The organism is Kiloniella sp., from assembly GCF_048259265.1.
In the GTDB taxonomy this organism is placed as follows: Bacteria; Pseudomonadota; Alphaproteobacteria; order Kiloniellales; family Kiloniellaceae; genus Kiloniella.
On the sequence record NZ_JBLXHT010000008.1, the window covers coordinates 57,672 to 173,014 of the forward strand.

Sequence of the window (115,343 nt, forward strand, 5' to 3'; positions counted from 1 at the left end):
TATTCGCCGGATCTGTAATCAGCAAACATTCCAACTCAGCGGCTTGCATCGCTATACGCGTTTTTAATAGACGATCTGCATATTCTGCTCGGGAAAAATTCAGCTCGACTGCATCAGGAGACATCACCATCTCAACACCTGTCATAAAAGGGGAAACTACAGAAAAGAGTGCTGTAAATTTTTCAGTAAATCACAAAAAAAATTACGGACCATATTTACACAAAACCCCAAGATATTTCATCTAAAGAGAAGTGCAAAAAGAGAAAAGTCTTCGCTAAAAAAGCTAAAATTAGCTCAATTTCGACGACATCCACCTAAATGGTTAAAACAACCTTGCCTGTTGTGTCTCTATTCTGCAAAGCCCGCATAGAATCCGGCAGTTGTGCAAGATTAAAGCGCCTATCAACCAAGGGCTTCAGAAGATCATTCTCTAACATAACAAACATCTTGTTCATCATTTCTTTGATTAAGTCTGCATCATGATCATGATGCCAATAGACACCTTTTGCAGATGCTCTTTTCAGCATCAATCTGTTGGCTGGAATTTCGGTAATGGTTCCCGAAGCAAAGCCAACAACAAGAATAACGCCATTACGAGCAAGGCACCGTAAGCTCTGAAGCCCGATTTCACCCCCGACAGGGTCATAGATCACATCAGCACCCAACCCGTCCGTTGCACCCTTTACCGCCTGAACCCAATTCTCATCAGTATAGTTGATGCAGATATCTGCCCCGTGATCCCGGGCGATATCCAGCTTGTGCGAGCTACTGGCCGTTGCGATAACCCGCGCCCCAATGGCCTTGGCAATTTCCACAGCAGCAAGACCGACCCCGCCAGCCGCAGCATGAATCAGCACGGTTTTGTCCGCTTGTAATTTTGTACTGTCAAAAAAGGCAACCATAGACGTGGTGTATGTAACAGGTAAGGCCGCAGCTAGTTCAAATGAGATATTTTCCGGTATCAGAAACGCTGAATCGCAAGGGACCAAAGCCTGTTCGGCGAATCCACCCCATGGAATTTTACTCGCAACTCGATCACCAACTTTCCAGCAACTTCCTTGGGGTACAGAAAGAACCGTCCCCGCAATCTCCTGCCCCGGCGTAAAGGGACGCGGAGGCCGCACCTGATAGCGATCTTCTGACATAAGCAGATCGGAAAAATTAAGGGCAGCTGCCTTAACATCAACAACAAGATGTTGGTCGCCTGCAGATCCTAAATCAAGATCAACAAATTCGAGACCATCCACACCAAGAATTTTTGATGAACGCCACCCTTGCATATTACTCACCTGTCGCCGTTGGTATCAGTCCCTTCGTGCCTTTAGTTTTTTTGACAAACCATCAGCAATTTTGGCGATCTCGAGACCAATATTGTTCTTTTTGACATCATCCATATTATGAAGAGGAAAAGCAATCGCGATTGATCCCACCGGATAATTATCTGGGCCAGTAAAACAAGCGGCCATTCCCGCCGCCCCCAGATAAGTCTCTTCTACCGATGAGCAATAGCCGTCACGCTCTATTCGGGCAAAATCTTCGCGAATTTTTTCGGGACAAATAAATGTGTGGGGTGTAAAGGCAGTCAATTTATCCGCAAGATAGATATCCTGTTCGTGTGCGGGCAGAGCAGCTAAAAGAACCCGTGGTGCAGCCCCGGCATGAAGAGGAAAAGATGCTCCCACTTTTTCAAACACCCTCAACCCGCCGCGCGTACCCTCAACCTGATCAATACATACGGCTGACTGGGCGAAGCGATCAAAAGCCGTTAAGATGATGGTCTCATCTGTTAATTTTGCCAATTCTTCCAAGGCGGGCTGGCAAAAACTTTTAAGATCGAATGCAGCCTCAGCTCTTTGCCCCAAATTAATCGCAGCCATGCCCAAGCTGTAGCGTCCCGTTTTTGGAACCTCGGCCAGGTAACCTGTTTCCACCAGATAGCGGACAAGCCTGCTCACAGTAGAACGGCTCACCCCTGTTTTCTCAATTATTTCGCTCTGGGACCAATCAGTGTGATCTACTTGAAAGAGATCCAGAATCTCAAAGGCTTTATGTAACAACCCCACCCCGGCCTGCGCCGGGATTTGTGCAGATTTAGATTGTTGCTTGACATCCACAGATAACAAATCCCACTATATGATATATGATCCCATTATTTAGGATAATAGCATTAATTTTGCACTTACTACAAAATTTAAATATTAGAAGGACACATAAAAATGCCTTGGATTGAAACTGTTCCTTATGAAGAATCAGAAGGAAAACTTCGCCGTCTCTATGATCGGGTAAAAGGTCCGGGTAATAATGTCGATAATATCATGATGATGCATTCACTGCGCCCTCACAGTATGGAAGGGCACATGGCGATTTATAAATACGTCCTGCATCATACGGGTAACACCATTCCGAAGTGGTTTTTGGAGACATTGGGTGTATGGGTTAGTTCACTCAATGACTGTGGGTATTGCGTAGACCATCATTTTGGCGGTCTTTGTCGCCTTCTTCAGGACGATGAAAAAGCCGCAGGAATCAGGAAAGCGATTGATAGCCGCAACATCAACATTGCCCCGCTGGATGAGAAACAAAAACAGGCGATGATCTATGCAGAAGCACTGACCAAATCCCCGGCAAGCACAACTGAGGACATGGTGAACGCAATGCGAAATGCGGGCTATAGCGACGGGGAAATCCTGGAGGTCAATCAGGTCTCAGCTTATTTCAACTATGCTAATCGTACCGTTTTAGGTCTTGGATGCTCAACCAAAGGCGACATTATAGGCTTATCACCCAATAACTCTGACGACCCCAATGACTGGGCACATACATAACAATCAAGACCAAGGCCCCTTCTGTGTCTCGATGTTACGAACACAAAGAAGGGGCCCTTGAACCGATCAACAAGAATAGATCGATAAGATCCAGCGATTATTAAAATTGGCTTCCTTAATCCGTCCATTATATAACACCAGTTCACAACACGCAATTTAGCCAACGGGAAGTCCAATGGAAACTGTGGGAAAGACATCAAGTCAACGTGCACGGGGGCTGGAACGTGCTTTTGATATCCTTGATTTAATCCGTCGGGAAAACCGTGCGATGCGACCCAACGAAATCGCAAAACTCATGGGCGCCCCACGATCATCTGTCTATGAGCTTGTCCATCTGTTGCTGGACATGGAAGTTTTGGAAAATAGCGGGGGCGGTGGTCAGGTATTTCTTGGAAGTCGCCTATACTTCCTAGGTCGCGCCTACAATGACAAAATAGATCTATATAGACGCATTGAAAACATTCTGGATTCCATCGTAGAAGAAACCTGTGAAACCGCGCAGTTCTGCAAACTGGAAAACAACAAATATACCGTCGCCCTGATGAAAGAAGGCAGCCGTCCCTTTCGAATTTCAGCCAACTTGGGGGAACTTGTTCCTGTTCCCAGCACAGCATCTGGCCGTCTGCTCGTTGGACATCTCTCCGATCAGGAGATTATCAATTTTCTCGACAAGGACGACTTTCTTCTACCCAACGGCGAGACAATATCACCAGATACTTTTATAGCAGAAGTTCGTAAGGCAACTTTGGATGGGCACTATACTTTTGATAGCATTGTCGACACCTTTACCCATTGCTTTGCCGTGCCTGTAAAAGACATAAAATCAGTTTGCATCGCCACGCTTTGTCTTGTCACCCCCAGAGACGATGGCCATCGCAACAAAGAGGCTTACCTGACAAGCCTCAAAACAGCTGCGACTCAATTGGAAGCGCACTTGAACACAAGCTTCTAATCCACAGCCTAGTCGCCACTCCAGAAAGTTCTCAAGAAGACAAAACCATTATTCTCAGTCCATTTTGCGGCGTACTTGCGTCTACAAAATAATACAGTATCATCTGAATTCCAAAAAAACATATCAATGTCCGTTATTTTGGACACAACTTTTTAAATGAGAGAAATAATGATTAAACGCTTTCAAGTTGGCAGTCGCATGAGCCAAGCCGTTTCCTACAATGGATTTGTTTATATTGCTGGTCAGGTTGGCGAAGACAGATCAGCTGACCTTGAGACACAAACACGTTCTGTATTACAAAAAATCGAAGATCTCTTGGCTGAAGCAGGAACAGACAAATCCAAAATATTGGCAATTGATGTCTTTTTGCCAGCGATTGTAGATTTCGATAAAATGAACTCTGTCTATGACGCTTGGATCGACCCTAAAAACCCGCCTGCGCGTGCCTGTGTCGAAGCGCGTCTGGCCGACCCGATGATCCTTGTTGAAATGACCGCTGTCGCCGCCGTATAAGCTGTAACGATAGAGTTTTGACAAAGAGGGGGAGACAGAGATATGCGTCATTCGATGTGGGCCTATCCATGGGACCTACAGGATCTTGGGCTGGATACGGTCTATCATGACCTCCAAAAATTGGCTGGGGTTAATGGCATCAGTCTCGCTGTCTCCTACCACGCCGGGCGCTTTCTTCAGCCCCGTAGTCCCAAGAGAAAAAGCTACTACCCAGAAGACGGGACGATTTATTTTGTCCCGGATGATAATCTATGGGCAGGCAAAGAAATCCAGCCGCTTGTTGCGCAAAATCTGCACGAATCAGGCGATATGCTAGCCCCTCTTATAAGGGACAAAAAACAACACGGGCTTAGCGTTTCCTGCTGGACAGTCTGTCTGCACAACAGTCGTTTAGGGTTCAAACATCCTGAACATGTCGCACGGAACGCATTTGGTGATCCCAATTATTATAGTCTCTGTCCAAATAGCAATGCGGTGCGAGATTATGCGACAACCCTTGTTGAGAACCTAACCCACAGTTACAAACCAGATATGGTCGAGCTGGAAACCATCGGCTTTATGGGCTTTGATCACGGCTATCACCACGAGAAAGATGGCCTTGGCCTGACCGCCGAAGATGATTTCCTGCTTTCAATCTGTTTTTGCGATCACTGTATCAAAACAGCGCAAGGCGTTGGCGTTGATGCCCTCTCAGCGAAAGAAGATGTCCAAAACCTGATCACACAAGCCAGTAACAGAGAAACACCCGAAGCACAGTTTCCGGAATTTCCCGGACAAAGGCTTGAGTGCTTCAAAGATCACACGGCGCTCTACGCATTTCTCCAGTGGCGCACCCAAGCACCGACAAAAATTGTCCAAAGCATCAAAGAAGCCGCCCATCCCGATAGCAAGATTGTCGTTATAGAAGGCGAAAACTCTTGGCGTGATGGCGTTGATATTAAAGCCATTGGTCAAGCCTGTGATGGCGTTATCATCTGTGCTTATACGGCGACTGAAACAGAAATTTCCAACATTATCAGCGAAACGCGTAATCATTTAGGATCAACCAAATATCTTGGTCTAGGCGCCAGTCTATTTTACGAGCATACACCAACGCAAAAACAACTGGCCGAAAGAATAGACACCGCCATCGAGACTGGTACCAATGGAATAAACTATTACAACTATGGCCTTGTGCCGGAAGCACGCCTTAGCTGGGTAAAATCAAGTAACGGTATTTGAGGGAAATCATTTATGATGAGAATCTATTCAATATTTCGTATCAAAGTTGAATAAATTCAAACACTCCTTAATTACTGAGTTATTTAGCTCAAGATCCCCATAAAAGGACATTTATTCCAATGGCAGCCTATCTCGTCGTCGATACCAAAATCAGTAACCCAGAAGAATATGAAGCCTATAAGCTTCAAGCAAAACCGATCGTCGAAAAGTTTGGCGGTATTTACCGTGCCAGAGGCGGCGACATGGATACTATGGAATCAGATCTCTGGGCGCCGACACGCATTGTTATCGTCGAATTCCCTGACATGCAGACGGCTCGAAACTTCGTCAACAGCGAAGAATACGCCCCCGTTAAGAAGATCCGTCGAGCTAATGCCGAGTGCACTTTCTTACTCGTGGATGGCGTATAACAAAGCCTTAGGTCATGTTTCAGAATAGACCGAGCAAGACATCCGACTAAATTAAGGGCAACACAAATTAAGGGCCGCTGAAAATCTCATTCAGCGGCCCTTACGCATCAAATATCAAACTCTAAAGTCTATTAGGCAAGGTGATCAACAATCGCCATTTTTTCGCCCGCGGCCTGAAGATCATCAAGCCATTGTTTGGCAACTTTTACATTACTCGGGGCCGCAGAAACACCGGGGGCAATTTCGCCCTTCAGTACAGCTTCGACAGCATAGCTAACAGGTGTTGAAACCAAACGAGCCATGGCAGTGTGCGTATCATCCCCATAGGCATCCATGACATATGACTTGTTATAGACCTGTTCGCCATTGCGCTCAGCCCACAAATCGACAGAAAGAACAACACGATCGTGCTCGCCTTCAACTAAAGCATATTTATCCCAAAGATCAGCAGAGATTTCAGCGAGACGCTTGTCTCCCGCCTCACCTTTTAGGGTTTCGATTTCTTTGAAGAGATCTGACCATGCAGTGGACCAGCCACCATAACGTAGTGTACCACGCACAAACTGTTGCACATTCCAATCTTTACCGAAGCCGTATTCATCCATAAAGGGATAGGAATCACGGTTAGGATAAACTTCAAAAGTCTCAGAACCCTTTTCCAAATCAATATCGTAAGCTTCAACGGCATCCCAAGGCCGGCTCACATCATAGACTTTTCCATCGCGCAAGCTTTTCGACGGCGACCGCAAAGCTTTAAGAACGCCCAAAGGTGCCCAACTGAATTTATAACAAAAATCATTTGGCTCTTCGGACAGACCGCCGCAATAAGATCTAAAATAATGCGCATTGTCTTTGGCAAAGGCTGGTGAGTTCTTATAGTCATCCATCAGCACATGCGCCATCAGGTGATCAATCCCCGGATCAAGGCCGACTTCATTAACCAGCGTCAAGCCTTTTTCTTTCGCGACAGCATCCAAGGCACGCATTTCAGGCGCGATATATGAACTGGATACAAAGCTTGCCCCGGCATTCAAGCACATCTGCGCAACAGCAACGTGGAAATCCCCCGGCAACATAGAAACCGCCAAATCACCTGTCTTCAAATCGCTTTTCAGTGCCTCGCGACTGAAAGCCTTGATATCAAAATCGTCGCTCAGACCCTTTGTTGCTTCTTGTGCCTTTTCGACAGTACGATTCCATACCGTTACGCTGTGGCCTCGTTCAATCAAACGTCGAATACCCGGTACCGTTGAAAGGCCAGCCCCCAGCCAATGAATACGCGCCATTGTTTATTCCTTATATATCCAGCGGTGTTTTATTTGTTGAAACCTCTCTACACCAAGAAGACAATCTTTTGAAGATATAAGGCCCCAGTCTTTTAAATTAATCCGGTTCATCGTAAATGAGCGACGTCAGCGAATAAAGATTTGACCGGAATCACACAATATTCACAAAGCGTTTGACTCTCGCGCAAGCACGGCTATATTCCAGCATCACTGGCTGCTCGGATTCCGTGCGGCCATGTATGCATGAATAGAATGCCTAATTTAACAGCTAAGTGACCGATAAACATGTTCGCAGTAATCAAAACCGGCGGTAAACAGTACAAAGTCCGTAAGGACGACGTTCTTGTCGTCGAAAAAATCAACCTGGAAGCTGGTGCTTCTGTTGATTTCGATTCAGTTCTAATGATCGGTGACGATGAGAAGGCAACCATTGGCGCGCCCGTAGTGGACGGTGCCATGGTCAAGGCTGATGTGGTTGAACAGACACGTGGCGACAAAGTCGTCATCTTCAAAAAGAAGCGTCGTAAGAACCATCGCCGTAAAAACGGCCATCGCCAGGATCTCACTGTCATCAAGATCACTGACATTCTCGCCGATGGCGCTAAGAAGCCTGCTAAAAAAGCAGCAGCTCCTAAAGCCAAAGCAGCAGACGCAGACACTGCGGAGAAAAAAGAAGCTCCAAAGAAGAAAGCGGCTCCTAAAGCTAAGGCTGAACCAAAGGCTAAAGCGGCTCCTAAAAAAGCGGCTCCTAAGAAAAAAGCAGCAGAGGAATAAGACCTCATGGCACATAAGAAAGCAGGCGGCTCGTCCCGCAACGGTCGCGACTCAGCTGGTCGCCGCCTAGGTGTTAAAAAATTTGGTGGTGAGCATGTCGTATCAGGTAACATCCTGGTTCGTCAGCGCGGAACCAAGTTCCACCCCGGCACTAACGTCGGCATGGGTAAAGATCACACGATCTTTGCTACAGTTGAAGGCGAAGTTGTTTTTCGCCAAAGAGCTGGTGGACGCACATACATTTCTGTACAGCCGGCGGCCTAACGGCCCCGCCAACCAGTCCTTGTGTCTGGGTTGAAATGGTTTAGGGGGGAATGGCAATCCATTCCCCCCTTTTCGTATTTAAATTTTCCACTTATATTCCGGCTATATCGCAGTTTCATTTGCGGCCATAGCTAACTCTGAATACCTATAGCGTTGTAACCTCCGCCTCCAATAGGATCGGTAATCTTACGACGATAGAGAACAGGCACCACGATGAAGTTCCTTGATGAAGCCAAAGTTTTTGTAAAAAGCGGCGATGGCGGCGGCGGCTGTACCAGCTTCCGACGCGAGAAATACATCGAGTTCGGCGGCCCCAATGGCGGGGACGGTGGTCGTGGTGGTGATGTTATCATTCAGGGCGCCCACGGCCTGAATACACTAATCGATTTCCGCTATGCTCAGCACTTCAAAGCAAAGCGCGGCGAACATGGTCGCGGTAGCGATATGTTTGGTGCCGCCGCAAAACCTTTAATCATCAAAGTGCCCGTTGGCACCGTTGTTCTTGGCGAAGATAAAGAACAGGTCATCTGTGATATCACCGAAGAAGGTCAGGAATTTGTGATCTGCAAAGGTGGTGATGGTGGTTTTGGGAATGCCCGTTTCAAAACATCAACAAACCGTGCACCACGTCGATCTGACCCCGGTTGGCCCGGAGAAGAGATGTGGATCTGGCTCCGCCTGAAACTGATTGCGGATGTTGGCCTTGCTGGTTTGCCAAATGCAGGTAAATCAACATTCTTGTCAGTTGTATCCCGTGCCAAGCCGAAAATCGCAGACTACCCCTTTACCACACTGCACCCCAACCTTGGTGTCGTCTATAGCCGCGGGGAAGAGTTTGTTATTGCAGATATTCCCGGCTTGATCGAAGGTGCGAGCGAAGGTCACGGCCTTGGCACACGCTTTCTTGGTCACGTTGAACGCTGTGGCGCGCTATTACACCTAGTGGACGGAACCTCTGACAGCTATCTCGAAGATTACAAAATCATTCGTGCCGAGCTTGAAGCCTATGGCGAGGGTCTGGACACAAAACCTTCCATTCTGGCACTGAACAAAATCGATGCCTTGGTCGAAGAAGAAGCCGCTGAAAGACAAGCTGAATTAGAAGTTCTTTCCGGCCAGAAAGTTTATCTTATTTCCGGAATTAGTCAGAACGGCGTAAAAGAAGTTCTTGCAGGCCTGCTCGATCATGTTGTTGATGGTCGCGAAGAGGAACAGGAAGAACTGGAAGCTGAACAAGGTCCTCAGGGCTACTCCCCTATCTAGTTATGGTACAGGTCTATGAGCAACATATCATCCGGGACAGGTTTGTCTGCCGCTGAACACCTCAGATCCGCAAAACGTATTGTCATCAAGATCGGTTCCGCACTGCTGGTTGATGACAAGACTGGCAAGCCACGTCTGAATTGGCTCAATGCCCTGACAGACGATGTCGCAAACCTTCGCGCACGAGGAGCAGAGGTCATGCTGGTCTCGTCTGGCGCGATTGCCGTTGGCAGAAATCATCTGGGCCTGACCAAACAGAACCTGCGCCTTGAAGAAAAACAGGCCTCTGCTGCAACAGGGCAAATTCTCCTGGCACATGCCTATCAAGAAGCATTGGCAAGACACGATGTTACTGTTTCGCAAGTTCTCCTGACCCTTGGGGACACCGAAGAACGTCGCCGTCATCTCAACGCCAGAAACACACTGACAACCTTGTTGCGATTGGGCACTGTCCCCATCATTAACGAGAATGATACCGTGGCAACTAGTGAAATTCGCTTTGGTGACAATGACCGCTTGGCCGCACGGGTTGGGGCCATGGTCAATGCTGATCTACTGATACTTCTATCCGATATTGACGGCCTGTATACAGCAGACCCCAAACGTGATGAACATGCCGAGTTCCTGCCTGTCGTCAGAGAGATTACCCCTGAAATTGACGCCATGGCAGGCGAAGCGCTTCCCGGCTATAGTTCAGGCGGCATGATCACCAAGATATCTGCAGCCAAAATCTCTGTCGGCGCTGGCTGTAACATGATCATTGCCAACGGTCATAAACTTAATCCGCTGCAAAATATTATAGAGGGCAATAGAGCCACCGTGTTTGAGGCTTCTGTTGAGCCGAAAACAGCCCGCAAACGCTATATCGCAGGCAGCCTGAAACCTTTGGGTACTGTGACACTGGATGCCGGCGCTCTCAAAGCTTTGCAAAACGGGAAATCTCTTCTACCGGCCGGGGTTACGGCTGTTGACGGAAAGTTCCAGCGCGGCGATGCCGTTCTGGTAAAATCACCCGATGGACGGGAAATTGCCCGTGGCCTCGCAGCCTACTCCAACGGTGATGCCAGAAAAATTATCGGCCTGAAGTCATCAGAAATTGAAGCACGATTAGGGTATCTGGGACGGGAAGAACTGATTCACAGGGATGATCTTGTCCTCAATTAAAAAAACACAATATAATCAAATCTCTATTGAGACATAACCAAAGTAGCAAAGAAAGCTGCACCAAAACAGGAATGTAAGGATATGAGCGAACTGAAAGCGCAAATGGATCAGCTGGGACAAGCTGCAAAAGCTGCTGCACAGGATCTGGCTCTGGCCCCGGCAGATGTAAAAAACAATGCCTTGATTGCCGCCGCCAAAGCCATTCGCGCTCAACTCCCGACAATCCTTGAAGCCAATAAAAAGGACATGGTTGCTGCCGAAGACAAAGGCATCAGCAGCGCAATGCTTGATCGCCTTGCTTTGGACGATGACCGTGTCGAAGCCATGGCCGCTGGGCTTGAAGCAATCGCTGCGTTTCCTGACCCAATCGGGAAGTCACTTAAAAGCTGGGATCAGCCCAATGGCCTTAAGTTTGAGCAAGTTTCTGTGCCTTTGGGCGTGATCGGTATCATCTATGAAAGTCGCCCTAATGTAACCGCAGATGCTGGCGCTCTTTGCCTGAAAGCCGGAAATGCCTCAATACTGCGTGGCGGTTCGGAAAGCTTTCATTCTTCCGGTGCTATTTTAGACTGCCTGCAAACAGGTTTGGAAGAATCTGGGCTACCCGTTGCCGCAATCCAACGTGTGCCGACAACAGACCGCGCCGCAGTTGGTCACCTACTGACCATGAACGACTATGTTGATCTGATCATTCCACGTGGCGGGCGTGGCCTTATTGAACGCATTCAAACAGAGAGCCGCGTGCCTGTTCTCGCGCACCTAGACGGTCTTTGTCATACATATCTGCACGATGCAGCCGATCCCAAAATGGCTTTTGAAGTTGTCTTGAATGCAAAGATGCGACGCACGGGTATTTGCGGAGCAACAGAGACTCTTTTGGTTGATGCGAACTATTCAGACGAAAACCTGACGCCAATTCTGAACACCCTAATAGACAAAGGCTGCGAAATCAGGGGTGATGCCGAAATCCAGAAGATGGACAGCCGGGTTAAAAAAGCCTCTGCTGCTGATTGGGATACTGAATATCTAGATGCCATTCTTTCTGTCAAAAGAGTCGCTGGTCTGAAAGACGCCATTGCCCATATCAACCGCCATGGCTCTCACCATACCGAAGCTATTATCACAGCAAGTGATCATGCCGCAGCCACCTTTCAACAGGAAGTTGATGCGGGCATCGTTATCCATAATGCCTCGACACAGTTTGCTGATGGCGGACAGTTCGGTATGGGGGCCGAAATTGGTATTTCCACCGGGAAGCTGCATGCTCGGGGGCCTGTCGGGGCCGATCAGCTGACAAGTTATAAGTATCTTGTCCGCGGCACAGGTCATGCCCGACCTTAACCGCGACACACCTTATCAAACGAAATGCTGACCCAGAACCCACCCAGCCTGACCTTTTCCAAAATACTTTGCCCGCAAAGTATCGCAAGAAGTCTGGGTGGTCGCCTTCCCCCCAAGGGAAGTAAAATCGGCTTACTCGGGGGGTCCTTTAACCCTGCACACAAAGCGCATTGCCAGATATCTAAAGAAGCTCTTGTCCATCTGGGCTTGAATGAAGTCTGGTGGCTCGTGTCGCCGCAAAACCCCTTAAAAGACACCAAAGGTATGGCCCCGCTCCCGGACAGGGTTGAAAGTGCCTTGTCGATCCCTAAACATCCCAAGATACGGGTTACGACTATTGAAAGCCAGATAGGGTCAGTCTTCACAGCAGTTACCTTATCGCGTTTGAAGCAAATCTTTCCTTTGGTTAATTTTACGTGGCTTATGGGCGCTGATAATTTGAGCCAAATTTCCCGCTGGCGCGATTGGCAGGATATCTTTAGCACCGTGAAGGTCGCTGTATTTGCCCGCCCGGGTTATTCACTACCATCAACAAATTCAGAAGCAGCACAGCGATTTAAGAACGCAAGAGTTCCAGAGAACAAGGCCAGAAGCCTGCAAAAATGCTCCGCCCCTGCTTGGACAATAATTCACGGACAACAACTGGATATATCATCCACTGCCATCAGGAATGGGAAGCACAAGAAATAAAACTCATCTGAATGAAGCAGGCTGGAGATAAATCATAAAGAAACAACGATTTTATCCCATTAATGTAACGATGTTCATTAACATATAGAGTCGCGCACCTTTACTGTGCTAAGCTGACACTGTAAGACCCTTGTTCTGTATAGCGATAAGTACGGAACGTGTTAGTAACTATCTGTAGTGGGAAGTCGTGACCTCACGAGCAGATTATTTTTACGGAGACCGATCATACCACGAGAATCTACGGCCCCCGAGGCCAATACACAGGATACCACGGGAAATAACCGTGACCTGCTTGAACTAGTTCGTAACTCTCTTGAGGATGACAAAGCAGAAGACATTGTCGTCATCGAACTTGCCGGAAAATCTAGCATTGCTGACTACATGGTCATTGCCAGCGGTAATTCAAACCGTATGGTTTCTGCTATGTCCGATCATCTTCTTCGCGGCCTTAAAGCTGCCGGCATGAAAAGTATCATTGCCGAAGGGAAAGATCGTGGTGATTGGGTGTTGGTGGATGCCGGGGATGTTGTTGTTCATCTTTTCAGACCTGAAGTCCGAGCTTTTTATAACTTGGAAAAAATGTGGGGTTTGGAATTACCTGAATCAGCACAGCCTTTTGCATCGCAAGAAGCCTAGTATAGGCCTAAAGCCATAAACTAGAAGTATGTAATGCGGATAACACTAATTGCTGTCGGAAAGGCCAAGGCCAGTCCGGCAAGGGATCTTTTTGAACTCTACTGTAATCGCCTCCGAGGCAACAGGCTCAACTGGAGCCTTGACCTCAAGGAAGTAGAAGAAAAGAAAAACCTGCCTGCTTCTCAGTTGAAAGAACGTGAAGGCGAACTGCTCCTCGCCGCCGCGCCCAAGGGTGCCAAAATTGTGATCTTGGACGAAAAAGGAAAAGACCTTTCCAGCCCACAATTCTCAAAGCTTTTAGAGAAATGGCAAGATGGCGGCGACCAGGATATAGCCTTCCTCATCGGAGGAGCCGATGGTCTTTCCGATACCGTAAAAGCAAAATCACAGCAAAGCCTCTGTTTTGGACGGTTAACTTGGCCACACATGCTAGTGCGGGGCCTTTTTGCCGAACAGGTATACCGGGCTTCCTGTATTCTAAGCGGACACCCCTACCACAGGGACTAGCCATTTCAGCCCTTTAGCTCTCCCCTATTCGTTTATCTGAAGAACCAATTCTATCTGACCCGACAAGTGTAACATCAGACCTAATACTTTATTTACTCTGTTAGGCTAGTCTTGTGCTGTACCAGTCCTGAAGAAAGGAACCTGCAGTGCGTTTAAAAGCATCCCCCGGCTCATTCTTTCAGATTTGCGCAACGATATTTGCCCTTGTTTTCAATACTATTTTCCTTTCTTTACCGTCCGTTCCGAGACAACTATTAACATTCGTCCCGCACAAGGGGCTGGTGATGCTGCCCACAGCTATTTCTCAGAACTGATCACTACAATTTTAAACAGGACATCCTCAACATATGGCTTGGCAAAAGTAAATGTACCCGTAGAAAATCTCACCCAAAACAGATCACTTCGACTACTAAAAGAAGGCCGAAGGGTTGATTTGAATTGGGCGGGAATAAATCTGAAAAGAGAACAAGATCTTCGCCCCATACGCATTCCTTTAAACATGGGGCTTCTTGGCTATCGACTACTTGTCATACGGCAAGATCGCCTATCTGAATTTGATCAAATCCGTACCCCAGACCAACTAAATAAGCTTATTGCCTGCCAAGGACAATATTGGCCCGATAGCGACATTATTGAAGATAACGGGTACATTGTTAATTGAACCATCCGATTTGAATTAATGTGGAAAATGGTCGAAACTGGGCGCTGCGATTATTTTCTCCGCGCGATTAGCGAAGGATATGGAGAAGTAAAATTTTATGGAACAGATACCTACGCAGCTTACGACAAAATCCTGATTGGTTATCGTTTTCCGATGTATTTCTTTGTAAATAAGGATAACGAAACGCTCGCAGCACGCCTGGAAGAGGGGTTAGAATCAATGTTAGAAGACAATAGCTTATTAGAGTTTATGAGCAGGCACCCCGCAACTAAATCAGCATTTCCTCTCAGTCAGTATGAAAACAGTCGAATTTTTGAAGCTGAAAATAAATATATCAGCCAAGAGACACGGAATCTCCCTGAAAAATATTGGTTAAAAGTAACTCCCTAACACTTAAAACTCAGTCTATCCTCCTGATATTATTGCCTGCTTGGAAAGGTTTTTTCTTATCCGCTTAAACAAGGTCGTGAAATTGTCTTAAAAGACGGTTACATTACCTAAAAATACAATACCTAGCTAAGAATTATGACGCGACAGACATTACATTATTAAATATCGTTCTGCCTATTAGAAAGAGTTACCAAACCATGTCGCCTGCACAACACAAACCAAAACCCGTCGTTCTTTGCATTCTTGATGGTTGGGGCTTTCGCAAAGAAGACGACAACAACGCCATTAACCTGGCCAAAACACCTTTAATAGACAAGCTAAGCAAAGAAGTGCCTTTGGGGTATCTCGCAACCTGTGGATTGGATGTTGGCCTTCCCACAGGACAAATGGGGAATTCAGAGGTCGGACACATGAATATTGGTGCCGGACGTGTCGTTATGCAGTCACTCCCCCGCATTGACACTGCTATTCAAGACGGAAGTTTTGTACAAAACCCTGCTTTGCTTGAGACAATTTCAAGCTTGAAAGCAAGTGGTGGAACCGCCCACGTTTTGGGCATGATTTCCAATGGTGGTGTACACGGGCATCAGGACCAAACTTCCTATCTGATTAACACGCTCAAAACAGCGGGTATCCCTGTTGTCGTTCACGCGATCTTGGACGGTCGAGATACCGCCCCACAATCTGCCGCAGCATTCCTTACGGCTTTCAGGGCAACAACACCTGGCGTTCAGATTGGAACTGTGTTGGGACGTTATTACGCAATGGATCGTGATAATAGATGGGAGCGCGTGCAAAAGGCCTATGATGCCATCACTGTGTGTCAGGGCGAGACAGCATCTTCACCAGACGAAGCAGTTGCCAACAGTTATGCAAGCAAGGTGTGGGACGAATTTGTATTGCCCTGTGTGATTGATGGCTACAAAGGCATGCAAGACGGTGATGCGCTATTAATGACCAATTTCAGGGCTGACCGCGCACGCCAGATACTCCACGCTTTTATTGATGATGACTTTTCAGGGTTCGAGCGTCAAAACCGCCCCGAATGCTGCTCATACCTCGGCATGGTGGCCTATTCTAATGAATTGGCGAAAAAGATGGGCGTTATGTTTGCCCCAAGAGATCTGACAAAAACGTTAGGCGAAATCGTATCCAACGCCGGATTACGCCAACTTCGCATTGCGGAAACGGAAAAATACCCCCACGTGACCTATTTCTTTAACGGGGGTGTTGAGGAACCTTTGCGAGGTGAAGATCGTATTCTTGTGCCTTCACCCAAAGTCGCAACCTACGACCTTCAACCATCCATGTCGGCACCAGAAGTAAATGAAAAGCTCTGTACTGCCATAAAAAGCGGCAAATACGAACTACTGATCTGTAACTTCGCCAACTGTGATATGGTTGGCCACACAGGTGACTTACAAGCAGCGATAGAAGCCGCCGAAACTGTTGATAGCTGTTTACAGGATATCTATCAGGCTACGCTGTCAATGAGGGGGCGCCTACTGATCACAGCTGACCATGGCAATGCCGAAGAAATGCTGGATCCAATCACAGGCTTGCCACACACAGCACATACTTTGAATCCTGTTCCTATTTTATTAGTAAATGGACCCGATAATGTTACCAAGATTGCAAATGGTCGCCTTGCGGACATTGCGCCAACGATTCTAGACTTGTTAAATCTGGATCAACCGATTGATATGGATGGACAGTCGCTTATCAGACGTGATGACGATTAAACATCTAGGATAAATCTTTTTGAGGTTACAGTTGCCAAACGCTTTGCGCCCGCACCAATTATCTACACGCAGCAGCTTTTTCCAAAGCTGGCGAGCGGTGATAGCTGTTGCGGGCTTAAGCTTGTGTATGCCGATTATTGATATCGCTTCAGCTCAAGATGCAACGCAGCAGCTTCTGACAATCGAAGAGAAAACTGCGCAAAGTAAAAAAGAAGCACAGAAACTTTCTCAAGAGGCAAAGAAACTCAACGCCGAGGTAAATAATCTACGACAACAGCTGATCGCGTCCGCCAAAAAAATACAGAACTACGAAAGCAACCTGACAAACATTGAAGAAACTTTGATCTCGCTAAAAGAAGATGCTGAACATAAAACAATCCGCCTAACTGAAAATCGTCAAAAATTGGGACACACATTATCTGCACTACAGCGGATTGCATTGCTACCGCCCGAAGCCTTGGTCGCAGCCCCCGGTTCCCCTATAGATACAGTTCGCAGTGCCATGCTTTTAAAAGTCGCGGTTCCTGAAATAGAAACCCGTGTGGAAGATCTGCGTAGCGATTTGGACGAACTCGCTGAATTGAAAAGCCGAATCGAAGATGAACGCGCCGCTTTAATAACGTCTCAAAAATATATAAAACGCGAACGCAACGATTTGAATGCCCTTCTCGATAAAAAACAAGCTTTGCAATCAAAGGCCCAAGCATCACAAAAATCGGTTAGCGCCAAGGTAAAAAAACTCGCGCAGCAAGCACGCAGCATGAAAGATTTAGTGAAAAAGCTGGAAGCCGAACGTAAACGTCTAACTTTGGTAGCACAGAAACCCAAACCTAAACCGAAAAAAACACCCAATCAGGTGCCCAAAGATACCGTAGCTGAAAGCCCGCCTGCCCCCGTCCAACAGACCGCAAAATTAACGGTCGTGCCTGACCCATCGCAGATCCGAGAGTTTCCTTCACGCCAAAAACGTGTACTTTTGTATCCAGCTCGCGGAAGAGTGATTAGTAAATACGGCCAAAAAAGAGGCACAAATGAATCATATGATAAAGGTTTGGTTATAGCCACGCGTCCTTCAGCACAGGTTATTGCCCCATTTGACGGGCGAATTGCCTATGCTGGCGAGTTCCGTGGCTATGGACGCATCTTAATCATTGAACATTCTGGGCGATATCATACACTACTGGCTGGTGTTGAAAGAATTGATGTAACTGAAGGACAATGGGTTTTGGCTGGTGAACCTGTCGCGAGGATGAGCGATAAGAAGCTTGAATATGCTGAAATCTACTTTGAATTACGTCAAGGTGGACAGCCCATCAATCCATCTCCGTGGATATTAACAAACAATACGAATTCAAATCTCGATAAGGTGAACGGTTAATGCTCAGTTTCAAAAAAGTGCTCTTAACAACAGCTTTTGCTATTGCACTACCATCCAACTTGGTGGCGGACACGACTGCAGATACCCGGCTCGATACCTATCGACAACTTGAACTGTTTGCAGATGTTTTCGAACGGATAAAAGCAAACTATGTCGAAGAAGCTTCTGATAAAGAGCTTATTGAATCAGCAATTCACGGCATGTTGTCCCGTCTGGATCCTCATTCCAGTTACCTGACACCGGAATCTTTCAAGGATATGCGGGTGCAAACCCGTGGCGAATTCGGTGGGCTTGGTATTGAAGTTACAATGGAAAATGGCTTTGTGAAGGTTGTCTCCCCCATTGACGACACGCCAGCAGCGCGCGCAGGTATTGAAGCAGGTGATTACATCACCCACCTCGATGGCGAAGCTGTTCTGGGTCTAACGTTGCAAGAAGCCGTCGAGAGAATGCGCGGTAAAGTCGGCAGCGAGCTAAAAATCACCATCAGCCGCGAAGGCGTTGATTCCTTTGATGTCACTCTGGAACGCGATGTCATCAAGGTCCGCTCAGTCCGTCACCGCGTAGAAGACAACATCGGCTATGTCCGAGTTTCTTCCTTTAACGAACAAACCACACCAGGACTGGAAAAATCCGTCAAGGCGATTCAGGAAGAACTGGGCGACAAGATGGTCGGCTTGGTTCTAGATTTAAGATTGAACCCAGGCGGGTTGTTGACGGAAGCAATTTCCGTTTCTGATGCCTTCCTCGAACAAGGTGAAATTGTTTCAACGCGTGGACGCGATAACAGCAACGCGCAACGATTTAATGCTAAATCCGGCGATCTGATCGATGGAAAGCCGTTGGTTGTTCTTATTAACGGCGGTTCCGCTTCTGCGTCAGAAATTGTTGCTGGTGCCCTTCAAGACCATCGTCGTGCAATCATTATGGGAACACAGTCCTTTGGTAAAGGATCGGTGCAGACGATTATGCCACTGCCTGGAAATGGGGCCATGCGCTTAACGACCAGCCGTTACTACACACCATCTGGCCGTTCAATTCAGGCCGAAGGGATTGCACCGGATATTGTTGTTGAACAGGCCAAGGTTGAAACCCTTGATATCAAGGGACAACGACGCGAAGCTGATCTCAGAGGTGCTTTGGAAAACAAAGGCGGGACAAACGGTGATGGCGAGGAAGGTGCTGACGGCGCAACAGATGAAGCTGCAAAGCCACAAGATTACCAGCTTGATCGCGCTCTGGATCTCATTCAGGGAATTGCTCTCTACAGCGCAAGCAGCGGAGCAAGCAACTAATCCCCCACTAGGCTGATAACTTCAGTTGGACCAACCGTGAACTGGAAAAAAATCTTACTTATAACCTGCTGGGCTGCACTGGTTTCTCTAATCGGTGCAGCCGTTGGCTATACAATTTTAGGGCCCAACGTACCTTTGCCCTACCAATATGTGAAAGAGACAGCCCCCCAAGACGGGGATAAAAATCATTCAGACGCAAAGAACCATTCTGTAGATGAATCTTCATTAATAGGTGAGGACACAGCTACGGAAGCTAACTCAGACCAAGGTACCTCTCTTTCAGAGGAAACTACACAACCCGAACTTTCCTCAGAAGAAAGCGAAACGTCGGATAAACCGAATAAGTCACCATCGGCACAGGATAAAACCACGACTTCTTTGCCTGAAGATGATACTGATGCTGAACAAGTGAATAGTGAAGCTGTAGATAATCAAGAAACAACAGAAATAACGGTACCAGAGGCACCACAGTCTGAAGACACTGCCACAGAAGAAACCAAGACAGACGATCATGCTTCTGATACGACCACGGCTCAAAAAGACGAAGCCTTAGGCGAACAGCCTATAGCAGAAAACTCCGAACAAGACGCGCAAAGTCATACAAAGAAAACTGATCCCGTATCAGAAAAAAACGTCGAGACAACATCAGCAACTGAAGGCACATCAACAACATCCCCAGAAGTCGCCGCGATTGATCCATCACCCTATCCGCCGAACCCACCAGTATTCAGCAACGAACCGAGCTGGAAACTCTATGGTCAAAAGGTACCTAATGCCAATGGACGCCCAAGGATCGCAATTGTTTTAACTGGACTAGGCCTATCAAAGGCGGCTACCGATGCCGCGATCCGTCAACTTCCCAGCGAAATTACACTTTCCTTTACGCCCTATGCCAAAAATTTGGAAAGCTGGATTGCCCTTGCGCGCTCTCAAAACCATGAAGTGATGCTTGACTTGCCGATGGAGCCCCTGACCTATCCATCGGATGATCCTGGACCACAGGCACTTCTGACCGGGCGCCAACCCGAAGGCAACCTCAACAATCTGGCCTGGATTGCAACCAGAGGATCTGGCTATGTGGGTATGACGGCATATATGGGCAGCCGCTTTGTTACATCAGAACGTCAAATGCGCCCTGTTATGGAATACTTCAAAGATCACGGCCTTCTATTCTTGGATAGTGGTGATAATGACGCCAGTCTTGTGCCTTCACTTGGCAAAAGCCTTGGTACACCTGTTGTCGTGAACCAACGCGCTATTGATGAAGCACAATTGAGCAGACAAGCAATTGATGCCCGTTTGGCACAAATTGAACGCATAGCAACAAAAAATAACTTTGCGATTGCAACCGGGCGCCCATTTCCTGTGACATTGGAACGAATCGCCAAATGGGTGAATGATATCGAGCAACGTGGTTTTCAATTGGTCCCTATTACTGCTGTAATTGATGAAAGCTCACTGACGACACCAACACAAGAACCATCGAGCCCAACGACAATCAATAGCACTGCTGCTGAATCCAATTAAAAAAAGCATAACAGAATCATGTCTAACGCCCCCTTAACAGTTCACCAGATCGACGCCCTTCCCTATCGACCATGCGTTGGTATCATGCTTCTTAACCAGGACAACCATGTCTTTGTAGCTCAGCGTATAGATAATCCCGGTGAAGCTTGGCAAATGCCACAAGGTGGTATTGACGAAGGCGAAGACCCGATAACCGCAGCATTGAGAGAACTAGAAGAAGAAACCGGAACTGCCAAAGCCCGTTTAATAGCAGAAAGCAGGGACTGGTATACCTATGACCTACCCAGAGATCTTGTCCCCAAGATATGGAAGGGCCGTTACAGAGGCCAAAAGCAAAAATGGTTTGTTTTCAAATTTGAAGGCCAAGAAGCCGATATCAATATAGACACTGAGATACCAGAATTTTCCGATTGGAAGTGGGTAGAAATGAAATCTCTGCCAGATCTCATTGTTCCCTTTAAGCAAAAACTATATCAGCGCCTCGTTGATGAATTTATCCAATATAGCTGATCACTTAAAATAGGATTCTTTCAGATCCACCACTTCAACAGATAGCATGGTAATATCGCCAAAGGCTTGCGTCTTTATATCAAGAAGCGCCTTACCTAGCTTTTCTTTTTGTTCTGTGCTGCGTCCCGGTAACAGTTTAATGGTCGTATGGATATAAAGCTGTTTGTCAGATCCAGTCATAAAATAATCAGAAGGTAACGCTCTTACCTTGATTGATGAACGGTTAAATAAACCACTATTCACCATTCCATCGAATAGCTCTTTGACCAACTCAGCAACGGCAATTTGATTTTCCAAGGGTTTTGCGTACTCAATAATACAGTGCGGCATTATTTTTTCCGATTAGTGAAAATTAGTCCTTAAGGATAGCAAGGCGGGGACAATAGAACCATTATTTTGTGGCCTCATTTTTATAAGTGGGTTCGCTATTTTCCCACTTCATCGGACGATATTTTACGCCTTCTTTCTCACTCCACTCATCAAGAGGAATAAAGCCATGAGAACAATAGAAATCATATCCTTGAGAAGACGCATTTACGTACAACTCATTCGGTGACAAGGCCATAATGACACGCCTGAAAAGCTGTGTCGCCAAATGACCTTTCTGTGCATAGCTCGTAATAAAAAGAAGCAGAATTTGATTATTATTAATCTCAAGATAACCTGATATACGATCATCCTCTTCCTGCACCAAAAGTGCTTTAGATCCAGTCACCAGCCTTTTCAGGATTTGGTCAAACGATACATACTCCTGAAAATCTTCCCACCCCTTTTCATCAAAATCCGAAGCAATACTTTTTTTAGCTTCTGCGATCACCATTTCGGATACATCTTCGATATCATCAATACCGCAGGGTCTCATTATTCTGCCGTCATCAAGAAAAACGATTTCCATAAAAGACATAAAGGCTCCCTTGTTGATCAACTATGTCTTGTTCCGGCCCTAAGCTTATAGGCCAAAATCCTTCAATATTTTCTCTACTCTATAAAATCAGTGTACTGTAAAAGAATGAAAAAAAGGTGTCATCCTTACCCACAATATAAATACGAATGAACCTGCGGATACTATTGTTGTGCCATTAAAGCGCTGCTATTGTCCAAAAAAAACCTGAAACAAAACCTGATCCCCCAACCCAAGGCAAGGGGACGGCATTAATCCTCAGGGATAATTATAATCTAGCGAAAGACACCATAATGGCCGTAGACAAAGATCTTCTCAATCGAGCTGAAGCCAAATGTGAATTATGTAGCACGCCAACTGGCTTAGTTAGCTACGTTGTTCCACCTTCAACAGATGCAACATTGGACCAAAGTATCCTGATCTGTGGGAAATGCCACGAACAGGTTGAACAAAAGGCAGATCTCGATATCAATCACTGGCGTTGTCTTAATGAAAGTATGTGGAACCAGACACCCGCCGTTCAGGTTATGGCATGGCGGATGTTAAAGCGCCTTAGTGGCGAAGGCTGGGCACAAGATCTATTCGATATGCTTTATCTTGAGGAAGAGACATTATCATGGGCCCAATCCGCCGAGGCTGCTTCTTCAGATGACAACACAGTAAAGCACCTTGATTCAAATGGGGCGATTCTTGAAGCTGGTGATACTGTTATCCTAATAAAAGACCTAAACGTAAAAGGCGGGGGATTTACCGCTAAAAGAGGAACAGCTGTACGGGGCATATCTTTGGTTCCCGACACCCCCGAACACATAGAAGGCCGAGTGAACGGACAGCAGATCGTTATTTTGACAAAGTATGTAAAGAAATCCTAAAACTCTCTCTCTATAGAGACATAAAAAGAGCTGCAAAATTGAAGTTTGCAGCTCTCTTCTTTTAATGTACCCGTTCTTTGCTCTAACTGACCTTCTTCTTGCGGCGTTTACGAGACAACATATTAAGTAGTTCAACGAAGGCAGAAAAAGCCATGGCGGCATAGATGTATCCCTTTGGCACATGAACACCAAAGCCATCCGCAATCAAAGTCATACCTATCATCAAAAGGAAACCTAGCGCCAGCATTACAATTGTAGGGTTCGCTTCAATAAAACGGGATAGAGGCCCCGCAGCCAACAACATCGCGATGACTGCAATAACTACAGCAATCACCATAATAGGTACATGATCGGTCATACCGACCGCTGTGATAATACTGTCGATGGAAAAGACAAGATCAAGTACCAGAATTTGGCCAATGACGGTTGCAAAACTGTTCACCACAACACCTTGAGCATCAGCCTCACCATCCTCGGGGTCAACACTATGATGAATCTCTTTAGTTGCTTTCCAGACAAGGAATAGTCCACCCGAGATCAGGATGATATCCCGCCATGAAAAGCTGTGATCGAACAAAGTAATAACTGGTTCAACAAGCTGGACAATAATTGCAACTGTCCCAAGCAAAGCAAGTCGAAAAATAAGAGCAAGGCTCAGTCCGATAAGACGTGCTTTAGGCCTTTGAACTTCTGGAAGTTTATTTGTCAAAATTGATACAAAAATCAGGTTATCAATTCCAAGAACAACTTCCATGACAATCAAAGTAAAAAGAGCCAACCAGGTAGATGGTTCACTTAACAGGGATACAAAATTTTCCATAAGTTCACTTTTAGAAGTTGAGGGCTAAATAATTAAGAACAATCATTAGCGATATAGTCTTGAGGATCAATGATAAGATTCAAAGCAATTTAGACATAAAAAAAGCCCGGGCTCGAAAGCGCCGGGCTTTTTAATTCATAAACTGTCTAATCAGCCAATAGCTGTAAGCATGGCCTCAGACAATCCGATCTGTTTTCTTGCGGCGTCACGAGCGGCGTCATCTTTTGCATCGGAAAGATCTTCTTTTGCATCTTGAAGCTGCTGCTGGACTGCTGCTTTGTCAATCTCACCTACAGGCTGAGCCACTTCAGCGAGAACGGTACAGCGTTCCGTGGTTACCTCGGCAAAGCCACCGGCGACAAAAATTCGCTCACTAATCTCTTTACCAGAATAGATTGCGATTACGCCGGGACGAACCGTGGAAATCATCGGTGCGTGACGCGGCAGCACACCAAAGTCACCATCTTCACCTGGGACGACAACCATGTCGACACTTTGGGAAAGAAGTAGTTTCTCTGGAGAAACGAGTTCGAATTCGACCTGTTCTTTGGCCATTATTCTCTTCCTGCTACCTGTCTTAACGACAATTAAAGATCAGAAACCTTAAGCGGCTTCAGCGGCCATTTTCTCAGCTTTGGCAACAACTTCGCTAATGGTACCAACCATATAGAAAGCTGCTTCTGGAAGGTGATCGTATTCACCAGCAAGAATGCCTTTAAAACCGTTAATGGTGTCTTCCAAAGCAACCTGAACACCAGGAGATCCTGTGAAGACCTCAGCCACATCAAACGGCTGTGACAAGAAACGCTGGATCTTACGAGCACGCGCAACAGTCATTTTATCTTCTTCGGATAGCTCATCCATACCCAAAATCGCAATGATGTCCTGCAAGTCTTTGTAAGACTGAAGTACACGTTGAATTTCACGGGCAATTGTATAGTGCTCTTCACCAATAACTGATGGCTCAAGAATACGGCTTGTTGAATCCAATGGATCCACAGCCGGGTAAATTCCAAGCTCAGCAATCTGACGAGACAAAACAGTTGTCGCATCCAAGTGAGAGAAGGTTGTTGCAGGCGCAGGGTCAGTCAAGTCATCAGCAGGAACGTAAACGGCCTGAACAGATGTGATTGAACCTTTCTTCGTAGACGTAATACGCTCCTGCATGGCACCCATATCAGTACCAAGAGTTGGCTGATAACCAACCGCAGAAGGAATACGACCTAGAAGCGCTGAAATTTCAGAACCAGCCTGTGTGAAACGGAAAATGTTATCCACAAAGAACAGAACGTCCTGACCTTCTTCATCACGGAAATATTCCGCCTGAGTAAGACCAGTCAAAGCAACACGAGCACGCGCCCCTGGAGGTTCGTTCATCTGACCATAAACAAGCGCACATTTACTGTCGCCATCTAGGTTGATAACACCACCTTCAATCATTTCGTGATAAAGATCGTTACCCTCACGAGTACGCTCACCAACACCGGCAAACACAGAGTAACCACCGTGTGTTTTTGCAATGTTGTTGATCAATTCCATGATTGTCACGGTTTTACCAACACCGGCACCACCGAAGAGACCAATTTTACCACCCTTTGAGTATGGGCAAAGCAAATCGATAACTTTAATACCAGTTACCAAGATCTCAGCATCAGTAGCCTGTTCATCGAAGTTAGGTGCAGCACGGTGGATTGGGAAAGAAGCTTTGTTCCCAATATCGCCACGTTCATCAATCGGCTCACCAACAACGTTCATGATACGACCCAAAGTCTCAGGTCCGACAGGAACTTTAATAGCATCGCCAGTGTCAGAAACTTCCTGACCGCGCATAAGGCCATCAGTTGCATCCATAGCAATGGTACGAACTGTGTTTTCACCCAGATGCTGGGCAACCTCAAGAACAAGGCGTTTGCCATCGTTCTGCAATTCTAGTGCGCCCAAAATTTCAGGAAGATTTCCACCTGAAAATTGAACGTCAACCACCGGTCCTAGGACCTGTGTGATCTTACCGATATTCTTATCAGCCATTTAGTGTCACTCCTTAGCCAGTGCGCTTGCCAGGGCTCTCTAAGATTAGAGAGCCTCTTTGGCGGAGATAATTTCAATCAACTCGTTTGTGATGTTTGCTTGACGCGTTCTGTTATACTGAATCGACAGTCGATCAATCATCTCGCCAGCGTTACGTGTCGCACTGTCCATAGCAGACATACGAGCACCGTGCTCACTAGCGGCATTTTCAAGCATCGCTTTAAAAATCTGAATTGAAATATTGCGAGGCAACAAATCACTCAGGATTTTCTCATCAGATGGCTCATAATCATAGATACCACCATCAGCAAGGCCAGATGCATCCGCATCGCCCTCAGCTTCAAATGGGATCAACTGTTGAGCAGTAGGAATTTGAACGATTACAGATTTGAACTTCGCGTAGAAGATCGTGCAAACATCAAATTCGCCAGCATCAAACATTCTCAGTACGGTATCAGATACTGTCGTAGCTTTATCAAAACTCAAGCTAGGTTTTGCAACATCTTCAATCGTATCAACGATATTAGGTCCAAATTCACGTCGTAGCTGATCACGAGATTTACGACCAATACAGTAGAACTTTACAGTTTTACCAGCTTTGATCAGCTCATGAGCTTTCTTGCGAGCTTCTTTTACAATATTGGAATTGAAGCCACCACAAAGACCGCGATCCGCCGCGGCTACGATGAGTAAGTGAACGTCATCTTTACCTGTTCCAGCAAGAAGAGGAGATGCCCCAGGCTGTTTGCCTGCAGATGCAGCAAGAGAACCTAACATCCTTTCCATACGCTCTGCGTATGGTCGGGATGCTTCAGCTTGTTCTTGTGCACGGCGCAGTTTAGCCGCAGCAACCATCTTCATGGCCGAAGTGATCTTTTGCGTTGATTTAACGCTAGAGATCCTAAGTTTCAGATCGTTTAAGTTTGCCATGTCGTTATTCGTTTCCCACAGCCATTAAACTCTGGATTGCCAATCCGTTAAACAAAAGTCTTGGCAAAATTATCCATAAAGGACTTCAGCTTGCTTTCTGTATCGGCAGAAAGAGCTTTCTCTGTACGGATAGTTTCCAGAATGTCCTGGCCATTGCCACGAATTTCAGAAAGGAGTTTCTCTTCGAAGTGACTGATCATTTTCACGTCAATCGCATCAAGGTAACCCTTCACGCCTGAATAGATAACAACAACCTGCTCTTCAACAGTCAGCGGCTTGTACTGAGGCTGCTTGAGAAGCTCGACTAAACGAGATCCACGAGCCAACAGACGCTGAGTAGCGGCATCGAGATCAGAAGCGAACTGAGAGAAAGCTTCCATTTCACGATATTGAGCGAGCTCAAGTTTAATACTACCCGCAACTTGTTTCATAGCCTTGATCTGCGCTGAAGAACCAACACGGGAAACCGACAGACCAACGTTAACAGCTGGACGGATACCTTTGTTGAAAAGGTTCGTTTCAAGGAAGATCTGACCATCAGTAATCGAAATCACGTTGGTAGGAATAAAGGCAGACACGTCACCACCTTGAGTTTCGATCACAGGCAGAGCAGTCAAAGAGCCTGCACCGTGTTCATCGTTCAATTTACATGAACGCTCAAGTAGACGGGAGTGAAGATAGAAAACGTCACCAGGATAAGCTTCACGCCCAGGAGGACGACGAAGGAGAAGAGACATCTGACGATAAGCAACAGCCTGCTTGGAAAGATCATCATAAACGATCACAGCATGCATCGCGTTGTCACGGAAGTACTCGCCCATTGCTGCGCCAGTATATGGAGCAAGGAACTGAAGCGGTGCAGGATCAGACGCTGTCGCAGCAATAACGATGGAATATTCCATAGCGCCATTATCTTCGAGAGTCTTAACCAAACGAGCAACAGTGGAACGCTTCTGACCAACAGCTACATAGATGCAGAATAGCTTTTCGCTTTCGCTAGAAGCAGCATCATTCGTTACTTTTTGGTTCAGGATCGTATCCAGAGCAATCGCTGTCTTACCAGTCTGACGGTCGCCAATGACAAGCTCACGCTGGCCACGACCAATTGGAATAAGACTATCAATAGACTTAATACCAGTCTGCATTGGCTCGTGAACAGACTTACGCGGAATAATGCCAGGGGCCTTTACTTCCACACGCGTACGCTCAACATCCTTAAGAGGACCTTTACCGTCAATCGGATTACCGAGACCATCAACAACGCGACCGAGCAGGCCTTTACCTGCAGGAACGTCAACAATAGAACCGGTACGTTTGACCGTATCGCCTTCTTTAACACCACGGTCATCACCGAAAAGCACGACACCAACGTTGTCGACTTCAAGGTTAAGGGCCATGCCCCGAATACCGTTAGCAAATTCCACCATCTCGCCAGCCTGAACATTGTCCAGACCATAAATACGAGCCACACCATCACCCACAGAAAGAACTTGGCCTACTTCAGCCACATCAGCGTCAGCGCCGAAGTTTTCAATCTGGTTTTTGAGAATGGTAGAGATTTCAGCGGCGCGGATATCCATTACCCAACCCCTTTCATCATCAATTCAAGTCTCTGAAGTTTTGTACGCAAGGAGCTATCAACCATGCGGCTACCAACCTGCACAATCATGCCCCCGATTAGGGATTCATCGACAGTTACGTCAACTTCGACAGATCCACCAGCGGAAGCTTTTAACGCATCTGCGATTGCTTTTTGCTGAGTCTTTGTCAATTCGTGTGCTGCTGTTACTTTTGCTCGGACCTCACCGCGGCGACGCGCCAATTCTGCCAAGTAGGCATCAGCCATGTCAGCCAGAACAGCAAGACGACGATTTTCAGCAACAACCAATACAAAGTTAAGCGTTACGTCATTAACGCCTGCTTTGTCCAGAACTGCTGAAATCGCTTTAACCTGCTGATCGCGAGTGTAAAGCGGAGAGCTGAGCAAATCCTGAAGCTCAGAGCTGTCTGAAACGAGTTGTTTCAGGCCCTGTAAGTCTTCAGCCACTGCATCCAATGCAGATTTTTCCTCGGCAATTTCCAGTAGCGCTAATGCATAGCGCCCTGCCAAGCCATTCAAGCTAGTGTTTTCGCCTGCCAAGCTGGTTGCCCCCAAGATAAGCCAGAAATTGACCCTGCCTGTACAGGTCACATTTCAGTGAAGCCGAAACTAAATTCTTACGAAAAGTACGAGCTGTACTAATCATCAGGCGCGGGTTAGGTATCACAGTCATAACAGGGTTTCAAGCGAGTCAGACGAAAGATTCGACCTTTTATGACACTCTTTTCGCCGCAGTTCCGAAAAAGAGTCCTCTGGAACCCCTGAGAAGTCTCTGTTTATTCTCAAAAATACGCCAATTTTGCCATTATTTTTTTTACTGCGTTTTCAGAAAAAAATTTTACTCCCAAATTCCCGCCCCTTTAAGAGACAAATTACGACATCCCCAACGGGCCATAAAAACACGTCATAAAATTGTCCTATGCCAATAGACGAGACTGCCTTGCATATCGCTTCTAAAGAAAGGAATAAGGATCAACATCAACGACAATCTTGATTCGCGAAGGCGCCTTGTGGTTGCCAAGCCAGTTCCGTGCTATTCCTTGAGGTGAAATTGACTTTTTACTCATGATCAGAAAACGCCGACGAAACTTTCCACGCAACAACGCAAGCGGCGCCGGAGCAGGCCCTAGAATTTGCGCATCACTAAGCTGGGGAATCGACCTCGCCAGACTTGCACAAAAATTATCCAGTTCACTTTCATCCGGACCAGAAACAATGACCGCAGCCAAACGACCAAAGGGCGGGAGATTCCCCCGCGCTCTCGTTTCAGCTTCAATTTCCAGAAACTTGTCTCGATCCCCAGCTTTAAGTGTCTGCATCACAGGATGTTTAGGATCAGATGTTTGCAACAGCACTCGCCCTTTGTGCTCGGCACGCCCGGCACGCCCAGCCACCTGATGTAATAACTGGAAGGTCCGTTCCGCAGCTCTTAAATCGCCGCCAAACAATCCCAGATCAGCATCAACCACCCCAACCAGTGTCAAATAAGGGAAGTGATACCCCTTTGCCACGACCTGTGTTCCCACCAGAAGGTTAACTTCTCGATTCTGGATGCGGTCGACCATCTCTTTGGTTGCAGCAGGCGACGTCATCGTATCACTCGCCATCAAGGCCACATTGGCTTCGGGGAAAAGCAACTTGGCCTCTTCCACGATCCTCTCGACACCTGGACCACAGGGAACGAGAGAATCCTCAGCATTACATGAAGGGCACGTTTCGGGTAGAGCGGCCGAAAAGCCACAATGGTGACATTGCAATCGACGAAACCGTCGATGCTCAACCAACCACGCAGTACAATGCGGGCACTGCAGTCGATGACCACACGTTCGACAGAGTGTGAGCGGCGCATACCCTCGACGGTTCAGGAACAGCATTGCCTGCTCGCCAGCCTCAAGGGTTTGGCGAATGGCCCCTCGAAGCGCCTGAGACAACCATCCAGGACCAGATTGCAATCTCTCTGGCTTATCAAAACGCAGATCGATCAACTCAACATCAGGCATCCCGGCACCTCCGTGACGCCCAGGAAGAATCAATCGGTCGTATCGTCCGCTCTGCACATTGACCATTGTCTCTAACGCCGGGGTCGCGGATGCCAAAACAATCGGACAGTTACACCCCTTTGCACGGACAACAGCCATATCTCTTGCGTGATAATAAACGCCGTCTTCCTGCTTAAAGGAGCCTTCGTGCTCTTCATCGACAATAATAAGGCCAAGGTCACTATACGGCAGCATCAAGGCCGAACGCGCGCCGACAACAACTGGCGCCTTACCTGCAGCCACAGCACGCCAAGTCTTCCGACGCAACGCAGGCGTCAAATCTGAATGCCATTCCGCAGGCGCAACCCCGAATCGTTTTTGAAATCTATCCAGCCACTGGCTTGAAAGCGCAATTTCTGGCAACAACACCAATGCCTGTCGCCCTTCTTTTATGGCAGCTTCCACAGCTTCAAAATAAACTTCGGTTTTGCCAGATCCGGTAACACCATCCAGAACAACTGTTGAGAAAGCCTGATCTTTAACCCTACTGGTCAGATCGTCAGCAGCCACTTTTTGATCAGATGACAGGGTAGGTCCCATAGTATCAAACGCTGGACGAGGAAAGAAAAAGTCGGGGGCCTCAAAGTAACTCTCTATCCATCCAAGCTTCTCCAGCCCCTTAACGACAGAACTGGAAACGCCTGCTTCTCTCGCCAGATCAGCCAGCGTCCAGCCTCCACTATCAGCGACAACATCAATCACCTTTCGCCGCGCATTTGTCAGGCGAAGTTTGTCCGCGTCAGCGTCACCATTTTGATTATCAACAACCAGTCGGTATAGCTTTTGCCCCACCAGATTTTCAAGTGCCTGAGGAACGGACAAAGCCATTTTGAGAACCGAGCCTTGCGGAGAGAGCGTATAATTGGCAACCCATTCGACAAATTTACGTAGTTCTTCTCGCAGTGGAGAAACCTCAGAGATACCGGCAATCTCTTTTAATTTTTTAAGAGGAACATCCTCGTCCGCGATCCCGTCCCAGACGACACCTGGCAAGATACGCCGCCCGACAGGCACCATTACTATCTGCCCGGGTTCCAGCTCTAGCTGCACTCCATCAGGGCCATAGGGCAAAAGATAATCATAAGGCTTTTCAATCGGAAGGATGACCTGTACCCGGCAACGGAGAGGTTGTTTATTCATCTCTTCAAACAGAGCCTGTCCTTCACCACCATTCTGCACGAATCGTCTTTCCCTGTTCGTTATAACTACGCCCTAGCCTTTGCCTATAGAAGCTTCAATGACAAGGAAGAAAAAACAGAAAACCAACCACAAAGATATAAACGATACATCTAAAAACTCTATCGTTCACTTTCCCTTCGTACATTCATGATTTATATATACTGAAACTCTGAACCTTGGGCAGTCACTCTCTACCTATGGGATGGACATCATGTTCTCTTACCTGCGAAAGCATCTTTAGGTAAGAACCAGAACGCAGCATATTAATACAGGATTGATTAATGGAATTCTTTATCGATACAGCGGATATTGACGAAATTCGCGAACTAGCGGCAACCGGCCTTGTAGACGGCGTAACGACAAACCCGTCCCTGATTGCCAAAAGTGGTCGTCAGTTTATTGAGGTCATCAAAGAAATTGCCGACGTCGTACCTGGTCCCGTTAGCGCCGAAGTTACATCCCTTGAATATGACGGCATGATATCTGAAGGTCGCAAACTTGCCGCCATTGCAGACAACATTGTTATCAAACTCCCTCTTACGCCTGATGGGTTGAAAGCTTGTAAAACATTTTCAGACGAAGGCATCGATACTAATGTAACGCTTTGCTTCTCTTCCGCCCAAGCTCTGTTGGCGGCAAAAGCTGGTGCAACATACATCTCACCTTTTATCGGGCGCCTTGATGATCTGGCACAAGACGGCTTGATACTAATTTCGGACATTGTTGAAATCTACAGCGCCTATCCGGACATCAGCACAAAGGTTCTGGTTGCTTCTACACGTAGCCCGCTACATGTGGTTGAAGCCGCAAAAATGGGCGCGGATACAGCAACAATCCCCCCAGCTGTCCTTCGCGCAATGTTCAAACACCCCTTAACAGACAAAGGCCTCGAAGCCTTTATGGCTGACTGGAAAAAAACCGGTCAATCGATCCTTTAAAAAGCGGTGTAGGACAAGATTATGAGCAGCCCTTCTCAGGATGTAGAGACAGATCAAATCAAAGAACCTCTCATCACTGCGCGTCATGTCGAAAAATACCTTCGTCAGCACGCGGATTTTCTGGTGCAACATCCTCAGGTGATTGACAGCCTTGAGATTCCCGGAAAAACAGAAGGGCGCGGTCTTGCCGATCTTCAACAGCATATGATCGAAAAGTTGCGGCATCAACTTGCTCAGGTAACAAGAGAACGCGACGTTGTCATATCAAGAAGCCATCACAACAAGTTAACTCAAGACCGAACCCACAGGGCTGTCACAGCCCTGATTTCAGCACAGAACTTCGAACATCTGATTGATATTATCAGCACCGAGCTTCCCATCATCATGGGCATGGATGCAATCGCCATTGGTGTAGAGCAACCCGGTGAGGCAGATGTTGCAGCCCCTGTAGAGGGCATTTCCTGTCTTCTCCCCGGTATGGTGGATGGATTGATAGGTAACGGCCAACCCACAGTGCTCCGCAGCCACATACAGGGCGATGTTTGCCTTTACGGTACCATGGCCCCCCTCATTCAATCCGACGCTTTGATCAGACTCCACATTTCGTCCACAACTCCGCCTGCCATGCTGGCATTCGGCTCACAAAGAGATGATCAATTTGAACCTGGCCAGGGTACTGAACTGATTCGTTTTATTGGCTCAGTAGTTGAGAACACGATCAGAACTTGGCTTAAATTACCTGAATAATAAGCTCACAAGGGGAAGAACAATAAAAAAGCCCCCCCAAACAACACAAAAAATCGATCTTACAGTTCTTCCTTGGAACGATGACGTGCAAGACGCTTTCGAAGATTGGTTAAGCTGGCACCGCAACGAAAAAAGATCCTCTGACAAAACGATTGAAGCCTACGCACACGACATTCGATCATTTTTAAGATTCCATGCTGAACACAGCGGTTATAACGTAACCTTGAAATCAATAGACCAGCTTCAAATCCGCGATTTCAGATCATGGCTTGCCGCTCGTACCGGACAAAATTTAAGTAAGACCTCAACTGCCCGGGCCCTGTCCGCTGTCCGCGGCTTGTTCAAATGGATGAACAAGCAGCAGCTGGTCAATAACCATGCCCTTGATATTCTTCGTACGCCGAAGAAGACACATGCCGTTCCCAAAGCGCTCACCAAAGAAGAAGCGCAACAAGTGATGGATCAAAGCTCTAAACTTCAAGACGACACTTGGGTTGGCCTCAGAGATCAAGCTGTGCTTCTTCTTCTCTACGGCTGCGGTTTACGTATTTCAGAAGCACTGGAATTAAACCAGGAAGATACTCCGCAAAAAGGACAAGATTTCCTTCGCGTTTTGGGCAAAAGAAATAAAGAACGTCTGGTACCGATTTTACCTGTTGTTACCGATGCTATAGCAGAATACCAAGCAAGTTGTCCTTTTCCACAAAGCCCGAATTCGCCCCTTTTCTTTGGCGTTAAAGGAAAACGGCTTTCACCAAGAATTATACAACTCCAAACACAAAAGCTTCGTGGCCTGCTTGGCTTACCAGAGACCGCAACGCCGCACGCTCTTCGACATAGCTTTGCCACCCACCTACTTTCCAATGGCGGCGACCTCAGAGCGATACAAGAGCTCTTGGGCCACAACTCACTCTCCACAACACAGCGTTATACTGATGTAGATGCAGACGAGTTGCTAAAGGTATACGACAAAGCCCATCCAACGACTAAGAATTAACCCCATAGACTTTAATCATCCTCGACCTGCATTGCTGCAGTCTCCGGTGTTGAGGTTCGCGCGGGTGGTGTTGCCACATAGGCCACCTTTTCATCCGCGGAAACAGGTGCACGGCGTGTGATACGCCAAATCGTATAAAGCACAATAAGCACATGCGCGCCTAGGGATGTCATGAACAAACCCGATGTTCCAATGTGCGCCATTCCAAAACCTGATACCAAGGGACCAATAATAGAGCCCAAACCAAAAACAAGAAGCAATCCACCACTCACCTGGATAAAACTGCCTTCCGAAGCATGATCATTCGCATGGGCGACAATTACCGGATACATGCTGAAAATCGATGCTCCGAAAAAGCCAATGAGGATCATATTGAAAAGCTGTGTTTCTGGCGCAATCAGAATAAAGGACAAATCTACAGTTATGGCTGTGAGTGCAATCACCAACAGAACTTTTCGTCGATCCATTTTATCAGAAAAATGGCCAACAGGTACCTGCACCAAAGCCCCTGTCAGAATTGGAATACTGGTAAAAAGCGCAACACTCGTCAGGACGAGGCCAATACGATCAGCATAAACAGCCGCTAATGTTCCAAAAGAAGCATTGGAAATGCCCACCATGAAAACGGCAAAAACAGCAACAGGAGAATTTCTCCATAACCCTTTTATATCCAGACTAACTTTAGCCAAAGGGTTGGGCGATGCACTGGATGAAACCGCCGTAGGGACCAAGGCCAGACAATAGAACATCGCCCCCAAAACAAAGAACAAAAATCCTGCACTATCCCCAAGGGGCAAGACCATCTGACCTGTTGTTGTCGCCGCAAGCGTTACCATCGTATAGATCCCGAAAATCCGCCCTCGCGAACTGGCATCGGCTCGTTCACCGAGCCAGCTTTCGACAATCATCGCAGCCCCGGCAAAACAAAATCCTGAAACAGCGCGCATTGGTATCCAGGCAAAAGGAGAGACAACCAACAGGGAGCTTAGAATAGCAAATGCAGCAAAGGCAGCCATAACGCTAAACGCACGAATATGGCCGACCTTGGAAACAAACCTTGGCACGACAAGACAAGCACTCACGTACCCAACGGCCCATCCCGTTCCAAGCAAACCCAAAGAGAATGCTGAAAAGCCTTCCATATTGCCGCGCACAGGCAAGATCAACGCATTGATGCCACCAGCAAAGAAGAGAAAGGCAGCCCCTAATAAAAGCGCACTAATTGGTAAAAGTTGGCGAATCATAAATCGAAATTTTCATGTTACGTTGCTAAATCAACGATATGATTAGGCACTAACTCTATACAGCAAAAATCATCACATCGGCCTCTGACCTATGATCTCTGGCCTGTGCGAACGGCACCAGCACAGCGCAGCCTATGCAACATTTCCCGGCGACAAAGGCTTATCACGACCAAATTTGTGAATGATCAAAGGTCCCATAAGAACCCCTACACCCATTGTCGAAAAAGCCGCTGCCCATGCCAAGGTATTTCCACTTCCCCCAAACAGATCCAAAACTGCCCCAAAAACTATTGGAGACAAAGATCCTGCCGCGAAGCCCGCAAGTGACTGCAAAGCCATTGTCGCACCTTTTCTTTTGGGGTCAGAGTTAGCAACCACACCAGATGTCAGAGACGACGAATCTGCCGTTGTAGATATGCCATAAATAGTAAAGACAATAATAACAATAACAAAAGGTAAGCTGGCGGAAAATCCGATACCAAAGCCGATGAAAGCTGACGCCCCCATAACAATGGTCAACAACTTACGGCGGCCATAACGGACCGAGAACTCATTCCCAATGACACTCGCAGGAAGCCCAAGAAGAAAGACCCACGACGCAATTTGTGTGGGACTCCAGTCAAAACTTTCCATAGGCTGTAATGAAAGCGAAAAGACCAGAAAAGCCACCAACCAAGCCCGAAGAGCAAACAGCTCCCATAAATGGGCCGCATAGGCCAGGATATACCCAAGTGCAGGTCGGTTAGCTATAACAGGCCTGAAGTTAACCACATCACGTAAGGGAATATGTTGTTCAGGTTTTAACCCTTTCGAGACAACGGATAGAACCACCAACCAAGCAAAAAAACTACCTATACCCGCCACAATAAACGACCACTGCCACCCCAACAGCTGCCAAACCTCCCCCGCGACAAAGACAGAAACGCCAGTTCCAATCGCAAAGTGGGCGGTATAATAAGCCACTGCCCTGCTCTGTTCTTTTTTCCCATGAATAAGGTCTGTCAGCAGTTTAAGACCGACCATATAGGTCCCCGCAAGGCTGATCCCAGCGAAAAGCCGGAAAAACATCGCAGTCCAAAAACCTTCCGCAAAAAACGCAAAGCCCAGTGCAGCCAAGCCGCCTAAAGCCATAGAATACAAATATATTCTGCGGGCATCCTCACGATCAGTAAAAGCAACAAGCAGCGGCACTGCCGCCGCATAACCGCCATAGTAAATACCGCTGATCCAGCCGATTTCAGTATTATTGAGATACCATTTCTTTTGGAAAAGCGTGATCAGGGCAGAAAACGTTGCATTATCCAGCATCCCCAACACTTGAGAAAGGCACATTACCGCAATCAAAATTGTCGCTTTTTTAGCTGTGCTTCCATCAAGCATCTATTCCGCCCCTCTCTATTTCGTCCGATGATAAGCCGCGAAGCCCCTGCATTGTCCAGACTTAATTCCTCTTGCAGAAAATGAAATACAAAAAAACGCTCCGGAATCAAAAAGGGCAGCTCAAAGCTGCCCTCTATCATAAAAACGAATAGGTCTATCAACTTACATATGGATGGCACGCTTATCGACAGCCATTGCAGCTTCTTTAACCGCTTCACTCAAACCCGGATGAGAATGACAGGTTCTGGCGATATCTTCTGCTGAACCACCAAATTCCATGACAGCAACTGCTTCGGACAACAATTCACCCGCTGCTGGGCCAATAATATGCACACCAAGAACCTTATCGCTTGTTGCATCAGACAAAATTTTGACCTGACCGTCTGATTCACCCATGGCACGTGCGCGGCTGTTGGCACTGAAAGGAAACTTACCAACATTGTAAGCAATGCCAGCTTCTTTCAGAGCTTCTTCGCTTTTTCCAACTGTTGCAATTTCAGGATGGGTATAAACAACACCAGGCACCAGATCGTAATCCACGTGGCCTTTTTGACCCGCAAGGTTTTCCGCACAGGCAACCCCGTCTTCTTCGGCTTTGTGCGCCAACATTGGTCCTGGGACACAATCACCAATCGCGTAGATACCGTCTACAGATGTTTTAAAATTGCCATCAACCTGAATCACACCGCGCTCCATGACAACACCCAACTCTTCAAGACCAAGGCCAGAGGTGTAGGCACGACGCCCGATAGAAACCAGAACCGTATCAACTTCCAGCTCTTCAACTTTCCCTTTTTTGACAGATTCCATCGTCAGCTTAACTTTGCCACCCGCTTTTTCTGCAGCAGTAACCTTCATACCCAATTTGAATTTTAGGCCCTGTTTGCCCAAAACACGTTTGGCAAGTTTACCGGTTTCTTCATCAATACCCGGAAGGATCTTATCAAGGAACTCAACAACAGTGACCTGCGCGCCAAGGCGTGACCAAACAGACCCAAGTTCCAGACCAATAACACCTGCACCAATGACAACCATGTGTTCCGGTACTTTTTTCAGCGAAAGAGCACCTGTAGAAGTTACGATCTGCTCTTCATCCGTCTCAATACCCGGCAACGGTGTTGATTCAGAGCCTGTCGCAATCAAAATATCTTTGGTTTTTAGGGTCTGTTCGCCGTCATCACCTTTGACAAGAACCTCGCCAACCTTTGGAATAGATCCCCAGCCCTTGATGTAATCAACCTTGTTTTTCTTGAGTAGAAATTCAACGCCTTTGGTCAGATCCTCAACGACCTTGTCTTTACGACCCAACATGGTTTCCAGATCAAGTTCGAAAGACCCTTTAATGCCATGCTCGGCAAAGTGTTTTTGCGCATCCACAAACTTCTCAGAAGAATTCAAAAGCGCCTTTGATGGCATACACCCGACATTCAAGCAGGTTCCGCCCAATGCGCCCCGCCCTTCAACACAGGCCGTTTTCAGGCCGAGTTGAGCAGCACGAATTGCGGCGACATACCCACCTGGGCCACCGCCAATAATGACCAGGTCGTAAAGAGCTTCACTCATTTTTCTAAGGATCCTTTCCGTATTCAGGGTCTTACCCATACCGCCAAAAAAGATGTAGTCCTGTAAGATGACAGCAAGACTATCGCATCAAGTCGGCTATAAGCTATTTGATTTCGTCTATCTGGATAGCATAGGAAGCCCGAACGATATAGCCTAGATGCAATAATTTCTCAGAAAACAGAATTCAGAAGAGTCCCCCTTAAGCAAGGGACACAATTCAGGCCGTTTTCAAGTTTCCTGAGCGAAATAAAACAATAAGCAGGACTCCGCACTAAACAGCGTTTTATCACGAATGAGGATAGCAACATTCCAATATAGATCAAATATTTCCTATCGGAAACTTAAAAAAAATTCTCCACTAAAAGATAAAATAGCGATATAATAGTGAGAACTCAATAAGTTGGGACAGCTATGCAGAGTAAAGAGACACCAAGAATCGTCGAACCGAAAGCAACTATTTCAGGCGCAGAACGCACTTTGGAACCCCTAAAACTTGGCACGCGTCTTCGGGATGTTCGCAAGAACAAGAACTGGACGTTAGAAGAAGCCTCCAAGCGGACCGGCTTGGCGCGCTCGACCCTGTCAAAAATTGAAAACGACCAAATGTCACCCACCTTCGAAGTCGTACAAAAACTGGTAACCGGCCTAGAGATTGATATCCCTCAACTCTTTACCAAGGGTGACCTTCAGGCAAATGTCGGACGTAGAACGGTCACGAGAAAAGGGGAAGGCAAAGAGCATCCCACTGCAACTTACCAGCACGAACTCCTTTGCACCGAAATTATCAACAAACGCATGATTCCCTTCAAAAGTACTATTCGCGCCCGATCCATGGATGATTTTGGCGAACTTGTCCGCCACAATGGTGAAGAATTTCTCTATGTTCTCGAAGGCGAACTAACTTTCTATTCAGAATTCTACGAACCAGTTTCACTTAAAGAAGGCGATAGCCTGTATTATGACAGTGGTATGGGACATTCCTGCGTATCTACCAGCCCACAAGACGCTGTCATCATTTGGGTATCCACCCCACATATCTAATAAAAAAAATGATACTTACTAACTCTTCACCACTAACTCTCAATAGATCACGTTTTTTTTATTTAAGTTAAGAATTCCTATATTGCGAAAATATTTCCGATAGGATAATACTTTCGCAATTAAAAATCGACAATACGATTTATTGAACAGCTCCCAGCAGAGTAACTCTTATCAACGAATTGAGTGCGCGATCGTCCAGCAAACACAGCGCGCCAAACAACTTCGCTTACCTTAAGAATAGGCGAAACAGGGGATAATTATGGAAGCTTTAGAAGCCCTTACAAATATACTAAAATACATCAATGGCATTGTATGGGGCGCCCCCATGCTTGCCCTCATTCTCTTAACAGGTCTCTTTCTTCAGGTCGGGTTGACCTTCTTACCCCTTCGCAAGATTAGCTATGGGTTTTCTCTACTTTGGAAGGGCAGAGAAAAAACCGAAGGCAGTGGCGAAATCAGCCCCTTTAACGCACTGATGACATCACTATCAGCCACGATCGGAACCGGAAACATTGTCGGCGTTGCCACCGCGATTTTTTTCGGCGGCCCTGGCGCGCTTTTCTGGATGTGGTGTACTGCACTGGTCGGCATGGCGACAAAATATGCCGAGGCTGTTCTCGCCGTCAAATATCGTGAAAAAGATGACAATGGCGACCACGTTGGCGGCCCGATGTACTACATCAAAAACGGCCTTGGCAAAGGCTGGTACTGGCTGGCACCAACTTTTGCTATCTTCGGGTCTATTGCTGGTTTTGGTATTGGTAACATGGTTCAGTCTAACTCCATTGCCGCAGCAATCAACACATCCTTTGGCCTTCCTTCCGACGTAACAGGCGGAATTCTATTTGTTCTCACCGCCGCTGTTATCCTCGGCGGCATCAAACGTATTGGTTCTGTTGCCGGGAAACTGGTTCCAGCCATGGCGATCATCTACATTGCCTGTGGTCTGATTGTACTCGTGATCAATGCAGCTGAAATTCCGGCAGCCTTCGGCCTTATCTTCCAACACGCCTTCACTCCAGTTGCTGGTGCAGGTGGCTTTGCAGGCGCAACCATCTGGATGGCAATTCGTTTTGGTGTAGCACGTGGCGTCTTTTCAAACGAAGCTGGTTTGGGAAGTGCACCAATTGCACACGCCGCCGCAACAACGAACGACCCTGTCAGACAGGGTAGCATTGCGATGCTGGGCACCTTTATTGATACCATTATCGTCTGTTCCATTACCGGCCTTGCCATTATCACAAGTGGTACATGGACCAGTGGTGAAAACGGTGCAAGCTTGACATCCCTAGCTTTTGAAACAGCCTTACCCGGTGTCGGCAACTACATGATTGCGATCGCTCTTTCCATCTTTGCTTTCACCACCATTTTGGGTTGGAGCTTCTATGGTGAGAAATGTATTGGGTTCCTTTTTGGAACAAAAGCAATCTGGCCTTTCAGAATTGTCTGGTGTGTAGCTGTTTTTGTTGGTGCTTCCCTGAAGATTGACTTTGTATGGCTGCTATCTGATACGCTTAATGCAATGATGGCGCTACCAAACTTAGTTGCGCTTCTTCTTCTAAGCCCTGTGGTCTTCAAACTAACTAAAGAATACTTCCAGGACAAAGAAGCAGAGAAGAAAGAAGGATAGTTTCTATCCATATCTGGTTGGTTAACCTTAACTTTTCAGCTAAGAGTTAACCAACCAGATAAAACGACAGTAGCTCATGGGTGAGTTTATAGCGAAGCCTCTGGTACGAAAGTATCAGAGGCTTTTTAATGCGGTTACTTAAGGAATATTTGAAACTTTAATGGCTTAGCTTTCAGCTTCGTCTTCACTGATATCGTCTTCTTTACCCGCAGGTATATGAATGACAAAGCCAGAACACTCCTTGTCAGCGTAAGGCTTCACACGGGAAATCATTTCTTTTTTGAGAAGCTCGACCAGATGTTTTCCGACGGGACGAAAAAGTGTTTCACCTTGCCCCGGCACTGGCGGATCAAGGCGGATCAAAACAGACCTAACATCACGGCGACGACGCTGACGCTCAATCATCTGACGTATGGATTCCAGCGCATGCCTCAGATCCAAACCAGTAAGATCCAGCTCAAAATCTGCATACCCGCTACCATCAATAAGATTGTTCAGGTTTAGTGTATCGTCTTCCATACCGCACCCTCTTTATTATGCATCTCAAAAGAGACACCACATGCACCCATCATCATATCGACAAAACATGACAGTACCAAGTAACCATTATTAACGAGCCTTCCAAACAAAAAAGGGAAGCCGAAGCCTCCCTTTTTCTAGTCTCATGAAAAAACTACATACTTAAAAGAAGGCGCTGAGGATCTTCCATGCATTCCTTGATGCGGACAAGGAATGTCACGGCTTCACGTCCATCAATCAGGCGATGATCATAACTTAAAGCGGTGTACATCATCGGACGCACAACGACCTGACCGTTTATAGCAATCGGGCGCTCTTCAATTTTGTGTAGGCCAAGGATTGCAGCTTGCGGCATATTCAAGATTGGTGTTGAAAGCAACGATCCAAAAACACCACCATTTGTAATGGTGAAGCTTCCGCCCGTCATATCATCCATACCAAGCTTGCCATCACGTCCCTTCTTCGCAAGATCGCCGAGGCTACCCTCTATTTCAGAAAAGCTCTTCTTATCGCAATCCCGAATAACCGGCACCATCAACCCGGATGGGGTTGAAACAGCCATACCGATATCAAAGAAGCTGTTATAAACAATATCATCGCCATCAATACGTGCATTCACAGATGGAACATCCTGTAATGCCTGAACGACCGCTTTGGCAAAGAAGCTATTAAAGCCGAGGCGAACACCATGCTTTTTCTCGAAAGCTTCTTTATATTGTTTACGCGTATCCATCACCGCTGACATATCAATTTCATTGAATGTTGTCAGCATCGCTGCGGTATTCTGCGCTTCTTTCAAACGACGAGAAATAGTCTTTCTCATCTTTGACATTTTTTCACGTGTTTCACGTGTTTCTACCGGTGCGGTAGACGTGCTTGTGGCCCCAGAAGCAAGAGAAGCAGAAACAGTTGGCGCAGGTGCAGGAGCAGCCGGAGGATTTTTCAGATGCTCAAGAACATCACCTTTTGTTAAAGCGCCGTCTTTGCCGCTCCCCTTAACCTGATGTGGATTAAGGTTATTTTCTGCAATCAGCTTAGCCACAGCAGGAGGCAAAGTCATCGCAGCTGGAGATGTATTACCCTCGAGGAAAGTAACCAAGTCAGCTGTCGTCACTTTGCCGCCGGCACCCGAACCGTTAATTTGAGAAGGATCCAAATCATTCCCCGTTGCTGGCGTTGCAGCCTTTGGCGCTTCTTGTGACGAAGCTGGTGCACTAGATGCGGTAGCAGGTTTGGAAGCAGCTTTTGAACCGCCAGATCCAGGTGTAATAACGCCTAGAATTGCGCCGACGCCAACATCAGAATCAGCCTCTGCAGCAATTGACGTCAACACACCCGCAACCGGGGCATTAACTTCCAAGGTGACTTTGTCCGTCTCGAGTTCGCAGATAGCTTCGTCCTGAGCAACGCTATCCCCAACAGACTTCATCCATTGCGCAACTGTGGCCTCTGTCACGGATTCACCTAGAACAGGAACGGGAATTTCAACAGGCTCACCTGTTGCTTCAACCGCCTCGGGCTCTGCCGCTTCTGAAGCTTCTGCAGGCGCCTGCTCTTTGGACTCAGTTGGTTTTGATGCAACAGGCGCCGAAGATGCTGCACCTTCGGCAATTGATCCAAGTACGGCACCCACTTCAACATCGTCGCCTTCATTGGCAACAATACCTTCGAGAACACCAGCAACTGACGCATTTACTTCTAACGTGACCTTGTCTGTCTCAAGCTCGACAATAGCTTCATCCATCGCAACTGCTTCACCTGGCTGTTTCAACCATTTCGCAACTGTTGCTTCTGTTACAGATTCCCCTAGTGCCGGAACGACTATTTCGGTGGCCATTTTTTGTCTCTATTATGTTTATTATGCTATGTGTAATTTGAACTCGCTCACATTTCTATCAGCTCATCCGTTAAGAAAAAGGGTGACCCGGGACAGGCCACCCTTCTTATTTATTCACCGGCTTTCGCAACCGGGCGTAATTTTTCAACTTTTGTCGCCGCCGCATCTCTCGCTTCAAGCTCTTCAGCTTTGCGTGTTTGAATACGACTCATCGCTTTTTTGCCAAGTGTAAAAGCATCATCCAACAGAGCTTCTAACTGAAGCGCATGTTTTTTGGCTGATCCAGTCGCAGGTGATGCCGCAGTCTTACGACCAGCATAACGAGGACGATAACTTTCAAAGCCCATTTCTTCTGCAACTTCCTCGATGAAAGTTGACACAAAAGTCCAGGCCCCCATATTACGATGCTCTTCCTGACACCAAACCAGATCACAATGCTCGTAGCCTTTAAGAGCCTGTGATAGTGCTTCGGCCGGGAATGGATAAAGCTGCTCAAGCCGGATAAGGTGAACATTGTTAATCCCACGCTTTTCACGTTCGTCAAGAAGGTCATAATAAACCTTACCCGTACAAAGAATAACCTGCTTGATCTTACTCGGCGGGTTCACTTTTACGCTACACGGCAAAACACGGTGGAACGACGTATCCGGCAACATATCTTCCAAATTGGAAACACATTGTTTGTGCCGCAGAAGAGATTTTGGCGTCATAATAATCAACGGCTTACGGAAACCACGATGCATTTGACGTCTCAGAACATGGAAATAATTCGCAGGTGTCGTACAGTTAACAACCTGAATGTTGTCTTCCGCACAAGACTGAAGGAAGCGTTCAACACGACCCGATGAATGCTCAGGACCCTGACCTTCATAACCATGAGGCAAGAGCATAACTAAACCAGACATTCTCAGCCACTTGGATTCACCAGAAACGATGAACTGATCAATAATAATCTGCGCCCCGTTCACAAAGTCGCCAAACTGTGCTTCCCACAGAACCAGCGCATCTGGTTCGGCCAATGAATAACCGTATTCAAAACCAAGAACAGCCAACTCACTAAGCGGACTATTAATGATTTCAGCCTTTGCCTGGCTGGATCGAATGCCATTCAAGGGCTTGTATTCTGTTTCATCTTTTTGGTCGATCCACGCTGCGTGACGCTGCGAGAATGTTCCGCGGTTACAATCCTGTCCTGAAAGGCGAACCGGGTGACCTTCAACAAGCAAAGTTCCATAGGCAAGGGCTTCGGCAGTCGCCCAGTCAATGCCTTCGCCATTATCAATCATAGCCTGTTTGGCTTTGAGTTGGCGGGTTAACTTGCGATGAATGTTAAACCCATCGGGAACTGTACAAAGGGTATTTCCAACTTCTTTAAGAAGATCCAGCTCTACACCTGTATCCCCACGACGGGCATCATATCCCCGAACAGCGCCGATATGTGACCACTTACCTTCCAGCCAATCAGCTTTGTTTGGCTTATACCCTTCGGCAATCTGGAATTCTTCTTCCAGTTTGTCCCACCAGGTTTTGTTGATCGCGTCAATTTCACTTTGGGTAACAGTACCTTCAGAAGATAGTTGCTCGGCATAGAGTTCACGTACAGAACGCTGTTGCGCGATCTTTTTGTACATCTGTGGTTGGGTAAACGTCGGTTCATCACCTTCGTTATGACCAAAGCGACGATAACAGAACATGTCGATCACAACATCAGATTTAAAGGTCTGACGGTATTCAATGGCAATACGTGCAACGTGCACAACAGCTTCCGGATCATCACCGTTTACGTGAATAATTGGCGCCTGAATAATCTTGGCAACATCCGTACAGTAAGGTCCAGAACGAGAATGAACAGGATCAGTGGTAAAACCGATCTGGTTATTCACAATAAAGTGGATCGTTCCACCCGTAGTGTACCCATCAAGCTCGGATAGATCCAACGTTTCGGGAACAAGTCCCTGTCCAGCGAATGCCGCATCACCATGGAGTAAAATACCCATGATCTTGCTACGATCGTTATCGTTTTTCTGATCCTGTTTCGCACGGACCTTACCCACAACAACAGGGTCAACTGCCTCTAGATGGGACGGATTAGCTGTTAGAGAAAGGTGAACAGAATTGCCATCAAACTCGCGGTCCGAAGAAGTACCAAGGTGGTATTTCACATCTCCGGAACCGCCAACATCTTCAGGATTGGCTGCGCCACCTTTAAATTCGCTGAAAATTGCCCGGAAAGGTTTCCCCATCAGGTTAGCAAGAATGTTGAGGCGGCCGCGATGGGCAACCCCGAGAACAACCTCTTCCAAACCTAGCGCGGACCCTCTTTTGAGAATTTGTTCAAGTGCAGGTACCATTGTTTCGGCGCCATCAAGACCAAAACGCTTCGTACCTGTGTATTTTTTACCAAGGAATTGTTCAAAAATCTCGGCCGCAGACAGGCGTTCCAATATTGCCTGTTTACCTTTAGCCGTGAAATCTGTTCGGTTATTGATGCCCTCGATGCGCTCTTGGATCCAGGCTTTTTGCTCTGGTTCCTGAATATGCATAAACTCGACACCAATTTTGCCGCAATAGGTCTTGCGAACCCGCTCTACAATTTGACGTAATGTCGCCGTTTCCAACCCCAGAACACCATTGATAAAGATCGGATGATCCATATCTTCATCACCAAAACCGTAAGCTTTTGGGTCCAATTCAGGGTGAGGATTAACAGGTTTCAAACCGAGAGGATCTAGATTCGCTTCGAGATGACCACGAACACGGTAGGCCCGAATCAACATCAAGGCACGAATTGAATCAAGGATTGCACGACGGTTTTCTTCATCGCTCAACGGCACGCGACTCGCTTGCGCCGGAGCCGCAGGGACAGTGCTAACACCATGAATCCCTGCGAGTAAATCTTTGGCATCTTCTTCCAGATTAGAGAAGAAAGATTGCCACCCTGCATCTACAGAATCAGGGTGGCTTATGAACTGAGCGTAGAGATCAGCCAGTTCGCCAGCTTTTGGGCCAAAATAGCGGGCTTCATGCCCAACAGTAGTGTTCGCCATCTATAACCTGTAGCCGAACTGGAGGGTACCAGTCCGGCTCCCTCCAAATTAGGTTGTTATCCTTGCATAGCTTTCAGCATTGTGCTGCCAAGACTAGCAGGAGAATCTGCAACAAGGAAACCAGCTGACTTCATGGCTTCAATCTTGTCATCCGCACCACCTTTACCACCAGCAATAATCGCACCGGCATGGCCCATACGACGTCCTGGAGGCGCTGTAACACCCGCGATAAAACCTGCAATTGGTTTTTTCACTTTGGACGCAGCAAAAAACTCTGCTGCTTCTTCTTCGGCGCTACCACCGATTTCACCGATCATGATAATGCCCTGGGTTTCATCATCTTCCAGGAAGAGTTCCAAGCAATCGATAAAGTTCGTACCGTTCACCGGATCACCACCGATACCGATACATGTAGATTGACCAAGGTTCGCAGCCGTTGTTTGTGCAACAGCTTCATAGGTCAATGTACCCGAACGCGAAACAATCCCGATTTTACCACGCTGGTGAATATGCCCTGGCATGATACCAATTTTACATTCATCCGGCGTAATAATCCCTGGGCAGTTAGGTCCGATCAAGCGAGATCCAGATCCTTCCAAAGCACGCTTTACACGTACCATATCGAGAACAGGAATGCCTTCGGTAATACAAACGATCAATTCAACGCCCGCATCAACGGCTTCGAGAATAGCATCACCAGCAAAGGGCGGCGGCACATAGATAACAGATGCATTTGCTTCTGTTTTATGAACTGCTTCTGCCACTGTGTTGAAAACAGGTAGATCAAGGTGGCTTGTACCACCTTTACCCGGCGTCACACCACCAACCATCTTTGTGCCATAAGCAACTGCTTGCTCAGAGTGGAAGGTTCCCTGTGCACCTGTGAAGCCCTGACAGATAACACGAGTATTTTTATTAACAAGTACCGACATTTTACGCGGCCTCCTTCACGGCTTTGACCACTTTTTCAGCAGCATCAGCTAGGTCATCACCAGAAATAATAGGGAGACCGGATTCCGCCATAATTTTCTTACCAAGATCGACGTTTGTACCTTCTAGGCGAACAACCAATGGAACGCTGAGCGATACTTCACGAGCAGCAGCAACAACACCCTCGGCAATCACATCACAACGCATGATGCCACCAAAGATATTAACCAGAATACCCTTAACATTTGGATCAGAAAGAATGATCTTGAAAGCAACGGTCACACGCTCTTTCGTCGCACCACCACCAACGTCTAGGAAGTTAGCAGGCTCACTGCCGTATAGCTTGATGATATCCATCGTTGCCATCGCAAGACCAGCACCGTTCACCATGCACCCAATTTCACCATCCAGCGAAATGTAGTTTAATTCATGGCGAGCCGCTTCAAGTTCTTTTGCATCTTCTTCGTCTTCATCGCGCATACCTGCAACGTCTTTGTGACGGAAAAGCGCGTTATCGTCGAAGTTCATTTTAGCGTCGAGTGCAATAATGTCGCCTGCACCAGTCACAACCAATGGGTTGATCTCAACGATACTGGCGTCAAGATCCATAAAGGCTTTGTACATCGTCGCCATGAATTTCACAGCTGCACCGACCTGCTTGCCCTCAAGCCCCAAGCCGAAAGCTAGGTTACGACCGTGATAAGGCATAAAACCTTCGACAGGATCGATAGCAACTTTCAAGATTTTTTCAGGCGTGGCTTCGGCCACTTCCTCAATTTCCATTCCACCTTCGGTAGATGCCATGATGGTCACGCGGCTGGTCGCGCGATCAATTAGCATTCCAAGATAGAGTTCACGTTTAATGTCACAGCCTTCTTCGATGTAAAGGCGTTTCACCTCTTTACCGACAGCGCCAGTCTGCTTTGTCACGAGGGTATGACCTAGCATCTTGCGCGCGTTTTCTTTCACATCATCAAGCGTCTTGCAGAGACGAACTCCACCGTCGCCATCAGGGTCGTCGGTGAAACGGCCTGCTCCACGTCCACCTGCGTGGATTTGGGATTTTACAACCCAGATTGGGCCGCCCAGTTCACGGGCTGCATTTTCTGCCTCTTCCGGTGTAAAAGCAACTGATCCACGGGGAACAGCTACACCGTATTTTCTCAGCAGCTCTTTAGCTTGATATTCATGAATGTTCATGGGACGCCACAAAGCCTCAATTGGTTTTATTTTTTAAATATGGTTAACGAGTCCGAAAACCCTCATACCAGCAATATACACTTAATTTGTTAAGAGCATACCGATAGATACTTAGCGATAGATTAACACCCCGGACCCAGAGCGCAACCGCACCGCAACAATTTTTGTCGGAAAATTGGCATAAAATGCCGCGGATAGTCGGAAAAATAAAAGGCGTTGCGACTTATCGTCAACAACGCCTTTCACTATTCTCAATCACAAGAAGATTTAATTGTGCAATGCACAGTACCTTCTTAGCCTTTAGCCTGGATATCCTTACAAGCTTCGACGAGCCCCTTAACAGCCTCTACAGAGCTGGCAAGAAGCGCAGATTCCGTAGCATCCAGGTCGATTTCAACAACTTTTTCGACACCGTTTGCTCCCAAAATTGCGGGGACACCAACGTACATACCGTCAACGCCATACTGACCTTCAAGATATGCAGCGCATGGCAGAACGCGACGCTTGTCTTTCAGATAGCTTTCCGCCATCAAAATTGCAGAAGCAGCCGGTGCATAAAAAGCAGAACCGGTTTTCAACAACCCAACGATCTCAGCACCACCATTTTTTGTGCGCTCAACAATAGAATCCAGTTTCTCTTGGCTCATCCAACCCATTTTAATGAGTTCTGGCAAAGAAATACCGGCAACAGTTGAATGACGAACCATCGGCACCATCGTGTCACCGTGACCACCGAGAACAAATGCTGTTACGTCTTCGACAGATACATTCATCTCATCAGCAAGGAAGTGACGGAAACGGGCAGAGTCCAAAACCCCGGCCATACCAACAACTTTATTAGCCGGAAGGCCTGAAGCCTGCTGAAGAACCCAGACCATTGCATCCAGAGGATTGGTAATGCAGATAACAAAAGCATTTGGGCAATTCTGTTTAATACCTTCACCAACAGACTGCATAACCTTGATGTTAATGCCCAGCAGGTCATCACGGCTCATGCCTGGCTTGCGGGCGACGCCTGCAGTTACAATCACAACATCGGAATCAGCGATGTCTGCGTAGTCGTTTGCCCCTTTAAGATCAGCATCAAAACCTTCTACAGGAGAAAGTTGAGCAAGATCCAGCGCCTTACCCTGAGGAATACCTTCGGCAATGTCGAAAAGAACGACATCGCCCAAATCTTTCATTCCAGCCAACAAAGCAAGTGTGCCGCCAATATTACCAGCACCAACAAGCGCGATCTTTTTACGTGCCATGATTTCTGTCCTTATCAGGATTTCTTCGGCCCGATCGGGCCCTCGATCAAATGCGTCGCAGATAAAAGTACCTGCAAAATACACAGGGAGTCCTAGCGCGTATCCCCATTTTGAGCAAGGAACTTTGTTGCATTGCACACAGACTCCTCTTGTTCAAACTTTAGTGATCTCAGCTCAACAGGCAAAAGTACTTACCCTTATCTGTCCGTAACTATTTTGCGCATTTCACACAAGATGTTGCATAGGGAAGGGCAATCAGCCGGGCTTCCGGGATGGTTTCCCCACAACCAGAGCAAACACCATAGGTATCATTCTTTATGCGCGTCAGCGCAGCTCGAATCTGATTTATTTCCACCAACCCGGCCTCTTCAAGCCCTTCAAGCACTTGGTCCCCTTCACTTTCTGTTGCGTTTTCTCCCCAGTCCTGACTATGAGGTTCCCGAAGGTCATGTTCGATTTGATCAACCCGAACGCCAAGTTCTTCCATTCGGGCTTTCAAGCTGGCTTTAATTTTATTCAGATCAGGCATTTGCACAGGTTCCCTTCTGATAGCTCTATTGATTTGGATAGTACTATTGGGATTATGGCACTTGCTTTAAACGAGTCATTGACTCAGGTCAGCATTGTTTAAGAGATAGCAAGCACACCGCTCATGAGAGATTACTCTCATAAGGCATCATTTTACGGCTTTTTTTGTTTCAAGGGAAGCCTGACCTAGAATTAAAAGAGTCATACCTATTGCATGCCTGCATTACGTATCAATATGCGGCTGGATAATATATTCCTGAGATCTCATTTCCTGAAGCCGACTGACTGTGCGCTCAAATTCAAAAGCGCCATCGCCGCTGGGATATAGTTCTTCCGGTTCAGCCGCAGCAGCAGCAACCAAATTACACCGATGTTCATATAGGGCATCAATTAGAGACATGAACCGACGCGCCTTATCTCTATTCTCTGAGACCATTATAGGAATATCCGATAAAATCAACGTATGATATTTCTTGGCAATCGTTAAATAATCTCCAGGCCCAAGAGCCGTCGCGCAAAGCTCATCAAAGGTAGCAAAAGCAACTTTTCTTGCTGTCTTTGCCATTCTCACTTCCCGCCCTTTGATATGAAGGATCTCTTCTTCAGCCTGCGCCCCCTCAGTCAGCTGGAAAAAAGCCTCTTCCAATGCGTGGCTGGCTTCATTGCCAAGTGGGGTGTAATAGACAGAAAGGTTTTTCATCCGCTCCAGGCGATAATCAATTCCAGAATCAAGCTGCAGCACATCCAATCGTGCCTTTAAAAGATCGATAAAAGGCAAAAAGCTCTCGCGTTGCAGCCCATTCTCATACAGCCGATCCGGTGGCCAGTTCGAAGTCGCAACGACAACAACACCCTTTTCAAACAAAGCTTCAAACAAACGAGCCAAAATCATCGCATCAGCGATATTCACCACATGGAATTCATCAAAGCAAAGGAGTAAAGCCTCTTCGGCCAACTCTGCAGCAACATCCGGCAAGGGATCAGCCCGGGTTCCCCTATGTTTTTCTCGCCATTTGTGCAGACGTTCCTGTACTTCCAACATAAAGGCATGAAAATGAACACGCCGCTTTGGCTCCGTCGGGGCAACAGAAAAGAACATATCCATAATTGTGGATTTCCCTGTACCAACCCCCCCAAACAGATATAGCCCTTGCGGTGGGGTTATTTTTCGACGCCCCAAACCAAGGCGTTCTTTCCACCCGCCCATTCCCGTCGAAGGTTGGTAATTTTTCAAAGCATGATACAAGCTTTGTAATTTTTCAGCCGCAAGTTCCTGCGTTTGATCAGGACGAAGCTCACCAGCGTTTCGCATATCACGATAGAGAAAAAGCGGTCCTTCACTCATAGAAAAGAAATTCCCAAACCTGTATATAAATTAACTAAATTGAATACTTAACGTCCACCAGTAACGATCATTACTCTGTTCATAAAACCTCCTGTCTTGCGCTTGATATCGCAATGCGAGATCATAAAACCCTGAAATGATTATTATTACAACTCCATGAATTGCCAATAGGCATAACAAAAAGAACAAGAAATAAAGAACTTAAAAGACATAACGACCAATTCGCCCCGTAACATCAACTCGGCAAAATTACAGGAGAAAACGATGAACGAAGATGTCCTGAATATGAGTATCCGCAAATTTCTCAAAAAAGTTGGCATAACATCACAACGTGAAATCGAAGCTGCAATTCGGCAGAATATTAAAAACATGCAATTAAGCGAAAAACCTTCATTCGCAATATCAGTTCAATTACACGCTCCTGAACTCGGACTCGATCATAAAATTGACGGAAAAATAGAACTGGAATAATTTTTTTAAAAAAAAGCGACGGTTTTTATTTTCTTCCTGCGTTGAAAGAACACGAAACGATCATCACAGGAGAAAAACCATGATCAGTAAAAAGACTTTTATTGTTGCAAGTTCAATTGCATTTCTAACCGCAAGTGCCGCCTTTGCTGCCGGCGGTGGAAAGTGGAAAAACCACTTCGAAAAAGCTGACACAAACGGTGATGGACAAATCACACAGCAAGAAATTGCGAATGTACAGGCGACAAAATTCAGTCAAACCGACCTAAATAATGACGGTTCTATCAGCTTGCCAGAAATGCAAGAAGCTGTTGCTAGGCGCATCGCCGAAAGAACAAAAAACAAATTTAGCAAAATGGATGCTGATAATTCTGGCGGGATCTCTACCGAAGAATTTAATGCTAGAATAGACAAAATGATCAAACGCCTTGATCACAATAACGACGGGGTCATTGATAAAAAAGAAATACGACACAAAAAGCGCCACAAAGGATAATATTATAACTGATCAACCAAAGCATAATTGAATGGTAGGGAAAACGGGTCATCAATGACAATGCCTCAAACCCCAATAGAGGATGCGAATTTAATGGCCCGAGTTGCACAGGGGGACGCAAATGCATGCCGTCTTCTTGTGCAACGACACCTCAATCTACTTGTGGGATTAGCCATGCGGATGACTGAAAGTAAATCTGAAGCAGAAGACATCGCCCAAGAAGCTTTTGTCAGACTGTGGAAACAAAGCCATGACTGGCAAGCCAAAGCCAAGGTATCAACATGGCTTTACAGAGTGGTCCATAATCTTTCTATTGATGCTATCCGTCGAAAAAATCGGCAGACATTATCCGAAAATGATCGGGTACAAATAAGCGAAAACACAACAAGCACCCAAAAAACTCAGGATCAGATGCTTCATCAACAAGACATAACACGGCAGGTCGAAACAGCTATATCTCACTTACCCGAGCGGCAAAGAACGGCGATCACCCTTGTTCATCATAGGGACATGTCGAATAAAGATGCCGCTCACGTTATGGATATCTCTGTTGACGCACTTGAATCTCTCTTGGCAAGAGCACGGCGGAGTCTCAAAGAGATCCTTTCAGAAAGCCGTAAAGACTTACTGGGAGCAGCATCATGATGCCTAACTCACCTCTCTCAAGCAAAGACAGAACGGAGCTCACTTATCTTTTTGATTGCTATGGTGCTTACTCTCACCACTGGCCTGAAGAAAAACGCGACTGGGCCTCAAACCTTATCGACCATCACCCTGAAGCCAAGGTGTTGAGGGATCAGGCTCTTGAGTTCGATCGGTTACTTGACCAAAGTCCAGCAGAGCCAGATTCAGTGCACCTCATCAACTCCATTTTGGCTCAAGCGCCGCAAAAAAAACAACCGCCCAACCAAGAACAAAGCATACTTCATAAACTCTGGCCCTTTGAAAGTATATGGCGACCTATTTCAGCCCTGACGACAGCTGGCATATTCGGCATTCTGCTTGGAACAACGTCTCCGGCCTTCCTCTATCAACAAGAGGCAATAGAAATGGAAATCGCTTATCTAGAATTCTCTCTGGGTGATAACTTCACAAATAATTTTCCAGAAGGAGAAATTGACTAATGCCCGTTCCTTCAAAAAAGGTTCTTACTATAATTTTCTCTATTTCCTTGGCCTTCAATATTTTCATGGGTGGCCTTATCGGATCGCATATGTGGCACGCACGCACTTATGGCCCCGTCGGCATGCATGGTAAATCACAAGAACAAAAGAAACAGTGGCGCAACCTCTCGTCAGAACAACGTGATATTTTCAAAGAAGTATGGCGGGAACACAAATCAGATATTAAATCCTCTTTTAAGGATCTGCGCGCATCGCATAAAAAATTAAAAGGTAATTTAAAAGGAAAGACCGAACGTCCGGAATTTGAAGCTGCCTTTGAAATCTTTATGGCCGAACAATCCGACATTCACAGTCAAACGCTGGAAAAGCTACTCGACATCGCAATGACCCTGCCACCAGAAGACCGTAGCACCTTTCTCTCCTTATGGGGAACAGGCCCTAGCAGAGGCAAGCACCAACAACGATAAGATAAAACCTCATTGAAAGAACTACTGAACAATCCGATTTGCGGGCAAGATAATGGATGCCGTGGTCCCCTTACCTTCTTCACTTGAAAGACGAAGGCTACCGTTGTGAAGCAAACAAAGCTTCTGAGAAATTGAAAGCCCTAAGCCAGTTCCCTGAACTTGCCTTGTCATCGCCCCATCAACTTGAATAAAGGGGCTCATGACATCCTGCAATAATTCTTGTGGAATACCTATCCCAGTATCTGTGACCTGAATAAATATAGTATCCTCATCACGACCTGCGTTGATTGTAATCTTGCCGCCTGCTGGCGTAAACTTCACAGAATTGGACAACAAATTAATCAAAATCTGTTTTATTCCCCGCTCATCAGCATAAACGTTTGGAAGAGATGCTGTTGATCCAATTTCAAGGTCCAGTTCACCGCTATCCAACCTAGGCCGAATGATCGTTATAGATGAGTTGATCAAGTTTTGAAGGTCAATTTCCTCCTCATTGAGAGAGAACTCTCCAGCTTCAATTTTAGACAGATCAAGTATGTCATTAATCAGATTCAACAGGTGATCACCACTATTTCTAATGTCAGATAAATAGTCGTGATATCTCTCTGATCCCAGAGGCCCAAAAACTTCACGCTCCATTAGCTCTGAAAAACCGATAATGGCATTCAACGGCGTGCGTAATTCATGGCTCATATTAGCCAAAAATTCGGACTTCGCACGGTTCGCGACCTCGGCGCTTTCCTTAGCCTGCCTTAATTGGGCTTCAGCCTCGCGCTGTTTGGTAATATCTTCCTTCGTCGCGACATAGTTTGTGATTTCACCCTGATCGTTTACAACACTTGATATAGAAGCTCGTTCCCAAAAATAATCACCATTTTTGTGTTTATTTTTAAATACGCCTGTCCAGACGTGGCCGTTTGAAATGGTCTCCCAGAGTTCTTTATATTGAACTTCGGTAGTATGGCCCGACTTCAATACACTAGGCGTTTTCCCGATAACTTCATCCGGGCTATAGCCTGTAACATCCGTGAACTTGGGATTTACATACTCAACGACGCCATTTGGATCGGTGATTTGAATAACGGCAGGATTTTGCTCGATAGCTTTTGAGAGTTTTCGTAGTCGCCCCTCGACCTCTTTTTGCGCAGAGATATCCCGGATAAAAGTAATCCTGTTATTCTCTCCATCAAGGACGCTGTTTTTTGCGGTGATACTTACCTCAAAACGCGATTGATCTTTTCGAATACAAATAGCTTCATATGCACCCGTCTTTTTTGTGTTGATTGCATTACGAACCTCACCAAGGGATTCTGGCGCAATCAGATCCTCCACCTGCAAAAGAATCATTTCTTCGTATTCATAACCAAACATACGCATAGCTGCATCATTGCAGTCTGACATTACATCATCAGCATGAATAATAATTCCCTCATTTGAAAGTTCAGATAATCTACGGAGACGTTCTTCACTCACCCTCAGATTTTCTTCCGCCCTTATACGCTCAGAAATATCAACGCTGACACCAATTAACCCCGCAAATGTTCCATCAGTATTATTATATCGCGCTTTATGCATCAAAATATGCATATCTGAACCATCTGGACGTGTAAAAACGGCGGTCCCTTCATCAGTCATCCCTGCATAAATCGCCTGCTGGTCCGCCGCGATAAAAGTATCGGCCAATTCCTTTGGGAACAATTCATGGGATGTTTTACCAATAATCTGATCCAGCTCTAACCCAATATTTTTGAGGAACAGCTTATTGCATCCCAGATATTTTCCGTCTTGATCTTTGAAGTAAATCTGAGCAGGAACAGCATCCAATAATGTTTGCAAAAAGTGATTATGCTGCTCTACCGCACTTTCAGCTTCTTCGAGACGTTTAATCTGTTGATTGAGTTTTTGAAAGCTAGGGACTGCTCTGATAATGCCAATAAAAAGAAAGATTGCGCCCCCAAGATAGCCAACCATCTTTTCCAATATTGCCTGATACGCTGTATCGCCGACAATCAGGAATTTATTAAGCTGAGGGAAGTTATCAGACACATCCAACAGACTTGCAACTGCCAAAAGAACAAAGCCCGCCGTGATAAAGTTCCAACCACGAAAAGCAAGATCCTGAGCCGGGCGACGCCAAATAACAACACCAACAAGAGTGATCAGAACGGCTGTACGAAATATTTCCGCCGTCAAATCCAGCATTTAAGAACAGGCTCCCCACCCCACACTACAAAATCCTTACTTCTCAATCACCCAAAAGTTGTGGGGACGATTCCAGAACTTAAACATTTATTTTCATAATTAAGCTAGTATCAATAATGAAAACTAACAGGAAGTAAATGCAACAAGTTTTATCACAAAAAAAGGCTGGCAAAACGCCAGCCTTTCCCAATTCATCAAAATTACTATGGATAATTAAACTTTTCGTTCAACCATCAACTTCTTAATCTCTGCAATTGCCTTCGCCGGGTTCAGCCCCTTTGGACAAGTTTTAGTGCAGTTCATAATTGTATGGCACCGGAAAAGCCTGAACGGATCTTCCAGATTATCCAAGCGTGATCCGGTTTCTTCATCACGGGAATCCGCAATAAAGCGATAAGCCTGAAGCAGAACAGCCGGTCCAAGATAACGATCGCCATTCCACCAATAACTCGGGCAGGATGTTGAACAGCTAAAACAAAGGATACATTCCCACAGACCATCAAGTTTCTTACGATCTTCAGGAGTCTGAAGGCGCTCTCTCTCAGGTGCCGCAGTCGTGGTTTTCAACCACGGCTCGATAGATGCATACTGCGCATAGACCTGATTGAGATCAGGCACCAGATCCTTGACAACAGGCATGTGTGGCAAGGGATAAATTTTGACCTCATCATCCTCGTCCACATCGCTGCAGAACTTGGTACAAGCCAGTGTGTTTGACCCATCAATGTTCATGGCACAGGACCCACAAACACCTTCACGACAGGAACGACGGAATGTCAGACTCGGATCGATCTCGTTTTTAATCTTGATCAAAGCATCCAAGACCATTGGACCACAATTATCCATGTCCACTTCGTAAACATCTTCCCGTGGTGTTTCCCCGCTATCAGGGTCCCAGCGATAAACGCGGAATGTCTTGGTTTTTGTTGCTCCAGCCGGAGCAGGATGCTTTTTCCCGCTCTTGTTTATTTTTGAATTAGCTGGAAGTGCAAATTCTACCATTGTTATTTTCTCCTAGACGCTTTCCCTTTAGCCACTTAATAAACGCGGGCTTTTGGTGGGAAGGATTGCACTTCATCAGTTAACGGCTCCAGATTAACCGGGCGATAATCAAAAGTAACATTCCCGTCTTCATCACACTTGGCCAGTGTGTGTTTCATCCATTTTTCATCATCACGGTCAGGGAAATCCTCACGGGCTTGCGCACCGCGGCTTTCCTCACGATTTGCGGCACCAGCCATGGTAACACGTGACTGATACATCAGATTGTCAAGTTCCAAAGTCTCAACCAGATCAGAGTTCCAGATCAGCGACCGATCGGTAACATTGATATCGTCGCGCTTGCTCCAGATTGATCCCAGAAGATCGATACCTTGCTTCAGGCTCTCACCTGTTCTGAACACGGCCGCATGGTTCTGCATAGCTTTTTGCATTTCCAAACGAACTTCAGATGTCTTCATTGACCCCTTCGCGTAACGTGCCTTGTCCAAACGTGCGAGAGAGTTATCCCCAGCATCTGCAGGAAGCGGCGCCTGTGACGCACCAGCCTTCAGCGTTTCAATACAATGAAGCGCTGCACCGCGACCAAAGACAACCAGATCAAGTAAAGAGTTCGATCCCAGACGGTTCGCCCCGTGTACAGAAACACAAGCGGCTTCACCAATGGCCATCAAACCGGGAACTTCTGTATTCGGATCCCCGTTCTTACTGGTCACAACATCACCTGTGTACTTACAAGGGACACCGCCCATGTTGTAGTGACAGGTAGGAATCACGGGAATAGGTTCTTTTGAAACATCAACACCCGCAAAGATACTTGCAGATTCAGCGATCCCTGGAAGTCGTTCAGCAATAAGATTCGGATCCAGATGCTCGATGTGCAGATGAATATGGTCATTGCCAGTGCCGACACCGCGGCCATCACGAATTTCCATTGTCATGGCACGACTAACTACATCACGAGACGCAAGATCTTTAGCACTCGGTGCATAGCGTTCCATGAAACGTTCACCTTCAGAGTTGGTCAGATAACCACCTTCACCGCGAACGCCCTCAGTAATCAGACAACCAGCACCATAGATTCCAGTTGGATGGAATTGAACAAATTCCATATCCTGACAATCAAGGCCGGCACGTAATGCCATACCGTTACCATCACCTGTACAGGTATGCGCACCCGTGCAAGAGAAGTACGCACGACCGTACCCACCAGTCGCCAAGATAACTTTCTGTGCACGGAAGCGATGGATTGTACCATCATCTAGGTTCCATGCCACGACACCGCGGCATTCACCATTTTCCATGATCAGGTCAATGGCAAAGTACTCAATAAAGAACTCAGCGTGACGTCTTAGACTCTGCTGATAAAGCGTATGCAACATAGCATGGCCAGTTCGATCAGCCGCGGCACAAGTACGTTGCGCAATCCCCTCGCCAAAGCGGGTTGTCATACCACCGAAAGGACGCTGGTAAATCTTACCTTCTTCGGTACGACTAAACGGCATCCCATAGTGTTCCAGCTCAACAATTGCCGGAACAGCTTCACGTACCATATATTCAATTGAGTCCTGATCACCAAGCCAGTCGGATCCCTTTACGGTATCATACATGTGCCAGCGCCAGTCATCTTCACCCATGTTCCCCAGAGAAGCAGAAATCCCCCCTTGAGCAGCAACCGTATGACTACGCGTTGGAAAAACCTTGGTAATACAAGCCGTTTTCAGGCCTGCTTCTGCCAAACCCAGCGTCGCACGCAAACCTGCGCCACCGGCCCCGACAACAACCACATCATACGTGTGATCGATAAACTCATATGCTTTGTTTGATGGAGCAGTGTTCATCGTTTATTTCCTAGCCCCTGAAGAGAATCATCAAAATTGAAAGAATACCTGTCAAACCCAAGACAACATGGATCGACAGACTCAGGAACAGGGAAAGAACTTTACTCGCCTCTCCATGTACATAGTCTTCTATCACCACTTGCATTCCCTGTTGGGAATGAAGAAGGCCGACAGAGATCAAAAGAATTAACAATCCTGCAACAACAGGCGATTGAACCCATTCCAGAAACTGCACATGATCAGCCCCGGTCATCAACGCAACCGAAAACACAAACCACAAAACAAGCGGAACAAGAGCCAAACTGGTCAGGCGTTGAGCCCACCAATGCGAAGAGCCATCTTTTGCTGAGCCCAATCCACGAGCACGTCCCAAAGGCGTACGAAGCGACATATCAAGCTCCTCCCATTACATAGGCGAGGGCCCAAAGCCCCAACGTGATAATGACTGAGAATACAATCACAGCCTTACCGGATGCATACGCGGTTTCAAGCTCTAGACCTTTACCTGCATCCCAGTAGAGATGCCGAATGCCGTTACAAAGGTGGAAAACGAGAGCAAACGTCCAACCGAAAAGAAGTAATCGGCCGAACCAAGATCCCAAGAAGGATTGTACCAGTTCAAAATATTCCACGCCGCTTGCTGCTGCAGCAAGCCACCAGATCAGAACGATGGAACCCACGGATGTGGCAACGCCCATGATGCGGAATAGAATAGAAAGTACGGAAGTTAATTGAGGACGATACACCTGCAAATGAGGTGAAAGAGGTCTGTTACCCCTGGACATGTTTTCTTTCCCGATATTGCGCACTGGTTCCGCTTTTCAACTTCGCGCGCCTTATATTTAGCAGAACCCAAAGATTTGATGACGTTAAACCGCAATGCAGCATTAGTCAATGCAAGGCGACTAAAACTCGTTAAAGAACGACCCGACGACAAACAAGTATTTTACGAACATAAGAATTGTGACTTTTACTTATTAACATCACCTTAAAACTTCCAAACATCTCCATGTTGCGCTGCACAGCCACATTTACAAAAAGAAGTATTAAAATAAAAAATAATTTTAACTTTGCAACAACTGATAATACTCATGAAAAACAAACTATATTACTCTTAAAAAGGAACACTCTAAGAAAAGAGCATTGGACACACAGAATATTTATTGTTTCGATACAATATTATTAATCACCTCAAACGCTGTAAATCATCCAACATCAGAGAGATTTTTATTTTGGCATCAACACTGTGTAATCAAAATCCAAAACGACATTTTCCCGATACTGCTCTTCGCTATTCTTCAGGGGGAAATTCTCACCATTGCTATTCTTGGTAGCTACCAAGCGAATTCTCAAAGCCCCGATATCACCACATTCCGAAAGCTCAATTTTATCCAGCACTTCACTCCAGGCATAGATCGTATCCCCTGCAAACGTCGGTGCTACGTGGGCGCCTCCATTAATTGCAACAACTTTGAACGCATTTTCCATACCATTGAAAGACAAAGCACGAGCGATAGAGATGATGTGCCCCCCATAAATCAAACGTCGCCCAAAACGACCTTGGGATTCTGTATGTTGGTTAAAGTGAACCTTTGCTGTGTTCTGATAGAGTCGGGTCGCCATTTGATGCTCAGCCTCTTCGATGGTCATGCCGTCGACGTGGGCTATACGTTCGCCAACACTATAATCTCCCCACCTATAGGTCGACCCAGATAAAGTAAAATCATACCCTGTTAAATTTACTTCCTTGGGAATTGATAAGGATCCTGCGGCAACACTTTCGCTCAACTCAGGCACAACAACTACCGGAGCGGCAGCATCAACATCACGCTTTCGCACCATAACCCAGCGCACATACTGTAGCACCATTTCGCCGTGTTGATTTCGCCCGGTGGACCGAACGTAAACAACCCCGGTTTTGCCGTTGGAATTCTCCTTTACACCGATCACATCACTCACAGTAGAAACGGTATCGCCCGGATAAAGGGGCACCCCAAAAACACCTTCGGCATAACCAAGGTTTGCCACGGCATTCAAGGAAATATCAGAAACGGTCTTCCCAAAGACAATGTGAAATGCAAAGAAATCATCTACCGGCGCGCGATCAAAGCCAAGGGATCTCGCAAACTCATCTGAAGAGGAAAAAGCAAACCTGGATCCATAAAGAGCAGTGTAAAGGGCCTGATCACCAGAGGTTATCGTTCTCGGGGTCGCATGCCTAAGCACCATACCGGGATAAAAATCTTCAAAAAAATTCCCTTGCTGGGTTTTGTGCTGGGTTTTACTTTTAGTATGATTTTTCACACCCATGATCTATCCCCTTAAGACACACTCTGTTCCAAAACCATGATCGCATCTGAATACTCGATCAATCTTCGCGCTTCATCGGCATGAAGGTTTTCAATCAGATGCCCATCAAGCACGACAACCCCTTGCCCCAGTTTTTTTCCCTCTTCAAAAGCTGACACGATAGCCCGCGCCTTTTCTACCGCTTCTTTCGAAGGACCAAAGGTATTGTTTGCAACAGAGATCGTTTTGGGATGGATCAGTGTTTTACCATCGAAACCCAGGGCTAACCCCTGCACACAGACTTCCGCAAAAGCATCGTCATCATTAAGATCAAGACAAACCCCATCGACAATACCAATGCCATAAGCTCTGGCAGCTAACAAGCATAGCCCCAGCGACGTAATCACCGGCAAGCGCTCTCGTGTATGTCGGGCCTGTAAATCCTTAACCAGATCAGAAGTCCCCATGACAAAACAGGAAATCCGCTCGGATGAAGCCGCTATTTCTTTGGCATTGAGCATCCCCAAAGGCGTTTCCATCATACACATCACTGACATGGTTTCAGGGGCACCAGACTTGTTCATCAGATCGACAAGATTAAGCACTTGTCTTTCATTTTCGACCTTGGGCAGTAAAATCGCATCGGCTTCTGTACCCGAGATCGCCTTGATATCCTCGAGGCCCCATTCTGTGTCCAGTCCATTCACACGAACAATGATTTCGCGCTTGCCATATCCACCTTGACGTAAAGCCTCAACAACCATTTCTCGTGCTTCGTTTTTTTTGTCGTCAGTAACAGCATCTTCCAAGTCAAAAATAAGCGCATCCGCCGAAAGGCTTCGCCCCTTTTCCAAGGCTCTGGCTTTTGAACCGGGCATATAAAGAACAGATCTTCTCGGTTTTGGGGCCGCTACCATCTTCAACTCCTCTGTCTTGTTCTGCAGTCATTTTAATACGCAACACCTAATTGTGCACTGCAGCATTTACTGCATAATTCCATCAAACGAAACGACAAACAAGACTTTTTATTTCCTTTTTCCCTTTCACATCCATCTATAATTACCCAAATTCGGGAAAGGCTTCACCCCTACCCTTTAACCTATCCCTCTTTTACGCAACAGACCGAACACGCTGACGTAAAGAGAAAAGACCACCAAAAGCAATCAAAACAAGTGGCAGAACAGTCACCGCAACCGCTGTCCAACTGAAACTGGAAATCAGAACTCCTGACCCAAAAGACGCCAAGGTCGATACAAGTGCGATGAGCGTATCATTAACCCCTTGAAGAGCGGATCTCTCACCTGCACTCAAATTCTCATTCAACATATTTGTTGCCCCAATAAACCCAAAATTCCATCCAAGCCCCAGCAAGATTAGCGCAAGGTAAAAGTTCTCTAGCTCAATACCTGCCATGGCCATGCCTGCCGACAGACAAAGCAGTACCAAGCCACAAGAAATAATTTTCCCAGACCCAAACCGAGAAATCAGGCTTCCGGTAAAGAAACTCGGCGCAAACATAGCAATGACATGCCATCGAATTACGTCACCAGCCTGCACATCAGTAAAACCGCACCCCACCATGGCAAGAGGTGTCGGCGCCATCAACAAAACCATGACACCAAACGAAACTGCAGCACAAAGTATGGCCGTAAAAACGGCTGGGCGACGTATAATCTCTCCAACCGTTGCGACTTTCTTGTTTTCATTCAATTGGTCCGCATTACCTGTTTCTGGCAAGCGCAATGCAAGAATAGGAAGGCTCCCGATAATGGACAATACCGTGATCGCCCCATAGGCACCCGCAAAGGGAATAGGAGAGAAGAGATCTTTACTGTAGATAAAGACTTCTGGCCCCACCAGCGCCGCAACTAATCCGGAGCCAAGAGTAAAGGAAATCGCTTTCGGTCGCCAAGATTCAGAAACAACTTCGGCTGCGGCAAATCTAAAAAAACCAAAACAAATCAGCGCACTTCCCATCGCAGCATGGGCGAAGCACAAGGTATAAAAATTTTCATAGAACAGGCTATAAACGCCTAAGGCCCCGCCAGATGCCGCAATTGTCGCCCCAAGAAGAAACCCAAGCTTTCTGCCATACTTTCCCATAAAAACGGACATAGGCGCTGCTGTTAACATCCCCGCCAGCATCTGTACTGAAACAGGCAGGATTGCGAGTTCATTTGCAGGCGCAAGCATAGCCCCAGCCAATCCACCTAAGATAATAAGCATAGGCATCGGCGTTCCAAGAACGGCATTGCCCAGTAAAATTAGCGAAAAGTTAAGTCGCTGTGTTTGGTCTGGCATCGTCACATTATCGCTCATACTGTTACAGGCATCCTTAGCCCAGATTAATTTTAAAGGTTTCGACTATAATTTCGACTGTACCTCAAACAATCACTGTCAAAAATGTAATTCAAACATCAAATATTGCCAAATATCGTATTATAGGCAATATTGGCGGAGGATTAAGGAGCAAAACTTTGAGACCAAGGAAAACACTGGGAACAGAGAAAAGGAGCCGAGAAATCGGCGTTCTGATTTTTGATAACGTAAATCTTTTAGATATAAGCGGCCCCGTGCAAGCTTTTCATAGCGCCTCTTCTCCAGAGACCACAGCCTCAAAGACGCCAACAAAAACGGACCCAACGGCAAATAAAAAGCCTGTAAGCAGGGCAAATGACATACCGCTTTACAAGCATCGCTTTCTCTCGCTTGATGGCAATTCCATTCACACATCCTGTGGGATGGAAATAATGCCCCACGGAAAAATCACCGACCTTCATCCTTGTTTGGACTTGTTAATACCGGGCGGCAACGGCGTTGATGGACTTCTTGAAAACGGGACCTTACTGCAAACGCTAAAAGCGTTTCACACCACGAACAAAGATCGCCGACTGATTTCAATTTGTTCAGGCGCTCTTATTCTTGCGGCAGCAGGTGTTCTTGACGGACGCGAAGCCACAACCCATTGGTCACGAGAACAAATGGCAAAAGAACGCTTCCCCAATGTGAACTGGAAGCTCAACACCATCTACACAAAGTCAGATCAGATCTACACTTCGGCGGGCGTCTCAACAGGTATTGACCTGGCAATGGCAATTATCGAGGAAGACCACGGCACATCAAACTCACTTGATGTCGCCCAGGAACTCGTCGTCTACCTCCGTCGAAATGGTGGGCAAAAACAGTTCTCGGATCTTCTTGAAGCTCAGAAACGCTTAGAACCAAAACTACTACAACTTGTCGACAAGATAAGCGCCGACCTCTGCCGGAGTTGGACATTATCAGAACTGTCAAAAGAGGCGAACATGACACCGCGCACACTTGATCGCCGCTTCAATCAAGCTCTAGGCTCTTCCCCTGTCCAGTTTGTAGAACTCACCCGCCTTAACCAGGCGAGAATCCTTCTCACCAAAGGCGTTTTAATGAAGCAGGTCGCGAATTTATGTGGCTTTGGTGATCTCCAAAAAATGCGCAGAAGCTTTCAGCGCAATCTCGGTATCACAACAACAGAGTACCTTCAGCACTTTGGCCCGGTGAATTAGTTTACGATTATTACGCCTCACAAACCCTAGTATGAATTTTAAGACACAAGGAATCAAAAAGGGGCTCACTAATAAATTTCCTAGCACCCGCGACCATAAAAAAAGGGCTCGGAAATAAATTTCCGAGCCCGGCAAGTACGACAGAGGAGGTATTAAGGAATAACCTCAGCTTAGCTGAGATGATCCTTAATAAGCAGTTCAGCAATTTGAACTGCGTTAAGGGCTGCGCCCTTACGTAGGTTGTCAGCAACAACCCACAAACTTAAGCCATGTTCTACAGTTGGATCCGTCCGGATACGGCTAACGAATGTTGCATCTTCGCCCTGTGCTTCATGCGGTGTTACGTAACCTTCATCCTGACGATAGTCGATAACGGTGATACCTGGTGTATCTTTCAGTGCCTCACGAGCTTGTTCGACAGTCACATCTTTTTCGAATTCAACGGAAACAGCTTCAGCGTGACCGATGAAAACAGGAACACGAACACAAGTTGCAGTAACCTTGATCTTTGGATCGAGAATCTTCTTGGTCTCGACCATCATCTTCCACTCTTCTTTGGTGTAGCCATCTTCCATAAAGACATCGATGTGTGGAATTACGTTAAAGGCAATCTGCTTGGTAAAACATTCTTTTTTCACCGGATCATTCACAAAAATCCCACGTGTTTGATTAAACAACTCATCCATAGCATCCTTACCAGAACCAGAAACAGCCTGATAGGTAGAGACAACCACACGTTTGATCAAACCAAGTTCATGCAATGGCTTCAGGACGTGAACCATCTGAATGGTAGAGCAGTTCGGGTTGGCAATGATATTACGCTTTTTGTAGCCAGCCAAAGCTTCCGGATTAACTTCCGGTACGATCAAAGGAACATCCGGATCCATACGGAAGTGGGATGTGTTATCGATCACAACAGCACCCGCCGCAGCAGCTTTTGGAGAGTATTCCGCAGACACCGCGCCACCAGGTGATGACAGGACAATGTCGATCCCCTTGAAGTCAAAATTAGCAAGGTTTTGAACAGTCAGTTCACCTTCTTCGCCATAAGAAACCTGGGTACCTGCTGAACGGCTGGATGCAAGAACGGTGATATCATTGATATCGAACCCGCGCTCAGACAGAGTTGTTAGAACTTCACGACCTACGGCGCCAGTAGCGCCCATTACTGCAATCTTATGACCCATGGCTTTAGCCTATGCTCTTTCATTTACTGGCCCAAAGGACCGGTTTAAAAAATCTTCACATCCTCACCACCTCAAAAGTGGCAACAGAAGCCCTAAAGAAAAAGGGCCGCCCCTCAATGGGACGGCCCTTGTATCAGCCTTTATTCCCGAGAGGGTTTACCTACTGCCGCCCATCTTAACCTTCATGGTTTTGACAGGCGTGGTGGTAATCGTGGTCCATGTAGTTGTTGCAACTGGACGCGCAGCAGCGAACGCACGACGAAGAGACTTCGCAGTGTGTGCAGCGCGCGTGGCCATATGTGCAACGTTATTAAACATAAACTCTATTCCACTTGGGATTTAACTCGGGCGTAAACCTAGTCAGCTTTACCAGCTTGGTCAACATTGAAATTTTGGATTCTTCTTTTAAGCTGCCAGACAGGTGGGCTATACGCTCATATAGCCACCCATCTTTCACTTAAATGCTAAAAGTTAGATGCATTGGCACACTTTGTCCCAATATTCATCGGTGCAAACACCTCTCCATTAATGGTCAGCTCCTGCCCACCACTTTGTGTCAGGTTTGTCGGCATGAATTGTGATTTCCCACAAGCAACCGACGTATTTGTTGTCGTGATATTAGCATCAATATCTTTAAAATCACCCATCATCCAGAACCCTGCATTTGCTGCATTATCAATTGTAACTTGATCAAAAGTTAAATTTTCAACATCCCGCATCATTCTCATTAATTGCACCCCTATAATATCAACATTCACAATATCGATATTCGTAAAAGCTGAATCTTTGATTTCCTGAATCATCATCCCGCTATTCGATGCATTCGTGATGGTGATATTATCAAAGTTATAGTTTTTATTTTCAGTTGCACCGACGATAATTGATCCGTCACTCGAAAAACCACTAATATTAATTCCACTATAATTTCCAAGTGAGTTCATCGCGCCCAAATTGCTTAAGTTGGAATTTTTAAAGTTCACATCTGCCGAAACAATAAACGCCACGCCATCAGCACCCGTTTTATCGATGTTCAAATTATCAAAAGTCGCATCGTGAAGATAATGATGGACCATCCCCTCTTTACGCGATCGCGAGATGGATGAATTTGTCACATTTAAATCCGTAACAGCATTCGAGAAAAGCCCCGTGCCTAGGTAATCAGCTCTATATCCATCAATATTGATATTATCGGAACTAACCAGTCGCAGACCAACCCCTGTTACCGTACTATTAGGGTTCGCATTAGAAAAGCCGTCTGCATTTTCAAAATCCAGATTAGTAACTTCCAAATCCGAGACGGTAAGGCCGGATCCGTTCTCAAAATTCAACCCTACTTGCGCTGTGTTGCTAATTCGGACCCGATCTATACGGACATTACTTTTCCCGTCAGCATGAATACCGTGTGATCCACCAGAAATCGTCATACCTGAAAGTGTCGAATTATTATTCATTTCAAAGACGTGTTTATTTTCATCCGTGCCATGGATATGGGTTTGGCCAAAGCTCATTTCCCGTCCTGTAGTTGGATGCTTAACGTTGAACTGTCCGCGAACCCGCTGTCCCGATTGTAGAGTTATCGTATCCTCAACGTTTAATACCTGACCTTTCCCATTAACAAAGCTAACCTGATCTACCGACGCGGTTTCAATCGCGGTTTTTAAATCAGCGCCTGACTTGCCATCAATCACATTCAAATTCGTAAGCTGCTGCCCCGTTTCCATATCAATCGCAGGCACCTCAGCACCAAAACTTCCCGCTTGAGCAACCACATCAACATCACGGACAATAGTTTCCGTCATTCTTTTTTCAATTTTTGAAAGACGTTTCCGTTTTTTTGCGATATCAGGCTGCAAAGGAATACGGAATTTAACACCGACAAATCCTTGATTTCCCCGCGGGTTATCACGTTGCACTTCACCGCTAAAACTAATCCGTGTACCAGCCATAAGAACATCATTAAGGCGATACTCTGCTCTTAATCTTGGCCCCGTTACACTGTCCAAATCATCTTCCCAGAAATGATATCCACCTAACGATAACTTAAACTCATCAGAACCATCCTCGGTTACAGATAACCATGGAAGAGTATGGCCAATTTCAAAATCCATCCCCTTCATAGCCCGCTCTTCACCTTCTTTCATCGTAATCGAACTACCATTAAGCTGGACGCTATCATGCCGAGCGGAGGTTTTGACTGTATCGCCAAAAGGCACATAACCGTTCATTCTAAGATCAAAATCACCCGACATAACTTCCGCACCAAATGTCATTTGATTAAAACTATTACCTTCGGGCGAACGTCTACGGTCGTAGAAGCCATATCCACCAATCAGCCAGTCCTCATCAATAATATGACGATACCCCAATCCAATATTAACTTCTCTTGATTTGTTGTTATCCATTTTCCCCCGTACATCGAGGAAGAGCATACTGTCGTCATTTTGGTGCAATGGGACAAAAACAGTACTCTCACCAAGATGTCTATCTGTACCGTACTTTCCTTCAAGTTCTATATGTGCACCCCATTTTTTTGACGGGTCTTTGTTTGCTTCAATTTTTTCTTCGGCAACAACCCAAGTACTACAAAGCATCGTTGAGGACATAAACATTAGTGCGAGAGCTGCTCGGCGATAGCCAGCAGCTTGAGATGTGTTTTTAGGCATTTTAGGAAACTCTTATTATTTGATGATAATGCGACTCATTATCATCAAATAAACGTTTTGTTAACAAAAATTTAGCCTTTTATTTTCTTGCTCAATTAAGGGTAGAAAGGATGCTACAAGTAATATTCTTTATTGGCTATTATCGAAAATCGACACAAAAAAAGAGCTGTGAGAAACGTCTCACAGCTCTTTAAAAGACTTAGCTTAAATCTAAGGAACTAAGCAGCCTGTTCGTCTAAAGCACGAAGAAGAGCATCGCCCATACCTTCAGTAGAAACGATTTCACAACCAGAAGCCATGATGTCGCCAGTGCGCTTGCCGGATGCCAGAACTCTATTCACACCGTTTTCAATCAAATCAGCTTCATCGCCCATATCGAAGGAATAGCGCAGGTTCATGGCAAAGGAGAGAATGGTCGCCAGTGGGTTAGCTTTGTTTTCACCAGCGATATCCGGTGCAGAGCCGTGTACAGGCTCGTACATTGCTTTGCGACGCCCCGTTTCATCCGTCGCGCCTAAAGAGGCTGAAGGCAGCATCCCCAGAGACCCAGTCAGCATTGCCGCCGTATCGGACAACATGTCTCCAAACAAGTTATCAGTCAGAATAACATCAAACTGTTTCGGCGTACGTACCAACTGCATGGAGCAGTTATCAGCATACATATGAGACAGCTCAACATCGTCAAAACCTTCACCATGCAGCTTGGTTACTTCTTCACGCCATAACAGGCCTGATTCCATAACATTGGCTTTTTCAACAGAACAAACCCGGCTATCGCGTTTGCGTGCGAGATCAAAAGCAACCTCGGCAACACGGCGAATTTCAGATGTTGTGTAAACTTGCGTGTTGATACCGCGACGCTCACCATTGCCGAGATCTTCGATACCACGCGGTTCACCAAAGTAAACGCCGCCAGTCAGTTCGCGTACGATCATGATATCCAGACCAGAAACCAGTTCTGGCTTTAGGGATGAAGAATCAACCAGCGCATCAAAACAAAGCGCCGGACGCAAGTTGGCAAAAAGTTCCATTTCCTTACGTAAACGCAAAAGGCCGCGTTCAGGCTTGATAGAAAAATCAAGATTATCCCACTGCGGCCCACCTACAGCACCCAATAACACGGCATCGGCTTCCATTGCCTTATCCATTGTTTCATCAGCCAGGGGAACACCGTGCTTATCAATCGCAGAACCACCGACCAAATCTTCGTCGATATCAAAGGTCACTGCACGACGCTTGTCCATCCAATCCACAACGCGACGGACTTCACGCATAACTTCAGGACCGATTCCATCCCCGGGGAGAATCAATAGATTTTTATTAGATGCCATGTTTCTTCTTCCGAATTTTTTACAAAGAGAAGACTGGCGATTGCCAGCCTTTCTATAAACACAGACTCACGAGGTAATCTCAACAACACCTCAGGGCCTTTTCACAACAAAATGAGGGCCATAAACGGCCCCCATCAAATTCTTACAGCCAAGGCTGTGTCGCTTTACGCTTATTCTCAAACGTATCAATATGTGCCGACTTTTCAAAAGTCAGACCAATATCGTCCAGACCATTCAGCAAACAATGTTTACGGTGGGCATCAACTTCAAAAGTAAGTGTGCCGCCATCCGGACCTTTGATTTCCTGTGTCTCTAAATCAACGGAAACAACAGCATTTGCCCCACGCTTCGCATCATCCATCAACTTGTCCACATCTTCCTGTGGCAAAGCGATCGGCAAGATACCGTTCTTAAAGCAATTGTTATAAAAGATATCTGCAAAGCTTGGCGCAATAACACAGCGAATGCCCTGATCCAACAGTGCCCACGGCGCATGTTCACGGGAAGAACCACAGCCGAAGTTATCACCGGTAACCAGAATCTGTGCTTCTTTATAGGCAGGTTCATCCAGAACGAAATCAACAGGATTACCGTCTTCATCCGTACGTAGTTCGTAGAACAAACCAGCTTTCAAACCTGTCCGTTTAACAGTTTTCAAAAACTGTTTTGGGATAATCATATCCGTATCGATGTTCACCAATGGCAAGGGAGCCGCCACAGAGGTGAGTGATGTAAACTTATCCATACTCTGTAATCCTTTGCTTAGTCGTATTTGCGAACATCATCGAAATGACCTGCGATCGCAGCAACAGCTGCCATTGCCGGACTCACCAGATGTGTACGACCGCCGCGGCCCTGACGACCTTCGAAGTTACGGTTTGATGTAGATGCACAACGCTCACCCGGTGACAGACGGTCAGCATTCATCGCAAGGCACATGGAACACCCCGGCTCACGCCAGTCAAAACCAGCTTCGGTAAAGATCTCATCAAGACCTTCTTCTTCTGCCTGAATTTTAACCAGGCCAGATCCGGGGACAATCATCGCATAAACGCTATCGGCAACCTTGCGACCTTTTGCGATACGCGCTACTTCGCGCAAATCTTCAATACGTCCATTTGTGCAGGACCCGATAAAGACTTTATCAATCGCAATTTCTTTAATCGCCTGACCAGCTTTGAGATCCATGTATTCAAGAGAGCGCTCAATCGCTGATTTTTTGTTGTCGTCCCGACCATCAGACGGTGCAGGCACAACGGCAGAAATACCAACCACGTCTTCCGGCGAAGTACCCCAGGTAACCTGTGGTTCGATATCTGCGGCCTTAATGATAACTTCCTTATCATAAGTCGCACCGTCATCAGAAGGCAGGGTCTTCCAATACTCAACAGCCTGTTCCCAGTTACCCGCTTTCGGCGCCATTGGGCGGCCTTTGATATATTCAAATGTTGTCTCATCAGGGGCAATCAGACCCGCGCGAGCACCAGCCTCAATCGACATGTTACAGATCGTCATGCGGCCTTCCATAGAAAGCTTACGCATAGCTTCACCTGCATATTCGATCACATAGCCCGTACCACCCGCAGTACCGATGACACCAATAATGTGTAGCACCATGTCTTTCGCGGTAACACCCGGCAGCAAATCACCTTCGACAGTGATACGCATTGTTTTAGCAGGTTTTTGGATTAGCGTTTGCGTCGCCAGAACATGTTCAACTTCGGATGTGCCAATACCAAAGGCAAGTGACCCAAATGCACCGTGCGTCGCCGTGTGGCTATCACCACAAACAATTGTCATTCCCGGCAGAGTAAAGCCCTGCTCTGGGCCGATAATATGCACGACGCCCTGACGGACATCATCCATACCAAAAAGCTGCACGCCAAACTCTTCACAGTTACTGGAAAGCGTTTCAACCTGAATGCGGCTTTCCTCATCGGCAATTCCCTGTGCACGACCAGATGTCGGTACGTTGTGATCGGGAACAGCAAGCGTGTTTTCCGGGCGGCGAACCTTACGGCCAGCCATACGAAGTCCTTCAAACGCCTGTGGGCTTGTTACTTCGTGCACCAGATGGCGATCAATATAAAGCAAACAGGTGCCGTCTTCTTGACGGTCAACCAGATGGCTATCCCAAATCTTTTCGAAAAGGGTACGCGGGTTACTCATCCTAACATCGTCCTCGTATATTTTACTGCGTAATTTTTTGGTGGCTATTTCCACCTAAACAGGCCCTGTCAACGAGGCTAAACCTCTAACAGCGGCCAAGCAGTTTTCTTACTAGTTTCGGGCGGAGCATAGCGCTTCCGCAGTGCGGCGAAAAGTCCTTTAGAACGATTGAATCTGTTTTTATGACAATTCTATAAGAAAATTTCACGTTTGGCCTGCGAATCACATACTTTATATAGAAAGAAATTGCTCAACTTTCTAAATATCGCCATTTTTGCACGCAGCTCACCTCACAGATAAAGTGAAGACATTGTGAGGGAAAATAGCTTTAATAACAGATAATTATTAATCATCTTCACAGCCATTGACCATTTATGCCACAGGATTGTTACTGGACGAACACTCACCAAATGGCCTCAGTCTGCCCATAATAAGTACATATGTTCATGACAATATACTTTTAGATTAAGTTTTCGGCAGAAGTGGGATTTATTAATATGGCCAGTTTTACACAGAGATTCTCCAGACAACTGGCTGTGCTCTTGGCTATGACAATACTGGTCTTCACCAGTGGCTTCAGCCCCTTCGAGTCGCTTTTTGCCCCCAGCTCAAATCTTATCCCCCGATGGGCAGACTTTAGTGCGGAAAGCACACAGGCCGTTAATCAGGATGAATGGAACGGCTTTATTCGAAAGTATCGTGAAGAGAGCTTTGACGGTATCGCACGGATTGCTTACCACCGCGTCAATCTTGATGACCATCTGGCGCTCAAAGAACATCTGGAATACCTGCAAAGTATCAAGGTCAGTAACCTTAACAGGGACCAACAACTGGCCTATTGGATTAACCTATACAATGCAGCAACCGTAAATTTGATTTTGGAACACATGCCCCTTGAAAGTATCCGGGACATCAATATTTCACCGGGACTATTTGCATCTGGTCCATGGGGGAAAAAGCTACTTCGTATAGAAGGAGAGAAAGTTTCCCTGAATGATATCGAACACGGTATTCTACGTCCGGGCTGGAAAGACCCGCGTATCCACTATGTGCTCAACTGTGCATCCCTCGGCTGCCCCGACCTTCCTAATGAAGCCATCACAGCCACTGAGTTCGATACCCAGTTAACTGTTGCTGCTCAACGTTTTATTGACCATCCACGCGCGGTGAATATCGGCGAAAATAACGAAGCTGTTGTTTCCAGCATTTATGTTTGGTTCAAAGATGACTTTGGCGGCAGCGATGCATCCGTGCTGGATCATCTGCGCACCTACGCCTCGAAAGAACGCCAAAAAGATCTGATGAAAATCCGCTCTATCGAAAACCATACCTATAACTGGAACTTGAACTCTGTTCCCATCGTCGCCACGGCTTCAACAGGATCATGAAAAGCCTCTGATTTCTTTACAAAACCAAAATCGACTATGAAATAAAATCAATAAAAAAGGGTGCCCTGCGGCACCCTTTTTTATAATTTCTGATCGACGAGAAATCTCTTCGTCGACAGTCCGTAGTAGTACGGCTTACTTTTTAGCTGCAGCTTTAGCAGCGGCTTTATCAGCGCGATCTGCAGCAGCAGCTTTACCAGCAGCACCGGTTGTTTTTTCTGCGATACGTGCAGATTTACCACGACGGCCACGTAGGTAGTAAAGTTTCGCACGACGCACATCACCGCGACGGATCAACTCAACTGAATCAACACGTGGGCTGTAAAGTGGGAATACACGCTCAACGCCTTCACCGTAAGAAATCTTACGAACAGTGAAAGAAGAGTTCAGGCCAGCATTTTTACGTGCAATACATACGCCTTCAAATGCCTGGATACGCTCACGTGTACCCTCAACAACTTTAACGTTTACGCGGACGGTATCACCAGCAGCAAACTCGGTAACTTTTTTGCCATCTGTAAGTTTGGCAACCTGATCAGCTTCCAGCTTCTCGATTACATTCATGTTTCTATCCTCTACCATTCTATTGGGGCCAATGACCCGTTTAACTTTTCAACGGACCTAACGGCCCAGCTTGGTATCGTTACGTTTATCCAGGTACTTTTCCCACAAATCCGGGCGTCGTTCCCTGGTAATTTTTTCCGCCTGTTCCTGACGCCACTGCTTTATCTTTCCATGGTGGCCAGAGGAAAGGACCTCGGGCACCTTGCGATCTTGCCATTCGGCAGGCCGCGTATAGAGCGGATATTCCAGTAACCCAGTCTCAAACGATTCTTCGTCTGCGGATTCCTTGTTTCCCATAACCCCCGGCAATAACCTGATGACAGCATCCATAAGGATTAATGCCGCCTGTTCACCACCGGACAGGATGTAATCACCAACCGAAACCTCTACCACTTCACGCGCGTCCAAAACCCGCTGATCGATCCCTTCGTAACGCCCACACAAGAGAGTTACCCCGGGTCCTGCCGCTAACTCTTTGACCAAACTTTGGTCCAAAAGCCGTCCGCGCGGCGAGAGATAGATAACCGGACCAGCATTGCCAGCCACAGAGTCCAAAGCCGCATCAACAATATCTGGACGCATTACCAAACCAGCACCTCCCCCAAAGGGGATAGCATCAACAGTACGGTGTTTATCATACGCAAAATTGCGGATGTCCACCTTTTCCAACTCCCAAACCCCTTTTTCAAGGGCTTTACCCGCCAGGGATAATCCCAGAGAGCCCGGAAACATTTCCGGATGGAGCGAAAGCACTGTTGCTTTCCAGTTTGCTGTCACGCTATCCAACATCTTGTTGAACAACCCGGTTTGAAAGACATGACAAAAAGACCACCGATCTTTTCCTTAGTCTTCCCGACCCAGAACAACATCGGGCATATCAACAACGATACGCTGCCCTTCGATGTCCACAACCGGAACAGAGCTTTCGGTAAAGCTGACCATTTCCGATTGTCCACTGTCACTGACAAATTCAAGAATATCCCCAGCGCCAAAATCGAAAACACCTTTTACGGTACCAAGAGCCACTCCTTGAGCGTTCTCGACCTTAAGGCCCACGAGATCAGAATAGTAATATTCGTCGTCTTCTGTCAGTTTCGGTAGAAGATCTCGGTTAACATATAGTTTTGTTCCTCGCATTTCCTGGGCGCGATCACGATCTTTCACCCCCTCAATCCGCGTAAGAACAGTACCCTTGGCCTGGCCTGTTACGGTAATTTTGAGGCGGTTGCCCGCATCATCCGTCACCGGTCCAAATGCCGCCACGTCTTCAGGAATTTCGGTGTAGCTTTTGACCTTCACCCCGCCACGCACACCGTGCGCACCAGCGATCACACCTACACAAATTCTATCTTCGTGGTTTGAAGCCATGAGCTAAGAAATCCTAAGTTCGCCGAATTACTCAGCTGCGCTTTCTTCAGAAGCTGAAGCAGCTTCCTCAGCAGCTGCTTCAGCAGCCATACGCTTTTCTTCCAGACGCTCTTTTGCTTTGGCTTTCATTTGGTTTTTCTTAGTCTGCTCTGGAACAGCACGCTTTTCAGCAAGACCAAGGTTACCTAGGAAACGCGCAACGCGATCTGTAGGTTGAGCACCAGTAGACAACCAGTACTTAACGCGATCTTCGTCCAAGATCAGACGCTCTGGGTGATCTTTTGGTACCATTGGATTATAGGCGCCAATCTTTTCGATGAAGCGACCATCACGTGGAGCACGAACGTCGGCAACTACGATACGGTAGTATGGACGCTTTTTGGCGCCGCCACGGGCTAGGCGAATTTTTACAGCCATTTCAGTTCCTCTTGTTAAACACTAAACTTAATAATACTCAATTTACTCAGAAGCACTCTTTCGTGGTCATCCCTTATTTAGGGAAGCCCATCCCAGGAGGCATCAGGTTTTGCAACCCACCCCGCATCATGCCTTTCTTGCCCATTTTCTGGACCTTCTTCATCATGCGGGCAGCTTCCTGCTGTTGCTTTAGAAGCTTGTTCACATCTTGAACCGAAGTACCGGAACCATTCGCAATACGGGTTCTCCGCTTTGCTTTGATAACTTCCGGTTTTTCACGTTCATGAGGTGTCATTGATGAAATGATAGCCAATTGACGATTGATAATTTTGTCGTCAACCTTGGCATCTTTCAATTTCTTCATCTGGGCGGAGTTCATACCCGGAAGCATGTTCAACAGGCTCGACATACCACCCATTTTTTGCATTTGTTTAAGCTGAGACGCCAAGTCATTCAGATCAAACTTACCCTTCTTCATTTTCTCGGCAAGTTTGGCAGCTTCTTCCTCTTCAAAGGATTCAGCAGCCTTTTCAACCAAGGAAACCACGTCGCCCATACCCAAAATACGAGAGGCAACACGCGAAGGATGGAAATCTTCTAGTTCTTCGAGCTTTTCACCGACACCAATCAACTTGATCGGGCATCCGGTTACCGCACGCATAGACAATGCCGCACCACCGCGCGCATCACCATCCATACGGGTCATCACGATACCACTTAATCCAATCTTTTGGTTAAAGGTATCAGCAACAGTAACCGCATCCTGACCCGTCATCGCATCAGCAACCAGCAACGTTTCTGCTGGCTTGGCGGCATCCCGAACACTTGCGACTTCGCCCATCAACTCTTCGTCAATAGCCAAACGTCCTGCGGTATCGAGCATCACGACATCGAAACCTTCAAGCGCACCGGTCTGGACCGCACGTTTGGCAATAGCGACAGGTTGCTCACCAGGAACAATATTCAAGGTTCTCACGCCGATTTGCGCACCAAGGACAGCTAGCTGTTCTTGCGCAGCAGGACGGCGAACGTCGAGAGAAGCCATCAGGACTTTCTTGCGTTCTTTCTCGGCCAGACGCTTAGATATTTTTGCCGTCGATGTGGTCTTACCAGATCCTTGCAGACCAACCATCATAATGACGGCAGGCGGTGTCACCTGTAGATTAAGAGCAACGTGGTCTGCACCTAACATCTCGCTGAGCTGATCGTTGACGATCTTTACGACCATCTGACCCGGGGTCACAGACTTTAGAACATCCTGGCCGACAGCTTCAGCCTTTACCTTTTCGATAAAGTCTTTGACCACAGGTAACGCCACGTCAGCCTCAAGCAAAGCAACACGCACTTCGCGCAGAGCAGCTGTAACGTCAGCCTCACTCAATGCACCACGGCGCTTCAGCTTGTCAAAGACTGATCCCAGACGATCCTGTAAGCTATCGAACATACTGTTCCTCTTTCCCTCAATCATCCAGCCAACATGGCTGGAAACGGTAATCTCAAAGGCCAAACGCAACTTACGCCAGTGCGCGATACTCGCGGACTGGCGGAGCTCCTTAGAGCTTATGCACTTAACTTTTGCAGATATTTGAGCGGAACCTATAAAAAACCAGTGATCAGGTCAAGTCTTTTCAGCAAATCAGATCCTAGAGAGCCCAGTCTTCCAGCACTTTGGAGTCGCCAAGTGTCACTACACTAAGAAATACAATCATTCGTCAGTTGTCATGTTTTGCAACACAGCTAATTATGCGCGGCAAATAAATATAAAAAACAATGCCTTCTGATGCCAGCATGCGAACTTTACACATTGAAAACATCAAACCTACATCCGATTCAGGAAAAGAATCGACATGCTAGAAATTAATATAAAAACCCAGCCAATCAAAAAACTTTACAATTACTGGTTAAGCAAAGCCCCCCTAGGCATGTTACCTGCCAGACATGATATCGATCCAGCTGAAATGGCTGAATTTTTGCCTCACCTAATATTACTTGATGTGCAGACTGATCCGCTCGATTTCAGATACAGGCTAATTGGGACACATATATCTGCTTATCTAAAAGAAGACCTCACAAGTCGATGGATGAGCACGCTAGACCATCAAAAGCCCCCCAGCAGAATATGGGATAACTGCAAAAAGGCTGTCGAGACACGTGGTCCTGTCTTCCCCTACACCCCATATATCGGACCAAAACAGGATATCGTGGAAATGGAAGATTTGATTCTTCCCTTAGCCAGAGACGGCATAAACGTCGACATGTTGCTCGTCGGCGTTACCTATATACACAAAACAACTGATTAATTCACCTTAATACTTCGACATCCATAATCTTGTACGCTTTTAAATAGACAGATTACCCTTTATCTTATACCTGATTAACGACGCAAAGCCTCAGTGAAGAGACACTCTGGGGCGACAATGCCTTCAGATGAGTACGAAATGAGCGGTAGATCCTTTATCAAAATGCATGGCCTCGGCAACGATTTTGTTGTCATTGATGCCCGCGACGAAGCCTTCACCCCAACAAAAGACCAATCACGCCTGATCGCAGATCGTCGTTATGGCATCGGGTGTGATCAATTCATTATAATTGAAAAAAGCTCTAAACCTGAAGCCAATGCCTTCATGCGCATAAAAAATGCCGATGGCAGTGAAGTCGGCGCTTGTGGCAATGCTACGCGCTGCATTGCCTCGTTACTTATGGATGAGGCAGAAAAAGATAACGTCACCATAGAAACACTTGCTGGTTTACTACATGTCAGTAAAGAAGCGAATGGTCTGATTACCGCAAATATGGGGCCTGCGCTTCTGGATTGGAAAGATATCCCGCTTGCAGAAGAAAGAGACACCCTTAACACAGGCATAAAACTCCCCCCGTTACGCAACCCTGTTTGTGTCAACATGGGAAATCCACACGCCGTTTTTTTTGTTGAAGACACCGAGGCCATTGAACTCGAAGCGTTGGGACCTAGACTAGAACATCATCCTCTTTTCCCTGAACAGGCCAATATCAGCGTTGCCTCCTTGATTGATGAGAATCATATCCGGCTACGCGTCTTTGAACGGGGAGTTGGAATAACCTCTGCCTGCGGTTCCGGGGCCTGCGCTGCTGCAGTTGCCTCGGCAAGGCGCGGGCTGACAGGCAAAAAAGTACAAGTCGACCTTGATGGTGGCCCCCTGTATATCCATTGGCAAGAAGACGGTACTGTCCTTATGACTGGTCCTGTTTCAAAAGCATTCAAAGGACATATTTCCCCCGAACTTTTGCAACTATCTAAATAGATAAAAATCAAAAATAAATCATAACTCATAGAAACTACTCTCTCCGCGGCACGAACAGAAAGACAGTTGACGCTAACTTTCTCATTGCATTTCCCCTTAAAGATGTACATTTTTCTTATCAATTCAGGGGGATTTAATGAAAATTATATTGATTGTCGCTTTCTGTCTCGCCGTACTTACAGCATGTCAGACAACAAAATCCGATAAAATTGATGATCCCTACGGGGCCTTTGCGGTTGGCCACGATTTCACCCCTTTGCGGGATGCTGATTTTGCCAAAGAAATGAAACGAAACATTCCCAATCCAGACAATACTGTTCTTTTTATCTACAATCACGGCACTAGTAACGGTGGGCACGGGCAAAAGTGTTATCCTGAATCAATTCCGTCTTACGCACGTGCAATTGTGCGTCAACACGACAACACTGTAATTTTCTATCTATGCTCTCAACAAGTAAGCGGGAAAGCCCCAGGTGAGTCCCGTTATTTCAAAAGAAGTGCCGAACTAGAACTTCTTTTGGAAAGGTTCAAACGCCACGGGGTTACTGCTAACCGGACCTTTTTGCTAGGTCATTCAGGGGGCGCGTCAACCACCCTGATTGCTGCAGCAGATATACCGGATTCTTTTAACGGATTCATCGTTTCAGCCCCGGGATACGGCTTTGCCTATACAGGCGAAAGTAAAGAATCAGACGACCTGGCGCCTTACTATCAAATCTGGAAATCAACGATAGAACAAGCGACTGAAAAACCGGGATTGGTTTATGCCTTCGAAGGCGACACAATCGCACCGCCAGAAGATCTTGATTTTATGGAAAATATGAAGAACATCACCTTACTCGTTCAAACTCCGGAAGACTGTGGCATTTCTGACTTTCATGGCTACCCTTGGAGCCGCTGCTTCAGAGAAAAAGAAACGCCTCAAATTTGGCAATATATTCAACACCGTATTTTTGTCGAACAAAAGCAAGCCACCAACAACATAAATTAGCTTTCGCCTAACATAGCTGACTTGCAAAGCCGTTGCTGGACAAGGCTTGCGTGATCGTTCATAAAGCGGGCATGACAAAGAATCTGACAGATCCAAAGATTGTTACTTTTGGTTGCCGACTTAACACCTATGAATCCGAGGTGATGCGTCAGCATGCCCGCGAAGCAGGTTTGTCAGACACTATAATTTTCAATACTTGCGCGGTCACGACAGAAGCAGAGCGCCAAGCCCGACAAAGTATTCGCAAAGCCCGCCGTACCAACCCGGACGCAAAAATCATTGTTACCGGGTGCGCAGCTCAGATTAACCCAGATCTCTATGCCAACATGGCAGAGGTTGATCATGTTATGGGCAACGAAGAAAAATTAAAGCGCGAAAGTTTTGACCTGGATCCAAACGCCAAGGTTTCCGTAAATGACATTATGGAAGCCACAGAAACGGCGGCTCATCTTGTTCATGGCTTTGAAGAACATACACGCGCTTTTGTCCAGATCCAGCAAGGCTGTAATCACCGCTGTACCTTCTGTATCATTCCTTTTGGTCGCGGCAATAATCGCTCTGTCCCGATCGGAGCAATTACCGAACAAGTCAGAACCTTGGTTAACAATGGCGTGCAAGAAGTCGTTTTGACCGGGGTTGATATCACCGATTATGGACTGGACCTACCGGGAAAACCAACCCTTGGCCAGATGACCCGCAGATTATTGGCTCAAGTACCAGAACTCAAACGCCTTAGGCTTTCTTCTCTTGATCCTGTAGAGATTGACGAAGATACCTACAGACTGTTCGGTGAAGAGCCACGAATCATGCCCCACTTGCATATTTCTTTGCAGGCCGGTGATGACATGGTTCTCAAGCGGATGAAACGGCGGCACTCAAGACAAGACGTCATCGACATGGTAGTCAAAGCCCGAGCACTACGTCCAGATGTTGTTTTCGGTGCAGATATCATTGCTGGTTTTCCAACTGAAACCGATGAAATGTTCGAAAACACCTATCGCCTGGTTGAAGAGCTGGGCCTGACCTATTTACATGTATTCCCCTATTCCGAGCGCCCGGGAACACCTGCAGCAAAAATGCCTCAAGTGCCGGGTAATCTTCGTAAAGAACGGGCTGCACGCTTAAGGGGTGCCGGACAAAAAGCGGAGAATCTTTTTATGCAGGGTAGAGTGGGTACGACAGCACAGGTCCTAATTGAAAAGAACGGGTTCGGCCGAACAGAACACTATGCACCTGTACAAGTTGATGCGCTGGAAGGAGATCTTTCCGGACAAGTCGTTCCTGTGTACATTGCGGATGTTCGTGATGGAAAGCTGCATGCCTACCCCTTAGGAACAAAAGCAGCCGACACAGCCAGATTCCAGATATCCAGCCAATAAGATGCCTCAATAATCTATTATAAACACCACAAAAAGAGTGATCCTCCAAATGAGCGAAGATAAGAAAAAAGGTGGCTGGTTTTCCCGCCTAAAAGCTGGACTTAGCCGTTCGTCCTCTAAGCTGGGTGACGGTATTGGCGGAATCTTCACCAAGAAAAAGTTGGACGACGAGAGTATCGAAGAGCTGGAAGAGCTTTTAATCACTTCTGATTTAGGCGTCGCAACCGCAACAAAACTAACAGAAAATCTAGCGAAGACCCGTTTTAACAAAGATGTTGAACCGCTAGAAGTTTCAGAAACACTCGCAGAAGATATTGCAACAATTCTAGAACCTGTTGCAATCCCACTTAACGTTGACAGGTCCAAGTCCCCTCATATTATCTTAATGGTCGGCGTTAATGGTAGCGGTAAGACCACAACAATCGGCAAACTGGCAACTCAATACAAAGCTCAGGGCCTCAATGTTATGCTTGCCGCAGGTGATACCTTCAGGGCAGCAGCTATAGAACAGCTACAAATATGGGGGGACCGCACAGGATGCCCGGTTGTCGCCAAAGAAACCGGCGCAGATGCAGCAGGTCTTGCCTATGAGGCGATTGAACGTGCAAAGGCTGAAAATGCTGATGTTGTTCTTATTGATACTGCCGGTCGCCTCCACAACAAATCTGATTTAATGTCAGAGCTCCAGAAAGTCATTCGTGTTATTAAAAAGCTTGATGAGAATGCCCCCCATGACGTGGTCTTGGTACTGGATGCAACAACAGGTCAAAACGCCGTTTCACAGGTTGGCACCTTTAAAGAGCTCGTCGATATCACTGGCTTGGTTGTAACTAAATTGGACGGCTCTGCACGCGGGGGAATACTTGTCGCTTTAGCAGAAAAGTTCGGCTTGCCAGTTCATGCTATCGGGGTCGGTGAAACCGCCGATGATTTACGCCCCTTTACAGCCAAGGATTTTTCACGTTCTCTTATGGGGTTGGACAAGATCTAAATCGCCTCACCCCTCTCTTTGAAAATATAAAAGAAAAGCTCTTCCGTGTTCAAAAAATATCTCGTTCTTATCTGTGCTGCTTTTTCTGTTATCACGTCTTTATTATCTGCCAGTTATGCAGAACAAAATAAGCAGCTTGATTCAAACGAAGTCATCACTGAATACGGAAAAATAGCGACGGGGCTAGCATTAGAGGAAAGATGTCTGCTTCTTTCCCCGGTAGAAACCCGAGAGTATTATTGGCATCAATATCTACTCGACTTTTCTCTCAATAAAATCTTTACCGGCTCTCCCGTTCTGACAATGATTCGTGGGACAGCACACCAGACCTCAAAAGATGAGCGCTTCAAATGTGATCAGGAATCATTGGATTTCATCCAAAGCTCACTCCAAAAAGCACGGGACCTGAATTTCAAGCTAACGGGTAAGGTCTTTGAACAAAACGTCAGCGACCATGCGTTCGACGAACAACGGATAACTATTATCGCCGCAGCCGCTGGTACAAATGCGGTTTGTAAGCACCTTTTGCCCGAATACGAAGAACAGTTACGGGTTGGCTATGAAGCACTAACCAATGCCATGAAAATGCGGTACCCGGAAAACCCGGATACATCTCGTATTAAAACTTCATATACCGAAGCAACCAATCAAGAAAAGACCTATTGTAACAAGCAAACTAACCAACAAGCTCTACAGGGGTGGCAGCTAACAAGACTGCTGATGCAACAATTCCGTTTGGCCTTTGCAACCAAGAAACCTTAGACTGCCTGCGCCAAACAACCGTTTCACATTTGAGATTATCCCCTTTGTCGGCACTGTGCTTGAGACAGCACACAAATCAGCTCGAACATAAGATTGACGCCAACGATTGCCGTTCCCCCCGATTGATCAAAGGGCGGAGAAACTTCAACCAAGTCCGCGCCAATCAAGTTCAAATCTCCGAGAGATCTGATCATCACCTGAGCATCAAAAGGGGTGTAACCACCAATTTCCGGGGTTCCCGTTCCTGGTGCATAACAGGGGTCCAAAGCATCAATATCAAAGGTCACATAGGCTCTTTCGTCGCCGACCACACGATGAATTTCTTTAATGACCTTTTGAATTCCAAGGTCAAAATACTCTTCGATAGTAATAACCCTTATGCCAACTTCTTGCGCATATTCTTCATCAGAACGATCATAACGTGATCCGCGAATGCCAACCTGCACAACACGCTTGGGGTCAAGCAATCCCTCTTCTATTGCGCGGCGGAACGGCGTTCCATGGGTAAGTTTACTTCCGCCAAAATAACTGTCATTCACATCCATATGGGCATCAAAATGCACCATCCCCACAGGACCGCTATCTGCGACAAGCCCGCGGAGAATTGGCAACGAAATCATATGATCCCCGCCAGCAACCATCGGCATGACACCAGCTTTACGAACACTCGCCATATAATCGGTGACACGTTGCATTGTCACATCAAGATCGACAGGATTAACTTTTACATCCCCAAAATCAGCAATTCGACAATCATCAAAGGGTGCGACCCAGGTTGCTCCGTTATATCGACGGATCAGGCTAGACATATCCCTAAGCTGACGAGGTCCATGCCGTGTACCAGGTCGGTTAGTAACCCCTGCGTCCCATGGGACACCAATGATGCCAATATCATAACCAGTAATATCAGAAACATGAGGCAGTCTCATAAATGTCGCAATGCCACTGAATCGTGGCATGTCCATTCCATCTGGTGGTAATTCCGTTAATTTACTCATTCTTGCCTCCCAAAATAAATCTCGCCTTTAGTGTCACCCTGCGAGTAACTTAATAAAATCATTAAATAACAAATATTACTTTGAGAATTATCAAACTATGAAAATTGACAATTTGGACCTTCGCCAACTTCGCGTATTCCTGACGGTTGCCGACTGTGGTGGTTTTTCACAGGCCCAGGCCGAGTTGAATATCAGCATCTCGACAATTAGCATTCAAATGTCAGATTTGGAAACCCGACTTGGTATGCGCCTATGTCAACGGGGCCGGTCGGGCTTTTCACTCACAAAGGAAGGGGAACGTGTTTATAGCGCAGCTAAAACACTTTTTAGTCAGATTGATGGCTTTAACAACGAAATTCATGATCTGCGACAAGAGCTTAGTGGCAAGCTTTTGTTAGGCATCGCAGATAATCTGGTGACCCACCCAAACCCTTCGATTTCCCAAAGTTTGCACCAGCTTTTTAACATGAAGGGCAAAATAGAAACTGCGGTCAGTATTCTTTCTCCTAATTTATTAGAAAGAGAAGTACTTGACCAACGTCTGGATATTGCAATCGGCGCCTTTCCCAAGCAACTTCCCGGCCTTCTTTACCAACCACTGTTTACGGAAAATCAGATACTGTACTGCAGTTCAAAACATCCTCTTTTCAACACTAACACGGACAAACTCAGCCTTCAGGATTTGGTTAAATACAAGGTGGCTCAACGTGGATATACGGCTGGACGACCTCACCCATCAAACATCAAAACAGCAGGATCAGGTGCCCTTTCTTATCAAATGGAGGGACTTGTTTATCTTGTTCTTTCTGGTCATTTCATTGCTCATCTTCCTGACCATCTCGCTCAGAAATGGGTAGAAAGGGGTGACATGAAAGCGCTCAATCCCCAAGGACTTGGCTATGAATCAACATTTGAATTAATTGTTAGGGCAGGTACACATGCATCACCCGTCCTTAAAGCTTTCAAACAGTGCTTGGCTACTTGTTTGGCCACAGAAAAGAAAAAGGACCCTGCTATAACCAAGGTCCCTTTTAACTGAATACCTAAGGGATAAAAAAACCTTAGGCCTCACGGATTTGATGAATAAAATCATCAACCTGTGTATTAAGCATTTCAGACTGTCGTGAAAGCTCTGATGCTGCACTTAAAACATCCTGTGCTGATCGACCCGTTTCTTCTACACCGCTTGTGACATCTGAAATAGTAGAAGACACTTCACCCGTAGCTGTCGCGGCCTCTTGAACATTACGCGATATCTCAAGCGTCGCCACCCCTTGCTCTTCTACCGCCGCAGCCACCGAAGACGTAATTTCATTTATTTGCTCAATAGTGCCTGTAATTTTACCGATGGCATCAGCCGCTGTATCTGTAGCCCCTTGAATACCCGTTACCTGTTGCGCAATTTCATCGGTTGCTTTGGCTGTCTGTGTCGCGAGACTCTTCACTTCACTTGCAACCACAGCAAAGCCTTTTCCAGCATCACCTGCACGGGCAGCTTCAATCGTGGCATTTAAAGCAAGCAAATTCGTTTGTTCCGCGATATCTGAAATTAACTTGATCACTTCCCCAATTTTGGTTGAAGCCTCTAACAACCCTGAAACCTGTGTGTTAGCATCTTCAGCTCTGGCGACAGCATCACCTGCAATACTTGTCGACTGACTGACCTGTCGGCTGATTTCATTAATCGAACTTGAAAGTTCTTCAGCCGCAGCAGCCACAGTCTGCACATTACCCGTGGCATGTTCTGAAGCAGAGGTTACGGCCACAGCCTGTTGAGATGTGTTACCAGCTGTTTCTTGCATCCCTTCTGAGGTACTTCTCATCTCCGTTGCCGCAGACGAAACAGTTTGAACAATCCCCTTCACTTCGCTCTCGAAGCGATCAGCAAGTTCGACCATAGCCTGTCGTTTTTCTTGTTCGTTTCGCTTCTCAACTTCCTTGCGTTCTTCTTCCAGTTTTTTAACGGCAATTGCATTGTCTCTAAACACCAGAACGGCCTTAGCCATATCAGCAATCTCATCATGACCGCTTGCCCCTCGGATCTCAACGTCCAGATTACCATCAACCAACTCTTGCATAGACGATGTAATCGACTTCACAGGGAAGATCACTCGCATGGCAACAATCCAAAATGAAACCAGGCCAGCAACGACACCAACAACCAAGATAATCAACGCCGTAACCATACGATTCCAGCTTTCCGTTGCGGCAGTATTTGCTAATTCTCCTGAAGTAATTGTTGTTACATCCACCAAATCCCAGAGAGGACTGATCGCACTTTCGGCTGTTTTAGACCACGTTGCCTCATCAATCGGATAGTCAGTGCCACGTATACCCTTTTTGAAAACAGTCTCACGCAAGCCTTCGAACTGATCCTTTGCAAAGAAACCAGCTTCCAGTTCGGTCATCACACCGGTAATTTTTTCTGCAGCCTCTGGCTTGTTTGTATAAACAAGAAAATTCTGCCACGCGTTCTCCAACCGTCCGCGATCGGTATAGAAGTTCTTTAAACGTGTCCCCCGCAATTTGACCTTCTTAGAGATCGCATAGGCCAAACCCGCTTTTTCTCGACTCGCATACTCACTCATGACCCAGGCACTTTCTTTTAAGCGCTGTACCATCGTAAAATTCGGACCTGATTTTTTGGGCTGAAACGAGGACCTTTCCCTCAGTATTTTCGACGCCATGATCATGCTTGTAATGGCGGGCTCTGCCGCAGACCCTACCTTGCGATCTCGCTGAAACTTCGGGACTGAGATATATGTGTCTATATCAGGACGCATCTCGACTAATAACGTATGAGTTGCCTGTACTGCTTCCAAAACAGCTGCTTTATCAAGAAACTTTGCATTAGCTTCCAACCACGAGAAAGCTTTCAGGAAATTCTCATCCCCTTGTTCCCGAGCATTGATAATATTCTTTTGCCCCGTCTCCGTTATCTCTTGACTCGATGCAATTGCAACAGACGTTAACGAACGCTCTTCTGCCCAATACTTTGCGGCTTGAATTAATTGCCCCTCAACCCTGTTATATTCCAGCGTTGTCTGCGTATCCTTATAATCTTGCCAATCATCCAAAACAGAGGTCGCGGCTTGGTAGATAACAAGTCCTGTTAGAATTAAAGCAACAGCATAAAGACTGTTACGAATAGTGAGGGCTTTAGACAGCATTTACTCGAACTCCATAGCATTAGCGACCCGGGATCGCGCGACCTGAAACACAAATGTAAATTCGGATTATTTAACAACTAACTAATAAATACTTATATTTTAAAATTTTTATTAAAAATATACATTCAAGATAAATACAATCAAAAAACCTCTAAGTATAAAATAACCCTATATTAATCATAGCCAATACCTATACCGCGAATGTATTTGGCAATAAGGCGTGCAAAGCTCAGACTTCAAGGGGATTAGAAAATGGAGGAAACGTGCTTTTTTCCTGAACGGAATAGTGTTGATTGAGAGCCCACTCTACAGTTGGAAATGCCAAATCGCGCCAAGGAATATCATCTCGGTCAAAAAGAGCGACCGCTTGACTTTCAGGCCCGGCAGATACTTCCGGTTTGGACAACTTAGCCCGGTAAATAATCTGCACCTGACTGATTTGAGGAATAGAGTATATAGCGAGAAGCTGATCAATTTTTAATTTTGCACGGGCTTCTTCCCAAGCCTCTCTGGCTGCGCCCTCGTCTGCAGTCTCATTCAACTCCTATAACCAGCTGGCAGCGCCCAATATCCTCGTCGAGGCTCTATTTCCCTTTTAACCAACAATACTTTTTGTTGCCAGGTAGCGACAACCCCGACAACGATTTTTGGATTTTCATAAATGACATATTCACAGGCATCACAAACCAGTCGTTCCTTGTCATCTTGCTCAGGAATTTTACGTGAAAAAGCTGCATCCGCAGGAATATGAAGATGATCATCATTACTCATGAGCTCAGCATGTCCCTACCGCGAGCCCAGAGCAAGAACAAAGGGCAAGAACACTTAAAGTTGGTGGGTTGTCTTAGGTATATGAAACGTAAAATAGGACGGCTTCAACAATGCGTAACTCTTAACAAAATAAGAGCAAAATTAAGAGATCAAAATTTTCATTTTTTAATACAGCATATAAAAAATAACTATACTCTAATATTCAAAAACGACCCTCGGGGAAGTATTTTACCAGATTCAGCCGCTAATTTTGCTGCATCAAATAACTCTTTCAGCCGTTCGGCAACGCCAAAGCTTCTAAGGTCACCCGTAAAGGGCTGAAGAACCTTTTGAAGCCCAAGCCGAGCAGGAGCTATTTCTTTGGAGATCTCAGAGGATTCTTGTCGCGACGGTTGTTGCTTTGCGGCTCCATCCAGCGCTACACCTGATAAAAACCCAGCATCCGTTTTATTAGAAATTTTCATATCTGAATTATGTCAACGTCCCGTAAACAATATATTAACTGCACAAAAATACTCTTTTTAGGTGAAGAACAATGAGCACCCACAGCAATTAAGTTAAAGTCAAATAATTACACAACTCTTTATTACAATTTATCAGTACCGATTCTTTCCATGAAATTTTTATTAACAGCACAGAACTTGCCATTAACTACGCATATAAACTACTATATTTAGTATCAACTATGCACACCCATACATATCGCCGGATAGTTTAACCAAAAAATTAAGACTATTTTCATAAATTTTGACGTAATTGTTTGTTTATGAGCAATCTACATGGGTGTGGATTCTCTAACAACAATAAGGACTAATGCAGTCAATAATGGCTGTGAACGCGCAAGTAGCGCACCGGGGTAAAAGGAAGCGGGGGTTCCCTTGCCGGAAAACCAGGATAATAACTTGCAAAAGTTGCTCTCAATGGCTCTAGACCGCTCGGTCAAAGGCAGAGAAGCGCTTGCGCGGACAATCGGCCATCTTTTTTCAGAAGAAGAGGTCGCTCTTTCTGAATTAGAGAGAGCCTTGATGACGGACATCTTGGGTAAACTGATCAGCGATGTAGAACAGTTGGTCCGCCAGGCCCTAAGCGAGGAACTTGCCGCAACCAAGACCGTTCCTCATGAGCTGATTCTAATGCTTGCGAACGACGACATCGAAGTTGCTCGCCCGATCTTAATGAATAGCGATATCTTAAAAGATCAAGATCTGGTCGACATTATCAAATCTCGGACTCATCAACATCAACTCTCTATCGCACTCCGGAATGAATTAAGCAGCGAAGTTTCTGATGCCTTGATCAATACGGGCAAAAAAGACGTTATCAAAACACTCCTTGAAAACAAAAACGCATCTATTTCAGAACTAACGTTAGAGTATCTGGCCGATCAATCCCGGCGCATTGATGATTTCCAAGAGCCCCTAATCAACAGAGAAGATTTACCTATACACCTTGCAGAACGCATGTATTGGTGGGTATCAGCAGCCCTAAGATCACATATTCTCAAGAATTTCCCAGTTGATATTCAGGACATAGATAACAAGATACAATCTGGCGTTCATAAACTTGTTGACCAAGATAGAATAAAGCCAACGCCGCATGCCCCTTCGACAAAGCTCGCGCAAAAGCTAAAACAAAATAACCTGCTTACCGTAGAAAGTCTGGTTCAATCTCTTCGTCAGGGGGAAATTGAATTGTTCGAAAGTATGTTCTGTGAAATGAGCGGCTTTCGCCCGGGCGGTCTAAGAAAAGCACTTTATGAAACGAAGGGCGAAGGTATTGCTATTCTATGCCTCGCAATGGGGATTCCCAAACAAACGTTCGCGACGATCTTTTTACTTAGCCGCAAAGGTAATCCTCGTGGACAAACCACAGATCCCCGCGACCTTTCCCGAGCAATGTTAATCTATGATAAAGTCAACAAAGATGACGCTCAGTTAATTACAGATTCCTGGCGTATGGATCCCAAATATCAAGACGCCATAAGCGGAATCGATGCAGCCTCGCCCGAAGAAAAAGCAGCTAGCGGGGCAAAAGCGTCGTGATGGTAAAAGAAACAAAAGGCCGTATCGTAAAGCTCCCCAAGGATCGCGATACGAAGAATAAAAGCGTCGGTCTTCCTCATAATTTGAGCAGCTCGCTGGAAATTATTTCTGCCCTTAAAAATGACATTGTTCATAACGGCCCTCCAACGTGCGTCATAAGTAATGAAGGTCAGGTTATATTTGCCAATACCGCCTATGAAACAATCGCCGTAGAAATGGAAGATGCCGGGTTAATAGAAAATGCTATTGCCCCTCCTTATAGTCCAGCAGAAATAGAAGCAATCAAATCAGCTGGCGGAAGCAACCCCGATGAATATACCATTGTCATCAACAAGAAAGTCCAACACTATTTAGCTTCCTATCACTATATAAATGGCATCAAAAATCATTCTGGCGCAACAGCTGTTGTTCTTAGCCCTTATGACGAAAACGCCCGTCTAAAAGAGGTTTTAACGTCTGTACAGGGCCGTCTGAATGATATGAGCAGGCTGGTTTCAGACTGGACGTGGGAAACAGATAAAAATCTGAATTTTACCTACGTGTCCCCACAGGTACAAAAAGCCCTAGGGTACCACCCAAGTGAGCTTCTGGGGCGTAGCATCAAAGACCTGATCGTCGAAGAGCCAGATCATGTCTTCCCGAATACATCCGCAGCAGATACCCACAAACCATTCAGGGACGAACAACTCTCAATCCTGAGCCGGTCCGGCGAAGAGCGGTTGTTCCTAGTCAGTGGCCTAGCCTTTTACAACAATGACAATCGTACCTATGCCGGTTACCGGGGAAGTGCCCGAGATGTTACAGAACAGCAACACCAGCAAGGCGCACTGAGAACAGCTAAGGAAACAGCTGAAGTCGCCAATCGGGCTAAGTCTGAATTTCTAGCTAATATGAGTCACGAGCTTCGCACACCACTAAACGCTATCATCGGCTTCTCCGAGATGATGTCATCTCAGCTTTTGGGACCTCTTGGTAACAAACAGTATCATGAATATTCCCACGATATTCACACCTCTGCCCGCCACCTGTTAAGCGTGATCAACGACATTCTGGACGTTGCAAAGATTGAGGCAGGGAAGCTCGAACTCTTAGAAGATGCGACAGATCCTCTCAAATTAGCAGTTTCAGTCCAGCGCCTGATGATAGAGCGCGCTGAAAATGCGGGTTTGAAACTGAAACTGTCCCTACCGTCAAAGCTTCCGCTTATTTATGCAGACCAACGAAAGCTGAAACAGGTACTGATCAATCTACTCGCGAATTCAGTTAAATTCACGCCTTCGGGCGGGACCGTTGAACTTGCAGGCGGGGTGAATGACGTCGGTGATTTCGAATTTGTCGTTATGGATACCGGAATCGGTATGTCCGAAGAGGATATACCAAAAGCTTTTGAGCCATTTGCCCAAATCGACAGTACTTTAAGTCGACAGTTTGACGGTACAGGCCTTGGCCTTCCATTAGCACAAGGTCTCATCAGGCTTCACGGCGGTGAACTTGAAATGACCAGTGATCCCGGCAAAGGAACTTCTGTAAAATGTGTACTTCCCGGATCCAGAATCCTACCCTCTTAAAGCACTTATCAACACGAATCTAACCCAGTTGGTTTCGCACTGCACAAAACAGATGCGTCCCTTCATTCCCCTGTGCTAGGCTTTTGCTCTCTTCTTTTAGTCCGGAGTCTAAAGCCGGGTATGCAACATACACCTGTTAATTTTGGCTCCACCAGAGCCGCCTATATTCAGGGAGCAAAAGATGCTCTCTCCATACCAGCTCTCATTTTAGGCAGTACCTATATGGGGTTTGGCGCCCTAGTCAGTGAAACTGGTCTGGAAGTTTGGCATGCCTTGATCTCAACGGCTGTAAACTGGGCTATTCCGGGGCAAATTGCGACAATGGAACTTTATGCGATCAATGCCTCGCTGTTTGCTATTGCCGCCGCAGTTGGTCTGATTAATTGCCGATTAATGCCCATGACAATTGTCTTGATGCCCTTTATACGCAACAAAAAAACGCCAAAAATTGTTTACTACTTCATGAGCAATTTTATCGCGGTCACAGGGTGGGCTGCTGCAATGAAACTGTGTCCCAAATTACCCGAAGAACAACGCCTTCCCTACTTCACAGGCTTTGTCATCCCTTTGTGGTCCATTTGCATGCTCGCAACCTTCGTTGGATATCACCTTCCTGGTGTGCTTCCCGCCGAAGTTACAATGGGTTTGGTGTTCCTAAACCCCGTTTACTTTATGCTGGTTTTTCTTGCTGATTTCACACAACCCGGCCGACCAACAGCCTTAATTTTAGGCGCAATTCTAGGTCCACTAACCTTTTTATTCACACCCAATTGGAGCTTGCTCATAACTGGGTTGGTTGCTGGCACAATTGCCTTCCTAATCAGCGAGCACAGATTCAAAAAAGCTCAATCATCATGAATGGATTAGACAGCTTTCTAAGTTCGGATTTTATGGCCCCCATGGCTGCATTGGGTGTCGCTGCAGCCGTTACTTATTTTTGGCGAGGACTGGGCGTTGCCGTATCAGGCAAAATGGATAAAGACAGCGCCATTTTCCGCTGGGTTACATGCGTTGCCTACGCATTACTCGCAGGGCTAATTGCTCGGATGATCCTTTTACCCATCGGCCCATTGGCTGAATTGGGATTAGAACAACGTGCCGGTGCCACAATCATTTCTCTAGCTGTCTTTTTTCTGACTCGAAAAAACCTACTCGCCGGAGTAACTGCGGGAGCCGTAGCACTGGTTCTAATGGCAAGACTGGGGCCGCTATAAAAAGGCCCCAGCTAAAGGTACAGTTTAACCTACTCACAACTTATTAAGCTGCGTCTTCCAATGCCTTTACCCCAGGAAGTGTCTTTCCTTCCAGCCACTCAAGGAATGCTCCGCCCGCCGTTGAAATATAAGAAAAATCCTTATCAACCCCAGCATGAACCAAAGCGGCAACCGTATCCCCTCCGCCCGCAACAGTTAGGAGATCACCAGATACCGTTAGAGCGGCTGCGGCTTGAGCCACTGAATTAGTGGCAGCATCAAATGGCTCTGTTTCAAAACAGCCAAGCGGACCGTTCCAAACCAGTGTCTTACAATTTTCCAATTCAGCAATGATTTCATGCGCGGTTTGTTGCCCTGCATCCAAGATCATTTGATTCTCAGGAACAGCAGAAGCCCCAACAGTAGATGTTGGTACATTTTCCGCCAAAGTCTCTGCGACGACAACATCAGATGGTAACATTACCTTACAACCTTGTGCCTCAGCTTCCTTGAGAATAGCCCGTGCTGTATCCGCCATTTCATGTTCACAAAGAGAACGGCCAATTTCGACTCCTTGCGCATTCAAAAAGGTATTGGCCATACCACCGCCAATAACCAGCACATCAACTCGTCCCACCAGATTACTAAGCAACTCCAGTTTGGTAGATACCTTCGCCCCACCGACCAGCGCAGCAACAGGGCGTTTTGGTTGCCCTAGCGCCTGTGTCAGATGCTCCAGTTCCGTTTGCATCAAACGTCCTGCCGCTGCAGGAAGTAAGCGTGCCAGCCCTTCAGTAGAAGCATGTGCGCGATGTGCAGCAGAAAAAGCATCGTTGATGTAAACATCCCCAAGCTTTGCAAGCTCTTGCGCGAAGGAAGAATCATTTGCCTCTTCACCTGCGTGAAACCTAAGGTTCTCAAGCATAATGATGTCACCATTTTCTAACGCGTCGACCTGCGCACTAATTTCGGTACCAATACAATCATTTGCGAAGGCAATTTTTTCACCACCTAAGGCATCGGAAAGGCCCTGAGCAACGGGCGCCAAACTCATTTCAGGAACGACGTTACCTTTTGGGCGTCCGAAATGAGCCATTAGGATTATTTGTGCGCCTTGAGCCTTCAAATCCCGAATTGTTGGCAAAACCCGCACGATACGACTGTTATCAGTAATTTTTCCGTCCCGGATCGGAACATTAAAATCCACCCTGACAAGCGCACGCTTTCCGCTCAACTGAAGATCGTCAATAGTTTGAAATTGAGTCATGCTTACTTCCTGTTGTTCTTATAAGACTTCTGGCGCCCAAATCGTTTTTTATTTAAAGGAAGTCGTACAGAGTCACCCCATCAAATTCAAGCAAGAAGTGGATACTATAGCCCTGTTCGAGAAATCAGGATATAAACAGCATGAATGGTCATAGGCATTGGAATTCCAGCAATTTGGGAAAGCCAGATATTTGGATACATCAATTCCGGATATATCAATACTGAAACCAAAAAATCGACCCAAAGGGACTATTGCGAGAAGGATGGCACACGTGGAACAAAAGATCAGGACTGTTCTAGAGAACACAGCTCGCAAACATCAAACCATTAGCTATCGTATGCTTGCTATCGAAGCTGAAATTCCTGGTCCGCAAATTATTCATAAATTAACAAATGTACTGGAAGACATACTCCGGCAAGACCATCAAAACGGCGCTCTTTCACTCGTCCCTGTGGCAGTCAGTCGAGGGGAGCCAGCTATTCCACGCAATGGCTTTTTCATTCTATTAAAAGAGCTCGGCCTTTATGACGGACCAGAACAAGGCCCGGAAGCTATTGATAAACACACTGCATTACTTGCTGAAATATATCGAACGATGCCCAAGGTTTAACATTGAGAACACGGCAAGCCAGAAATTAGTCAACCCCTCCAAAAAAATCCCTTATAAAATGAGATACTGACTTTCGACACTTATAGGGGATTTAAAACTAGCCTTTAATTACCACACGTTAGCTCTTTGAAACCATCACAGCGATAGCTTGAACAAATTTCTTTGGACCCCATGTTGATGGTCGGAAAAAGAGAGCCAATGTTATCATCCCTGACCCAGGCAACAGCCGTTCCATGACCTTTTTTCTTACACCATTCAACGGCAGCAGGCTCGCCACAATTCGTTCCAGGAGTTAGACAGTAGTTCAGGCGATAAGCATCAAAAACAGGGAACTCATAGGTCGTCCCTCCAACTGCCGTTGGACTAACAAATCGTTGTGCGGTTTCTGTCGGCAAACTTCCTTGATCAGGTGACGTTTCCGAGCCCAAAGGTTGACTTTCAACATTTTCGGCGGGTTTCGCTTCAAACAACTGATAAGACGACGTAAACAACGGGTTTTCAGATTGAGATGTAATCGCCTGCCGTTGAAGCTCACCCTCTGTCGCCTGAGTTGGCTTAGGTATCAAAGCATCATCACCTGCCGGGGTAATGCCAGCCGCTACAAGATCAGAATCCGCAGGGCTATATGCTGGAGCTTGAAATGTTGTCCCCGGTTCGGGTGCCGTAAACGTCTGAGGTGCGGGGGCAGAGAACGTCTGGGGCTCAGGCGCCACAAATGTTTGCGGCTCTACGGCTGAAGTCTCCGCTTTAAGAGCAGCATTTTGTAAGGCTGCAGACTGCTGTACTTCGGCCCCCTGCTTCACAGTGGGAACTTCGGCTGTTGGCGTTGCTGATTGCACAGACACAGATGGAGAAGCAACATTTTGCCCGGCAGGCTCTTTTGCAACAACGGTCTTAGGAGCAGAACTTGCAACGGCTAACCCTGATATGGAGGCAGCCGGACCGGATACATATTCAACTTTTACAGAACGAGCACGCCCTTTATAGCCATAATCAGCAAGATTAAATTTGCGAATACTCTCTGCTTTGAAAGGAAACGTAACGTGATTTCCCTGACAATCAGGGAAATCATATAATGTTGCCCGCACGCGGTGGCGAACGGACTGATAAGCCCCATCCATCCCGTCGGGATGCATAAAGATCAGCTGGTCACTATCGTTAAATCGAAAGGTTCCACGTTCTCCGGCATAGGTCGTTGGACCAACCAGGTTTTGGCAATATCCCGTACGCCCTTTGTCCCATGCAGGAATAAAGGCGCGTCTGTAGTTCAACTGTTCAAGAACATTTGCACAGCCACGGCTATAGGTATTCAAACGCTGCAACATAAGAATTCCCGGTGGAGGCCCCATGTCTCGGCGATAAATAATCATGGATGAATAGGTATCATCTTTCGGAGCCGCCATTGAAACCGGTGCATCATTTACACGCTTTAGCGGAACCAAGTCAGCAGATGCCCCCTGCCACAACAGATGAGGTTCTTCTTTACTCCCTAAAAGCGGGGAACAGGATTTATCAGTGGTTTGAAACAACGGTCCTTCGAAAAACAAAGCCCCAACTTGGGAACCAAGCTTCACAGAAGAAACGCGACCAGAAAGATCACCCAGAGAAGGAACAAAAGAATAAAGCTGGTCAGCAGAAAGTTCAAAAACTTTCGCGGCCCCCGCATACTCTAATCCATCAAACGCAATAAGTTGATTAGGAGCTGGCTCTCCGACCATATCCTGAGCATGAACTGTTCCTGCCAGAGAGCTGAAACCAGCCACAATAGCCACCATCGTTCCGGCAATACGCCCTAATGCTCTCATACGACTTACTTTCCTCATCTCACACAGAATCTTCTTCTGTCTGGCAACTAAATTGGTTCAAACGCACTTTAAAAAGTATTGGCAAAATAACAGGAAGATCCGGGAAAGAAAACCACCTTGATCTTTCCAATGAAATTCCTGTTCAAATTCTATCTGATCAGATAATGCTCCCCAAGAGAAGTCACCTGATTACATATAAAAAACGGCCCGACAAACGGACCGTTTTTCATTATCTGTTACCGGAATTAGCCCGCTTTTGAAAAGCGTTCAGCAACGTATTCCCAATTTACAAGACTATCAACAAACGCTTTTACGTAATCAGGGCGCGCATTGCGGTAATCGATGTAGTAAGAGTGTTCCCACACATCACAACCAAGAAGCGCGTGACCACCAGTTACCAATGGATTTTCGCCATTTGCTGTTTTGGTCACAGCAAGCTTGCCGCTGTCGTCGAGCACAAGCCAGCACCAACCGGAACCGAACTGTGTCACACCAGCATTTACGAAGTCAGCTTTGAACTGATCAACACTACCGAAGTCTTCGATGATTTTCTTTTCAAGTTCACCAGGAATAGCGCCACCGCCATTTGGCTTCATCATGTTCCAGAACTCAATATGGTTCCAGTGCTGTGCAGCATTGTTAAAAATGCCCGCTTTAGACGCATCGCCAAAAGAGCCTTTAACGATCTCTTCAAGGGACTTACCTTCTAGGTCTGAACCTTCGAGAAGTTTGTTACCATTTACAACATAGGCGTTATGGTGTTTGTCATGGTGAAACTCAAGAGTTTCTGCAGACATGTATGGTCCCAGTGCATCGTAAGCATATGGAAGGGCTGGTAATTCAAGAGCCATGAGATTTCCCCAATTCTTTAGTTTCGTTTCAGTGTTCGAATTTCTGCCGCACTTTAGCCCGTTTCCCCCCTGTTTCAAAAGCGAAAACCGCATCTATATGATTTTCAGTTCCGAATAATCAAAAAGAAAAGAAAATCGGGAACAGATAAACGGGACATTCAAGCGAAAGGCTATTTATTTCTCGATCTTAAGTGTTAAAGCAGAAAGACATTTAAGTGTCTCCTCACTCACATGGTGTTCCACACCCTCGGCGTCAATCTCTGCCGTTGCATCACTGACGCCGGCGGCCTTCAAAAAACGAACGACAATTTCATGCCGACGGCGTGCAGCCAAAGCCATTTCACGCCCCTCCTCCGTCAAGAAAATCGATCGATAAGGCTTAGAAATAACTAATCCCTCGCGCTGTAGGCGTTGGATTATCTTATTAACGGTCGCGTGACTGACGCCCATACGTTCAGCCAGTTCAACGACTCGCGCCTCACCATTCACATTGATCAAATCATCAATCAATTCTACGTAATCTTCAGCGACTTCTGTTTTATGGGCTTCGCGGACACGCTCAAACTTTGCAGCCTGTTGTTCTGCATCTTCTAACTCTAAGTTCGATTCAGCGTTTCCCTGGTCAGTAACTGATGCCATGGACTTAAATATAACCTTCCGCCATTCATCTTAAGATCAACTCTGCTTCGCCCCTTACTTACCTTAAAGAATCCCGTATGTAAAAGAGCAAGCTCTTTCATCTATTCTTTAAAAATTTCTTTTTAGGCCCATACGAAACATAAGAAGGCACACGCCAATTATTACGCTATTGACACCAAATGTAGCCTAGGCTACAAATTAGCCCATCAGCAACATAACATTGCCCATCTACGCGAATCGATTCCCTCTCACCCAAAGACCCAAAAGCAAACGGACAGAAGAAACAAATGATGTTATTTAAATCGTTTACCTTTGTAACAAAGACTATCTTAGCAGCAGCGATGCTCATCGCATCTGGTCAGCTCGCCAAAGCTGATAAACCCGTTGTTGTTACCACCATTGCTCAGATTGCCGATGTCGTCAGCCATATCGTCGGGGATAAGATGGAAGTCGACAGCCTGATGGGCGAAGGCGTTGACCCTCACACCTATCGGATGAACAGATACGATGTTGCCGCCCTAACCAAGGCCGACATTGTTCTCTATAATGGTCTCTATCTAGAAGCCCAAATGGAGGACGCCCTAGAGCGTATGGCCACAAAGAAGCCAGTGATTCCTTTGGCAGAAACGATCAATGAATCTCTGCTATTAACCAGTCAGGATTACGAAAACAAAAACGATCCCCATGTTTGGATGGATGTCCGAAAGTGGATGGCCGTGACCAGTAAAGCACTTGATGTTATTAAAAAGCACGACCCAGTAAACGCCGATTTCTACGACAAAAATGCCGCCGAATATTTGATCAAACTGGAACAGCTTAATGGATATGTAGAAACTGTTCTTGCAACTGTTCCTTCGAACGAGCGAGTTGTTATCTCTGCTCATGATGCTTTTAACTATTTTGGCAAAGCATACGGCTTTGAAGTTGTCGGCATTCAGGGGTTAAGCACCGCAAGTGAAGCAGGATTAAAAAAGATTGAAACCCTTGTTGACCTTATCGTGACACGTAAGATCAGCGCCGTTTTTGTTGAAAGTTCTGTAGCCGATCGAAATGTAAAAGCTTTAATTGAAGGCGCTAAAGCTCGTGGTCATAACATAACAATCGGGGGCACGCTTTTTTCCGATGCTATGGGGCCTGCGGGAACCTACGAAGGCACCTATATCGGCATGCTTGATCACAATGCGACGGTAATTAGCCGTGCCCTTGGGGGCGAAGCACCGCTAGCTGGCATGAGCAAACAATTGACCTTGACCCAACACACAGCTAACTAAGGCTGTACAGGAAACTTTCTGATGATCGCGAAACTATTGAAATTGCAACCGAGTACATCCCTCAACTCAGAAGTCGCAAAGAAAGCCCCCTTGGCAATCGAAGGACTTTCTGTTGCCTATCACCACAAGCCAGTGGTCTGGGATCTCTCGTTTATTGCGCCGGAGAAAGGGTTGGTCGCGGTCGTAGGCCCCAATGGGGCCGGGAAGTCAACCTTCATCAAAGCTGCCCTTGGCTTGATCCCGAAACTATCGGGGGAAATCACCGTTTACGGTAAGCCCGTGGACAAGCAACGCAAGCTTATCGGATACGTCCCTCAAAGGGGCAGTGTGGACTGGGATTTCCCCGCCTCTGCGCTTGATGTTGTCACCATGGGACTTTACGGTGAGATTGGCTGGCTGAAACCCGTTCGAAAAGGCCATAAAGAACAGGCCCTATCTTATTTAGAGAAAGTCGGGATGGTCGATTTCGCAGATCGGCAGATCGGACAGCTATCTGGCGGGCAACAACAACGTGTTTTTCTTGCCCGCGCACTGGCACAGGACGCATTGCTTTATTTCATGGATGAACCTTTTGTCGGTGTCGATGCCGCGACAGAACGTGCCATTATCAATGTTTTGAAAAAGCTAAAAGATCAGGGAAAAACGGTAATCTGTGTTCACCATGATCTTCAATCGGCCCCGGATTATTTCGATCACGCGCTTATTCTTAATGTCAGGCCAGTGGCCAGTGGCCCAATGCACGAGGCCTTTACCTCTGAAAACTTACAACGCGCCTACGGTGGCCGCCTTGCACCTTCAGAATTGTCCGGGTTGATGTCTCTCGCAGGCCAGTGATCCTAACCTGAAGACCCAGAACACATTAAAAACCAGAAAATACCACCAGAAACGCCAAAGGCAGAATCGTGCTTCAGGAACTTTTTGAAATCCTAACTTTACAGAGTGGATACAACTCGAATGTTGTCCTTCTCGGTGCTGGCTTACTTGGCGCTGCAGGGGGAGTTGTCGGTGTCTTCTCTCTTTTGCGTAAACGCGCCTTGATCAGCGATGCAATCAGCCATGCAACTCTTCCCGGCATCACACTGGGGTTTCTGGTTGCCCTTGCCCTGACAGGGACAGGCAAAAGCCTTCCTTTTCTCATGATCGGCTCAACACTGAGCGGTATACTTGGCGTTTTATTAGTCCAATGGATCAAGGACAACACACGCCTTCCAGAAGATTCGGCTATTGGCACTGTGCTCAGTTCGTTCTTTGGTCTGGGCGTTGTATTGATGAGCTACATTCAAACCCTGAAAAGCGGGAGCCAGGCGGGTCTGCAGAGTTACTTACTAGGCTCCACAGCCAGTATGCTTCAGAGTGAAGCCGAAATGATCGCCACTTCAGCCCTTGTCATAACTGTGCTTACTGTCCTGTTCATGAAAGAATTTGGCTTGGTATGCTTTGATCCGGATTACGCTGCATCACGTGGCTGGGCCGTGAGTAAAATTGACCTTCTTATGATGGCCCTATTGCTCGCGGTTGTTGTCATTGGCCTTAAAACTGTAGGACTCATTCTGATCATCGCGCTTGTAATTATTCCACCCGTTGCGGCCCGTTTTTGGACTGATCGCCTGGGCATTATGGTTGCGATTTCTGCCTTTACGGGCGGGATAAGCTGTTATCTTGGGGCAGCGTTATCTGCGCTTACCCCGGACTTACCTTCCGGGGCAACAATCGTGTTGACCGCCACAGCTCTCTTTACACTCTCTCTTCTTTTTGCCCCGAAAAGAGGTGTGGTTGCCACGGCCTTAAGACAGTTTTCCTTCAGACTCAAAATTACGCGCCGCCGTGCTCTTTTATCCCTCGACAAAGGGCGACCTGATCTATCTCTTTTGGCCTCATTCTTGTTAAAACGTGAAGGCGTTTTGAACAACGACCTCACCCTAACAAAAAAGGGGGCGAGAACCGTTACTTCTATGTCCAGAGACCAAGCACTTTGGAATCAATACCTCAATGACTATCCGGAAGAAGCCTTCGCTCAAAACCGTTGGTCGCTTGCCATGATTACCGACATTCTTCCCCGCGATTTAATAAAAGAGCTGGAAATGTCGATTGACAATCCACAGAAGGAAATCGGCTAATGGATTTACCTCTCGCAGATTTTCTTCAGATTGATTTCCCGGCACTATTGGTTGCCTCGCTTGCTGGGCTTTGTTGTGGTTTACCAGGTAACTTCCTTGTTCTCAGACGCCAGAGTTTGATTGGCGACGCCATGAGCCACGTTGTTTTGCCGGGTATTGTGGTCGGCTACCTCTTATCCGGAACGCTGGATACATTGCCCATGCTCCTTGGCGCTTTGGGTGCGGCGCTTATATCTGCCCTATTGATCGAAGTGATCCGCCGCCTTGGTAATGTAGAACCCGGTGCAGCCATGGGAGTCGTTTTTACATCCATGTTTGCTCTTGGCGTGCTCATTTTGGAACAGACCGGAGCCTCAGGCGTTCACCTTGATGTCGAACACGCCCTGTACGGAAATCTGGAATCTACTCTCTGGTTCGGGTTGAACAACTGGTCTGATATTTTATCAACAGATGGACTGGCACAGATGCCGGGCAGTATCAGCAGGCTTGGGGGTGTTACCCTTCTCGTCCTGCTTGTCATTATTCTCTTTTTTAAAGAACTGAAGATATCAACCTTTGATCCCGCGATGGCAACGTCCTTGGGCTTCAATGCCCATTATATCAGTATTGGCCTGATCATCATAACTGCAACCTCTGCTGTTGCCGCATTTGATGCAGTTGGATCCATTCTTGTCATTGCCATGTTCATCTGCCCTGCCGCAACGGCACGCATGTGGACGGACAAATTGAGCTCCCAGATCATCTTGTCAGCCTTCTTTGCACTTTTATCCGGATGCTTCGGATACTTGATCGCCGCTTTTGGTCCCTTTTTAATCGGCGCAAATTATGCATTAAACGCTGCAGGCATGATTGCCGTTGTTGCCTGCTTGTTACAGGCCTTTTCCATGATATTTGCCCCGAATCACGGGACGCTCGGGCGTTTCCTGAAGCAGCGCAAAGCTCTTCAGGAACCTGCCGACATTTAAAACACCAATAATTTTATTGCCGTAAAACGTTTTCAAGAACATCCAGCGCTTTATTGGTCAGGATGTCGATCAGGACAACATCATCATCGACAATGACAAATTTACTGTTTTTTCGGCGTGGCAACCTGCTTTGTAAATCGTCAGGCAGATCGTGCTTGGCTAACCCCGGTGGTAAAGACCCTTTTTCATCCAACTGCTTTTGTATTCCGGGAGGCAAAGATTCTTTTTTTGCCAAACCTGTTGGCAGACCTTTTTTCTTACCCTTTCCTTTTTTCTTTTTGTGACCTTGAGTCGTCTGATCATCTTTATGGAAATAGCGATTAATCACTGTACGCTCAATCTCATTGATCACATCTTCAATGACCTGTTCCTGAGAACTCTGAGCAGCAGACGCGGGCGGCAAAGATACAAACCCAATAGCTCCAAAGCCAAGAACCGTTGGCACGACCGCCACAGCAAAACTTTGTCTGATTAGATGCTTCATAACGTAACCTCATTTCTTGTTCATTAGGAAACAGTATAAACGAAAAGAGGCCGTAATTGGATCAGCGTAAATATACGCAGCGGGTAAATGCTGATTATAACTTCTGGCTTTGAGTTGGAAGTTTGCGTTCCGAAAGCGGCGTACAGCCAAAGAAATTACGATAACAGCGCGAGAAATGCGCCGATGAATTATACCCACAGGCCAAAGCAACTTCGATAATCCGCATCTTGGTTTGCATGATCAACTGTCGTGATCGATAGAGCCTGAGTTCGCTATAATATCTGGCCGGCGACTTATTAAACTGCTTGCTAAACATACGTTCTAGTTGACGGCGTGACGATCCCGCAATTTTGGACAACTCTTCAAGACTCAAAGGCTCTTCCAAGTGATCTTCCATAATTTGGATCACCCGCAACAGGCGTTGATCTTGAATGGAATAGCGTGCGGAAAGACCAAAGTACTGGAACTCTCGACGATCTCTAATACGTTCATGTACAAACTGATCCGCCACCATTCTGGCCAACTCAAACCCATGCAGATCAGAGATAAAGTTCAGCATCATATCCAGCCCAGCCGTACCCCCCACACAGGTAAAACCCTTCGTACTGACTTCAAACAGCTCGTTCGATGTTTCTATATCGGGAAAAGTTTCTTTGAAGGCCGACAAATATTCCCAATGGACCGCACATTTGGTTTTATCAACCAACCCGGCTTTAGCCAGATAATACGACGCTGTATAAAGCGCCCCAATCACCTTGCCCTGACGCCCCACGGCTCTGAGCCATGGCATAAAATCACTGGTATCAAACCCCGATATATTATGTCCGCCACAAAGGATAATATTTTCAGGCTCGCTCGCAGATACCAAATCACCCCGCACCTCCAAGCGCAAACCATTTGATGCTTCAACGTTCTTTCCATCCAGTGAGAAAACAGGGCAATCATAAAGTTCTTCTCGTGCAACTTTATTTGCTACCCGCAAGGGCTCCATCGCAAAGGTAAAAGAATTCATTGAGAACCCAGGCAAGAGCAAAAAGCCAACACGCCGAGTTTTGCCTTCTTTGGGTTCTGGAAACATTTTATTCTCTTTTACGCCTAATGGTACTAATGAGCAGTACGAGCAACTGGATTCTGTCGCTTTTCACAAAAAACGACAGCTCCCCTTCTAAGCGGCCTTTTCCAAGGTTTCAATAGCAGAAACAAGAAAGGCTGCCTGAAACAGACAGCCTTTCATAATTAGACGCATTATTTATGCTTTAACTATTTAACTTAATTGTTACTCAAGGCGTAAAGAGTGAAGTGTAGATTTCTCTACGTGAGCGATGAAACAACGCATAAGAATATCGGGAAGAAGGATCAAGTTAAACAGCTATACTTTATTCTTGTGCCAATACTCGATCGCAGCACCGACGCCCTTGCCGGGTTCAATATCCATTCCCATATCGCGCATAACCATTTCGGCTCCGCCAAGTGCACTAAACAGCATACATTCGTTCAGATCACCAAGGTGTCCGATCCGGAATAACTTTCCGGCGACTTGGGTAAGCCCCCCGCCAAGGGAAAGATTATAATCCTGATAGGCTCGCTTAACGATTTCTTGTCCGTCAATCCCTTCAGGAACCATAACACCGGTAACTGTATCAGATTGCCATGCAGGCGTTTTGGCACAGGTCGACAGCCCCCATGCGACAACAGCCTGCCGTACCCCTTCGGCCAGACGATGGTGTCTTTGCCACACGTTCTCCATGCCCTCTTCAAGCAGTACATCAACAGAAGCACGCAAGCCTCTCAACAATCCCATGGCAGGTGTATAGGGACCAAAACCAGTACGCGCCTGGTTAATCATCATCTTAAAATCAAAATAGAACCGCGGGCACGATGCCGTTTCGCCCGCTTGAAGCGCCTTTTGGCTAACGCCAATAATGCCAAGCCCTGTTGGCAACATGAAGCCTTTTTGTGAACCAGCGACGGCAAGATCAACGCCCCATGCGTCCATATCAAACTCAATGGCACCAATTGAACTGATACCATCCACATACAACAACGCTGGGTGGTTACAGGCATCCAAAGCTTCGCGAACACCCTTGATATCAGATGTAACACCCGTTGCCGTTTCATTGTGACAAACAATGACACCTTTGATCTCATGCTGGGTATCAGCAGCAAGGCGTTCAGCAATTTGCTCTACAGGCGCACCCTCGCCCCACGGCACATCAATATCTTCGACCTCAATACCAAGTGCACGACACGAATCAATCCACAGGCTCGAAAACTGTCCGAAACGCGCCGTAAGCACTTTATCGCCCGGTGAAAGCGTATTGGTAATGGCCGCTTCCCATCCACCCGTCCCGGATGATGGAAAAACAATCACTTCACCTTTGTCTGTCCGGAAGATTTTTTTCAAATCTTCAAACAAGGGCACCATGAAATCCGGCGCAGACATAGCCCGGTGATCCTCTGTATTTATATCCATCGCCAGACGAATACGTTCCGGCATATTTGTTGGTCCGGGGATGAAAAGTGAATTGCGGCCAGCCATCATTAAATCCTTAGCAGTATCTTTAAAATAAATTCATCAGAGAGTACGCAAACGGACCCTTTGTAAAAAGGGTAAATTCGGATTAACAATTGTGACATAAACGCAATAATCCCTTTTTCATTCATCAAGCTTGCCTGCCTCTCAAAAAAGACGCAGAGTTTTGGCTCTCATCAATCATACCCTCAAATCGAGCCTCTCCATGACACTAGAAGTTTGGCTATTTTTCATAGCCGTTAGTTTTGTTCCGGCAATCAGCCCAGGACCGGCGGTATTATTAGCACTTTCAAACACCCTTAAATTTGGCGGGCGCGCAACGATCTGGTCCGCAACAGGCAATGCACTTGGCTTATTTATTCTCGGATTTGGAGTTGCTCTGGGCTTGGGTACAATTATGGAAACGTCAGCCCTAGCCTTTACCATACTAAAATTTATTGGCGCGGCTTATCTGATCTGGCTTGGCATCAAAACTTGGAGAGATAAAAGCGGCTTGGTAGAAGACGATGTAAACATACGCCCTCCACAAAAACACAAACTTTTTTCAACGGCTCTAATTGTATCGCTGACCAACCCAAAAGCGATCGTCGTTATATTGGCCCTGTTTCCTCCCTTTATGAGCGCAGAAGGATCCGCCCTATTTCAGGCAACAATCTTATCGGCAACTTATGCAATTCTCTGTTTCTTAAATCATCTGATGATTGCCATGATGGGCGGACGCTTGAAAAACTTTATGAGCAATATAAAGCGCATTCGTCTTGTTCGCCGCGTGCTCGGCGCAACTTTTATCAGCTTTGGTGCTCTGCTCGCTTCAGCTCAAAGGTAACCTACCATCCCATTCTGTCCGCAAAAGCATGCCAGCGAATCATAAAGGGCATGAACCACGGAGATCCGCTATAAAATGGCCTGCTATTAAAAGGCAGATCATCCAATTCGGTCCGACCTTCAGGATCATCCAAAATTTTCAACGCTGTCTTACGACCGAAATAGACAGCGCGTCCAACGCCTGAGCCACAATACCCCATAGCATAATGCACACCATCGATTCTCCCCACATGCGGCGCATGATCAAAAGTATAGGCCACAACACCGGACCACGCATATTCAATTTTTGCCGATTGTAACTGTGGATAAATTCGTCGCATCGCTGCTCCAAGGTATGATACGTACTCTCCGGGGTTATCGTTGAGATCCTTTGCACGACCGCCAAAGATCATTCGTTTTCCATCAGGCGACGGACGGTAATAAAAAACCAAACGGTGCGTATCGCCATGCCCTCTTAATTTAGGTGAAAGTTCTAGAATTTTCTCTTTGGGTAATTCTTCTGTCGCGGTTACCGCAGAGCGGATCGGGATAATGCGCTGGCGAAACCATTTTAGATTTTTAGGTGTGTAGCCATTCGTGGCCACGATAACATCGCGCGCTTTCAAGGAATGGTTCTTCGTGCGCACCTCTAACTCACCTGCTGAGCCAGAAACATCCTGCACGGCTTGTCCACCATAAACTTTTGCCCCCGCCTCAGTAGCTTTACTCAAAAGTCCTTGTAGTAATAACGCAGGCTGGAGTGTGCCATCATCTTCATACACAGCGCCACCATGATAAAGATCAGACCCAATTTCATTGTGTTGTCCAGATTTTGGAACCATATGTGCGTTGAGACCAAGTTCTTTTTGCATAACCTCAACTTGTCGGGCGAGGCTATCATAATGCTTAGGACGAACGGCACCTCGAAACCGCCCACGCATTACCAATTCACAATCGATTTTTTCCTCTTCCACAAAAGAAATTAACGACCGCATGCTATCCAGACTTTCACGCATGATGCCACGCGCTTTATCTTTCCCATAGGCGCGCTCTAGCCCTTTAAGACCGAGTTTATGAAAGCTTGGACCCAACAGGCCCCCGTTTCGCGCTGAACATCCCCATCCCGGACGTTCAGCGTCCAAAACAACGACAGATCGCCCTGCACGCGCCAGAGTAAGCGCCGCAGAAAGTCCTGTGTATCCTGCGCCAATAATGACAACATCAACTTTTTTAGGTGGGGTATCAGACTGAACGGAACTATCAGGCTGAAAACGAGGATCAGTCCACCAGAAAGGTTGATGCTTGAAAGTTTCAAATTCGGCCATGGCCATGCTCAGTAATTGGAGAGAAAAGAATCACGTGAAAGATTTACATCTAAAATAAAGAATATCGTCGAATAGTAAGCTGCCACGTCGATGAAATCATGGGAAGCAAAAAGCTAGGTTTCTGTACTTTAACGACGCTAAATGATCACGTCATATACCTTCCTCTTATCTTTTATCCAGCGGCACTTCTGTTGTTTCTTTAATTCTTTCCATAGAAAAGTATGACGTCACATCATGCAATGGTGCCGTGCGAATAATCTTCTTATAAACCCTGTCATAGTCCTCGATACTAGACACCAGAATCTTCAACAGATAATCCACGTTCCCATTAAGTCGATGGAATTCAACCACCTCATCAATCTTACTGATACCCTCGGAGAAACTTTCAAGCCATCCATCCCCATGATGCGCTGTTCGCAGCTCGACAAAAACCGTCAACTCTTTCCCCACCATAGCCGGATCAACCAAGGCCACCTGTTTTTTTATAACACCAGATTCCTGCAATAACTTTATGCGACGCCAGCAGGCGTTGGTGGACAGATTAACCAACTCGGCAATTTCCGATGCGGGGCGACTGGCATCACGCTGTAGCTCCTTTAAAATTCGGAGATCAATATCATCTAACTTCATCGAGCTCTCTTATATTGGGATATTTTCTCAAGAAGTTGGTATATTACCACGAAGAATGAGAAAATTTCACCTGTAATGTTGATCTATACTGAGAAAAAGCAAAAACGAATAACGATTTCTTGGTGAACTAAATGAAAAAAATTATCGACAATCTTTTTATTGATCATCCGCAAGCTGTGAACGAAACCTATTTTGAGCACATGGGACAGGCTTTGTATTTTTCATTTAACATGTGCCTTGGTTTTTTTGTTTGCTTTTGCCATGCCTTTATTCCAGGCGCTTTTGAAAAAACCGGCAGCCAACTAGTTACAAAACTGTACGACAGAATGGTTCAGAATCGTATGCGTCATCAGGCTAAGCAAGATACATCAATCGAAAATACAAAACCAAATCGCGCCTGATAGCTCTTTATCCTTCAGCAATATTCATAATTTTGCCGCCTCTTTAATCAAAAGCGTGCTCTATCATTAGTTTTGCTTAACAGATAATTTTTTAAGATTTCAGAGTGATCTTCCTATAGGATCTTCGCAAATACTTGTTGCGCCTTCAGCGTGATACAACCACAAAGACATATTGAGTAAAACAATGCCTGTTCTCGTTTTCGGGGCTGAAAAGTACGCCCAGATGAAACTACTAATACCTGGCGTAATGCTAGCAGTTATCTTGGCTTTTGCAGCAACTTTTATATCCGATCACCATGGTGGGCCGACACTTCTTTATGCCCTTCTTTTTGGTATGAGCCTTAATTCCCTCATCGAAGGATCATCCGCAAAACCAGGCATTGAGTTCACAAGCAAATCTCTCTTACGCATTGGTGTTGCTCTTTTAGGCGTAAGGATTGGTCTGGATCAAATTACCCAACTTGGGATTACATCAACCATAATTTTGGTCATCGCAGTCGTCGTGACCATTGCATCGGGTGTACTACTTGCCCGTTTTTTTGGATTTGATAAACGCTTCGGATTGTTAACAGGAGGCGCCACCGCAATTTGCGGTGCTTCGGCGGCTCTGGCGATTTCGGCTGCCATGCCAGCTTCTCCAAACAAAGAACGCTCTACTCTTTTTGCTGTTGTCGCGGTCACAACTCTGTCTACGCTGGCCATGATTCTTTACCCCCCTCTTACATTATGGCTAGAAATGACGCCCGAAGAATCAGGTTTTTTTATTGGCGGAACAATTCACGATGTCGCACAGGTTGTTGGGGCAGGCTATTCCATTTCACCAGAAGCAGGTGATGCGGCCACCGTGGCAAAGCTTTTCCGCGTGGCACTTCTTGTTCCGATTACACTTTTTGTCATGACAATCTTCAAACAAACCAGCACAAACAAGATTAAGGCTTATCTGCCCCCACTCTTTTTAATCGGTTTCATTGCTTTCACTGGCTTACGTTCTACAGGGGTACTTTCAGATTTTTGGATTACCCAACTTTCCGAGCTATCCCGCTGGTGCCTCATCGCCGCTATCGCAGCCGTAGGGCTCAAAACATCTCTGCGTGATGTTCTCCAGATTGGGCATCAGGCATTAATCTTGGTCGTCGTCGAAACCATCATTATTGCCGGCCTGATCATAGGCAGTATCTATTTAGTACATTGATAAAGCAGACACAAAAAGGGCACGAACATAATACCTAATGTTCGTGCCATTGAATAAATAAGATAGCTATATCAACTGCCACCTATGTCTTTCTATGCATCACCTAAGGCTGCAATAATGCGGACCCAGGACCGAATGCCTTTATGGAAGCTTTTAAGGTCGTATTTTTCATTAGGGCTGTGAATACGGTCATCTTCCAGAGCAAAGCCAACCAAAAGAGTTTCCATACCTAAGACACGCCGGAATTCAGTCGTAATAGGAATAGAACCGCCAGACCCGATCAGGGCAGCTTCTTTGTTCCACTCATCAGAAAGCGCCTTAATTACTTCCTGCGTTTCTGGCATATCCGTATCGACAACCAAGGGACCAAATTCTCCCCCAACGGATTCATATTCAACAGAACAATCGGCTGGTAAGCGAGCTTCAACAAAGCACCGGAATGCCTCCCGAATTTTACTGGGTTCTTGCTGGTCAACCAAACGGAAAGTAAACTTGGCATTCGCTTCGGCTGGAATAACAGTTTTAGACCCCTCGCCGTTATATCCACCCCAGATACCATTCACTTCACAGGTCGGGCGTGATGTCAGTTGTTCAAGGACAGAGTAGCCCTCTTCACCTGCAGGCACAGAAAGTCCGACTTCACCAAGGAATTCTTCGCTATCAAATCCCAATTCATCCCACTGTTTTTTAATATCCGCAGGCAATTCACCGACGCCATCATAAAACCCGGGAATTTGAACACGCCCTTTATCATCCCGAAGATCCCCAATAATTTTAGATAAAACATGCAACGGATTGCGCGCAGCAGAACCATATCCACCAGAATGTAAATCACGGTCAGCAGCCTTGATAACAAGGTTCTCTTTCATCATCCCGCGAAGGCGAACTGTAATCGCAGGCGTATCCTTATCCCACATACTAGTATCACAGACCAACGCCAGATCGGCCTTTAATTCATCTTTATGTGTCGCCAGAAAATCATCCAGACTTGGGCTACCAGTTTCTTCTTCGCCTTCAAAAATGATCGACGCATTCAGCGGTAGCTTACCCGTTACAGCACGCCAAGCGCGACATGCTTCGACAAAAGTAAGAAGCTGACCTTTATCATCTGATGTGCCGCGACCTGTTAGCTCTTTGCTACCGTCAGCGAGTTCCTTGATGGTAGGCTCAAACGGCGGGTTATGCCATAGCTCCAACGGATCGACAGGCTGAACATCGTAATGTCCGTAGAACAGTACATGTGGGCCTGTATCCTGATCGGGTGTATGGGCAACGACCATAGGATGGCCAGGGGTTGGCCGCACAGAAGCATCGAACTGAAGCTCTTTGAGTTCTCGCTCTAACCATTCTGCCGCCTTCTGGCATTCTGCTTTATAAGCGGGATCTGTAGAAATACTTTCAATTCTGACAAGGTCAAATAATCTATCTATTGATTCTTCCAGATGGTCATCCACGTGGGATAACACTTGATCCAAAGCGCTCATTCCTATGCTCCTAGTGTTTGTATTTTTTATTAGCCCCGATAAGGCATGTTGAATTCCGTCAAAAACATCCTGTGATCATTGATATAAATTTTTGAGAACAAGGAATAACGGGTAAAAAGTTATGCAAGGCTAACAGAACCTAACTTGACTAGGCAAGCTGTGTTTCCGAAAGGTATTTAACCGAAATCTATAATAGGCAAACAGAAATAATCCACTTACAGTTATCTGGGATTATAAAAGAGATAAATAAAGCTCTCATAGGGAAAGAACAAATGACCAACGACACAACAAATCCTGTACTCGGTATATTGGGCATTGGATATTTCGCCTCTTATTTTACAAGCTCTCTCAGAAACGGTGGATATCAGGGGAAAATATATCTATCACCAAGAAATGTGCAAACTGCAGAGAAAATTTCGAAAGAACATCATTGCTTAATAGCACAGAGAAATCAGGATGTTATAGATAGGTCCGACATTGTTTTACTCTCTGTCAGGCCCGAACAGTTATCCGATTTATTGGAATCGTTAGCTTTTCGAAATGATCAAATTGTGATTACCGCAGTCGCAGGAAAAACAATCGCCGAACATTACGCAGTTGCAAAGCACTTACCCCAAACCCTGGTTCGTATGATCCCCGTCTGTAGCATCGAAGCTGGCGAAGGCGTTGTTCCTATTTATCCGCCCAACCCAGAGGTAGAAAAGCTCGCAAATTTTACAGGTACTCCAATAAGCTTTGATTCCGAACATGATTTTGATCTGGCTCTAACAACATCCTGTATGAACGGGTGGCTTTATGAGTTTTTTGGCACAATGACAAATTGGCTGCAAGAAAAAGGCCTTCCCGAAGACAAGGCCCGTAACATTATTCTACACAACATAAGAGGCGCAACCGCCTACGCCCTGCAAAAAGAAGATCAAAAACTCGCCGCCATCACCAATGAGATTGCCACAGAAGGGACATTTACGCTGGAGGGGTTAAATCTTCTAAAGAAGGAACAGGGATTTACCGCCTGGGATCATGCTCTGGAACATGTGCATAAAAAACTCGGGGAATAGACATCATTCTATACGATCTAATCCTGATGAATTAGATCAGACGAGTTGGCCCAAACGATTTAGCTCAGTATTTTTAAGGTCAAAATTTCCTGAATGAGAGGTAAGCTTATCTCTACGCGAAACTCACCATTTCCTATATCAAGCTGTAGAACGATGGACACACGTTGCTAAAGGCTGGCTGGGTATGGTGTTGAGTATAATACTTTCTCTTATTATAGAATTATGAGTTTATTCTATAATAAGACTTATACCAATCGACAAAATGACCAATACCCTCTTCAATAGTCGTCGAAGGCTGATACCCGGTAATTTCAGTAAGCTCACTAACATCTGCCCATGTGGCCGGAACATCGCCATCTTGCATTGGAAGCATATTGTATTGGGCTTTTTTTCCCAATTTATCTTCTAATATTTCAATATACCGCATAAGCTTTTCGCACCGAGTATTACCAATGTTTACAACTCTATAGGGAGCGACACCACTCGTACTTGGGTTTGGATTATTACTATCCCAACACGGATCAAGGCCTGGGGGAACATCAGCCAGGCGCCTTATACCTTCAGCAATATCTTTAACGTACGTAAAGTCACGCTGCATATTACCCTTGTTGAAAACATTGATTGGTTTTCCGGCTATAATATCCCGTGTAAACATAAAGAGCGCCATATCAGGACGCCCCCATGGGCCATATACAGTAAAAAAACGCATTCCAGTACTTGGAATGTTAAATAGATGCGAATACGCATGCGCCATCATCTCATTGGATTTCTTCGTCGCAGCATAAAGTGTCATTGGATGCTCGGCACTCTCTGAGACTTTAAAAGGCATACTGGTATTAGCCCCATAAGCTGAACTAGTCGAAGCGTAGACTAGATGCTCAACAGGGTAATGCCTGCATGCCTCTAGAATATTTAAAAACCCATCAACATTTGAATGTAAATAGGCCCTTGGATTTTCCAGACTGTAACGTACCCCAGCCTGCGCCGCCAAATTCACACAAATATCAGGCCGATGATCTTTAAACACCTGTTCAACTGCAGGCCCGTCGGCGAGATCAATACGTTTTTCAATAAAATTTTCAAACTTAAAAAGGTTGGATAAACGAGCTTCTTTCAAAGAAACATCATAATAATCACTAACAATATCAACCCCAATTACTTCATGACCTTGTGACAACAGAAACTCTGCCAGATGAAACCCTATAAAACCTGCAGTACCAGTAATTACGTAGGTCTTTTTGCTCATTATCACATCCGATTATTAGAGAGAAACCTCAAGTTCGTGGATTTTCTAGCACTCTTACAAACCAAGAGACAAGCCGTACATATCTACACGCATAAATAATATACTGATTGCATAATATGTTTGATTGTCAGTTCACCGAAAACCTCAACCTTTAGGTACTTCGATGATCCCTCTTATAAATATGTCTGTTCTTTCCGCTATTTTGGACCAAGCGTATTTGCGATGGACAAGCGCACGACCTCGGTTGCCCATTTGCATAGCGACTTTAGGATCATCGTGCAGCTTTGAAACTGCCTTCACAATATCTGTCACGGCCCCCTGAGGAACGAGAATGCCACAATCCCCCTCTTGAATGACATCTGCTTGTCCATCCATCTCACTGACTACCGCAGGAACCCCACAAGAAAGCGTTTCGAATAGTTTAAGAGGATAAGCGCCATAAAGTCCTCTTTGATCAATGTTCTCAGTTAAAGCAAAACCGATCTGTGCATTGGCTATAAGATAGGGAATTTCATTATAAGAAACACGTCCAATGTACCGAATATGCTCATACCTCTTAGCATATTCCTCGACAGAACCACGCATAGCGCCATCCCCAGCCAGAAGAAGATTCAATCCTTTTGGCCAATTAGATGACGATGCAGCTTCAAGAATTGCCTGAATTCCTTGCCATCGGGCAAATGTTCCAAAAAAAACGGCATAGGGCTGTGTAATTTCACTCTCAAATGACAGCCTCCTAGGTTGCAATTCAGATAATTTCAAAAACTCCGAAATATTTGCGCCGTTAGTGATTACCTCATATGAAACGTGTTCATCCTTATCAACTAACTTGGCGCGACAGTACCTCTGCAAGCCAGGGGTTACAGAGATTATCCCTTTCGCCCGTTTCAACTGCCCGGTCATCATCCAATCAAAAAGACCGCGAAAGCGGCGAACGAATGGCCATGCGATGTAAAGATCTTCGTAGGGCCCATTAACCTCTACAATGGACGGTACTGAGCGCAAAGATGCAATCAAAGCAATGACAAATCCCGCAAAGTGCATTCTCGCATAGTAAACATCGGGCTTTTCAGTGAAAAGTAC

General features: G+C 46.3%; 112 protein-coding genes and 1 pseudogene (2 of these 113 cut by a window edge). 53 read left to right on the forward strand and 60 right to left on the reverse strand.

From position 1 onward, the window contains the following. The 3 genes from doeA to ACN0QW_RS13435 form a co-directional block, all read right to left on the reverse strand. Nucleotides 1–124 carry the start of an ectoine hydrolase DoeA gene (gene doeA, locus ACN0QW_RS13425; protein WP_417432132.1) on the reverse strand. The gene continues 1,064 nt to the left of window position 1, outside the view, so the window shows 124 of its 1,188 coding nt (coding positions 1–124); the start codon lies at nucleotides 122–124; its stop codon lies off the left edge, out of view. Nucleotides 125–314: 190 nt separating this feature from the next. Beyond that, nucleotides 315–1,280 carry an NADPH:quinone oxidoreductase family protein gene (locus ACN0QW_RS13430; protein ID WP_417432253.1) on the reverse strand — a complete coding sequence of 322 codons (966 nt, stop codon included), beginning with the start codon at nucleotides 1,278–1,280 and terminating at the stop codon, nucleotides 315–317. Between the two features lie 24 nt (nucleotides 1,281–1,304). Beyond that, nucleotides 1,305–2,114 carry an IclR family transcriptional regulator gene (locus tag ACN0QW_RS13435; protein ID WP_417432133.1) on the reverse strand — a complete coding sequence of 270 codons (810 nt, stop codon included), beginning with the start codon at nucleotides 2,112–2,114 and terminating at the stop codon, nucleotides 1,305–1,307. A gap of 102 nt (nucleotides 2,115–2,216) precedes the next feature. On the opposite strand from ACN0QW_RS13435, the gene ACN0QW_RS13440 reads away from it, so the two are divergent. From ACN0QW_RS13440 to ACN0QW_RS13460, 5 genes are all read left to right on the forward strand, one after another. Continuing rightward, nucleotides 2,217–2,825, forward strand: a complete 609-nt coding sequence (locus tag ACN0QW_RS13440) for a carboxymuconolactone decarboxylase family protein (protein WP_417432134.1) — start codon at nucleotides 2,217–2,219, stop codon at nucleotides 2,823–2,825. 175 nt (nucleotides 2,826–3,000) lie between these two features. After that, nucleotides 3,001–3,777, forward strand: a complete 777-nt coding sequence (locus ACN0QW_RS13445; RefSeq protein ID WP_417432135.1) for an IclR family transcriptional regulator — start codon at nucleotides 3,001–3,003, stop codon at nucleotides 3,775–3,777. Nucleotides 3,778–3,945: 168 nt separating this feature from the next. Continuing rightward, on the forward strand, nucleotides 3,946–4,290 hold the full coding sequence (locus ACN0QW_RS13450) for a RidA family protein (protein ID WP_417432136.1): 345 nt from the start codon (nucleotides 3,946–3,948) through the stop codon (nucleotides 4,288–4,290). A gap of 42 nt (nucleotides 4,291–4,332) precedes the next feature. Beyond that, nucleotides 4,333–5,511, forward strand: coding sequence for a hypothetical protein (locus tag ACN0QW_RS13455; RefSeq protein WP_417432137.1), 1,179 nt, complete (start codon nucleotides 4,333–4,335; stop codon nucleotides 5,509–5,511). A gap of 119 nt (nucleotides 5,512–5,630) precedes the next feature. Next, nucleotides 5,631–5,921: a DUF1330 domain-containing protein gene (locus ACN0QW_RS13460; RefSeq protein WP_299373072.1), complete on the forward strand. Its 291-nt coding sequence runs from the start codon at nucleotides 5,631–5,633 to the stop codon at nucleotides 5,919–5,921. A 131-nt stretch (nucleotides 5,922–6,052) separates the two neighbouring features. On the opposite strand, the gene ACN0QW_RS13465 is transcribed toward ACN0QW_RS13460, so the two are convergent. After that, the gene (locus ACN0QW_RS13465; protein WP_417432138.1) at nucleotides 6,053–7,207 is read right to left on the reverse strand and encodes a saccharopine dehydrogenase family protein; all 1,155 of its coding nucleotides are present in this window, start codon (nucleotides 7,205–7,207) and stop codon (nucleotides 6,053–6,055) included. A gap of 285 nt (nucleotides 7,208–7,492) precedes the next feature. Between ACN0QW_RS13465 and rplU the strand changes: the two are divergent. The 15 genes and pseudogenes from rplU to ACN0QW_RS13540 form a co-directional block, all read left to right on the forward strand. Further along, nucleotides 7,493–7,801: pseudogene (gene rplU, locus ACN0QW_RS13470) on the forward strand (50S ribosomal protein L21); the annotation flags it as partial. A gap of 186 nt (nucleotides 7,802–7,987) precedes the next feature. Further along, on the forward strand, nucleotides 7,988–8,245 hold the full coding sequence (gene rpmA / locus ACN0QW_RS13475) for a 50S ribosomal protein L27 (RefSeq protein WP_047764940.1): 258 nt from the start codon (nucleotides 7,988–7,990) through the stop codon (nucleotides 8,243–8,245). Between the two features lie 213 nt (nucleotides 8,246–8,458). Next, a complete protein-coding gene (obgE, locus tag ACN0QW_RS13480; RefSeq protein WP_417432139.1) occupies nucleotides 8,459–9,508 on the forward strand; it encodes a GTPase ObgE in 1,050 nt (349 codons plus the stop codon). A 15-nt stretch (nucleotides 9,509–9,523) separates the two neighbouring features. Next, nucleotides 9,524–10,672 carry a glutamate 5-kinase gene (gene proB, locus ACN0QW_RS13485; RefSeq protein WP_417432140.1) on the forward strand — a complete coding sequence of 383 codons (1,149 nt, stop codon included), beginning with the start codon at nucleotides 9,524–9,526 and terminating at the stop codon, nucleotides 10,670–10,672. An 81-nt stretch (nucleotides 10,673–10,753) separates the two neighbouring features. Beyond that, nucleotides 10,754–12,013: a glutamate-5-semialdehyde dehydrogenase gene (locus ACN0QW_RS13490; RefSeq protein WP_417432141.1), complete on the forward strand. Its 1,260-nt coding sequence runs from the start codon at nucleotides 10,754–10,756 to the stop codon at nucleotides 12,011–12,013. Between the two features lie 24 nt (nucleotides 12,014–12,037). Further along, nucleotides 12,038–12,703, forward strand: a complete 666-nt coding sequence (locus tag ACN0QW_RS13495; protein WP_417432142.1) for a nicotinate-nucleotide adenylyltransferase — start codon at nucleotides 12,038–12,040, stop codon at nucleotides 12,701–12,703. Between the two features lie 177 nt (nucleotides 12,704–12,880). Then, nucleotides 12,881–13,339 (forward strand): ribosome silencing factor, encoded by a 459-nt coding sequence (gene rsfS, locus ACN0QW_RS13500; protein WP_366941153.1) that lies wholly within the window; start codon nucleotides 12,881–12,883, stop codon nucleotides 13,337–13,339. Between the two features lie 33 nt (nucleotides 13,340–13,372). After that, the gene (gene rlmH / locus ACN0QW_RS13505) at nucleotides 13,373–13,846 is read left to right on the forward strand and encodes a 23S rRNA (pseudouridine(1915)-N(3))-methyltransferase RlmH (RefSeq protein WP_417432143.1); all 474 of its coding nucleotides are present in this window, start codon (nucleotides 13,373–13,375) and stop codon (nucleotides 13,844–13,846) included. A 184-nt stretch (nucleotides 13,847–14,030) separates the two neighbouring features. Then, nucleotides 14,031–14,507 (forward strand): hypothetical protein, encoded by a 477-nt coding sequence (locus ACN0QW_RS13510; protein ID WP_417432144.1) that lies wholly within the window; start codon nucleotides 14,031–14,033, stop codon nucleotides 14,505–14,507. A gap of 27 nt (nucleotides 14,508–14,534) precedes the next feature. Further along, a complete protein-coding gene (locus ACN0QW_RS13515; protein WP_417432145.1) occupies nucleotides 14,535–14,897 on the forward strand; it encodes a hypothetical protein in 363 nt (120 codons plus the stop codon). Between the two features lie 197 nt (nucleotides 14,898–15,094). After that, nucleotides 15,095–16,639, forward strand: a complete 1,545-nt coding sequence (gene gpmI, locus ACN0QW_RS13520; RefSeq protein WP_417432146.1) for a 2,3-bisphosphoglycerate-independent phosphoglycerate mutase — start codon at nucleotides 15,095–15,097, stop codon at nucleotides 16,637–16,639. 127 nt (nucleotides 16,640–16,766) lie between these two features. Continuing rightward, nucleotides 16,767–18,017 carry a murein hydrolase activator EnvC family protein gene (locus ACN0QW_RS13525; protein ID WP_417432147.1) on the forward strand — a complete coding sequence of 417 codons (1,251 nt, stop codon included), beginning with the start codon at nucleotides 16,767–16,769 and terminating at the stop codon, nucleotides 18,015–18,017. Beyond that, nucleotides 18,017–19,312 carry a S41 family peptidase gene (locus ACN0QW_RS13530; protein ID WP_417432148.1) on the forward strand — a complete coding sequence of 432 codons (1,296 nt, stop codon included), beginning with the start codon at nucleotides 18,017–18,019 and terminating at the stop codon, nucleotides 19,310–19,312. Before ACN0QW_RS13525 ends, ACN0QW_RS13530 begins: the two co-directional genes overlap by 1 nt. 36 nt (nucleotides 19,313–19,348) lie before the next feature. Continuing rightward, entirely contained in the window at nucleotides 19,349–20,839 is a 1,491-nt protein-coding gene (locus ACN0QW_RS13535; RefSeq protein WP_417432149.1) for a divergent polysaccharide deacetylase family protein, read from the forward strand. Between the two features lie 18 nt (nucleotides 20,840–20,857). Continuing rightward, nucleotides 20,858–21,349: an RNA pyrophosphohydrolase gene (locus ACN0QW_RS13540; RefSeq protein ID WP_417432150.1), complete on the forward strand. Its 492-nt coding sequence runs from the start codon at nucleotides 20,858–20,860 to the stop codon at nucleotides 21,347–21,349. Here the strand turns inward: ACN0QW_RS13540 and ACN0QW_RS13545 are convergent, their stop codons facing one another. Then, complete coding sequence (locus ACN0QW_RS13545; RefSeq protein WP_417432151.1) at nucleotides 21,350–21,679, reverse strand: 5-carboxymethyl-2-hydroxymuconate Delta-isomerase; 330 nt, start codon at nucleotides 21,677–21,679, stop codon at nucleotides 21,350–21,352. Between the two features lie 61 nt (nucleotides 21,680–21,740). After that, entirely contained in the window at nucleotides 21,741–22,253 is a 513-nt protein-coding gene (locus tag ACN0QW_RS13550; RefSeq protein ID WP_417432152.1) for a GNAT family N-acetyltransferase, read from the reverse strand. 290 nt (nucleotides 22,254–22,543) lie between these two features. Between ACN0QW_RS13550 and ACN0QW_RS13555 the strand changes: the two genes are divergently transcribed. Beyond that, nucleotides 22,544–23,122 (forward strand): PhnA domain-containing protein, encoded by a 579-nt coding sequence (locus ACN0QW_RS13555; protein WP_417432153.1) that lies wholly within the window; start codon nucleotides 22,544–22,546, stop codon nucleotides 23,120–23,122. An 82-nt stretch (nucleotides 23,123–23,204) separates the two neighbouring features. Here ACN0QW_RS13555 and ACN0QW_RS13560 read toward each other — a convergent pair whose 3' ends face one another. The 7 genes from ACN0QW_RS13560 to ACN0QW_RS13590 all read right to left on the reverse strand — a co-directional run bounded on the left by ACN0QW_RS13560 (nucleotide 23,205) and on the right by ACN0QW_RS13590 (nucleotide 31,679). Beyond that, nucleotides 23,205–23,942 (reverse strand): TerC family protein, encoded by a 738-nt coding sequence (locus ACN0QW_RS13560; protein ID WP_417432154.1) that lies wholly within the window; start codon nucleotides 23,940–23,942, stop codon nucleotides 23,205–23,207. A 150-nt stretch (nucleotides 23,943–24,092) separates the two neighbouring features. Continuing rightward, nucleotides 24,093–24,497, reverse strand: a complete 405-nt coding sequence (locus ACN0QW_RS13565) for a F0F1 ATP synthase subunit epsilon (RefSeq protein WP_299379671.1) — start codon at nucleotides 24,495–24,497, stop codon at nucleotides 24,093–24,095. 48 nt (nucleotides 24,498–24,545) lie between these two features. Beyond that, nucleotides 24,546–25,970: a F0F1 ATP synthase subunit beta gene (atpD, locus tag ACN0QW_RS13570; protein ID WP_047764955.1), complete on the reverse strand. Its 1,425-nt coding sequence runs from the start codon at nucleotides 25,968–25,970 to the stop codon at nucleotides 24,546–24,548. 45 nt (nucleotides 25,971–26,015) lie between these two features. Continuing rightward, nucleotides 26,016–26,900 carry a F0F1 ATP synthase subunit gamma gene (locus ACN0QW_RS13575; protein ID WP_299379666.1) on the reverse strand — a complete coding sequence of 295 codons (885 nt, stop codon included), beginning with the start codon at nucleotides 26,898–26,900 and terminating at the stop codon, nucleotides 26,016–26,018. Between the two features lie 47 nt (nucleotides 26,901–26,947). Continuing rightward, nucleotides 26,948–28,480, reverse strand: a complete 1,533-nt coding sequence (gene atpA / locus ACN0QW_RS13580; RefSeq protein WP_299379663.1) for a F0F1 ATP synthase subunit alpha — start codon at nucleotides 28,478–28,480, stop codon at nucleotides 26,948–26,950. After that, on the reverse strand, nucleotides 28,480–29,040 hold the full coding sequence (locus tag ACN0QW_RS13585) for a F0F1 ATP synthase subunit delta (RefSeq protein ID WP_299379660.1): 561 nt from the start codon (nucleotides 29,038–29,040) through the stop codon (nucleotides 28,480–28,482). Before ACN0QW_RS13585 ends, atpA begins: the two co-directional genes overlap by 1 nt. Nucleotides 29,041–29,453: 413 nt before the next feature. Then, nucleotides 29,454–31,679 carry a primosomal protein N' gene (locus ACN0QW_RS13590; RefSeq protein ID WP_417432254.1) on the reverse strand — a complete coding sequence of 742 codons (2,226 nt, stop codon included), beginning with the start codon at nucleotides 31,677–31,679 and terminating at the stop codon, nucleotides 29,454–29,456. 320 nt (nucleotides 31,680–31,999) lie between these two features. Between ACN0QW_RS13590 and fsa the strand changes: the two genes are divergently transcribed. The 3 genes from fsa (at nucleotide 32,000) to ACN0QW_RS13605 (ending at nucleotide 34,400) form a co-directional block, all read left to right on the forward strand. Then, nucleotides 32,000–32,656 carry a fructose-6-phosphate aldolase gene (fsa, locus tag ACN0QW_RS13595; protein WP_417432155.1) on the forward strand — a complete coding sequence of 219 codons (657 nt, stop codon included), beginning with the start codon at nucleotides 32,000–32,002 and terminating at the stop codon, nucleotides 32,654–32,656. Between the two features lie 21 nt (nucleotides 32,657–32,677). Beyond that, a complete protein-coding gene (locus tag ACN0QW_RS13600; RefSeq protein WP_417432156.1) occupies nucleotides 32,678–33,403 on the forward strand; it encodes a DUF484 family protein in 726 nt (241 codons plus the stop codon). A gap of 85 nt (nucleotides 33,404–33,488) precedes the next feature. Further along, nucleotides 33,489–34,400 (forward strand): tyrosine recombinase XerC, encoded by a 912-nt coding sequence (locus tag ACN0QW_RS13605; protein ID WP_417432157.1) that lies wholly within the window; start codon nucleotides 33,489–33,491, stop codon nucleotides 34,398–34,400. An 11-nt stretch (nucleotides 34,401–34,411) separates the two neighbouring features. On the opposite strand, the gene ACN0QW_RS13610 is transcribed toward ACN0QW_RS13605, so the two are convergent. From ACN0QW_RS13610 to lpdA, 3 genes are all read right to left on the reverse strand, one after another. Further along, a complete protein-coding gene (locus ACN0QW_RS13610; protein WP_417432158.1) occupies nucleotides 34,412–35,644 on the reverse strand; it encodes an MFS transporter in 1,233 nt (410 codons plus the stop codon). Nucleotides 35,645–35,776: 132 nt separating this feature from the next. Next, nucleotides 35,777–37,024 carry an MFS transporter gene (locus ACN0QW_RS13615; RefSeq protein ID WP_417432159.1) on the reverse strand — a complete coding sequence of 416 codons (1,248 nt, stop codon included), beginning with the start codon at nucleotides 37,022–37,024 and terminating at the stop codon, nucleotides 35,777–35,779. A 162-nt stretch (nucleotides 37,025–37,186) separates the two neighbouring features. Next, the gene (gene lpdA / locus ACN0QW_RS13620; RefSeq protein WP_299379634.1) at nucleotides 37,187–38,587 is read right to left on the reverse strand and encodes a dihydrolipoyl dehydrogenase; all 1,401 of its coding nucleotides are present in this window, start codon (nucleotides 38,585–38,587) and stop codon (nucleotides 37,187–37,189) included. A gap of 411 nt (nucleotides 38,588–38,998) precedes the next feature. On the opposite strand from lpdA, the gene ACN0QW_RS13625 reads away from it, so the two are divergent. Both ACN0QW_RS13625 and ACN0QW_RS13630 read left to right on the forward strand, forming a co-directional pair. Continuing rightward, nucleotides 38,999–39,628 carry a helix-turn-helix domain-containing protein gene (locus tag ACN0QW_RS13625; protein WP_417432160.1) on the forward strand — a complete coding sequence of 210 codons (630 nt, stop codon included), beginning with the start codon at nucleotides 38,999–39,001 and terminating at the stop codon, nucleotides 39,626–39,628. 259 nt (nucleotides 39,629–39,887) lie between these two features. After that, nucleotides 39,888–41,258 (forward strand): alanine/glycine:cation symporter family protein, encoded by a 1,371-nt coding sequence (locus ACN0QW_RS13630; RefSeq protein WP_417432161.1) that lies wholly within the window; start codon nucleotides 39,888–39,890, stop codon nucleotides 41,256–41,258. 165 nt (nucleotides 41,259–41,423) lie between these two features. Here the strand turns inward: ACN0QW_RS13630 and ACN0QW_RS13635 are convergent, their stop codons facing one another. The 8 genes from ACN0QW_RS13635 to zapE form a co-directional block, all read right to left on the reverse strand. Beyond that, the gene (locus tag ACN0QW_RS13635; RefSeq protein ID WP_417432162.1) at nucleotides 41,424–41,777 is read right to left on the reverse strand and encodes a hypothetical protein; all 354 of its coding nucleotides are present in this window, start codon (nucleotides 41,775–41,777) and stop codon (nucleotides 41,424–41,426) included. A 154-nt stretch (nucleotides 41,778–41,931) separates the two neighbouring features. After that, complete coding sequence (odhB, locus tag ACN0QW_RS13640; RefSeq protein ID WP_417432163.1) at nucleotides 41,932–43,614, reverse strand: 2-oxoglutarate dehydrogenase complex dihydrolipoyllysine-residue succinyltransferase; 1,683 nt, start codon at nucleotides 43,612–43,614, stop codon at nucleotides 41,932–41,934. Nucleotides 43,615–43,724: 110 nt separating this feature from the next. Further along, complete coding sequence (locus tag ACN0QW_RS13645) at nucleotides 43,725–46,661, reverse strand: 2-oxoglutarate dehydrogenase E1 component (RefSeq protein WP_417432164.1); 2,937 nt, start codon at nucleotides 46,659–46,661, stop codon at nucleotides 43,725–43,727. Nucleotides 46,662–46,717: 56 nt separating this feature from the next. Then, the gene (sucD, locus tag ACN0QW_RS13650; protein WP_299380402.1) at nucleotides 46,718–47,593 is read right to left on the reverse strand and encodes a succinate--CoA ligase subunit alpha; all 876 of its coding nucleotides are present in this window, start codon (nucleotides 47,591–47,593) and stop codon (nucleotides 46,718–46,720) included. Nucleotide 47,594: 1 nt separating this feature from the next. After that, nucleotides 47,595–48,791 (reverse strand): ADP-forming succinate--CoA ligase subunit beta, encoded by a 1,197-nt coding sequence (gene sucC / locus ACN0QW_RS13655; RefSeq protein ID WP_047764968.1) that lies wholly within the window; start codon nucleotides 48,789–48,791, stop codon nucleotides 47,595–47,597. A 293-nt stretch (nucleotides 48,792–49,084) separates the two neighbouring features. Further along, nucleotides 49,085–50,044, reverse strand: coding sequence for a malate dehydrogenase (gene mdh, locus ACN0QW_RS13660; protein ID WP_417432165.1), 960 nt, complete (start codon nucleotides 50,042–50,044; stop codon nucleotides 49,085–49,087). A 211-nt stretch (nucleotides 50,045–50,255) separates the two neighbouring features. Then, the gene (locus ACN0QW_RS13665) at nucleotides 50,256–50,573 is read right to left on the reverse strand and encodes a TraR/DksA family transcriptional regulator (RefSeq protein WP_417432166.1); all 318 of its coding nucleotides are present in this window, start codon (nucleotides 50,571–50,573) and stop codon (nucleotides 50,256–50,258) included. A gap of 222 nt (nucleotides 50,574–50,795) precedes the next feature. Then, nucleotides 50,796–51,917: a cell division protein ZapE gene (zapE, locus tag ACN0QW_RS13670; RefSeq protein WP_417432167.1), complete on the reverse strand. Its 1,122-nt coding sequence runs from the start codon at nucleotides 51,915–51,917 to the stop codon at nucleotides 50,796–50,798. A gap of 264 nt (nucleotides 51,918–52,181) precedes the next feature. Between zapE and ACN0QW_RS13675 the strand changes: the two genes are divergently transcribed. From ACN0QW_RS13675 to ACN0QW_RS13695, 5 genes are all read left to right on the forward strand, one after another. Next, nucleotides 52,182–52,388: a DUF6494 family protein gene (locus ACN0QW_RS13675; protein ID WP_417432168.1), complete on the forward strand. Its 207-nt coding sequence runs from the start codon at nucleotides 52,182–52,184 to the stop codon at nucleotides 52,386–52,388. Nucleotides 52,389–52,467: 79 nt separating this feature from the next. Then, nucleotides 52,468–52,881 (forward strand): EF-hand domain-containing protein, encoded by a 414-nt coding sequence (locus tag ACN0QW_RS13680; RefSeq protein WP_417432169.1) that lies wholly within the window; start codon nucleotides 52,468–52,470, stop codon nucleotides 52,879–52,881. A gap of 54 nt (nucleotides 52,882–52,935) precedes the next feature. Then, the gene (locus ACN0QW_RS13685) at nucleotides 52,936–53,526 is read left to right on the forward strand and encodes a sigma-70 family RNA polymerase sigma factor (protein WP_417432170.1); all 591 of its coding nucleotides are present in this window, start codon (nucleotides 52,936–52,938) and stop codon (nucleotides 53,524–53,526) included. After that, nucleotides 53,523–54,005: a hypothetical protein gene (locus tag ACN0QW_RS13690; RefSeq protein WP_417432171.1), complete on the forward strand. Its 483-nt coding sequence runs from the start codon at nucleotides 53,523–53,525 to the stop codon at nucleotides 54,003–54,005. Before ACN0QW_RS13685 ends, ACN0QW_RS13690 begins: the two co-directional genes overlap by 4 nt. Further along, the gene (locus tag ACN0QW_RS13695; protein WP_417432172.1) at nucleotides 54,005–54,472 is read left to right on the forward strand and encodes a periplasmic heavy metal sensor; all 468 of its coding nucleotides are present in this window, start codon (nucleotides 54,005–54,007) and stop codon (nucleotides 54,470–54,472) included. The genes ACN0QW_RS13690 and ACN0QW_RS13695 overlap by 1 nt, the downstream gene beginning before the upstream one ends. A 21-nt stretch (nucleotides 54,473–54,493) precedes the next feature. Here ACN0QW_RS13695 and ACN0QW_RS13700 read toward each other — a convergent pair whose 3' ends face one another. The 8 genes from ACN0QW_RS13700 to ACN0QW_RS13735 form a co-directional block, all read right to left on the reverse strand. After that, nucleotides 54,494–56,674: a PAS domain S-box protein gene (locus ACN0QW_RS13700; RefSeq protein WP_417432173.1), complete on the reverse strand. Its 2,181-nt coding sequence runs from the start codon at nucleotides 56,672–56,674 to the stop codon at nucleotides 54,494–54,496. Between the two features lie 213 nt (nucleotides 56,675–56,887). Further along, nucleotides 56,888–57,676 (reverse strand): succinate dehydrogenase iron-sulfur subunit, encoded by a 789-nt coding sequence (locus tag ACN0QW_RS13705; RefSeq protein ID WP_299374175.1) that lies wholly within the window; start codon nucleotides 57,674–57,676, stop codon nucleotides 56,888–56,890. Nucleotides 57,677–57,711: 35 nt separating this feature from the next. Further along, nucleotides 57,712–59,514, reverse strand: a complete 1,803-nt coding sequence (gene sdhA / locus ACN0QW_RS13710; protein ID WP_417432174.1) for a succinate dehydrogenase flavoprotein subunit — start codon at nucleotides 59,512–59,514, stop codon at nucleotides 57,712–57,714. A gap of 10 nt (nucleotides 59,515–59,524) precedes the next feature. Next, nucleotides 59,525–59,905, reverse strand: coding sequence for a succinate dehydrogenase, hydrophobic membrane anchor protein (sdhD, locus tag ACN0QW_RS13715; protein WP_299374170.1), 381 nt, complete (start codon nucleotides 59,903–59,905; stop codon nucleotides 59,525–59,527). A 1-nt stretch (nucleotide 59,906) separates the two neighbouring features. After that, nucleotides 59,907–60,299: a succinate dehydrogenase, cytochrome b556 subunit gene (gene sdhC / locus ACN0QW_RS13720; protein ID WP_299374167.1), complete on the reverse strand. Its 393-nt coding sequence runs from the start codon at nucleotides 60,297–60,299 to the stop codon at nucleotides 59,907–59,909. A gap of 442 nt (nucleotides 60,300–60,741) precedes the next feature. After that, nucleotides 60,742–61,824, reverse strand: coding sequence for a MaoC family dehydratase (locus ACN0QW_RS13725; protein ID WP_417432175.1), 1,083 nt, complete (start codon nucleotides 61,822–61,824; stop codon nucleotides 60,742–60,744). 11 nt (nucleotides 61,825–61,835) lie between these two features. Then, a complete protein-coding gene (locus tag ACN0QW_RS13730; RefSeq protein WP_417432176.1) occupies nucleotides 61,836–62,720 on the reverse strand; it encodes an HpcH/HpaI aldolase/citrate lyase family protein in 885 nt (294 codons plus the stop codon). Between the two features lie 193 nt (nucleotides 62,721–62,913). Then, nucleotides 62,914–64,122 carry an MFS transporter gene (locus tag ACN0QW_RS13735; protein ID WP_417432177.1) on the reverse strand — a complete coding sequence of 403 codons (1,209 nt, stop codon included), beginning with the start codon at nucleotides 64,120–64,122 and terminating at the stop codon, nucleotides 62,914–62,916. A 158-nt stretch (nucleotides 64,123–64,280) separates the two neighbouring features. On the opposite strand from ACN0QW_RS13735, the gene ACN0QW_RS13740 reads away from it, so the two are divergent. Next, entirely contained in the window at nucleotides 64,281–65,345 is a 1,065-nt protein-coding gene (locus ACN0QW_RS13740) for a GlxA family transcriptional regulator (protein ID WP_417432178.1), read from the forward strand. Between the two features lie 170 nt (nucleotides 65,346–65,515). Here the strand turns inward: ACN0QW_RS13740 and ACN0QW_RS13745 are convergent, their stop codons facing one another. The 6 genes from ACN0QW_RS13745 to leuC form a co-directional block, all read right to left on the reverse strand. After that, nucleotides 65,516–66,532 carry an aspartate-semialdehyde dehydrogenase gene (locus tag ACN0QW_RS13745; protein WP_299374153.1) on the reverse strand — a complete coding sequence of 339 codons (1,017 nt, stop codon included), beginning with the start codon at nucleotides 66,530–66,532 and terminating at the stop codon, nucleotides 65,516–65,518. Between the two features lie 156 nt (nucleotides 66,533–66,688). Further along, nucleotides 66,689–66,850 (reverse strand): hypothetical protein, encoded by a 162-nt coding sequence (locus ACN0QW_RS13750; RefSeq protein ID WP_299374151.1) that lies wholly within the window; start codon nucleotides 66,848–66,850, stop codon nucleotides 66,689–66,691. A gap of 146 nt (nucleotides 66,851–66,996) precedes the next feature. Further along, entirely contained in the window at nucleotides 66,997–69,195 is a 2,199-nt protein-coding gene (locus ACN0QW_RS13755) for an inverse autotransporter beta domain-containing protein (protein ID WP_417432179.1), read from the reverse strand. Nucleotides 69,196–69,413: 218 nt separating this feature from the next. Next, a complete protein-coding gene (leuB, locus tag ACN0QW_RS13760) occupies nucleotides 69,414–70,526 on the reverse strand; it encodes a 3-isopropylmalate dehydrogenase (protein ID WP_417432180.1) in 1,113 nt (370 codons plus the stop codon). A gap of 142 nt (nucleotides 70,527–70,668) precedes the next feature. Continuing rightward, a complete protein-coding gene (leuD, locus tag ACN0QW_RS13765; RefSeq protein WP_417432181.1) occupies nucleotides 70,669–71,271 on the reverse strand; it encodes a 3-isopropylmalate dehydratase small subunit in 603 nt (200 codons plus the stop codon). 17 nt (nucleotides 71,272–71,288) lie between these two features. Continuing rightward, the gene (gene leuC, locus ACN0QW_RS13770; protein WP_299374139.1) at nucleotides 71,289–72,695 is read right to left on the reverse strand and encodes a 3-isopropylmalate dehydratase large subunit; all 1,407 of its coding nucleotides are present in this window, start codon (nucleotides 72,693–72,695) and stop codon (nucleotides 71,289–71,291) included. Between the two features lie 497 nt (nucleotides 72,696–73,192). On the opposite strand from leuC, the gene ACN0QW_RS13775 reads away from it, so the two are divergent. After that, nucleotides 73,193–74,083 (forward strand): DUF547 domain-containing protein, encoded by an 891-nt coding sequence (locus ACN0QW_RS13775; protein ID WP_417432182.1) that lies wholly within the window; start codon nucleotides 73,193–73,195, stop codon nucleotides 74,081–74,083. A 135-nt stretch (nucleotides 74,084–74,218) separates the two neighbouring features. On the opposite strand, the gene rplS is transcribed toward ACN0QW_RS13775, so the two are convergent. The 5 genes from rplS to ffh form a co-directional block, all read right to left on the reverse strand. Next, complete coding sequence (gene rplS, locus ACN0QW_RS13780) at nucleotides 74,219–74,647, reverse strand: 50S ribosomal protein L19 (protein ID WP_047764988.1); 429 nt, start codon at nucleotides 74,645–74,647, stop codon at nucleotides 74,219–74,221. 57 nt (nucleotides 74,648–74,704) lie between these two features. Then, on the reverse strand, nucleotides 74,705–75,436 hold the full coding sequence (trmD, locus tag ACN0QW_RS13785) for a tRNA (guanosine(37)-N1)-methyltransferase TrmD (RefSeq protein WP_417432183.1): 732 nt from the start codon (nucleotides 75,434–75,436) through the stop codon (nucleotides 74,705–74,707). A gap of 54 nt (nucleotides 75,437–75,490) precedes the next feature. Further along, nucleotides 75,491–76,015 (reverse strand): ribosome maturation factor RimM, encoded by a 525-nt coding sequence (rimM, locus tag ACN0QW_RS13790; protein ID WP_417432184.1) that lies wholly within the window; start codon nucleotides 76,013–76,015, stop codon nucleotides 75,491–75,493. Between the two features lie 27 nt (nucleotides 76,016–76,042). Further along, nucleotides 76,043–76,432, reverse strand: a complete 390-nt coding sequence (rpsP, locus tag ACN0QW_RS13795) for a 30S ribosomal protein S16 (RefSeq protein WP_299374121.1) — start codon at nucleotides 76,430–76,432, stop codon at nucleotides 76,043–76,045. 73 nt (nucleotides 76,433–76,505) lie between these two features. Beyond that, nucleotides 76,506–77,876, reverse strand: a complete 1,371-nt coding sequence (gene ffh, locus ACN0QW_RS13800) for a signal recognition particle protein (protein ID WP_417432185.1) — start codon at nucleotides 77,874–77,876, stop codon at nucleotides 76,506–76,508. Between the two features lie 403 nt (nucleotides 77,877–78,279). Between ffh and ACN0QW_RS13805 the strand changes: the two genes are divergently transcribed. The 6 genes from ACN0QW_RS13805 to ACN0QW_RS13830 all read left to right on the forward strand — a co-directional run bounded on the left by ACN0QW_RS13805 (nucleotide 78,280) and on the right by ACN0QW_RS13830 (nucleotide 83,836). Further along, nucleotides 78,280–78,732, forward strand: a complete 453-nt coding sequence (locus tag ACN0QW_RS13805) for a PAS domain-containing protein (protein ID WP_417432186.1) — start codon at nucleotides 78,280–78,282, stop codon at nucleotides 78,730–78,732. 117 nt (nucleotides 78,733–78,849) lie between these two features. After that, nucleotides 78,850–79,713 carry a diaminopimelate epimerase gene (dapF, locus tag ACN0QW_RS13810; RefSeq protein ID WP_417432187.1) on the forward strand — a complete coding sequence of 288 codons (864 nt, stop codon included), beginning with the start codon at nucleotides 78,850–78,852 and terminating at the stop codon, nucleotides 79,711–79,713. 136 nt (nucleotides 79,714–79,849) lie between these two features. Further along, on the forward strand, nucleotides 79,850–80,704 hold the full coding sequence (locus tag ACN0QW_RS13815) for a hypothetical protein (RefSeq protein ID WP_417432188.1): 855 nt from the start codon (nucleotides 79,850–79,852) through the stop codon (nucleotides 80,702–80,704). A gap of 71 nt (nucleotides 80,705–80,775) precedes the next feature. Continuing rightward, on the forward strand, nucleotides 80,776–82,083 hold the full coding sequence (gene mtaB / locus ACN0QW_RS13820) for a tRNA (N(6)-L-threonylcarbamoyladenosine(37)-C(2))-methylthiotransferase MtaB (RefSeq protein WP_417432255.1): 1,308 nt from the start codon (nucleotides 80,776–80,778) through the stop codon (nucleotides 82,081–82,083). 49 nt (nucleotides 82,084–82,132) lie between these two features. After that, nucleotides 82,133–83,074, forward strand: a complete 942-nt coding sequence (gene ftsY / locus ACN0QW_RS13825; protein WP_417432189.1) for a signal recognition particle-docking protein FtsY — start codon at nucleotides 82,133–82,135, stop codon at nucleotides 83,072–83,074. Between the two features lie 45 nt (nucleotides 83,075–83,119). Continuing rightward, the gene (locus ACN0QW_RS13830) at nucleotides 83,120–83,836 is read left to right on the forward strand and encodes a hypothetical protein (RefSeq protein WP_417432190.1); all 717 of its coding nucleotides are present in this window, start codon (nucleotides 83,120–83,122) and stop codon (nucleotides 83,834–83,836) included. A gap of 35 nt (nucleotides 83,837–83,871) precedes the next feature. Here ACN0QW_RS13830 and speB read toward each other — a convergent pair whose 3' ends face one another. Then, a complete protein-coding gene (gene speB / locus ACN0QW_RS13835; RefSeq protein WP_417432191.1) occupies nucleotides 83,872–84,834 on the reverse strand; it encodes an agmatinase in 963 nt (320 codons plus the stop codon). Nucleotides 84,835–84,931: 97 nt separating this feature from the next. Between speB and ACN0QW_RS13840 the strand changes: the two genes are divergently transcribed. Continuing rightward, on the forward strand, nucleotides 84,932–85,873 hold the full coding sequence (locus ACN0QW_RS13840) for a LysR family transcriptional regulator (protein ID WP_417432192.1): 942 nt from the start codon (nucleotides 84,932–84,934) through the stop codon (nucleotides 85,871–85,873). A gap of 22 nt (nucleotides 85,874–85,895) precedes the next feature. Here ACN0QW_RS13840 and ACN0QW_RS13845 read toward each other — a convergent pair whose 3' ends face one another. From ACN0QW_RS13845 to ACN0QW_RS13860, 4 genes are all read right to left on the reverse strand, one after another. Next, the gene (locus ACN0QW_RS13845) at nucleotides 85,896–88,004 is read right to left on the reverse strand and encodes a methyl-accepting chemotaxis protein (RefSeq protein ID WP_417432193.1); all 2,109 of its coding nucleotides are present in this window, start codon (nucleotides 88,002–88,004) and stop codon (nucleotides 85,896–85,898) included. Nucleotides 88,005–88,233: 229 nt separating this feature from the next. Beyond that, complete coding sequence (locus tag ACN0QW_RS13850) at nucleotides 88,234–88,545, reverse strand: hypothetical protein (protein ID WP_417432194.1); 312 nt, start codon at nucleotides 88,543–88,545, stop codon at nucleotides 88,234–88,236. Next, entirely contained in the window at nucleotides 88,542–88,775 is a 234-nt protein-coding gene (locus tag ACN0QW_RS13855; protein WP_417432195.1) for a zinc ribbon domain-containing protein, read from the reverse strand. The genes ACN0QW_RS13850 and ACN0QW_RS13855 overlap by 4 nt, the downstream gene beginning before the upstream one ends. A gap of 188 nt (nucleotides 88,776–88,963) precedes the next feature. Further along, nucleotides 88,964–89,239, reverse strand: coding sequence for a hypothetical protein (locus ACN0QW_RS13860; protein ID WP_417432196.1), 276 nt, complete (start codon nucleotides 89,237–89,239; stop codon nucleotides 88,964–88,966). A 414-nt stretch (nucleotides 89,240–89,653) separates the two neighbouring features. Between ACN0QW_RS13860 and ACN0QW_RS13865 the strand changes: the two genes are divergently transcribed. From ACN0QW_RS13865 to ACN0QW_RS13880, 4 genes are all read left to right on the forward strand, one after another. Further along, nucleotides 89,654–90,817, forward strand: coding sequence for a DUF2336 domain-containing protein (locus ACN0QW_RS13865; protein ID WP_417432197.1), 1,164 nt, complete (start codon nucleotides 89,654–89,656; stop codon nucleotides 90,815–90,817). Then, complete coding sequence (locus ACN0QW_RS13870; RefSeq protein WP_417432198.1) at nucleotides 90,817–92,385, forward strand: ATP-binding protein; 1,569 nt, start codon at nucleotides 90,817–90,819, stop codon at nucleotides 92,383–92,385. Before ACN0QW_RS13865 ends, ACN0QW_RS13870 begins: the two co-directional genes overlap by 1 nt. A gap of 120 nt (nucleotides 92,386–92,505) precedes the next feature. Next, a complete protein-coding gene (locus ACN0QW_RS13875) occupies nucleotides 92,506–93,243 on the forward strand; it encodes an AzlC family ABC transporter permease (RefSeq protein WP_417432199.1) in 738 nt (245 codons plus the stop codon). Next, nucleotides 93,240–93,599, forward strand: coding sequence for an AzlD domain-containing protein (locus ACN0QW_RS13880; protein WP_299378529.1), 360 nt, complete (start codon nucleotides 93,240–93,242; stop codon nucleotides 93,597–93,599). The genes ACN0QW_RS13875 and ACN0QW_RS13880 overlap by 4 nt, the downstream gene beginning before the upstream one ends. Nucleotides 93,600–93,642: 43 nt before the next feature. On the opposite strand, the gene ACN0QW_RS13885 is transcribed toward ACN0QW_RS13880, so the two are convergent. After that, nucleotides 93,643–94,845 carry a phosphoglycerate kinase gene (locus tag ACN0QW_RS13885; RefSeq protein ID WP_417432200.1) on the reverse strand — a complete coding sequence of 401 codons (1,203 nt, stop codon included), beginning with the start codon at nucleotides 94,843–94,845 and terminating at the stop codon, nucleotides 93,643–93,645. A gap of 271 nt (nucleotides 94,846–95,116) precedes the next feature. Between ACN0QW_RS13885 and ACN0QW_RS13890 the strand changes: the two genes are divergently transcribed. Next, complete coding sequence (locus tag ACN0QW_RS13890; RefSeq protein WP_417432201.1) at nucleotides 95,117–95,455, forward strand: hypothetical protein; 339 nt, start codon at nucleotides 95,117–95,119, stop codon at nucleotides 95,453–95,455. A 104-nt stretch (nucleotides 95,456–95,559) separates the two neighbouring features. Here ACN0QW_RS13890 and ACN0QW_RS13895 read toward each other — a convergent pair whose 3' ends face one another. The 3 genes from ACN0QW_RS13895 to mntR form a co-directional block, all read right to left on the reverse strand. Next, nucleotides 95,560–97,260: a hypothetical protein gene (locus ACN0QW_RS13895; protein ID WP_417432202.1), complete on the reverse strand. Its 1,701-nt coding sequence runs from the start codon at nucleotides 97,258–97,260 to the stop codon at nucleotides 95,560–95,562. A gap of 245 nt (nucleotides 97,261–97,505) precedes the next feature. Next, on the reverse strand, nucleotides 97,506–98,111 hold the full coding sequence (locus ACN0QW_RS13900) for a superoxide dismutase (RefSeq protein WP_299378537.1): 606 nt from the start codon (nucleotides 98,109–98,111) through the stop codon (nucleotides 97,506–97,508). Between the two features lie 174 nt (nucleotides 98,112–98,285). Next, nucleotides 98,286–98,750: a manganese-binding transcriptional regulator MntR gene (gene mntR, locus ACN0QW_RS13905; RefSeq protein WP_417432203.1), complete on the reverse strand. Its 465-nt coding sequence runs from the start codon at nucleotides 98,748–98,750 to the stop codon at nucleotides 98,286–98,288. Between the two features lie 287 nt (nucleotides 98,751–99,037). On the opposite strand from mntR, the gene ACN0QW_RS13910 reads away from it, so the two are divergent. The 4 genes from ACN0QW_RS13910 to ACN0QW_RS13925 all read left to right on the forward strand — a co-directional run bounded on the left by ACN0QW_RS13910 (nucleotide 99,038) and on the right by ACN0QW_RS13925 (nucleotide 103,103). Further along, nucleotides 99,038–100,021 (forward strand): metal ABC transporter solute-binding protein, Zn/Mn family, encoded by a 984-nt coding sequence (locus tag ACN0QW_RS13910; protein ID WP_299378541.1) that lies wholly within the window; start codon nucleotides 99,038–99,040, stop codon nucleotides 100,019–100,021. Between the two features lie 21 nt (nucleotides 100,022–100,042). After that, nucleotides 100,043–100,855 (forward strand): metal ABC transporter ATP-binding protein, encoded by an 813-nt coding sequence (locus ACN0QW_RS13915; RefSeq protein ID WP_417432204.1) that lies wholly within the window; start codon nucleotides 100,043–100,045, stop codon nucleotides 100,853–100,855. Nucleotides 100,856–100,923: 68 nt separating this feature from the next. Beyond that, nucleotides 100,924–102,138 (forward strand): metal ABC transporter permease, encoded by a 1,215-nt coding sequence (locus ACN0QW_RS13920; protein ID WP_417432205.1) that lies wholly within the window; start codon nucleotides 100,924–100,926, stop codon nucleotides 102,136–102,138. Continuing rightward, a complete protein-coding gene (locus ACN0QW_RS13925) occupies nucleotides 102,138–103,103 on the forward strand; it encodes a metal ABC transporter permease (RefSeq protein WP_417432206.1) in 966 nt (321 codons plus the stop codon). The genes ACN0QW_RS13920 and ACN0QW_RS13925 overlap by 1 nt, the downstream gene beginning before the upstream one ends. A gap of 13 nt (nucleotides 103,104–103,116) precedes the next feature. Here ACN0QW_RS13925 and ACN0QW_RS13930 read toward each other — a convergent pair whose 3' ends face one another. The 3 genes from ACN0QW_RS13930 to ACN0QW_RS13940 all read right to left on the reverse strand — a co-directional run bounded on the left by ACN0QW_RS13930 (nucleotide 103,117) and on the right by ACN0QW_RS13940 (nucleotide 106,129). Continuing rightward, on the reverse strand, nucleotides 103,117–103,587 hold the full coding sequence (locus tag ACN0QW_RS13930) for a hypothetical protein (RefSeq protein ID WP_417432207.1): 471 nt from the start codon (nucleotides 103,585–103,587) through the stop codon (nucleotides 103,117–103,119). A gap of 94 nt (nucleotides 103,588–103,681) precedes the next feature. Then, nucleotides 103,682–104,665 carry a GlxA family transcriptional regulator gene (locus ACN0QW_RS13935; protein WP_417432208.1) on the reverse strand — a complete coding sequence of 328 codons (984 nt, stop codon included), beginning with the start codon at nucleotides 104,663–104,665 and terminating at the stop codon, nucleotides 103,682–103,684. A gap of 291 nt (nucleotides 104,666–104,956) precedes the next feature. Then, nucleotides 104,957–106,129, reverse strand: a complete 1,173-nt coding sequence (locus ACN0QW_RS13940; protein ID WP_417432209.1) for an aminotransferase class V-fold PLP-dependent enzyme — start codon at nucleotides 106,127–106,129, stop codon at nucleotides 104,957–104,959. Between the two features lie 196 nt (nucleotides 106,130–106,325). Here ACN0QW_RS13940 and ACN0QW_RS13945 point away from each other — a divergent pair, with 196 nt between their 5' ends. After that, entirely contained in the window at nucleotides 106,326–106,946 is a 621-nt protein-coding gene (locus ACN0QW_RS13945) for a LysE family translocator (RefSeq protein ID WP_417432210.1), read from the forward strand. 1 nt (nucleotide 106,947) lies between these two features. Here ACN0QW_RS13945 and ACN0QW_RS13950 read toward each other — a convergent pair whose 3' ends face one another. After that, nucleotides 106,948–108,249 (reverse strand): FAD-dependent oxidoreductase, encoded by a 1,302-nt coding sequence (locus ACN0QW_RS13950; RefSeq protein WP_417432211.1) that lies wholly within the window; start codon nucleotides 108,247–108,249, stop codon nucleotides 106,948–106,950. Between the two features lie 165 nt (nucleotides 108,250–108,414). Next, nucleotides 108,415–108,879 carry an Lrp/AsnC family transcriptional regulator gene (locus tag ACN0QW_RS13955; protein WP_417432212.1) on the reverse strand — a complete coding sequence of 155 codons (465 nt, stop codon included), beginning with the start codon at nucleotides 108,877–108,879 and terminating at the stop codon, nucleotides 108,415–108,417. A gap of 131 nt (nucleotides 108,880–109,010) precedes the next feature. Between ACN0QW_RS13955 and ACN0QW_RS13960 the strand changes: the two genes are divergently transcribed. Continuing rightward, entirely contained in the window at nucleotides 109,011–109,280 is a 270-nt protein-coding gene (locus tag ACN0QW_RS13960) for a DUF6356 family protein (RefSeq protein WP_417432213.1), read from the forward strand. A gap of 184 nt (nucleotides 109,281–109,464) precedes the next feature. Next, nucleotides 109,465–110,472 (forward strand): YeiH family protein, encoded by a 1,008-nt coding sequence (locus ACN0QW_RS13965; protein WP_417432214.1) that lies wholly within the window; start codon nucleotides 109,465–109,467, stop codon nucleotides 110,470–110,472. A 92-nt stretch (nucleotides 110,473–110,564) separates the two neighbouring features. On the opposite strand, the gene ACN0QW_RS13970 is transcribed toward ACN0QW_RS13965, so the two are convergent. Continuing rightward, a complete protein-coding gene (locus tag ACN0QW_RS13970; protein WP_417432215.1) occupies nucleotides 110,565–111,956 on the reverse strand; it encodes a dipeptidase in 1,392 nt (463 codons plus the stop codon). A 272-nt stretch (nucleotides 111,957–112,228) separates the two neighbouring features. On the opposite strand from ACN0QW_RS13970, the gene ACN0QW_RS13975 reads away from it, so the two are divergent. Beyond that, nucleotides 112,229–113,014 (forward strand): NAD(P)-binding domain-containing protein, encoded by a 786-nt coding sequence (locus tag ACN0QW_RS13975; protein WP_417432216.1) that lies wholly within the window; start codon nucleotides 112,229–112,231, stop codon nucleotides 113,012–113,014. Between the two features lie 220 nt (nucleotides 113,015–113,234). Here ACN0QW_RS13975 and ACN0QW_RS13980 read toward each other — a convergent pair whose 3' ends face one another. After that, nucleotides 113,235–114,260, reverse strand: coding sequence for an NAD-dependent epimerase (locus ACN0QW_RS13980; protein WP_417432217.1), 1,026 nt, complete (start codon nucleotides 114,258–114,260; stop codon nucleotides 113,235–113,237). A gap of 144 nt (nucleotides 114,261–114,404) precedes the next feature. After that, nucleotides 114,405–115,343, reverse strand: partial view of a glycosyltransferase family 4 protein gene (locus ACN0QW_RS13985; protein WP_417432218.1) — the 3' portion only. The gene runs 210 nt beyond the window's last position; only the last 939 of its 1,149 coding nucleotides appear in the window; its start codon lies off the right edge, out of view; it ends in the stop codon at nucleotides 114,405–114,407.

Coding starts and splice junctions, on each gene's coding strand:
- zapE (WP_417432167.1), bottom strand. CDS start 51,917: ATGAGTGAAGGACCGCTTTTTCTCTATCGTGATATGCGAAACGCTGGT.
- ACN0QW_RS13960 (WP_417432213.1), top strand. CDS start 109,011: ATGAAAAAAATTATCGACAATCTTTTTATTGATCATCCGCAAGCTGTG.
- ACN0QW_RS13685 (WP_417432170.1), top strand. CDS start 52,936: ATGACAATGCCTCAAACCCCAATAGAGGATGCGAATTTAATGGCCCGA.
- ACN0QW_RS13755 (WP_417432179.1), bottom strand. CDS start 69,195: ATGCCTAAAAACACATCTCAAGCTGCTGGCTATCGCCGAGCAGCTCTC.
- ACN0QW_RS13610 (WP_417432158.1), bottom strand. CDS start 35,644: ATGATTCGCCAACTTTTACCAATTAGTGCGCTTTTATTAGGGGCTGCC.
- ACN0QW_RS13745 (WP_299374153.1), bottom strand. CDS start 66,532: ATGGGTCATAAGATTGCAGTAATGGGCGCTACTGGCGCCGTAGGTCGT.
- ACN0QW_RS13540 (WP_417432150.1), top strand. CDS start 20,858: ATGTCTAACGCCCCCTTAACAGTTCACCAGATCGACGCCCTTCCCTAT.
- ACN0QW_RS13910 (WP_299378541.1), top strand. CDS start 99,038: ATGATGTTATTTAAATCGTTTACCTTTGTAACAAAGACTATCTTAGCA.
- ACN0QW_RS13575 (WP_299379666.1), bottom strand. CDS start 26,900: ATGGCAAACTTAAACGATCTGAAACTTAGGATCTCTAGCGTTAAATCA.
- speB (WP_417432191.1), bottom strand. CDS start 84,834: ATGAGTAAATTAACGGAATTACCACCAGATGGAATGGACATGCCACGA.
- ACN0QW_RS13870 (WP_417432198.1), top strand. CDS start 90,817: ATGGTAAAAGAAACAAAAGGCCGTATCGTAAAGCTCCCCAAGGATCGC.
- ACN0QW_RS13735 (WP_417432177.1), bottom strand. CDS start 64,122: ATGAGCGATAATGTGACGATGCCAGACCAAACACAGCGACTTAACTTT.
- ACN0QW_RS13530 (WP_417432148.1), top strand. CDS start 18,017: ATGCTCAGTTTCAAAAAAGTGCTCTTAACAACAGCTTTTGCTATTGCA.
- ACN0QW_RS13845 (WP_417432193.1), bottom strand. CDS start 88,004: ATGCTGTCTAAAGCCCTCACTATTCGTAACAGTCTTTATGCTGTTGCT.
- sucC (WP_047764968.1), bottom strand. CDS start 48,791: ATGAACATTCATGAATATCAAGCTAAAGAGCTGCTGAGAAAATACGGT.
- ACN0QW_RS13465 (WP_417432138.1), bottom strand. CDS start 7,207: ATGGCGCGTATTCATTGGCTGGGGGCTGGCCTTTCAACGGTACCGGGT.
- ACN0QW_RS13895 (WP_417432202.1), bottom strand. CDS start 97,260: ATGAGAGCATTAGGGCGTATTGCCGGAACGATGGTGGCTATTGTGGCT.
- rplS (WP_047764988.1), bottom strand. CDS start 74,647: ATGAATGTAATCGAGAAGCTGGAAGCTGATCAGGTTGCCAAACTTACA.
- ACN0QW_RS13450 (WP_417432136.1), top strand. CDS start 3,946: ATGATTAAACGCTTTCAAGTTGGCAGTCGCATGAGCCAAGCCGTTTCC.
- rlmH (WP_417432143.1), top strand. CDS start 13,373: ATGCGGATAACACTAATTGCTGTCGGAAAGGCCAAGGCCAGTCCGGCA.
- rpsP (WP_299374121.1), bottom strand. CDS start 76,432: ATGGCTGTAAAAATTCGCCTAGCCCGTGGCGGCGCCAAAAAGCGTCCA.
- ACN0QW_RS13885 (WP_417432200.1), bottom strand. CDS start 94,845: ATGACTCAATTTCAAACTATTGACGATCTTCAGTTGAGCGGAAAGCGT.
- ACN0QW_RS13560 (WP_417432154.1), bottom strand. CDS start 23,942: ATGGAAAATTTTGTATCCCTGTTAAGTGAACCATCTACCTGGTTGGCT.
- ACN0QW_RS13445 (WP_417432135.1), top strand. CDS start 3,001: ATGGAAACTGTGGGAAAGACATCAAGTCAACGTGCACGGGGGCTGGAA.
- ACN0QW_RS13915 (WP_417432204.1), top strand. CDS start 100,043: ATGATCGCGAAACTATTGAAATTGCAACCGAGTACATCCCTCAACTCA.
- ACN0QW_RS13940 (WP_417432209.1), bottom strand. CDS start 106,129: ATGATGGCTGGCCGCAATTCACTTTTCATCCCCGGACCAACAAATATG.
- rimM (WP_417432184.1), bottom strand. CDS start 76,015: ATGGCTTCAAACCACGAAGATAGAATTTGTGTAGGTGTGATCGCTGGT.
- ACN0QW_RS13965 (WP_417432214.1), top strand. CDS start 109,465: ATGCCTGTTCTCGTTTTCGGGGCTGAAAAGTACGCCCAGATGAAACTA.
- ACN0QW_RS13590 (WP_417432254.1), bottom strand. CDS start 31,679: ATGAATAAACAACCTCTCCGTTGCCGGGTACAGGTCATCCTTCCGATT.
- sdhC (WP_299374167.1), bottom strand. CDS start 60,299: ATGTCCAGGGGTAACAGACCTCTTTCACCTCATTTGCAGGTGTATCGT.
- lpdA (WP_299379634.1), bottom strand. CDS start 38,587: ATGAGTGAAGCTCTTTACGACCTGGTCATTATTGGCGGTGGCCCAGGT.
- ACN0QW_RS13840 (WP_417432192.1), top strand. CDS start 84,932: ATGAAAATTGACAATTTGGACCTTCGCCAACTTCGCGTATTCCTGACG.
- ACN0QW_RS13680 (WP_417432169.1), top strand. CDS start 52,468: ATGATCAGTAAAAAGACTTTTATTGTTGCAAGTTCAATTGCATTTCTA.
- ACN0QW_RS13635 (WP_417432162.1), bottom strand. CDS start 41,777: ATGGAAGACGATACACTAAACCTGAACAATCTTATTGATGGTAGCGGG.
- ACN0QW_RS13690 (WP_417432171.1), top strand. CDS start 53,523: ATGATGCCTAACTCACCTCTCTCAAGCAAAGACAGAACGGAGCTCACT.
- ACN0QW_RS13775 (WP_417432182.1), top strand. CDS start 73,193: ATGGCCAGTTTTACACAGAGATTCTCCAGACAACTGGCTGTGCTCTTG.
- ACN0QW_RS13460 (WP_299373072.1), top strand. CDS start 5,631: ATGGCAGCCTATCTCGTCGTCGATACCAAAATCAGTAACCCAGAAGAA.
- mdh (WP_417432165.1), bottom strand. CDS start 50,044: ATGGCACGTAAAAAGATCGCGCTTGTTGGTGCTGGTAATATTGGCGGC.
- mntR (WP_417432203.1), bottom strand. CDS start 98,750: ATGGCATCAGTTACTGACCAGGGAAACGCTGAATCGAACTTAGAGTTA.
- leuB (WP_417432180.1), bottom strand. CDS start 70,526: ATGGCATCTAATAAAAATCTATTGATTCTCCCCGGGGATGGAATCGGT.
- dapF (WP_417432187.1), top strand. CDS start 78,850: ATGCCTTCAGATGAGTACGAAATGAGCGGTAGATCCTTTATCAAAATG.
- ACN0QW_RS13750 (WP_299374151.1), bottom strand. CDS start 66,850: ATGTTTAATAACGTTGCACATATGGCCACGCGCGCTGCACACACTGCG.
- sucD (WP_299380402.1), bottom strand. CDS start 47,593: ATGTCGGTACTTGTTAATAAAAATACTCGTGTTATCTGTCAGGGCTTC.
- ACN0QW_RS13980 (WP_417432217.1), bottom strand. CDS start 114,260: ATGAGCAAAAAGACCTACGTAATTACTGGTACTGCAGGTTTTATAGGG.
- ACN0QW_RS13430 (WP_417432253.1), bottom strand. CDS start 1,280: ATGCAAGGGTGGCGTTCATCAAAAATTCTTGGTGTGGATGGTCTCGAA.
- ACN0QW_RS13860 (WP_417432196.1), bottom strand. CDS start 89,239: ATGAAAATTTCTAATAAAACGGATGCTGGGTTTTTATCAGGTGTAGCG.
- ACN0QW_RS13945 (WP_417432210.1), top strand. CDS start 106,326: ATGACACTAGAAGTTTGGCTATTTTTCATAGCCGTTAGTTTTGTTCCG.
- ACN0QW_RS13615 (WP_417432159.1), bottom strand. CDS start 37,024: ATGCTTGATGGAAGCACAGCTAAAAAAGCGACAATTTTGATTGCGGTA.
- ACN0QW_RS13955 (WP_417432212.1), bottom strand. CDS start 108,879: ATGAAGTTAGATGATATTGATCTCCGAATTTTAAAGGAGCTACAGCGT.
- leuD (WP_417432181.1), bottom strand. CDS start 71,271: ATGGATAAGTTTACATCACTCACCTCTGTGGCGGCTCCCTTGCCATTG.
- ACN0QW_RS13490 (WP_417432141.1), top strand. CDS start 10,754: ATGAGCGAACTGAAAGCGCAAATGGATCAGCTGGGACAAGCTGCAAAA.
- ACN0QW_RS13970 (WP_417432215.1), bottom strand. CDS start 111,956: ATGAGCGCTTTGGATCAAGTGTTATCCCACGTGGATGACCATCTGGAA.
- ACN0QW_RS13665 (WP_417432166.1), bottom strand. CDS start 50,573: ATGCCTGATCTGAATAAAATTAAAGCCAGCTTGAAAGCCCGAATGGAA.
- ffh (WP_417432185.1), bottom strand. CDS start 77,876: ATGTTCGATAGCTTACAGGATCGTCTGGGATCAGTCTTTGACAAGCTG.
- gpmI (WP_417432146.1), top strand. CDS start 15,095: ATGTCGCCTGCACAACACAAACCAAAACCCGTCGTTCTTTGCATTCTT.
- ACN0QW_RS13815 (WP_417432188.1), top strand. CDS start 79,850: ATGAAAATTATATTGATTGTCGCTTTCTGTCTCGCCGTACTTACAGCA.
- ftsY (WP_417432189.1), top strand. CDS start 82,133: ATGAGCGAAGATAAGAAAAAAGGTGGCTGGTTTTCCCGCCTAAAAGCT.
- ACN0QW_RS13675 (WP_417432168.1), top strand. CDS start 52,182: ATGAACGAAGATGTCCTGAATATGAGTATCCGCAAATTTCTCAAAAAA.
- ACN0QW_RS13950 (WP_417432211.1), bottom strand. CDS start 108,249: ATGGCCGAATTTGAAACTTTCAAGCATCAACCTTTCTGGTGGACTGAT.
- ACN0QW_RS13700 (WP_417432173.1), bottom strand. CDS start 56,674: ATGCTGGATTTGACGGCGGAAATATTTCGTACAGCCGTTCTGATCACT.
- ACN0QW_RS13975 (WP_417432216.1), top strand. CDS start 112,229: ATGACCAACGACACAACAAATCCTGTACTCGGTATATTGGGCATTGGA.
- ACN0QW_RS13625 (WP_417432160.1), top strand. CDS start 38,999: ATGCAGAGTAAAGAGACACCAAGAATCGTCGAACCGAAAGCAACTATT.
- ACN0QW_RS13495 (WP_417432142.1), top strand. CDS start 12,038: ATGCTGACCCAGAACCCACCCAGCCTGACCTTTTCCAAAATACTTTGC.
- ACN0QW_RS13805 (WP_417432186.1), top strand. CDS start 78,280: ATGCTAGAAATTAATATAAAAACCCAGCCAATCAAAAAACTTTACAAT.
- proB (WP_417432140.1), top strand. CDS start 9,524: ATGAGCAACATATCATCCGGGACAGGTTTGTCTGCCGCTGAACACCTC.
- rpmA (WP_047764940.1), top strand. CDS start 7,988: ATGGCACATAAGAAAGCAGGCGGCTCGTCCCGCAACGGTCGCGACTCA.
- ACN0QW_RS13565 (WP_299379671.1), bottom strand. CDS start 24,497: ATGGCCAAAGAACAGGTCGAATTCGAACTCGTTTCTCCAGAGAAACTA.
- atpA (WP_299379663.1), bottom strand. CDS start 28,480: ATGGATATCCGCGCCGCTGAAATCTCTACCATTCTCAAAAACCAGATT.
- fsa (WP_417432155.1), top strand. CDS start 32,000: ATGGAATTCTTTATCGATACAGCGGATATTGACGAAATTCGCGAACTA.
- atpD (WP_047764955.1), bottom strand. CDS start 25,970: ATGGCTGATAAGAATATCGGTAAGATCACACAGGTCCTAGGACCGGTG.
- obgE (WP_417432139.1), top strand. CDS start 8,459: ATGAAGTTCCTTGATGAAGCCAAAGTTTTTGTAAAAAGCGGCGATGGC.
- mtaB (WP_417432255.1), top strand. CDS start 80,776: ATGACAAAGAATCTGACAGATCCAAAGATTGTTACTTTTGGTTGCCGA.
- ACN0QW_RS13645 (WP_417432164.1), bottom strand. CDS start 46,661: ATGGCGAACACTACTGTTGGGCATGAAGCCCGCTATTTTGGCCCAAAA.
- ACN0QW_RS13725 (WP_417432175.1), bottom strand. CDS start 61,824: ATGGGTGTGAAAAATCATACTAAAAGTAAAACCCAGCACAAAACCCAG.
- ACN0QW_RS13875 (WP_417432199.1), top strand. CDS start 92,506: ATGCAACATACACCTGTTAATTTTGGCTCCACCAGAGCCGCCTATATT.
- ACN0QW_RS13550 (WP_417432152.1), bottom strand. CDS start 22,253: ATGTCTTTTATGGAAATCGTTTTTCTTGATGACGGCAGAATAATGAGA.
- sdhD (WP_299374170.1), bottom strand. CDS start 59,905: ATGTCGCTTCGTACGCCTTTGGGACGTGCTCGTGGATTGGGCTCAGCA.
- trmD (WP_417432183.1), bottom strand. CDS start 75,436: ATGTTGGATAGCGTGACAGCAAACTGGAAAGCAACAGTGCTTTCGCTC.
- ACN0QW_RS13440 (WP_417432134.1), top strand. CDS start 2,217: ATGCCTTGGATTGAAACTGTTCCTTATGAAGAATCAGAAGGAAAACTT.
- ACN0QW_RS13705 (WP_299374175.1), bottom strand. CDS start 57,676: ATGGTAGAATTTGCACTTCCAGCTAATTCAAAAATAAACAAGAGCGGG.
- ACN0QW_RS13525 (WP_417432147.1), top strand. CDS start 16,767: ATGCCGATTATTGATATCGCTTCAGCTCAAGATGCAACGCAGCAGCTT.
- ACN0QW_RS13730 (WP_417432176.1), bottom strand. CDS start 62,720: ATGGTAGCGGCCCCAAAACCGAGAAGATCTGTTCTTTATATGCCCGGT.
- ACN0QW_RS13600 (WP_417432156.1), top strand. CDS start 32,678: ATGAGCAGCCCTTCTCAGGATGTAGAGACAGATCAAATCAAAGAACCT.
- ACN0QW_RS13855 (WP_417432195.1), bottom strand. CDS start 88,775: ATGAGTAATGATGATCATCTTCATATTCCTGCGGATGCAGCTTTTTCA.
- ACN0QW_RS13925 (WP_417432206.1), top strand. CDS start 102,138: ATGGATTTACCTCTCGCAGATTTTCTTCAGATTGATTTCCCGGCACTA.
- odhB (WP_417432163.1), bottom strand. CDS start 43,614: ATGGCCACCGAAATAGTCGTTCCGGCACTAGGGGAATCTGTAACAGAA.
- ACN0QW_RS13630 (WP_417432161.1), top strand. CDS start 39,888: ATGGAAGCTTTAGAAGCCCTTACAAATATACTAAAATACATCAATGGC.
- ACN0QW_RS13900 (WP_299378537.1), bottom strand. CDS start 98,111: ATGGCTCTTGAATTACCAGCCCTTCCATATGCTTACGATGCACTGGGA.
- ACN0QW_RS13555 (WP_417432153.1), top strand. CDS start 22,544: ATGGCCGTAGACAAAGATCTTCTCAATCGAGCTGAAGCCAAATGTGAA.
- leuC (WP_299374139.1), bottom strand. CDS start 72,695: ATGAGTAACCCGCGTACCCTTTTCGAAAAGATTTGGGATAGCCATCTG.
- sdhA (WP_417432174.1), bottom strand. CDS start 59,514: ATGAACACTGCTCCATCAAACAAAGCATATGAGTTTATCGATCACACG.
- ACN0QW_RS13880 (WP_299378529.1), top strand. CDS start 93,240: ATGAATGGATTAGACAGCTTTCTAAGTTCGGATTTTATGGCCCCCATG.
- ACN0QW_RS13935 (WP_417432208.1), bottom strand. CDS start 104,665: ATGTTTCCAGAACCCAAAGAAGGCAAAACTCGGCGTGTTGGCTTTTTG.
- ACN0QW_RS13695 (WP_417432172.1), top strand. CDS start 54,005: ATGCCCGTTCCTTCAAAAAAGGTTCTTACTATAATTTTCTCTATTTCC.
- ACN0QW_RS13930 (WP_417432207.1), bottom strand. CDS start 103,587: ATGAAGCATCTAATCAGACAAAGTTTTGCTGTGGCGGTCGTGCCAACG.
- ACN0QW_RS13455 (WP_417432137.1), top strand. CDS start 4,333: ATGCGTCATTCGATGTGGGCCTATCCATGGGACCTACAGGATCTTGGG.
- ACN0QW_RS13545 (WP_417432151.1), bottom strand. CDS start 21,679: ATGCCGCACTGTATTATTGAGTACGCAAAACCCTTGGAAAATCAAATT.
- ACN0QW_RS13515 (WP_417432145.1), top strand. CDS start 14,535: ATGGTCGAAACTGGGCGCTGCGATTATTTTCTCCGCGCGATTAGCGAA.